The following is a 111,025-nucleotide window of genomic DNA, read 5'->3' as shown; positions in this document are numbered from 1 at the left end:
CCGAGATGTCAAGCATCTGCTGGTTGTTCCGGAGCTGGAGACGGTTGAGGCAGGACAGCTCGAAATCCGCCGCGAACAGGTCGTGCATGGCGAACTGGTCTGCAAGCTCCGGGTGGCGCTGTTGGTATTCGCGAAGCACGGAAGCCGCAGTCTCCCAGAATTCGTCCTCGGCCAGTGTCCCGTCCTCCACGAGAACCGCGGACAGGAAGCGGAAGATGCAGTCAAAGACGTCCGTGAAGATGGCCAGGACCATTTCCTCGGCAGGGATCTCGGCCTTGATGCGCGAGACTTCATCCGGCAGCTCCAGCCGGTCCCCCATGACAACGATTTCCTCGGCGATGTCCTTCATGATCGCCCGGACGGGCACGCCGTTTTCGAGGATCAGGATCACGTTCTCCCCGTGCGGCATGAAGGCGAGCTCGTACTCATAGAGACAGTGGACCAGCGGCACCAGGTAGGCCTCGAAGTAGCGGCGAAGCCATTCGGTGGGCGCCAGGCCGGACCGGGAAATCAGGGCCGAAACCACGGAGTTCCCGGACAAATCCACGTGCAGCAATGAAGCCATGGTGGCCAGCTGTTGCCCGTCCTTGAGCATCGGCAGCGGACTCTCCCTCCACAGGGCCGAGAGCATCTTGCGGTAGGGCGAACCCTTGGCGGAAGCCGCCTCGTAGTAGTGGTTGTGATAACCGATGGCAGCGGTTTCACGGATCATGGCCAGGCCCCGGCTCTGGAGCTCCTGGTCATTGCCGATCAGTTCCTGAAGCCAGTCGTTGATGGCCGGCGTTGCCTTCATGTACAGCGGAGACAGGCCACGCATGAAGCCCATGTTCAATACGGACATGGCCGTCTTCACGTACGCCTTCTCCGGTGAGGTGGTGTTGAAGAACGTACGGATGGACTGCTGCGCCTGGTAGTTGTCCTCCCCCGTACCCAGGTTCACGATGTGTCGCTGGGCGATTTCTGCCGCGAACGTCACGGTGAGCTTGTTGTCCCACTGCCACGGATGGACCGGCATGAGGAGATAGTCCTCGGGATCCAGGCCGGACGCGGATAGCTCTGCGTTGAACCACGCCAAGGTGGCCGGCCCGAGTTCAGCTTCGAAGTGTGTCCGGTAGTCCAGCCCCGCGCTCGAGGTGAAAACTGCCTTGCTGCGGTGCACTGCGATCCATTGAAGCTTGACGGTTGCCCCGGTTTCCGGCGCGAACGCATGGTAGTCCGCGATCCCGAAACCAAGCCGGCCGTTGTTGGCCACGAAACAGGGGTGGCCTTCGGTCATGCTGTGCTCAATGGCCTGGAAGTCAGCGGCCGGGTCGGTCCCGCCCGTGATGCCCGCTGCCAGCTCGGCCGAGCTGAACGGCTTGCCCTGCTTATACGCGTGGCTGGCCAGCGTGCTGCTGATCTCCTCGAGGTACACCGGCAGCATTTCCATCCGGATGGCCAGTGCCTCGTGAAACTCGGCGATGAAGTCCAAGGCGTCAATGGGCAACTCCCCGCCGTCGCGCAGGCGCACTATGGAGTCGGCGAAAACAGACCAGTGCTCAAGCTGCAGCAGCCGTGCACGGAAACGGTATTCGGTGGCGTCATCGTCGCTCATTACGCGGTAAAGCCCAATGCCGGCGCCTTCATCGCGAATAAGCTCCGGCACCAGGATGCGTTCGTGCGAGAACTCCGCGATTGCCTTGCGAACCAGATGGCGGTTTGCTGCCGCCCAGCGTTCAGGGGTCAAGTGCGACACGGAATCAACGGCGGTGGTCGTCGCTTTGTCGGCAGTGGTGGTCACAGGGATTCTCCTCTGGTCGCCGCGGCAGGCGCGGCCAGAATCGGGGTCAGGGTGGCGAGGAAATCCTCGCGGGCGCAGAAGCTCAACAGAGCCTTTTTGTGGTCTTCGGCAGGGTCGACGGCGGGCAGGGTCACCACGCCGCGCGGGCGGAAGCCCACCTTTTCGTTGAGGACATGGATCTTGTGGTTGCGGGCGTCAGGCTCGACGACGATCCGCCGGGTTGCGGGGTCCGCGAACAGTTCCGTCATCACGGACTGCATAACGGCCGTGGTGTAGCCCGGTTGCGGCTCACCGACCGGCGGCGACACCAGCAGGTGCATGCCAACATCGCCGGGCTGGACGTCGTAAACGTCCGCCAGCGGCGAGGACTCCGGACGGTACCGCTCCATCAGGAAGGCGGGGACGCCGTCGTCGAGTCCCAGGAACGCTTGGTGGTGACCGGAGGCGGCGATCTTTGAGTATTCCTCCACAACGTCCTGCTCAGTGGCCGAAACCATTCCCCAGAAGCGGGCATACTCCTGGCTCACCCAGCTGTGAAGGACAGGTGCGTCGGCTACGGGGTCCACAGCGCGGAAGGTGAAGCTCATGCCGTCACCCCGGCGTTCTCCGGGACGCCGGCCGGCACGGGAGCGGGCGCTCCAAACTGCTGGAAGGCGATGCTGCGCTCGATCGGGTAGACCTCGCGTCCGGTAATTTCGCGCAGGATGCAGGAGTTGCGGTAGGCGGCCATGCCAAGGTCCGGAGTCACGAAACCGTGAGTGTGGAGCTCCGCGTTCTGGACGAAGATCTCGCCGGGTTCGACGCCGGTTCCATAGTTGCGCTCGACGTCGAAGCGGCCCTTGGAGTCGCGGCGGATGCGGTCGTGGATGCCGCCCAGGAAGGCAGGTTCCTTGTAGCTGTAGCCGGTCGCCAGGACCACGGCTTCGGACTCGAGGCTGTAGTCGCGGCCGTGTTCCTCGTGGTGCAGCTGGAGGGTGTGGGTGCCCGTCGCCGCGTCCCACGCCGCTGCGGTCAGTGTCGAATGGGTGTGCAGCTGCGAGTCCACCATGCCGGAGAGGCTCTTGGTGTAGAGGAGGTCGTAGATGTCGTCGATCAGGTCCGAGTTGATGCCCTTGTACAGGTTCTTCTGGCTCTTGATCAGTGAATCGCGCTGCTCGCCCGGCAGCGAGTGGAAGTAGTCGACGTACTCCGGAGACGTCATCTCGAGCGTGAGCTTGGTGTACTCCAGCGGGAAGAAGCGCCCGGAGCGGGTGACCCAGTTCAGCTGGTAGCCGTAGACGTCGATTTCCTGAAGGAGTTCGTAGTAGAGCTCCGCAGCGCTCTGGCCGCTGCCCACGATGGTGATGCTGCGCTTGGACTGCAGCTCACTCTTCCTCGACAGGTAGTCGGCGTTGTGGAGGACGAGTCCCCCGGCGTGCACTATTCCTGCACAGGAGTCCGGAATGTACGGGGACGTTCCGGTGCCAAGGACCAGTCGACGGGCGCGAAGCACCTCAGCGCCATCCGGTCCCTGCACCGAAAGGCGGTACACGCCGTCGTCGTAGCTGATATCCAGCACATCCGTGCTAAAACAAACGGACTCAAGCTGGCCCGCAACCCACTGGCAGTACTGGTTGTACTCGGCGCGCAACGGGTAGAAATTCTCCCGGATGTAGAAGCGGTACAAACGGCCCGTCTGCTTCAGGAAGTTCAGGAAAGAGAAAGGCGACGTCGGGTCGGCAAGGGTGACGAGGTCAGCCATGAAAGGAACCTGCAAGTGCGCCGGCTCAAGCATCATGCCCGGGTGCCAGTCGAAGGACTCACGGCGGTCCAGGAACACGCAGTCCAAGTCTTCCAGCGGCTCACTCAGCGCGGCCAGCCCCAGGTTGAAGGGCCCGACGCCGATGCCTGCGACGTCGTAGATCCTGCCGTTGTCAGGGGTGCTCATGCTGCTTCCTCCGTGGTGTTTGCGAGGAGGCTGGCGCCGGTCCTGCGGATCAGTTCGATGATTTCGTGGATGTCCCCCAGGCTGGCTTCTGCGTTGAGGAGGGTGAATTTCAGGTAGTGGCGTCCGGCGACCTTGGTTCCGGCAACGACAGCCTCACCCGAGGCGAAGATGGCCGCACGGATGGCTGGGTTGAGGATGTCTGCCGCGTCTTCGGCCAGTCGTGAACCCTCAACCTCGGGGCGGTACCGGAACACGAGGGTGCTCAGCTGCGGTGCTGCCGCGAGCTCGAATTCAGGGTCGTCAGCCAGCAGCATGCCCACGCGGCCCGTCAGGTCAATGGCCTCGTCGAAGAGCGCACCAATGGCGTCCGCGCCCATGATGCGCAGCGTGAGCCATAGCTTCAGGGCATCGAAACGGCGTGTGGTCTGGATGCTCTTGTCCACCTGGTTGGGGATCTCGGCCTTCGCGGCGCTCTCAGGGTTGAGGTAGTCCGCGTAGTAGGTGACGTGGCCAAGCATGGAACCGTTACGGACCAGGACCGCACTGGAGCTGACCGGCTGGAAGAAGGTCTTATGGAAGTCCACAGTGACGGAATCGGCCAGGTGGATACCGTCCAAAAGGTGCCGGTAACGCCCGGAAACGATCAGGCCTCCGCCGTAGGCCGCATCGATATGCAGCCAGGAATCGTAGGCGCGGACCAGTGCGGCGAGCTCGGAGAGCGGGTCAACCGAGCCGAAGTCCGTGGTCCCGGCGGTGGCCACGACGGCCATGGGTACCAGACCGGCGTCGTGAGCTTCCGCCAAAGCGGCCGCAAGCGCGGCGGGGTCCATGCGGTGGTCTTCGGCACTAGGAATCGCGATGACGGCGTCGAAACCGAGGCCCAGCATGGAAGCCGACTTCTGGATGCTGAAGTGGCTGTCCGCGGAGGTGAAGATCCGCAGCCGGTCCAAAAGGTGCGGCAGGCGGGCGTCCCCGTTCGCGGCCCGCAGCTTGGAGACGGCGTGGTTGCGGGCGATCAGCAAGGCCTGGAAGTTGGACTGGCTGCCACCTGAGGTGAAGACGCCATCAGCCTCCGCGTTGAAGCCGATGCGCTCAGCGGTCCAATCGATAAGGCGACGCTCGATCATGGTGGCACCCGCGCTCTGGTCCCAGGTGTCCATGGAAGAGTTCACGGCCGAGAGCACTGCTTCACCCACCAACGCGGGGATGACCACGGGGCAGTTCAAGTGCGCTGCGTAGCGGGAGTCGTGGAAGTAGACAGCGTCCTTGAGGTAAAGCTCATCGAGTTCCTCCAGGGCGGCAGCGGTGTCAGGCAACGGACGCTCAAGGTCAACCGCGCCGACCTTCGCTTTGAGATCTGCATGCCCCACACCAGTGAAGGGCCGGGCGGTCCGTTGGACCTTAGTGGAGACGGCGTTGACTCCCTGAAGCACCTGCGCCACGTAGCTGGGCGAATTGCGGGCGTTGAACAGCTGGTTTGTGGCAGCGAGGGCCAGCTCCACCTTGGAACCAAAATCCGGTTCCTGAGCGATCCGCTCTTCGACACTGGGTGACGTCACGTCAGCTTCCTTCCGTTTGCGTTGGGGCGCTTGTTAGCAAGGTAAGCCTTACTTAGGTAAGCCTTTCCGTCAAACTTTTGTGACCTATTTCGCTCGGAAGGCGGTTTCTGGGTCCACAACGGCAAGATCGCTCCGTCATTGACTTTTACGGACGGGGTTTTGCGTGGAGAATACGGCCGCTTTCGGCGGAGACGGCGGGTATTTAGGTCCTTCAAGAGCCGGTACCCCAACCTCGGATCTACGGGGAGTAGAGTGCAGGAACAAGGACATTCCGCGGTTGGGGGACCCATGAAAGACCACGTTCACGAGCGGATCGGTTTCCGCGAAATCGACGAGCATGGCAATGCCGTACAGGCAGTCAGCCCGCATGTTCCGGAGACAGCAGGCCCGCCGCCCAGGCGCCTGTCCGTGAACCCCTTCATCATCGCCCTCTGGGTTCTTGACGCAGGCTTGCTGTGGGTGGGGATCTGGGCCATTGCCACCGCCGCCGCGGCCTTGGTCGGGCCCGCTCCGGCGACGTATCAATCTGCCTCAACGGCCCAGTTCACGTACATGATGTTGTCGAACGCTCCCTACGCGCTCCTGGGCGGCGTTCTTCTCACGGCAGGGCTTCTCTTTTGGCATGCCATCCAGTGGCAAAAAAAGCGGCCAACCGGGTAGTGGATACCTGGTTGGCCGCTTCTCCAAAGGAACAGCGGTCCCGGCTGCTTGAGACCGGCTGCTGGAGCCGCGCGCTAGAGCACCGTAGCCCCGAGGACGCACTTGACGTCCACCCCTGGCTTGGAGACTTCTGCGTTGATGGTCCAGTCGAGAGCTTTGTCTGCTGCGGCATCCTTGAAGGTCTGCTCTCCACGGGCAAGCACGGCAGAAGTCTTTGAATCCACCCAGCTGACGGTGATCTTGACTGCTCCTTTGGCACGGGCCGGAGGAGTCACCGTCCCTTTGGCCGTCACCTTCCCGGGCGCCGTGTCACAGGAGGTCATGGAGGTTGCCTCGATGATGCCAGTGCCCGGGTTCGCCGGCTTTGCCTCGCCTGTGGTGGCGGCTTGGGTTGTGGTCGACGACGGCGGATTGCCCGCTTCGCTGCTTTGCGGCGAAGAGCAAGCGGACAGTGCCGAGACTGCAACCAGCACGCCCACGAGGCCCGCGACTGATTTCTTCATGTGATGGCTACCTGGATCTTTCGTGATGTGTAAATGAACGGACGTGTGCGTGGCAGCCGGGCTGTGAACCCGGCTGCCACGCACACTGCTACCTAGGCCTCGGAACGCTTGCGGCGCCCAGCGAGGAACAGGAAGAGACCCGCGCCAACCACCAGAAGGCTGATGGGCAGCACGGTGAGAACGACACCAGTGCTGGCCAGCGACCCTCCGGACTGATCCGACGCCGACGCCGACGGCGCGGCCGGCGGGACGGTCGGCGGGAAGGTCACTTCAGCCGTTGCAGGTGGCGTGCTCACCGGCGGTCCCGCGGGCGGAATGCCGGTGGCAGTTGCCGTGTTGGCCACCTTGCCTGCGTTGATATCCGCCTGCGTGATGGCGTACGTCGCCGTAGCCGTCACCGTCTGGCCGGGGAGCAGGACTCCCGCATCACCGGGCCAGGCGTAGTTCAAGGCAGACAGACCAGGCATGGAGTCGTTGACCACAACGCCCTTCAGCGGAACGTTTCCGGTGTTCTTCACCGTGAACGTGTAAGTGATCAGATCACCCACATGGGTGGGATCACCTACCGCAGAAGCGTCAGCCGTCTTGGTGAACTCCAAACCTGCCGCCGGGGTCAACGGAGTGTCCGTGGTACCCGGAGGAGGCGTCACCGAGGGACCGGTAGGAGGAGTTCCCGTGGTGGTGGCCGAGTTGGCGACGTGACCGGCATTGATGTCCGCCTGGGTGATGGCATACGTTGCCGTAGCCGTCACCGTTTGACCCGGAAGAAGGGTTCCTGCTGCACCGGGCCACGTGTAGCTCAGCGCAGAGAGTCCAGCCAGGGGGTCGTCGATGGAGACGTTGGTCAACGTGACGTTCCCTGTGTTCTTCGCCGTGAAGGTGTAAGTGATCAGGTCACCGACCTTGGAAGGCGAGTGAACAGCGGAGGCGTCAGCCGTCTTGGTGAACTCCATGCCCGGAGCCGGGGTCAACGGAGTGTCCGTTTCACCCGGAGGCGGCGTTACCGGCGGACCAACGGGAGGAGTGCCCGTGGTCGTGGCCGAGTTGGCGACGTGGCCGGCGTCGATGTCCGCCTGGGTGATGGCGTACGTTGCCGTAGCCGTCACTGTCTCACCGGGAAGCAGGGTTCCTGCTGCACCGGGCCAGCTGTACGTCAAAGCCGAGAGGCCAGCCAGGGGATCATCAATGACCACATTCTTCAACGTGACGTTGCCGGTGTTCTTCGCCGTGAAGGTGTAAGTGATCAGGTCACCGGCCTTCGACGGGTCATGAACTGCGGAATCATCGGCAGACTTGGTGAACTCCATTGCCGGAGCCGGGGTCAACGGGGTATCCGTCGTTCCCGGAGGAGGCGTCACCGGAGGACCGGACGGAGGAGTACCGGTGGTGGTAGCGCTGTTCGCGACGTGGCCTGCATCAATGTCGGACTGCGTGATGGCGTACGTTGCCGTAGCCGTCACTGTCTGACCCGGAAGCAGCTCACCCGCGGTGCCCGGCCAGTTGTAGCTCAGAGCCGACAACCCAGCCAGCTGATCCGTGATGGTCACGTTCTTCAACGTGACGTTGCCCGTGTTCTTCGCCGTGAATGCGTACTTGACGATGTCACCCACCTTGGTGGGGTTCTGGACCCCCGAGGCGTCCGCCGTCTTGGTGAACTCCATCGCCGGAGCCGGGGTCAACGGGGTGTCCGTCGTTCCCGGAGGGGGCGTGACCGGAGGACCGGACGGCGGAGTGCCCGTCGTCGTGGCGCTGTTGGCGACATGGCCGGCGTCGATATCCGCCTGCGTCACCGCGTAGGTTGCCGTAGCCGTCACCGTCTCACCGGGCAGCAGGATTCCTGCAGCACCGGGCCAGGTGTACGTCAACGCCGACAAGCCAGCCAACGGATCCGTGATTGCCACGTTCTTCAGCGTGACGTTGCCACTGTTCTTCGCCGTGAACGTGTAAGTGATCACGTCGCCCACTTCGGCGGGGTTCTGAACAGCCGAGGCATCCGCCGACTTGGTGAACTCCATCGCCGGAGCAGGGGTCAACGGGGTATCCGTCGTTCCCGGAGGAGGCGTCACCGGAGGACCGGTGGGAGGAGTACCAGTAGTGGTGGCCGAGTTCGCAACGTGGCCCGCCTCGATATCCGCCTGCGTCACCGCGTACGTTGCCGTAGCCGTCACGGTCTGGCCCGGAAGCAACTCGCCGGGAGTTCCCGGCCAGTTGTAGCTCAGAGCCGACAACCCAGCCAGCTGATCCGTGATGGTCACGTTCTTCAACGTGACGTTGCCCGTGTTCTTCGCCGTGAATGCGTACTTGACGATGTCACCCACCTTGGTGGGGTTCTGGACCCCCGAGGCGTCCGCCGTCTTGGTGAACTCCATCGCCGGAGCCGGGGTCAACGGGGTGTCCGTCGTTCCCGGAGGGGGCGTGACCGGAGGACCGGACGGCGGAGTGCCCGTCGTCGTGGCGCTGTTGGCGACATGGCCGGCGTCGATATCCGCCTGCGTCACCGCGTAGGTTGCCGTAGCCGTCACCGTCTCACCGGGCAGCAGGATTCCTGCAGCACCGGGCCAGGTGTACGTCAACGCCGACAAGCCAGCCAACGGATCCGTGATTGCCACGTTCTTCAGCGTGACGTTGCCACTGTTCTTCGCCGTGAACGTGTAAGTGATCACGTCGCCCACTTCGGCGGGGTTCTGAACAGCCGAGGCATCCGCCGACTTGGTGAACTCCATCGCCGGAGCAGGGGTCAACGGGGTATCCGTCGTTCCCGGAGGAGGCGTCACCGGAGGACCGGTGGGAGGAGTACCAGTAGTGGTGGCCGAGTTCGCAACGTGGCCCGCCTCGATATCCGCCTGCGTCACCGCGTACGTTGCCGTAGCCGTCACGGTCTGGCCCGGAAGCAACTCGCCGGGAGTTCCCGGCCAGGAGTAGACCAAAGCCGAGAGACCAGCCAACTGATCCGTGATGGTCACGTTCTTCAGCGTGACGTTGCCCGTGTTCTTCGCGGAGAAGGAATACGTGATCACGTCGCCCACCTTGGTGGGGTTCTGGATTGCCGAGGCATCCGCCGTCTTGGTGAACTCCATGCCCGGCTCGGGGGTCAACGGAGTGTCCGTCGTTCCCGGAGGAGGCGTGACCGGAGGACCGGACGGCGGAGTACCAGTGGTGGTGGCGCTGTTGGCGACATGGCCGGCGTCGATATCCGACTGGGTGATGGCATACGTTGCCGTAGCCTTGACGGTCTGGCCCGGAAGCAGCTCGCCCGGAGTACCCGGCCAAACGTAGTTCAGGGCGGACAACCCAGCCAAGGGATCCGTGATGGAAACGTTGCTCAGGTTCACGTTGCCGGTGTTCTTCGCCGTGAAGCTATACGTGATCACGTCACCGACCATGGAAGGATCCTTGACGGCCGACGTATCAGCTGACTTGGTGAACTGCATGGCCGGAGCCGGGGTCAACGGAGTGTCCGTCGTTCCCGGAGGAGGCGTCACCGGAGGACCAACAGGCGGGGTGCCCGTCGTCGTGGCCGAGTTCACCACATGACCTGCATTGATGTCAGCCTGGGTAATGGCATACGTTGCCGTAGCCGTCACCGTCTGACCCGGAAGCAGCTCGCCCGGAGTGCCCGGCCAAACGTAGCTCAGGGCAGACAACCCAGCCAACGGGTCAGTGATGGAAACGTTCTTCAACGTGACGTTGCCGGTGTTCTTGGCCGTGAACGTGTAGGTGATGATGTCACCCACAACCGACGGATCCTGGATCGCCGAGGAGTCAGCAGACTTGGTGAACTCCATCGCCGGAGCCGGGGTCAACGGGGTGTCCGTCGTTCCCGGAGGAGGCGTGACCGGAGGACCGGACGGCGGAGTACCAGTGGTGGTGGCGCTGTTGGCGACATGGCCGGCGTCGATATCCGCCTGCGTGATGGCGTACGTTGCCGTAGCCGTGACGGTCTGGCCCGGGAGCAACTCGCCGGGAGTTCCCGGCCAGGTGTAAGCCAGAGCCGACAGACCAGCCAGCGGGTCAGTGATGGAAACGTTGCTCAACTTCACGTTGCCGGTGTTCTTCGCCGTGAAGGTGTAGATGATGCGGTCACCTACTACGGACGGGTTCTGGATACCGGAGGCGTCCGCCGTCTTGGTGAACTCCATTGCCGGAGCCGGGGTCAACGGGGTGTCCGTCGTTCCCGGAGGAGGCGTGACCGGAGGACCGGACGGCGGAGTACCAGTGGTGGTGGCGCTGTTGGCGACATGACCGGCGTCGATATCAGCCTGGGTGATTGCATACGTTGCCGTAGCCGTGACGGTCTGGCCCGGAAGCAACTCACCGGCAGTACCCGGCCAGGTGTAAGCCAAAGCTGACAGACCAGCCAGCGGGTCAGTGATGGAAACGTTGCTCAACTTCACGTTGCCCGTGTTCTTGGCCGTGAACGTGTAGGTGATGATGTCACCTACAACAGAAGGGTTCTGGATGCCGGAGGCATCCGCCGACTTGGTGAACTCCATCGCCGGAGCCGGGGTCAACGGGGTATCCGTCGTTCCCGGAGGGGGCGTGACCGGAGGACCGGACGGAGGAGTGCCCGTCGTCGTGGCGCTGTTGGCGACATGGCCGGCGTCGATATCCGCCTGCGTCACCGCGTACGTTGCCGTAGCCGTCACGGTCTGGCCCGGAAGCAGTTCACCCGGGGTGCCCGGCCAGTTGTATGCCAGGGCAGACAAACCAGGCAGCGGATCCGAGATGGAGACGTTCTTCAACGTGACGTTGCCCGTGTTCTTCGCGGAGAAGGAGTACGTGATCACGTCACCCACCTTGGTGGGGTTCTGAACAGCTGAGGAGTCAGCCGACTTGGTGAACTCCATGGCCGGAGCCGGGGTCAACGGAGTGTCCGTCGTTCCCGGAGGAGGCGTCACCGGAGGACCGGACGGAGGAGTGCCCGTCGTCGTGGCGCTGTTAGCCACGTGACCGGCGTCGATATCCGCCTGGGTGATGGCATACGTTGCCGTAGCCGTCACCGTCTGACCGGGAAGCAGTTCACCTGAAGTGCCCGGCCAGGTGTAAGCCAAAGCCGAAAGACCAGCCAGCGGATCCGTGATTGAGACGTTGCTCAGCTTCACATTGCCGGTGTTCTTCGCCGTGAACGTGTAGGTGATCTTGTCGCCAACTACCGAAGGCGACTGGACCTCGGATGCGTCCGCCGTCTTGGTGAACTCCATGGCCGGGCCAGGGGTCAGCGGTGTATCGGTGCCCGCAGGGGGCGGGGTCACGGCAGGACCGTTGGGAGGGGTACCGGTGGTGGTTGCCGTGTTCGCAACGTGACCGGCCTCGATGTCCGCCTGGGTCACTGCGTAGCTTGCCGTTGCCGTCACGGTCTGACCCGGAAGCAGTTCACCCGCGGTGCCCGGCCAGGTGTAAGCCAAAGCCGACAAACCAGCCAGCGGATCCGTGATTGAGACGTTGCTCAACTTCACGTTGCCGGTGTTCTTCGCCGTGAAGGTGTAAGTGATCACGTCGCCCACCTTGGTGGGGTTCTGAACAGCTGAGTCATCCGCCGTTTTGGTGAGCTCCATGGCCGGACCCGGGGTCAACGGAGTGTCCGTCGTTCCCGGAGGAGGCGTCACCGGAGGACCGGACGGAGGAGTGCCCGTCGTCGTGGCGCTGTTAGCCACGTGGCCGGCCTCGATGTCGGCCTGGGTGATGGCGTACGTTGCCGTAGCCGTCACAGTCTGGCCCGGGAGCAACTCGCCCGGAGTGCCCGGCCAGGTGTAAGCCAAAGCCGACAGACCAGCCAACGGATCCGTGATGGAAACGTTCTTCAACGACACGTTGCCGGTGTTCTTGGCAGTGAACGTGTAGGTGATGACGTCACCCACGACGGAGGGGTTCCGGATAGCCGAAGCGTCCGCCGTCTTGGTGAACTCCATGGCCGGGCCAGGAGTCAGCGGTGTATCGGTGCCCGCAGGGGGCGGGGTCACAGCAGGACCGGTGGGAGGGGTTCCCGTGGTGGTTGCCGTGTTCGCAACGTGACCGGCGTCGATATCCGACTGGGTGATTGCATAAGTCGCCGTAGCCGTGACGGTCTGGCCCGGGAGCAACTCGCCTGGAGTGCCCGGCCAGGAGTAAACCAGAGCCGACAGGCCAGCCAGCGGGTCATTGATGGAAACGTTGCTCAACTTCACGTTGCCGGTGTTCTTCGCCGTGAAGGTGTAGGTGATGATGTCGCCGACGACGGACGGGTTCTGAATGTCGGATGCATCGGCCGACTTGCTGAATTCCATGGCGGGGCCAGGAGTCAGCGGAGTGTCGGTGGTGCCGGGCGGCGGGATGACGGGCGGACCGGTCGGAGGATTACCCGAGGTGGTGGCCGAGTTGGCTACGTGTCCTGCGTCGATGTCCGCCTGCGTAATGGAGTAGGTTGCCATCGCGGTGACGGTCTCGCCCGGAAGCAGAGTACCCGGGGTGCCGGGCCAGCTGTACGTCAGGGTGGAGAGGCCAGCCAGCGGATCGGTGATGACAACATCCGTCAACGCCACATTTCCGGTGTTGGTAGCCGTGAACGTGTAGGTGATCTTGTCGCCCACTACAGCCGGCGACTGAATCCCGGACGCTTCCGCGCTCTTGGTGAACGTCATCGAAGGAGCCGACTGCGCGGTGTTGGTCAGCACGCAGTCAATGTCGGCGCCGGCCACAGGTACGAGCGCCAGGGTTCCCTCAAATGCAACGCCGCTTGGCAGATTGGCCTGCAGTCCGTTGGCATCTGTACAGGTGATGGTCTTCGCGTAATCGGACAAGTTGGAGCCACCCGACTCGGTCAGGTAGTAGCTGGCACCAGTGTCAGCGACGTACTTCCCCGTGGTGCCGGTTCCGGTGGAAACGGTGGAGCCGGAACCACTGGTGGTGGAGTTGGCGGGGTTGCTGACAACCTGGCCGGTGGCAGAGCCCGAACGGATCTCCATGGTGAACTGATCAGCATCAGACAGTCGCGGAGCGTCCAGGGCCTTGCTCAAGGTAATCCGGGGGGCACGCACAATGAGTGTCGCGTCTGCCGGCGGGTTCAGGTTGGTGACGATGTTTCCCGGACCGTTGATGTACGTTCCTTCGGTATCCGATGTGACGTCGACCGTGATGGTGCATGACTCCATGCCGGCCGCGAGGTCGCCGCCGGTGACAGAGATGGAATTGCCGCCGGCGACCGCCGTCTTGACGAACGGCGCAGTGCCCGCAGCCTGAACACAGGTCCCGCCAATATTGGGGGTAGCTGCGACAACCAGCCCGGCCGGAAGGGTATCCGTAATGGACCAGTCGCTCTTGGCCTTGACGTCGTCAGTGTTGGTTACGGTCAGGGTAACCGTGGAGGTTCCACCCGGCCCGATGAGGGCAGGCGTGAAAGCTTTGTCCAGCTGCGGCGTTACATCCACGATCTGGGGAAGGTCGAAGGTCACATCGTTGCCCGACCCGGTGGTTGCTTCGTTGCGAAGCTCCAAGCCCAACGACGGCGAGGTGCCCTCGGGAATCTTGAACGCGCCGGACTGCAGCTTGGTGACCTGGACTTCCGGCGAGGTGCTGCCGCCGCAGGGGTCGAGACCCGTCCCCAGCACGATCGGTGTGCCGTTGACCAGGAGGCTGAAAGTCTCGCTGGCGTGCGCCGCGTGGCAGTTAACCTCCGCAAAGTACGCCGAGACAGCGTAGTAGTGGCCGGATACGGCTGGGATGGAATTCTTTGTCGTCCGGAACATCACGCCGGGATCGATCACGCCGGAGCTTGCGTTGGTGTACTCGGAGAGAGCCTGGTTGCTGGCGGCTTGGGCAGCAGTTTGGCCCTGAGCCAGGCCAAGCGCCTGAGCCATGGACCGGATCTGGTTCCAGCCTGCCGGTTGGTTCCTGTAGCAACCCAGGTCGGTTGGCGGCGTTGGTGTTGAAGAGTTGAGGATCCATCCGTCGCACTGCCCGCCGGCGGGCGTATACGGGGTATCGGCCGTGTACGTCTCATTGGCGGCGGCGGCGCCTCCGGTGTAGTTCAGGAGGCTGATGGCATTACTTGTCGCGTTCTGGTTGGAGAAATCCTCCGTGTAGACCGGCGTCCCTGGCTGGGTGACGCCTGGGGTTCCCGGCGTGGTTGCCAGGGCTGGCGGCGCCATGGCACCACCCACTCCCAGGGAAATTATGGCTGTAGCGAGCGCACCCGCCAACAGCTTTCGTGGATATGAATGTTTCATTGGCTCTCTTGCCTGTCTGGACCACGCCTGGGATCCGGTCGAGCTTGGAATCCTCGCGTGATGGCTGTGAAATGCGGAAGGCTACTCCCAGTTGCCTTGTGCGCTTCCATAACCATTCGTGACGCAGAAAAGCGCCAAATTTTCCTGACAGCACCAGGGCATAGAGCACCCAACTTCTTAGTGGGCGAAACTCACGAATCGTGACGCGAAATCAGCAAGAATTTTTTCAAGCCGCCAAGAACAGCCCTTTCGGGCGCCTTAATGACTTTCGGGCGCCTTAATGAAAGGTATTGGTGAACGTCTTCGGCACGATTCCTTGCCCGCTGAACTGGTAGTCCAGGGTGCCGCTCTCCGCACCGTCCGGCAGGGTCACAGCGACGACAAAGGTCAACTGCTGCGGGTCCAGCGTGGCTGTGGTGCAGCGGATCCGGCGAGCCTCGGATGCGCTGCACTCCCAGCCCTCCGGCACCACCGTCTTCCCTGCTATGAAAGTAGCGTCCGCCGGCAGGGCAAAGACCACTTCTCCGGATGTCGGCGAACCATCCCCGGCCAGGGAAAACTGGACGCCAAGGTCGCGTTCAAGGGGGCTTGGTCCCTGGCTGGCCGAGAACGTCGCCTCAACCGTTTGCGTCAAGGGTGCCGCCGAAGCGGTGGCCTGCGGCGCCGTCGTCGAATAGATGACGCCCGGGTCTACGACAACAGCGCGCCGTCCCGACGGCTCTTCCGGCGGAACCACGACGGCGGGAGGTTGACTGGGAGCCAAAGATGGCACAGCCGTTGGGGCAACGACAGGGAGGAGGGGCGGCTCCACAATGGCACTGGGTTCAGGCGACGCACTGCTGCTTGGAACCGGGGCCGGCGCCGTTTCCTCGGCCGTCGGAATACTGGCAGGAGATTCTGCAACAACTACAGAAGCGGGACCGGGTTCGGGTTGCAGGAACCAGGTGATGACCCCCGCCAGAGCTGCGGCACCCACCACCATGGCCGCCGGGATTTTCCAGGATTGGCTGACTCCGTGAAGGCCAACGACGGCGGCCTTGCCGCCGCCCGCTGCGACACCGGCGCCTGGCCACCCGACCGCTGCGGCAGCTGCCGGGGTAAAGGCAACGCCCGCAACCAAGGGGAAAAGGATGGCACGCATGCCGCCCTGGACGTCATTGAGTTCCATCAACAACGCGGTGCACTTGGCACAGTCTTCCAGGTGGGCACCCACTTTTTCCTTGGACGTGCGTTTGAGGGCGTTGCGCACATACTTGCCGAGCTGGCTGGCAAATTCGTCGCAGGCCTGGTCAACGCTGCGGCTGATGTGGTGTTGCAGGTAGGCCTGACGCAAACCTTCCCTGGCCCGGATGGCCAAGGATGAGACGCCGTTCGGCGTGAGACCCACCAGTGGCGCAACAGCAGCCGGCTTCAATCCCTCGATATCAAGGTGGAAGAGAACGGCCTGCCAACGCTCCGGCAGCGATTTGAAGGCATTGGCCATGATGCTCGACTCAAGATCGCCAACCACGGGATCGTCATCATGGACAGCCGCGTCCAGGATGGCGTCATCCGCTGCAGTTTGAGTTTGTCTGGCTTTTCGGTTGCGTTCATGCGCTGTACGCCGCACCACCGTCAGGAGGTACGAACGGAAAAACTCCTTGGGGCCTTTGCCGTCCTTCAAGGACTGGAAGATGGTGGCAAAGGCCTCTGCGACGACATCATCGGCGTCGCTGGGGTTGTCGGACTGTGTGCGCGCGACGTAGTGGGCGATCTGGACGTGCCGCTTGTAGAGAGTGTCAAAGGCGTCCGTGACACCCTGGCGGACGAGGTTCAGGATTTGGGGATCGCTGTCATTTCCGGCAGCCAAAGTTGGGGACGCCCCACCGGCCCCGGACATTAATACTTGATCCATAAACAGTAGTGTGTCATCAGATTGCGAATTGACTTGAATAACAGGTTGCTTAGGACTATAAGGGGCGAAAAGTTTCGTCGAATAAGCGACATAAAACTGTTCCTGCCGCCACTAATCAGGCATGAAGTTTCACAACTCCGGCGAAGTGCGACGAGTAGCGCGTTTCAAAGGGCGGTCGTCATTGTCGAGGGCGGTCCGGAGCGTCTCCGCGGGCACCGCAATCCACTCGCGAAGTGCGAAAACACCGTTTTCGCACTTCCGGCATCACGGCAACCGGCCGCTGGTTGCGCAAGCGAAATGCATCACATTGATCCACGGCGCGGACAAGTGCACGGCCGTCCCCGGTGAGACGGTGATCTTCACGGCATGGATCATGAACGACTCCACGTGCCATCTTCGTAACATTCGTCTTATTCCGCGGTCCTTCACCAACGAGGCCATGGAGCCCCTGGTTTATACCTCCAGCCCGGACCGTCGCCATCTGTCAGTCGGCTCCCTGGCCCCGGGCGAAGGCGTCATGCGGAGTTTCTCCTACCGCGTCACGGAGTCGGACCATGTCCACGGCGGCAGCCTGGTAAGTGCCATGCAGGTCAGGGCGTGGTGCCGCGGCCAGGAAGTTGTTGACGAACACGACGCCATCGTGGCGCTCTCGGATGCGCGGCTGGATTGGCTTCCACGGTCATCGCGACCAGGCCTGGGCTACTGGGCTTCAGCAACGGTCACGTCAGTCTCGCCGCGACGAAGGCCGCATTCGCCGAGAGGGCGGACCGACTGACCCGGCGCGGTCAGTTGTTGTCAGGCTCCGCGTCAACCGTAGGCTTTTCTTTCGGCCAGTCGACGTCCTGTTCATATCCCTCGTGCCTTTTCAGGTAACCGGCAATGAACGGGCAATGCGGAATGATGCGCTTCCCCGACGCCACGACGTCATCCAGGGCGAAGTGTGCCAGAACGTTCGCCAGTCCTTGGCCCTTGAATTGGGGTTTCGTCTCCGTGTGGATGAAGTCGATGTGACCGGGCCTGTCCAGGAACTGTGAAATCACCGCCAACTCCCCGTCTACGTGTAACTCGTAGCGGTGGAACTTGTCGTTGCGCAATGTAGTAACGCCGGGGCGGAACGACTCGGCCAGTGAATCCGTATTCTCGGTCATGGTTCGAGATTGGCACGTAAATCGTGTGCTGGCAACGTGGCCGGGGTCGCCTGCGGCGCTTCCGCAGGTTCTGCCTCCGCCGCCGGGGGGACCGGCGTCGGAACCCTGCCCAAAAGCAGGACGGACAGCGCGAAGCACGCCGCTCCCCCACCCAGCAACGCGAGCGTCAGTCCGTTGAAGGCGGCGTCCGCCACTGGGATAAAGACCACGACGGCGGCCGTCACCACGGCGGCCCGCCCCGGGCCTCGAGCATGGCTTGCTGCCATGGGACGATCCTCAAGCCGGCCGAAAAGCATCGTCACCGGGACGAGCAGTGCAACCACAGCGATGAAGACGGGAATGCGGGCCCACCACCACTCTGCGGTCTCGGCGACCGGCCTGGGCACGTCGGTGAGCAACAACAAACCGGCCATGCCAACCAGGAGGGGGAGATGCCATAGATAAACGGTCATGGAGCGGCGTCCCGCCACAGCGATCCCGGCACGGATCCACCGGACGTCAGCGAGCCACCGCAGCCCTGGACCCAGCAGTTGCAGGGTGGCTGTCTGGGAAATGCCCAGCAGAAGCAGGCACAAGTTGGGCGGGTTGATGTTCACCACCATGTTCCCCGGATACACAGCGACTCCGGTGACAAGTCCCAGGAGGAGATTGCTGCAGATGATGGCGCCCACCAGCCAGGTGCGGCTCCGGTGTTCGAAGAAGCCGTCGGCCTTGAAGAATCCCAGCTGCTGCACGGCGCACCATACGAAAATCATGTTGGTAAACGCCAGCACGGGAATGGCGCCGCGGAGGGAATCGACGGCGATGATGAAGGCCACCAGAACCCCGAAAGTCAGCAGCGGTGCACGTTCATGGAATCTTGCCAAGAGGGGGATGCTCAGCTGGGCCGTGAGGTACGCGGCGAGGAACCACAACGGCATCGCAGCTCCGGCAGTCATCAGCTGGATGACTTGCGGATGGACACCCAGCAGCAGCGCGATCCACAACCCTCCCCACATGACGGCGAGCAGAGCCATGGCGGGACGCACCAATCGCAGGAGGCGCAGCTGGGCGAAGTCGAATCCTGTCCCGCCGGCCGTTCTCAACCGCCGCCACGACTGGAGGCCGGTAACACCGCCAAGGACAAAGAAGAGCGGAACGATCATCAGGACCCAGAGCACAGGCGTGAACCAGGCTTGCTCCATGAGGACGTTCCGGGTCTCGACTGTCCCATCCTTGTGCAAAACGGGGCTCACCATCATGCAGTGGGCTGCGACCACCAGCAGCAGGCACGTGAATCGGACAAGGTCGATCACCGGATCCCTCTGCGCAGCCGTTGGACTGACCGCAGGAAACGCCTCCCGCTCCATGGCTCTCCCTACCGGGCCGGCACCTGCGTGCTGACTCCCAGTGTGCTGACTCCATTGTCCGCCTCGCGGAGCAGCGGAGCCAGCAGGGTGGCTTCCGCCCTGTCCACATGGTCGCATTCCATGTCTGGACGGGACGCCGAAACAACGGCAGGATCAGACGCATGACTACGTCCATTTTCGTGAATCTTCCTGTCAGCGACCTCGAGGCATCCAAGGCTTTCTACACAGCACTTGGCTACACGATCAACCCGAACTTCACCGACGAAACCGCGGCATGCGTGGTTTTCAGCGACACGATCTACACAATGCTGCTTACGCACGACAAGTTCAGCCAGTTCACCAAGCAGCCCATCGCGGATACCAGGAATTCGACGGCGGCCATCGTCGCCATTTCGGCCGACAGCCGGGAAGACGTGGATGCTTTGGCGGGCAAAGCCCTGGAAGCCGGCGGCTCAGAAACCTATGACCCGCAGGATCTCGGTTTCATGTACAGCCGGGCCTTCAGGGACCTCGACGGCCACCACTGGGAAGTGCTGTGGATGGACGACGCCGCAGCCCAGACAGGGCCGCCGGAACACTAGCCCAGCGTTACGGCCAGGATTCCAAGCACGACGGCGAGCAGCGGCGTCGTGCCTTGGATGGTCGCTGCCCGGAGGTACTTCTTACCGCTCGCCACGAGGACCAGAGACGCAAGAAGCATCGAGCCACAGCTGCTGAAGACGAGGGTCCAACCGACCTGGGGTGCACCCATGGCCACTGCGACAATCCCGACCAATGCACCGATGGCGAGGAAGAGGTTGTAGAAGCCCTGGTTGTACGCCATGGACTTGGTGGTATCCGCTTCGGCCTGGGACGTGATGCTGAATGTCTTCCACGTAGCGGGCTTGGTCCAGGTGATGGACTCCATGGTGAAGATGTAGACGTGAAGAAGGGCGGCAATCGTCGCGAAAATCAGGGAGGCCAGGATCATGGTCTGATCCTAGCCTCCCCGTGTTCCTGCGCTGGGCGTCAGGCGCTGAGCAACTCAAGCGTGGCGCCGGCAAAGGATGCTGCCGAGCCGTTCCACCGGACCAGCAATCCCTGGAGATTCTCGCCGTCTGCCCGGTACGCCGCTGTTTCCGACTCCAACGTGGCCAGGATCCCGGTCCGCAGCTCCGTGTTGAAGTTCACTTTGCCTACCTGCATTCCGGAAGCTTTGGCAAGCTCACTGGCCGGGATTCCGGAGGCGCCGTGGAGCACCAGAGGGACCTCTGTCCGTGCAGCGACATCCTGCAACACATCCCACCGGATGTTGGGCTCACCCGTGTACTTGCCGTGGACGTTTCCCACGGCAACAGCGAGCAATTGCGCACCCGTTTGCTCCACGAAGCCGGCCACCTGCTCCGGGTCGGTGAGACCGGGGACGGAAGCACCGGCGTCGGGCGTTGATGACCCGAACGCGCGGTCCTCGTCGCCTGCCAGTCCGCCCAACTCCGCTTCGATCACGACGCCGGCATGGCCCGCCGCGTCCAGCGCGGCACGGACCTCGCGGACCAGGCGGATGTTGTCCTTGAGCGGCTTGGATGAGCCATCGGCCAGGACGGCATCAGCTCCGGCAGCCACGGCTTCCAGGATGACGTTCAGATCCGAAGCATGGTCCAGCTGGACGGACACCGGGACGCTCGCGGAGTCCGCCAGGCCCCGGAGGGCAGTGATGAGCCGCAGGCCGTTGGCGGTGGACGCGGTTTTCGGCGCCACCAACAGGATTACGCCAAGGCGGGCCTCCTCCGCAGCTGACACGACGGCGAGCGCGGTGGTGAAGTCGTAGCAGGTGAAGGCTGGAACAGCGGAGCCGGTGGCCAACGCGGAATTGACCAGGTGGTCGAGTTTCGTGCGCATCAGTGGGCCAGGCCTCCTACCAGGATCCAGGCAACGTACGTCAGGACGAAGCCGGCCAGGCCCAGGATGGTGGTCAGGACGGTCCAGGTCTTGAGGCCGTCGGAGACCGTGAGGCCGTAGTAACGGATCACGGTCCAGAAGCCGGCATCGGTCACGTGGGACAGGCCGAGCGCGCCGAAACCGATGGCAATCACGATCACTGCGATCTGCGCCGGCGAGTAGCCGCCTTCCATGACCGCTGAGGTGAGCAGGCCCGTCGTCGTGACGATTGCAACCGTCGCCGAACCCTGTGCGGCGCGCAAGGCCAGCGAGATGATGAAGCCGAGCACGATCACGGGCAGGCCGAGGCTGTCCAAGGTGTGGGAGAGCGCGGCTCCGATGCCGGAAGTGCGGAGGACTTCACCGAAGACGCCACCGGCAGCAACCACCATCAGGATGGAAGCGATGGGCGGCAGGGCACCCTCGAAAATCTCACCTGTTTCCTTGAGGGACCAGTTGCGGCGGACAGCCAGCAGGAAGAACGACAACGCAACGGCGACGAGGAGGGCGAAGAACGGATTGCCGATGAACGAAGCCACGCCGTACCAGTAGTTGTCCTTGGCGATGGTCAGTGTGCCGACGGTGCCGAGAAGGATCTGCACGATGGGCGCTGCGATCAGGAACATGATCAGGCCCGGACGCGGCGGGGCGATTGCGCGGGCACCCGGACCGTCATGGCCCACGTGGACCAGGGAATCGGAACCGAATTCCTCAACCTGCTGCTTCACGCCGGGGAGGAGTTCGTAGTCCTTGCGGTTCATGATGCTGGCAACCCAGTAGGACAGGAAGCCCAAGGGAATGCAGATGATCAGGGAGATCATAGTGATCAGGCCGATGTCGGCACCGAATACGCCGGCGCCGGCAACGATGCCCGGGTGCGGCGGAACAGCCACATGGATGGACAGCATGATTCCAGCCATGGGCAGGCCGAACTTGATGGGGTGGACCTTGGCGATTTTGGCGAAGGCGTAAACGATCGGAACGAGGACGATCACTCCCACCTCGAAGAACACCGGAATCGCGACCAGGAAGCCGACGGCCGTCAACGCGACGGCAACGCGCTTGGCACCGAGCTTCTCCGTGAAGTGCGTGGCCAAGGACTGCACGCCGCCGGAGACCTCGATCATGCGGCCAAGGATGGCGCCGAGGGCAATCAACAAGGCGACCTTGCCCATGGTGCTTCCAACACCGTTGGTCACCACCGTGAAGATGTCCTTGAGCGGAATCTGCGCGGCCACGCCCACCAGGATGCTGACGGCGAGCAAGGCAACGAATGCCTGGATCTTGAAGCGGATGATCAGGACCAGCAGCAAGGCGATGCCTGCCGCGGCGATGGTCAGCAGAAGCGGTGTTCCCAGCTCCACTGCGGGTTTGATGGCAGGGGCATCGGCGGCCCCGGCCATGAGGGAGTTGACGAGGGGGTTCATTGGGGCGGTGTCTCCTTTGACAAACCGGTGCGCACAGCAGACCGGCGGGAGGTGGCGGCGACGACGAAGGGGGGATCGCCGTCGTCGCGCGTTCTGGGGTGGGTGGAGTTTTTGTACAGCTAATGACCTTTAGGGCGCCCCATGAGGGCGTTAGGTGTACAAAAACTCCCAGGGGTTAAGCGGTGCGCTTGGCGGGCGCTACTACCTTGATGACGGCGGAGTCATCAGCGGCGGCGAGGCCCTGGGCCTGGCCGAGCAGGTAGAGCTGCTCGGCGGCAGCGGCAACGGGTGCGGCGAGTCCGGCGGCCCGGGTTGCCTTGCCTACGATGCCCATGTCCTTGACGAAAATGTCCAGGCGGCTGAGGACCTCGGCGCCGTCTTCCGTGTAGGCCTCGAGGATGCGCGGGCCACGGTTCGAGAGCATGAAGGAACCGGCGGCTCCGGCTTCGAGGGCAGCGAGGGTCTTAGCCTGGTCGAGGCCGAGGGCGTCCGCGAGGGCCATGGCCTCGGCGGCAGCAGCGATGTGGACTCCGCAGAGCAACTGGTTGACGGTCTTCAGGGCTTGGCCGTCGCCGGGCTTGTCGCCCACGATGCTCAGTGTGGAGGCCAGCAGCTCCAAGGCAGGGCGCGCCTTCTCCAGCGCCTCCGGCTCGGCTCCGACCACGATCAATAGATCGCCTTCACCGGCACGCTTGGGGCCTCCGGACAGCGGAGCGTCAACCAGCGAAACACCGTACTCGGCCAGCTTGGCGACCGTCGCCGGGATGGCTTCAGTTCCCACCGTGCTGCCCAGGATGACCACGGCGCCCGGCTTCAGAACGGCAGCGACACCGTTTTCGCCAAACAGGACGTCGTTGAGCTGCTCACCGTTGCGGACGGCGAGCAGCAGCGCATCTGCGTCCTGCGAAGCTTCGCGGGCCGAGGCGAAGGTCTTGATACCGGCCGCGGCGGCGAGTTCCAGACGGGGCTCGGCAATGTCGAAGCCGTGCACGGTCAGCTCGGACGCGAGCCGGGTTGCCATGGGCAGGCCCATGGCGCCGAGGCCCAGGACGGTGACGGTGTAGTTGCTGCTGGTCATGGTGTTCTCCATTGAATTTTGGCTGTTAGAAGGTTGCGCTGAGCTTGCGGGTGACCTGGGTCAGGGATTGGTCGTCGCCCACGTTGCCGGCGAAGACGATGTACGGGATGCCTTTTGCAGGGCCGTCCACCGGCTCCCACAGGGAGACGATGCCCGGGAGCATGGGGCCGCGGACTATCGCGTGGCGGATTTCCAGGCCATGGGCGGCCACGTCCGAGGATGTGATGCCGCCCTTGGCGATGACGAAGCGCGGCGGGAAACTCTTGAGCGTGCGGTTCACGACAGCCACGACGGCGGCGGAGACGGTGCGGGCGATCTTCAGGCTGGCTGCGGCGTCGTCGGTCTTGATGAGCAGGCGGCTGGTGTGGACGATCACGTCACCGCTGCGGAGGGCATCCACGACGTCGGCCACTACCGTTCCGATGTACGCTTCGGCTTCTGCTTCGCCCTGGGTTTTGGTGCCGGCAATGAGCTTCTCGACGTCGATTTCGATGGTCCTCGCCGAGCTGTGCTGTGCCGTGAGGTCGTTGAGTTGCCGCGTGGTGACGCCCACGTGGGAACCCACGACGATCAAGCCTCCGGCTGTGGAGGGAGTGTTGCCTGCAAAGGCCTCTTCGGAGGTCAGCGCGGTGCGGATCTCCTGGCCGATGCGTCCACGGACGAAAGGCGGACCCACGCGGTAGAGGAGCTTCTTGCCGCGGCGTTCTGCTTCCTCCAGGCCCAGAGCAAGGGCGCGGAAGTCGTTCTCGGTGACGATATCGGCCACGATCGGGGTGGAGTTGGTGGCGGATTCCAGGGCGTCTGCGATGGCCTTCGCGGAGATGGTGGGGTCCTGGGCGGAAGCACCGGCGCGGATGATGTTCAGGTCCAGGACGATCACGTCGCTGGCGGGGAACCGCCCCTGCGACTTCTCCTCCACATACTTGGCCATCTCTGAGTTGGCGAAGCCGAAGCTCGCGTCCTTGGCGAACTCCGTCTCGGCAACGGGGGTGAGGGAACCGGCATCGCCCCGCATGTAGTGCACACCGCCGATGGTGACGCGACCGGCGTCGGGGAACGCGGGGACGATTACCACGCCGTCGGTGGTTTCGCCGGTTTCAGCAGCCACGGTGGCGGCGATGACGTCCGGCTCCAGCGGGTAGTGGCCGCGGAGGGTGGAGTCGCTCCGGCTGACGAAACCCAGGCGCAGTCCGTCGGCAGAAGCGGCTGCCGCGAGCGCATTCCGGACGATTTCCTCGTTGCGGGCTGCGGCTTCTGCGGGGTCCAGGCTACGGGTGTTGGTCAGCACATAGACGGCGGGCTTGGTCTGGTTGTCACGGATGTGGGCGAAGGCCCAGGTGAAGTCAGCGACATCCCAGCTGGTCAGCACTGCGAGATCTGCCACGGATTGGGTGCCTGTGGGGTCGTCGTCGAGGACCACCAGGACGCGGGGGCTGCTTGCCGAGGACGCGGCAACGGCATCGGCCACGAGCTGAGCAGGAATCTGGACTTCCGCCGGGAAAGCGGCCAGAACGTCGGCTTCAAGGGTCACTGTTCACTCCATCGTGGGAAATCTTTGCTGCGGTTTGTGAATGTAAGATGTCAGACATCTAACATTTGAATTAGTGTGACACAACGCTCCCGGCCTGCGCAAGGAGACCAGCGTCACTAGGCTGGGTGCATGGCTGGCAGCGAAGCACCGTTCACATCCGTGGATATCCGCACGCCTGTTGTTTCCGCAGGTGAAACGGCGCCGGCGGTCCTGATCCACGGCTGGGCCTCAACATCCGCCTACTGGGAACCATTGGCCGGAAAGCTGCTCGACGCCGGATACCCGGCATGGATTGCGGACCTCCCCGGCTATCACCCCGGCGAGGCGCTCTCCCCGGAGTTCGAATGGACCCTGGAGTCTGCGGCAGCCTCCTTGGCGGCGACCCTAGAAGCCAAACACAGCGGTCCCGTTCACCTGGTGGGGCACTCCCTGGGTGGCAGCGTGGCGCTGACGCTTGCCGCCGGCTTCCCGCAGCTGACGGCAACCCTAACGCTGGTTGGCATGGTTCCGGCGCCGCCCAACGAAGGCTTCCGGTCCATGCTGCAAGCGCAATGGAAACAAGGTTTCATCGACGCCGGAACCAAGGTTCGATGCATGGCAGCCTGGTACGGCGACCCGCCTTACCAGGACGAAGAACTACTCAGCCGCGGGTTCGATATCCCGTTCAAAGTCCTGGGCCCGAGCGGCGAGGCGGCCATGACCGGCGTCGAACCTTCAGTACCTGGGCGCGTCCACGCTCCGCTGCTGGTGCTGGCCGGAACAGCGGACCGCGTGCGGTCCATGGAACAGATGGCCGCGTTTGTGGACGCGGACCCGCGACGCCGGCTGAAGGCCATTCCCGGGGCGGGCCACAGTGTCCACTGGGAGCAACCGCAACAATGTGCGGAAGCGTTGCAGGAGTTTTGGAAAACCAGCTGGCCACCGCCAGCGTAAGATGTCTGACATCCATCCCGCCCCGGGGAAGCCGGGCGCAGGATGGGCGGATACAGGAATGGGGATACATGGCACGCAAGTCGCTGGTTGGCGTCGTCGCTGATGAGTTGCTGGACCGGATCATCGCGGGCGAATTTCCACCCGGCACGGTTGTCCCGGGCGAGCTGGAGCTCAGCGCCAAGCACGAGGTGAGCCGTATGACCGTGCGTGAAGCCATGAAGACCCTGGAAGCGCAGCGGATCCTCAGCGTCGAACGAGGCCGGGGCACGTTCGTGAATCCGCTGAATCAGTGGGCATCCCTGGAGGCCGTGCTGCGCGCAGCGTCGGAGGGCACCAAGGATGCCGCGGCGGCCATCCAGTTGATCGAACTCCGCCGCATGCTGGAGACGGGCGCCTGCGAACTGGCCGCCGAGCGTATCTCAGACGACGAACTCATCACGCTCAAAGAGCATGTGGCAAAGATGCAGTCCTCCCACGAGGACAATGACCTGGCGGGTTTCGTTGAAGCCGACCTGGCCTTCCATGACGTGATTCTGCACGCCTCCGGCAACGTCTTCGTGGCCGTACTGTTCGAACCCCTGCACCGCGTCCTGGAGGCGCGCCGCCGGGAGACGTCCGCTTTCGCGGAGATCCAGGAACACGCCATCGGACACCACCGGAAGATTGCCGCGGCGCTGGAATCCCGCAACCCCAACGAGGCGCGGCTCGCGATGGACGCGCACATGCAGCAGACGCTGGACGACCTGAAAACATACGTCCTGGAGGCGTAGCTAGCGACGCAGTGTCTCCGACGGCAACTCCCCGAAGGTCTTCAGATACAGCGCCGAGAACCGCCCCTGGTGCGTGAAGCCGCACGACTCCGCAACCGCCGTCACGCTTTGCTCACGCGGGCCGGCTTCCAGGAGCATCTCCCGGGCGCGATCCAACCGGATGCTCCGCAGCAGGTCCGACGGCGTCGCCCCGGTTTCGGCGCGCAGTGCGGTCTGCAGGGTCCGGACCGAAACGCCAAGGCACTCGGCGATATCGGGCACCGTGAGTTCCTCTGTGGCGTGACGCTCCAGGAGTTCGCGGCAATCCCGGACCAGCCGGCCCTCCGCTTCCGTGTTCCGGGCCTCCTCCGCAGGCGGTTGCATCGCCATCAGCAGCCGGGACACCATGCTGTCCGCCAACAAGCCTTGAACGAACACCGGCGCGGCGGTCTGCGGCCGGCTGATCAGGTCGTCATGAAGCTCGACGACGGACCTCAGGAAGGCGCGACCGGCGGCGCCTGACAGGTCCATGCCGTAGCCAAGCTCCACAGCGCTGTCCCCGTACAGTTGCCCGGCAACCCGTTCCAGCGCCGTTCGCCGCACATAGACGATCAGGTGCGGGCTGCCGCCGTCCCAACTCATGGAGAATGGCCTGTCGATCGGCGGAACAGTGGCCATGTGCGGGCTGGATTCCACCGTGCTGGTCTCCACCCGCATGGACGCATGCCCGGCGAGCGGGATCTGCACCAGATGGAAATCCTGCAGTCCTTCAGGCTCAATGCGGACGTCGGCGCCGTAGTCCAGGAACTCGATGCCCACGTCGCCCCGGTGCAGGGAACGCAGCTTCATATCCACTGCCGAGGTCCGGGTCCGCGGTGCGAGCTCGTGGCTGCAGAACAGCTCGGCGATCCTGGCGTGGGCTTCGTCCACGTCAGTTGTGGCCATCGTCGGCCGCCCCCGCAGGACATCGCGGGGAAGAATTTTCACCATTTGGGCACCCACTCCACAGTTCTGCGCTTTTCGGATGATCCCCGCGCTACGTGGATATTCCGGATTTCAACGGCCGCCTAGAGTCGCTTTCAGAACCAGTATGACGCAGCTCACATCACGATAACAGCACTGAAAGCGAGGTGGGACCAGTGAAGAACATCAAGCTCGTGCATGACCGGCGGGACGAGTGGGATCGACACCATTTCGAACTCTGGGCGGCGGAACTTCAAGCCAAGGACGCTCAGCTCACCTCAGCGGCGTGGGTTGGTTGGCACGAAGAAGAGGAAGACCCTGCGTAATCCGGATGACTTTTGCGCTTAGTGGATAGTCCGGCCAACAGCGACTGCCTAGAGTCGCTTATGGATCAACCATGACGGACGTCACATTTCTTCAATATTACAATCACGGGAAAGGTTTGGGCCATGTCAGGACTCGACGGCAGGACAGCAATTGTCACCGGTGGGGCAACCAAGGTGGGACAAGGCGTGGTGACCTCGCTGCGGGACGCCGGAGCCACGGTGGTGGTTGCGGATATAGCTCCCGACGGCGGCACCCTCACCAAAGCACTCGGGGAAGGAATCCACTATTCCCACACGGACATCACTGATGACGCCGCAGTGCGCGAACTCGTGGAGGAAACCGTAGCCCTCCACGGCGGTCTCGACATCCTGGTCAACCTGGCCTGCACCTACAAGGACGATGGCCCGGCATCCGGTCGCAGCGACTGGCTCGAGGCTCTCAACGTCAACCTCGTGAGTGCTGTGGTGGCAAGCAACACCGCGCGCCCACACCTCAAAGTGTCAGGGCACGGCGCCATCATCAACTTCACCTCGATCTCCAGTTCCATCGCCCAAACCGGCCGCTGGCTCTACCCGGCCAGCAAAGCGGCCCTCGTCCAGCTCACGCGCAGCATGGCCGTGGACTTCGCGGCGGACGGCATCCGGGTGAACTCCGTCAGCCCCGGATGGGTGTGGAGCAACATCATGGACACGCTCAGCAACGGTGATCTTGCCAAGACCGATTCCGTGGCCGCCCCTTTCCACGCTCTCAAGCGCGTCGGCCGCCCGCACGAGGTTGGGGACGTCGTCGCGTTTCTCGCCGGCGACCAGGCAAGTTTCGTGACCGGCGCCGATTGGGCGGTCGACGGCGGCTACTCCGCCTTGGGTCCTGAACGCGCCGAAGAAACCATCCCCCTGCTGGCCGCCAACTGATGCCAGGCTCCACCACACTCCATAGAAGGGCAACACCATGACGCAACGCCACATCACCATCGTCGGAGCCGGCCAGTCCGGGCTTCAGCTGGGCATCGGACTGCTGGACGCCGGCTACTCCGTGACCACCATTTCCAACCGCACACCCGAACAAATCCGGGACGGCAAGGTCGCCTCCAGCCAATGCATCTTCCACAACGCACTGGAACACGAGCGGGCGCTGGGGTTGGACTTCTGGCCCGATGCCCCCACGGTCGACGGCATTTCCTTCACCATCCCACACCCCGAACTCCCGGGCGAGAAGGCCATCAGCTGGGCATCCCGCCTGGACAACCATGCCAAGTCCATCGACCAGCGCGTGAAGTTCCCGCGGTTCATGGAAGAGTTCACGGCGCGCGGCGGGGAACTCGTTTTCGAAGACGCAGGCGTGGCCGAGCTGGAGAAGTACGCGCAGAACTCGGACCTGGTGATTGTCGCCGCAGGCAAGGGAGACATCGCCCAACTGTTCACCCGCGACGCCGAACGGAGCACCTACGACGCCCCGCAGCGCGCCCTGGCGCTGACCTACGTGAAGGGCCTCAAGCCCCGCGAAGAGTACTCTGCGGTTTCTTTCAACCTCATCCCCGGCGTCGGCGAATACTTCGTGTTCCCCGCACTCACCACCAGCGGCCCCTGCGAAATCATGGTCTTCGAGGGCGTTCCCGGCGGTCCCATGGACACCTGGAAGGGCCTCTCCCCGGAGGAACATCTGGAGAATTCCACGAACATCCTCAAGACCTTCCTGCCATGGGAAGCCGAGCGGGCAACGGATGTGGAACTCACCGACCCCAACGGCGTCCTCCAGGGCAGGTTTGCGCCCACTGTCCGCCACCCGATCGCCACGTTGCCGAGCGGCCGGCAGGTACTGGGCCTGGCCGACGTGGTGGTGTTGAACGATCCCATCACCGGCCAAGGTTCCAACAACGCCAGCAAGTGCGCGGCGTCCTACCTGGACAGCATCATCCGGCACGGCGAACAGCCGTTCGGCGCTGAGTTCATGCAGGCCACATTCGAGCGCTATTGGGATTACGCACAGCACGTTGCACACTGGACCAATGCCCTCCTGGCCCCGCCGCCGCCCCACGTCCTTGAACTCCTGGGCGCCGCCAACAGCGAGCCGGACATCGCCCGCAGGTTCGCCAACGGCTTCAACCATCCGCCGGAATTCCAGGAGTGGTTCATGTCTCCCGACAAGGCAGCCGGCTACTTGGCGAGCCTTTCCGCAGCCAAAGTCTCCTAGCCACGTTTTTTGGCACAGACAAGCTAAAAAGGACCCATAATGCGAAAGATAGCAATCGTGGGCGCCGGTGAATCCGGTGCCCAACTGGCCCTGGGCCTGCAACGGGAAGGCTACACAGTGACACTGCTGTCCGACCGTTCCGCAGCCCAGATCCGCACCGGGAAAGTCATGTCCAGCCAGTGCATGTTCTCCACGGCCCTGGATGCCGAGGCACAGATGGGGACCGCCCTCACCGAATACTACGAATCCGGAGCAGTCCCGGCCATCACCTCCATCCAGCTCCGGGTGGACGCGGAAGAACCCATCGAATGGGCAGCCCCCTTGGACGGGACTGCCCGCTCCATCGACCAACGGATCAAAAGCGCCCTGTGGATTGAGACGTTCGTCGCTGTCGGTGGCGATTTCCGCATCGAGAAGGTCACCCCGCGCATGCTCGAGGAACTCGCCCGCGACTACGAGCTGGTCATTGTGAGCACGGGCAAAGGCGAAATCGGGCAGATCTTCCCGCGGGACAAGGCAAAGTCGCCTTTCGACCGCCCGCAGCGCGTCCTTGCACTGAACTACGTCAAACCCGACGCCGGCGCTGCCGACGGCGCAGTAGGTCACGGCGCAGTGGGTGACGGCGCAGTGGGCGCCGGCGCTGTAGGTGACGCCATCCGCATGTCCATGGCCCCCGGCGTCGGCGAGTTTTTCACCTTCCCGGGCCTGACCGTCTCCGGCCCGTGCCGCATGATGGTGTTCGAGGGCGTGGTGGGTGGCCCCATGGACCGGTGGACCGACGTCGGAAGTCCTGAAGAGCAGCTAGCGCGGTCGCTGGCGATCCTGCGCGAGCACTTTCCGCACGAAGCCGGGAACTTCGCCGGAGCCGAACTGACGGATGACGGCGCCACGCTTCTGGGACGCATCACGCCCACGGTGAGGTCCGCCGTCGGGGAACTCGGCAACGGAAAGCTGGTGTTCGGGCTGGGTGATGCCGTGGTCCTCAACGATCCCCTCACCGGGCAGGGCTCCAACAATGCAACCCTGGCCGCAAAGTACTACCTGGACTCGATCGTCCGCCGTGGCCAGCAACCATTCGATCGCCACTGGATGGAGCGCACTTTCGATGAATTCTGGCGGGGCTGGGGGCAGTGGGCCGTTGAATGGACCAACGATCTCCTGAAACCCCGCCGGGACCACCAGAAAACGCTCCTCAACGAAGCCGCTGAACATCCCGCGTTGGCGGCGAGCATCGTGAACGGTTTCGACGACCCCCGAACGTCCTACCCGTGGTGGTTTGATCCCACCGCTGCTGCTGACTTCATGCAGGCCAGGAAGGAAGAAGACACCTCGGCGTTCGACGTCCGTGACTTCCGGAGCGCCCTGGGACAATTCGCCACCGGCGTCACAGTGGTCACCACCGTTTCCGCGGACGGCAGGAAGGTGGGCATGACGGCGAACTCCTTCACGTCGGTCTCCATGGATCCCCCGCTGGTGCTGTGGTGCCCCAGCAAACGGGCACCCAGCCTGGGCGATTTCGAGGAAGCCACGCACTTTGCCATCAATATCCTGGCAAGCGACCAGCACGTCCTTTCCCGCCAATTCGCTACCCCGGCCACGGACAAGTTCGCCGGAGTGGAAACCGTGGAAGGCATCGCCGGTGTGCCGCTGCTGGACGGCGCGGTGGCGACCTTCCAATGCCGGACCGTCTCGCGACATGATGCCGGGGATCACGTCATCTATGTGGGTGAGGTGGAAAGCTACAACCACGACGGCGGCGCTCCCCTGGTGTTCCACGGCGGCAAGTACCACGCCACTGCCAGCCACCCTGATTTCTGAGCACTCTTGAAAGGAACGGTTATGGACGAATCCTGTGAGGTCGCGATCATTGGCTCGGGAATCAACTCCCTGGTGGCGGCAGCCGAGCTTGCCCTGGACGGAAAGCGCGTGTGCATCATCGAGCGCTCGGACCGGCTGGGTGGGTTCATCGACTCCTCCGAACGGACCTTGCCGGGCTTCATCCACGACACGTTCTCCTCCTGGCATCCGCTGTTTGTGTCCGGCGGCGCCTATGAAGTGCTGGGCAAGGAACTGCACGCCCGGGGCCTCGAGTATTGCAATACCACCGGGCCCGTGACGGCGAGCGTAGCGGCGGACCCGGCGACGGGGGCGCACCGCGTAGTCATTGCGCACCGGGATCCAGCCGAGACAAGCGCTGCTTTCAAGGAGCCCCGGGACCAGGCCGCTTACCTGGCGATGCTCGATGACCTGGGCCGGAACGCCGGAACGGTTTTCGGGGCCTTCGGGGCCGAGCTGCGGTCCTTTCCTGAGGTTGCAAAGATCGCCTTTGGCGCCGTGCGGCGTGGGCGCCTGGCCGCAAACGAGTCATTCATCCGGGACTCCGTGATGAGCGGCCGCAACTACGTCCGCAGCCGCTTTGACGGCTGGGAAACGGACCAGTTGTGGTCGCCGTGGCTCCTGCACGCCGGGCTGGGACCGGACCAAGCCACGGGCGGGGTGATGCTGCCCGTCATGGCCATGAGCATGCACGGTTTTGGGCTGCCCGTCGTGAAGGGCGGGGCATCGCGGTTCGTTGCAGCGTTCGAGTCGCTCCTGAGGGACAACGGCGTCAGGATCATGCTCGGTGCCGAAGCCGAGGAGATCCTGGTTTCAGGCACAGCGGTCACGGGTGTCCGGACGTCGCAGGGCAGTGTTTCGGCCGACACCGTGCTGGCCAACGTCTCCCCGCAGGCCCTTTACACGTCATTGCTTCACGAGCCCCCGGCCGCGGCTGCCCGGGCCGCTGAAAAGTACCAGAACGGCCGCGGAGCCATGCAGATCCACTTGGCCTTGGACAAGCCCGTTGAGTGGCTCGATCCCCGGCTCAACACCGTGCCGCTGGTGCACCTCAGCAACGGTTCGGACAGCACGGGAATTGCCTGCGCCCAGGCCGAAGCGGGACTGCTGCCGGCCGAACCAACGGTTGTGGTGGGGCAGCAATACATGCTGGATCCGTCGCGGGCACCGGAGGGGAGGGCCACGCTGTGGTTGCAGCTGCAGGAGGTGCCGTTCGCGCCTGTGGGCGATGCCGCAGGTGAACTGGACGTCAGCAATGGGTGGAGTGGCGAACTTAAAGCCGGCTACCTGGAGCGGGTCCTGGCAAGGTTGGAACAGTTTGCTCCGGGGACCCGCGCGAGTGTCCTCGCCTCCGACATCCTGGCACCGACGGACCTGGCCTTGGCCAACCCCAATGCCGTCAATGGGGATCCCTACGGCGGCTCGGCTGAGTTCTTCCAGAACCTTCTGTGGCGGCCTTTCCCGGAGGCCGCCGGACACCGCACGGCCATCCAAGGTCTCTGGCACATCGGGGCTTCAACCCACCCCGGTCCTGGACTTTCGGGCGGCTCCGGACACTTGGTGGCGCAGAAACTGACCGCACCGCCGTCACGATTTTCCCGTATCCAAGAAGCACTGAAACCACGTAAGCGATAGGAGAACAATGTCTGTTCTGGCCGGGCTCACTACAGCCCTTTCGAATGGTTCGGTGGAGATCATCGACCTCACCACTCCCCTCAGCTCCGAGACGCCCATTTTGAACCTGCCGCAGCCTTTCGCGAACACGGTGGGGCTTTCCGTATCGCCGGTGAGCAATTTCGACGACGCCGGACCCGCCTGGGCCTGGAACGACGTCACGGTGGGCGAGCACGCAGGAACACACCTGGACGCGCCGGTGCACTGGATCACCGGCAAGGACGGCAAGTCCGTGGACCAGATCGAACCGCACCGCCTGGTAGGTCCCCTCGTGGTGATCGACAAATCCGCCGAGGCGACGCAGGACCCTGATTTCCTCCTGGAACCGGAGCATTTTGAGCAATGGCAGGAAGAGCACGGCGCGTTCCCGGAGAACTGCTGGGTCATCTTCCGGACCGGTTGGGCGGCCCGCGGCGCTGACGCTGCGGCTTTCGTCAACGCGGACGACGCCGGACCCCACACTCCCGGGGTCTCTGCTGCAGGTGCCAAGTGGCTCGCCGGAAACGCCTCGATCAGCGGTTTCGGCGTGGAAACCGTGGGCATCGACGCCGGCCAAGCCGGTACCCTCGATCCGATGTTCCCGGTCCACTCGTTCCTGCTCGGGGCGGACAAGTACGGCGTCACGTCGCTGCGGAATGTGGACCGGCTTCCTATCACCGGTGCCACGCTGGTGGTTGCTCCCCTGCCGATCGTTGGTGGCACCGGAAGCCCCAGCCGCGTGTATGCGCTGGTTGAAAAAGACGCGGTGGAGAAGGCATGAGCGGGCAGGTTCGGGTTTCCGCGCTGGTCGGCAGGACCTTGGCGAAGCTCGGTGTCGGACACGTTTTCGGGGTGGTGGGCTCCGGAAACTTCGATGTCACCGGAACGCTCATGGCCGAAGGCATAGCGTTCACCGCGGCCCGGCATGAGGGTGGAGCGGCGACCATGGCGGACGCCTACACCCGGATGTCGGGCAAGGTGGGCGTGGTCACCACACATCAAGGCTGCGGGCTGAGCAACGCCATCACCGGGATCGGGGAGGCCGCGAAAAGCCGGACACCCATGATCGTTCTGACCGCCGACACCCAGGCCGCAGCCATCCGCTCCAACTTCAAGATCGACCAGGACGCCCTGGCCCGCAGCGTAGGCGCTGTAGCCGAGCGGATCCATTCCCCGGCCACGGCGGTCGCTGACACGGTCAGGGCTTTCCGGACGGCTGTGAACGAGCGCCGCACGGTGGTTCTGAGCTTGCCGTTGGACATCCAAAGTGCCACCGCAGCGGACGAGGTGGGTGCCGCCGTCGTGCCTCAACCGCCCAAGGTGCGCCCCGACGCTGGCGCCGTTGAGCAACTGGTGGCACTGATTTCCGCAGCTGAGCGACCCGTGTTCGTGGCCGGACGCGGCGGGCGCGGCGCCAGGGACGAAATCCTCGCGCTGGCGCGCCATGCCGGAGCCCTCGTGGCGACGTCCGCGGTGGCGAGCGGGCTGTTCAACGGTGAGGCCCACAACTTGGGCATTTCCGGCGGGTTCTCTTCGCCCGCAACGGCGGAGTTCATCAGCAGCGCCGACCTGATCGTGGGCTGGGGCTGCGCGCTGAACATGTGGACCATGCGGCACGGGCGGCTCATTTCGTCCGGCACCAAGGTGGTCCAGGTCGACGTCGAAGACTCCGCCCTGGGTGCCAACCGTCCCATCACTCTGGGGGTGCTGGGCGATTCGGCGCTGACGGCAGCCGATGCCCTGTCCGTACTGGCCCTTTCACAGCCGGAGCCTGTGGAGAAGTACCGTACAGAGGCCAACGCCCTGGCCATCAAGCAGGGCTCACGGTGGCGGGACGTGCAGACCGAAGACCTGTCCACCGCGACCTCCATCGACCCGCGCGTCCTCACCCGCGAACTCGATTCGGTGCTCCCTGCCGAGCGGATCGTAGCCGTGGATTCGGGCAACTTCATGGGCTACCCCAGCCAATACCTTGCCGTGCCGGACGAGTTCGGGTTCTGCTTCACGCAGGCTTTCCAGGCGATCGGACTGGGCCTGTACACGGCCATCGGAGCCGCCCTGGCCCAACCACACCGCCTACCGGTCCTGGGTGCAGGAGATGGCGGGTTCCTCATGGGTATCAGCGAACTCGAGACCGCGGCGAGACTGAAGATGCCGCTTGTGTGCATTGTGTACAACGACGCCGCGTACGGAGCCGAGGTGCACCATTTCGCTTCAGGGCACTCCGAAGCCGAGTTGTCCAGCGTCGTGTTCCCGGCCACCGACATTGCCGCGATCGCCCGGGGATTCGGTGCGGAAGGGGTGACAGTGCGGACCGTAGCTGACCTCGAAGCTGTTCGCCCGTGGATAGCTGCTTACGAAGCCGGGACGCAGGACCGGCCGCTGGTCATCGATGCCAAGATCGCCTCCGACGGCGGTTCCTGGTGGCTGGCCGAGGCCTTCCAGGGCCACTAAGTGCCGGCGTCGTTTTCCGAAGTGGTCTGCACACGCTGCCCCGAAAGTACTGAACTTGTGCAGACGGGTATGGAAATCAGAGTGTCCAAAGTCCCCTGCACGAGGCGTCACTTTGGTCGAGAGTCCTCTGCACGAAGGCTCCCGGCAGTGCGTTCGCTGCCGGGAAGCGATCGCGTGGTCGGCTCAGCGCGCTGGATGGTCCGTAGACGGTGGAGCGAGCGACGCCGAAGAGTTCAGAATCTCCGTTGTCGTGTGTTCCACCCTGATGAAGGCTCAGGAGGTGGGCCTCCTGCCTTTTGGAGAGCTGGGCCGTCGACCCTGAAGCTTGCCCTTCGACTTCGCCACCGCCATGCCTTCACGGGTCCGGGCGCGAATAGGGGCGGATTCAAATTCCGCGACCATGCCCAGGATGTTGAACAGCAGCTTTCCAACCGGGTCATGGGGATCGTAGATATTGCCTTCGATGTTGAGGATTACGCCCTTGCGCGTGAGTTCGTCGGCAATATCCCTTGCGTCCGGCAGGGACCTTGCCAACCGGTCAAGTTTGGTGACAACGGAGGTGTCGCCGTTGCGGCACGCAGCCACGGCCTTTTCCAGACCGGGCCGGTCTCGTTTAGCGCCGGTAAATCCGTGGCCGACGTGGACCATCTCGTCGTCAACTCCCAAGGCATGGAGAGCATGACGCTGGGCGGTGAGGTCCTGACTGCTGGTCGAGCAGCGGGCATAACCGATGGGCATGATTGGGCTGTAGCGTATAAGGCCCCTTCACCGGGCATTAATTCGGGCGGGGTATACGGGAATCCGGCCTTGGCGTAAACACGCAGATTTGGAGAGAGCCGATGGGCAGCGCCGGCACGTCCGGTGGACGACCGGCTAACGGGCAGTCCAGACACTTCAGTGAGTAACGGGTCTTATGATCCAGTTATGACTCTCCCGGACCTCTCGTTCCTTACTGAAGACCTTCAATCTGGAGCACGGTTCGACCCTAACGGTGAAGTGAGTTGGCCGATATCCCAAGCTTCAGCCGCCATTGAAGCACTTGCCGACTCAGGTCGGCTGGTTCTCGGACTGGATATCAGGGACTACCAAAGTGACGGAATGCTCGTCGAGGTGCCCTGGTGGTCTACACAGGGTCCGACACGGAAGAAGCCCGTAGCTTTGCACTGGACGCTCTCAGCCATGGAGATCTACCTGGGGACTGGGTCCTCGTTACGTGGTGAGCCATCGGCTTGCGGACAGAAGGAAGCTCGATCCGTACTTGCGCGCCGTCGTGGGTTTATGGTCGAACCTAAGTACCTTCGAACCATGACATTGCCTTTTGTCGGAGATGAAATTGTTCATCTCGATTCCGGGACCTTTATGTGGGTCCAGTTGACGCGTTTCCTCATCGAACCGGACCAGGACGACCGATCCCTTCTTGAGAGCCTGATCGAGAGCCCAGGGTACCAGCACGATTATGCCTCTCCCTTTCCCTCCAGGGGCGGCAGTGAGCCCAGCGACTGGGGAATCCACGGGCGGTGGAGGATTGGTGCCATCCACCCGGATCTGTTCGAGCCATCGACCGCCGAGGCAGCCAAAGCAGAGATAAATGCCTGGGCCAAGGACCAAGAATGGACGGACCCGGAATACTCCCAGCCTCCCGATGTCATCCAAAGGCTGGAGTCCATCTTTACACTCTTGGGCTCTGGCCCTGTCCTGAAGCTACGCAACCCCTCACGGGAAGCCGAACATGACTATGGCTTCGTCACCGGAAATCTCGGCTTCCACGAGTTCATCGTGATTGATCGCGTTCTCCGCATACTTCACGTCATCGTCGCGTCGGATGACTGAATTGCTCTGCCCCGTTGTCATCACTCGCAGAGCCCTAAATTGGAGTCACTGATGGCATCCAAACCAGCGAGTGTTTACCTCCGCCATAGGGCCCAGGGACACGAAAGGGCCTGCCGCACTGCTTATCCGAAGCTACCAGGACTAATCCCAGGCAGCACGGTAAGGGATTCTCTACCGGGCAACCAGCGCGTACCGGTAATTCACCAGCCTATGGGGCGCTGTCCTAAAGGGCATGCTGCTTCTGCGCTTCGACTTTGGGTTCTTTCCAAGATCTCGGCGAAGTGCTGGCGGTCGAGATAGTCCGCGCCAGCTAGCCGGATGATGCGCCCCATGTAGGGATCTCGCTGCATCAACTTCCTGTTGCCAAGGCGGATGGTTGTGTAACCAGCCTTCCTTTCAGCATCTTCCCTGAAGCCTGCCCAGTTGATGAGGACGATCAGTAGGAGCGCTGAAAGGAGTAGTAGACCTAACACCAAATCGGTAAAAAAGACTGAGGGACACCAGAGTTGTTTAGATAGAGACCTAACAGTCCATCCAGCGCAATAAACCCCGTGACACGGTGGCGCCACCGTGTCACTTGAAAGGCAGTTCTGCCAGTAATCAAGCCACTACGGGATCCTGTTTTTACCAAGTCTCAGCTCCGTTCTTTGCGCAAGCACTCCCCAGCTCTCATCGTGCCATGTCCCTAAAGTCGTCCTAGGCGATGCGGTAACCCGGTGAGATCCTTAACCGGACAAATCGATGCCCGGACTACTGCGTGTTCCGGGAGGGCATAATCCTGCTACCGTGCTAGCTATCCTGCGCCGAGGAACCTAAAGGGCCCTGCTCGGGCAGCAGACGACGTTCCGCAAACGAGCAATCACGCGAGGCAAAATGACCGACGACAGGCCGTTTATCCGGGCCAAAACCTGGGTCAGCCGCGCAAGCGGAGACGATCAGGAAATCACAATTGCCAATGGCCTCATCCGAGCTGTCCTCGGGTACCAACTTGTACAGGTCCGCATAGGCTACGGGGTCCACCTTGAATTGGGAAACGACTTCGAGATCACGATCGAGACGGAATTCACCGTAGAAGCCGGCGAGATACGGTGGACCGGCGAGCCACTGACGAAAGAGGCCGCGGGAGTCCTCTCACCCCTGACCTTGACGACGGTATCGGAAGCCGCGATCGGCAAAGATGGCACATTACGTCTCGCCCTAGGCCAGGCGACGCTGACGGTTTCGCCGCACCCTCTTTACGAGGCATGGCAAGTCAGAGGATCCCGAGGCTTGCTGATTATTTGCTCGCCCGGCGGTGATTACGTCGCGTGTTGGGCGCCGACACCTGCCCCCTAGCGCTGCCCCGCTAAGGGATCCCTCAGCGGGGCAGCTATCCCTTCCGAGGCCGCCAACAAAATCCAAGACGGCGATCGCTATGATGTTAGGTCTATACCATGACGAAATCATTAGCTCAGTCGACAAGAATCATCGACGAGTACACCCATCGCTTGAAGCGACCTACACGCTCGCTTTATGATCCGGGGGCTTCCATTAAGGCCATTGTGGATCCACTGAGGCAGAGGGGTTTGCACGTAAGTGATGAATTGATTGCCCTCTACAGTTGGCACAACGGCACTCATGCAGACGAGGAGACCGTCCTGGGAGACATGCACATTATGCCCGGGTACTACTTTCTTAGCCTGGAAGAAGCCCTTGCAACCTACGACGAGTTTGTCAATACTCTCAACAAGAACCCGGCCTGGTTTCCTTTGCTCTCGGACGGTGCCGGCGGCTACGCTTTCCTAGACTGCTCAGCTTCAGAAACGCAGCCCATCTATGACTTCATGTTCGACGAACCAGATCATAAGGTCATTTTCCGCTCCATCGAAGATATGCTTCGAACATTCGCCGAAGCATACGTTCGCGGGGTCTTTTTCGTGGGTGAAGATGGTTTCCTCGACATGGATTCATCCGAATATGATGAGCTCGCGGCTGAAATGAACCCAAACGCAAACTATTGGTCAGCTATATAGTCGCTTTCCTGCTAAAGACTGCTGACAGCCTTAGCTACAGGAAATTCATGCAGCGAGATCCATATATGGGGCGCACCATCAGGCTAGCCGGCGCGGACTATCTCGACCGTCAGCATTTCGTCGAGATCTTGGAAGAACTAAAACGGAAGCGGCGAAGACGCAGCAGCCCCTGTAGGCAACGTCCGTACGACGATCCCTTTTACGGGCGGGAGGCCGCCTCAACACGACTACCCTTGAGGCTCGGTCACAGTTGTTTGGTACAGGGCTTTTACGAACAGGTACCCAAGGTAAATCCAATCGTCTGCTGATGCTTGCTCGTCGGCAATTTGATTTAGACAGGCGGCGATCGGCATATCCGCAAAGGCGGGCAATAGGTGCGGAACGGAGTGGTCCGCCCATGCGGCGATAACGCCGCGTCGGCTTGCCGACTTTTCCATGCCAGCCCAGATCTCCGGCCCGGCCTCTGGCACGCGTACGTTCGCGAAGTCTCCCGCTCTGGGCCACGACTCCCAGGCACTGTTCAAAGCCGTCTCGAACGCAGGCCTTTCGTTGGGCAGTCGGTTTACGCCGTAGGCCAGGACACCAAGTGCCAAGCCCTCGGCTATCCGCCTGGTCTGTTGACGCGTCGTGACGGATCCCGTCCCTGTGGCATTCTCACCCGCCCCCATTGGCAGCAGCACCGCGGTCGGCTCCAACTGTGGGCGCACCGGCACCCTCCAACTGGCTGGTGGAGGGAAGAGCGGCTTTGCCCACTCTGAATCGCTTTCCGGAGACTCGTCCGTTGAAGGCCCGTTCTCGGGCCAGTTTCTACTGCCACCCATCTTGCGTTGGATCGCTCTGAGGATCCTTATGGTTTCGTCGTCTTGATAGCCGGTGACGATAGACCAGTCCAGCCCAACCCCAACTGTGTTGCTAGCGAAAGCAATCTCGGTTGCCAGCAGGGCCCGGCGCCATTCAGCCTTCGTCAAGGGTCGGCCGGCCCGAATGAACCCAGCGATTCGATCGCCTTCGGCAATCAAATCAGCAACGTCACGAAAGCCCATAGCCAAGGCCATGGCCTCCGTGGGGGCCGCTGGCCCCGCCCAGTCGGTCAGGCCTCGCCTCAGTACCTCACGCTCGTCCTCATCGAGGTCGAACTGAACCCTTTCATGCGCACTCACAGCTCATCTTCCATCACTTCGACATACTGCGGCCACCGTCTCCCCGTAACAAGTCCCGGCACCTCAGGCGAATCCCGAATGTGAGATTGAGCCGTCCGGGTCAGCTTCCCTCAATATTCAACAACGACTCGTCAAACCAGACATCTTCGTAGCCAGGTGCCAAGAGGAATCGCCACCCCGCGGGCAGAGCGAGATAGGGAACGGCTTCAGGACACCAGGTCGTCAGATGCTCGACGTGCAACGGATCGAAGAAGTCATCCGCCGTTCCGAGATCTTCACCCAGCCAGATGAACCAGCCACTCGTACCAGCAGCGGCTGAATGCCTCAGCCCGTTGAGGGGATTAACATCTGGCGACCGCACGTTCTTGGAGACTCCCACCTTCACGCCCTGCAACGGCGGTGTAGGGACAGCCGCGAACCTGGCGGTCAGCTGCATCTGGATGAAAAGGATCGAATCGTGCATATCTAGCATCTTCGCCTATGAAAGCGCGCATAGCCCTGCCCGGTGAAGGATCGTTTAGCGGACACCGAATGGCTGGTGGCCGTAGCCAATTAGACTGCAGCTTGAATGGACGTTCTAAGGACGGACCCTTCTACCTGCGGCCGCCTGTGGCCGTCGGTCGCCCCTTTGGCCTGGCCTCTCGGTCATGCCCGGCAGCTGCTTTCTAACTGGCTGTCGCCCTTTGCGAATGGAATACGAATCACGGGATGGAAACTTCTATAGCAACTGGGTTGGTCGACGGACCCACCGCGTTCATCTTGTGGCGGTGGCGATACCGTTTCACGACAATAACGGTTGGGTCCTGCGGCGTTTTAGCCGTCCTGAGTCGATCAGGCGTACCCCTAACCTGGTACGTCAACGTACTTGCCGTGGTGATGATGCTAGGCGGGCTTGGCGTAATAGTTCTCATCAACTGGTGTGCGGTGCGGGACCGCGCGGAGAAAAAAGCTGGTTACACAACTGTCCGTCTCGGCAATAGGAAGTTGATGCAGCGAGATCCCTACATGGGGCACATTATCCGGCTAGCTGACGCGAACTACCTCGACCGTCAGCACTTCTCCGGGATCTTGGAAAGAACTAAGGCCGAAGCGAAACGCAGCAGCCCCTCTCGGCAACGTCCGTAAGACGGTGGCTTTCCGAACGCTCCAAGCGTCCGGTGGAGGATCCCTCAACGGGCGGTTGTGCAGACGACTTCGGAAACTGACAGCCGGAGGACCCATCCGGATAGCAGAAGAGGCCGTTTTGAATGCTCAAAACGGCCTCTTTGCTTGCTTGGGTGTTACGCGTCCACTTCCGTGTTCACGATGTACACGTCGCACGGAGCGCCGTGTGCCACGCTGTTGGCGATGCTGCCCAGGACGCGGCCCAAGCCCTTCATGCGCTTGTTGCCCACCACAATCAGGGAGGCGTTGTTGGTCTCGGCGTAGTTGATCAGGGCGTTGGCCGGGTTGCCACGGGCAGCGTAGTACTTGACGCTGCCGGCCGGAACGTCAAGTTCTTCGGAGACCTTGCGGGCCACGTATTCCGCGGAGTCGGCCGAAGAGACAGTGATGCGGTCGCTGCCGCTGCCGAATTCTTCAATGCGGTCGTCCGAGAAGCCGCTGATGACGTGCAGTTCGGCACCGAGGGCGGTGGCGAGCTTCGCTGCCGCCATTGCTGCACGCTTGGCCGTTTCACTGTTGTCGACGCCGACGACAATAACTTCTGACATGAGAACTCCTGGTTGTGGGGATTCGCGGGGTGCTGCTGCAAGAAATCTACACTCCATGGCTGCACACCGGGGTGACCCTTTTGTGCCGGGAGTGTTTCCTGCATGCGCCAGGGGGTAGGGATAAATCATCGGCACCACCACTTCACTGAAAGGCAGGACCATGAGCGACGCATCATTCGCCCCACAGACCGCCATCGTCACAGGCTCGGATTCAGGGATCGGGCGGGCCACGGCGGTGGCCCTGGCAAAAGCCGGCATGGACGTGGGAATCACCTGGCACTCGGACCAGCAGGGTGCCGAGGAAACCGCCGAGGAGGTCCGCCGCCTGGGACGCAAGGCGGTGGTCCACCAACTGGACACCACCGATGCCCGCGGAACGGCGGCCGCCGTGGACACCCTTGCCGAGGAACTCGGGGGCGTGGATGTCTTCGTGAACAACTCCGGAACCGGCGACGGCACCAAGTTCCTGGATCTCGACTACGAAACCTGGATGACCACGCTGGACACCAACCTCAATGGGGCCTTCGTGGCCATGCAGACGGCAGCCAAGCGCATGGTGAAGGCGGGCCGAGGGGGACGCATCATCGCCGTCACCAGCGTCCACGAATTCCAGCCCCGCGTTGGGGCCTCGGCCTACGACGCCTCCAAGCACGGTCTGGGTGGGCTCATCAAAACCATGGCGCTGGAACTCGCCGAGCATGGGATTACCGCCAACAACGTGGCGCCCGGCGAAATCGCGACCCCCATGACGGGCCAGGAGGACGAGGATCCCACCCAGAAGGAGCGGCCCGGAGTGCCCCTGGGACGCCCCGGAGACGCACGCGAAATCGCCGCCGTCATCGCTTTCCTTGCCTCCCCGGCGTCAAGCTACGTCAACGGCGCGTCGTGGGCGGTGGACGGCGGAATGCTGCAAATGGGACCCCAGGCCGGCTCGCACATCACCAGCAACGACTGGCGTGAAAGCTAAGCTGCGGGACCTCTGGCCGCACAGGGATCCGTGGGCTAGTCTGCATGGACAGCCCGCCCTGCGGGTCTGATTTCTTTTCCAAAGATTCGTATGACGTTGATGAGGAGCACCATGGCTGGCCACACGTATAGCGTTTCCGAAATTGTAGGAACTTCCACCGAGGGCGTGGACGACGCCATCAAGAACGGCATCGCGACAGCGTCCCAAACGTTGCGGAACCTCGATTGGTTTGAGGTCAAGGAAATCCGCGGTCACCTCGAGGACGGCGCGGTTGCCGACTGGCAGGTCACTATTAAGCTCGGTTTCCGCCTGGAGCGCTGACCGACTTCACCGCGAGCTGACAGTTGATGCCAATGTTTTTGGGGCAAAGTCAATTGGTGGGAGCAACGCTGGGGGTTAGGCCGCTTGTAGCAGCTGGTTTAGCCGGTTGGCTGGGGTCTCGAGGTTCAGTGTTGGTCTGGGGCGGCGGTTGAGTTTCGCTGCGACCAGGCGGATGTCCTCGGGGGTGTGCACTGAAAGGTCAGTGCCTTTCTCGAACCAGAACCGCAGGAGCCGGTTGGTGTTTTCGTTGGTGCCGCGCTGCCAGGGCGAGTGCGGGTCGCAGAAGTACATCGTCGTATCGAGAGCGGTCTGGATTTTTGCGTAGTCGGCCAGTTCGGTGCCGCGGTCCCAGGTGATCGACCGGCGCAGGTGATCCGGGAGGGAGGCCATCTCCCGGATCATCGCGGCGGCAACGGTTTCCGCGGTGTGGTCCCCTGGCAGGTGCAGCAGGATCGTGAACCGGGTTGAGCGTTCCACCAAGGTTCCGATCGCTGTCCCGTTGGCGCCGATGATGAGGTCACCTTCCCAATGCCCGGGCACTGCCCGGTCCTGGACCTCGGCGGGACGTTGGCTGATCTTGAAGGCCTCTTTATAGGGGCTGTTGGCGCGCCGGTCAGTGCCGTGGGGGATGCGTTGTTTGCGTTTCAGGCTGAGCTTTTCGGCCAGGTCCGCCCGCAGGTTCCCGCGGGTTTGGACGTAAAGGGCCTGGTAGATCGTCTCGTGGCTCACCTGCATAGTCTGATCGTCACCGAAGTAATACGCCAACATCGAGGAGATCAGCTTCGGACTCCACCCGTCATCCATCCAGACGCCGATCAGCCGGCACAAACCCTCGTCCTTGGCCAGCCTGAAGGGTTTGGGACGGCGCCTGTCCTGATGCGCTTTGGCGTGAGCGACCGAGGCGTAGTACTTCCCGTCCGCGCTCGTGTGGCGTTTGACCTCCCGCCAAACTACGGACTTATCCCGCCCGATCAATGCGCCGATCTTCGCGTAACTGAGGCCCATCCGCACACCCATCTGGATCATGCCTCGCTCTTCCAGACCCAACGCACGGCCAGGGCCCCCGACTGAAGGAGCAGGATCGGCAAGACCTCCGGTAGCACCCCGGTTCACGGTCATCATTAGGCCAGACTGAACCCACCAATTGTGCCCGGTAGCGTGCACCGCCCCGACACGCCGGGCAGCAGTACGAACAGGCATCCCCGCACACACCAAATCAAGAAACTCAGTACGCGCAGCCTTGGGGAACAACTTGACCATAAAACGCTCCATCAATCAGAGCGTTGCAACGACCCTATGACTTTGCCTGGAAAACATTGGCATCAACTGTCAGCCCGGCGGGCAGGGGCGGGTTCGGGCACGGCGGCCTCGGCATGGGCGCCCACGTCTCCAAAGTTCAGCAGCGTCAAAGCGTCCGACGACGGCGACCCGGCCTTGGCGGAATAGATCCTCAGCAGCTGGTCGGGGTCGTCCGGGAGACTCAGCGTCTCAAAGTTCAGTTCCAGGTCCCCCACCACAGGGTGGTGCAACCTGACGGTCCCTGCGGCGCGGGTGGCGACCCTGTGCCCGGCCCACCACTGACGGAAGTGTTCGCTATGGACGGCCAGTTCGCCCACGAGCTGGTTTGTTTCGGGGTCATTCGGGTGCCGGCCCACGTCCATGCGCAAGGCACCGACGGCTTCAGCGGCAACGGTCTTCCAGTCGCGGAACAAAGAACCGGCCGCAGGGTCCAGGATGAGCCAACGGGTGAGGTTGCGCTCAGCGGTCGGCAGCAGGCTGAAATCCGTGAACAAAAGGTGTGCCATCCGGTTGCATGCCAGGACATCTGCACGCCTGCCGAGGACCATGGCCGGGACGTCACCCACTGCATCGAGCAACTGTTGGAGAGCCGGACGTACCTTTTGGACGGGGCCGGGGCTGCCCGCGGAGCTGGCGCAATGCTCCAGCAGATCCATCATGTGTGCCTGCTCCCCCGCATCCAGCCGCAACGCACGGGCAACTGCGTCGAGGACCGCCCTGGACGGGTGGATATTGCGGCCCTGTTCCAGGCGGGTGTAATAGTCCGTGCTCACTCCGGAGAGCCGCGCCACCTCTTCGCGGCGAAGCCCGGGCACCCTGCGGGAACCGCTGGATTCCTGCGCGCCGGCGTCCTCCGGCTGGAGACGGGCACGCATGATTTTGAGGAACTTACCGAACTCGGCGCTTTGACCCATTGGTCCATTCTGCCGTCCGGGGTGTGTGAAAGGCCACCGTTATGGGTAGGACTACCAGACCTAGGAAAAACAGGATCAGGCTGTATTGCTGACTCTGCCGCCAAAACTGCATAGGCTCAGTACTGAGCCTCCGAAAACGCTTTCTGGAACCGACTTACGGCCTTAGCCAGAAACCGGAGCGCCACGGCCATAACCATCCCGTCGAAGGAGACCGTCATGCCAGAGCTGACACTGAACAACGGCGTCACCATCCCCCAGCTGGGTTTTGGTGTTTTCCAAGTGCCTGCCGACGAAACGCAGAAGGTGGTGGAAGATGCCCTGGAAACCGGCTACCGCCACATCGATACCGCTGCCGCCTACCGGAACGAGGCAGGAGTCGGCGCCGCAATCAAAGCCTCGGGCATTCCCCGCGAAGAACTCTTCATCACCACCAAGCTCCGCAACGGCGAACAAGGCGAAGCCTATGACGCCTTCCAGCGAAGCAGGGACGCCTTGGGCCTGGAAGTCGTTGACCTCTACCTGATCCACTGGCCGGTCCCGTCACAGGGCCTCTTCACGAAGGCCTGGAAGGAAATGGAGAAGCTGTACCAGGACAAGCAGATCCGGGCCATCGGCATTTCCAACTTCCTGGCCGATCACGTGGACACGCTACTCCGGGAAGCCGAGGTAGTGCCCGCCGTGAACCAGATCGAGCTCCACCCCACGTTCCAGCAGGCAGAACTGGCCAACAAGTGCCGTGACCTTGGCATTGCCGTTGAGGCATACAGCCCGTTGGGACAGGGAAAAGACCTGAACGCCGAGCAGGTGGCCCTTGTCGCGGCAGCACACGGCACTACTCCTGCACAGGTGATCCTCGCCTGGCACCTCGCTCAGGGAACCATCGTGATCCCAAAGTCCGCGGACTCGTCCCGTATGCGGGAGAACTTCGGTGCGGCGGATTTGAGCCTCACCGAATCCGAACTCGCCGCCATCACCGCTCTTGAAGCAGGCGCGCGGATCGGTTCCGATCCCGCCGTCGCCGCTTTCACCCAGCTCTAAGACCGCAAGCCAAGCACAAAGGACCCAACAGACATGCAGTACACCCACCTGGGCCGTTCCGGCCTGAAAGTTTCACGCCTCTGCCTTGGAACCATGAACTTCGGCCCGCAGACGGACGAGGAAACAGCGCATTCCATCATGGACTCCGCGTTGGACTCCGGCATCAACTTCTTCGACACCGCCAATGTTTACGGTGGCGTGGAGCACCGGGGCTGGACCGAAGAAATCATCGGCCGCTGGTTCGCCAAGGGCGGCGAGCGCCGCGAAAGGACCGTGCTGGCCACCAAGCTATACGGCACCATGACGGACCGCCCCAACGAGTCCAAGTTGTCCGCGCTGAACATACGGCGCGCACTTGATGCGAGCCTTAAGCGGCTGCAAACGGACTACATCGACATTTACCAGTTCCACCACATCGACCGGGATACGCCGTGGGATGAGATCTGGCAGGCGATTGAGGTTGCAGTCCAGCAGGGCAAGATCCTCTACTCGGGCAGCAGCAACTTTGCCGGCTGGCACATCGCCCAGGCGCAGGAAGCAGCGCGCCGCCGGAACTACACCGGCTTGGTGAGCGAGCAGTCCATCTACAACCTTTTCAAGCGCGAATTGGAGCTTGAGGTCATCCCGGCCGCGCAGCAGTATGGCTTGGGCCTGATCCCGTGGTCGCCGCTGCAAGGAGGGCTGCTGGGTGGCGTGCTGAAGAAGGAAGAGCAAGGCGTCCGCCGCACTGAGGGCCGGGCACTTGAGACCCTGAAGAAGCATGAGGACCAGATCCGCCAGTACGAGGATTTCGCTGACGAACTCGGCCATGCACCCGGAGACGTCGCGCTGGCATGGCTCCTCCACCAGCCTGCCGTGACTGCACCGATTGTTGGGCCGCGTACGCAGGAGCAATTGGACGCAGCCATCCGCGCGCTGGATGTCTCCCTGAACGAGGACGCCCTCAAGCGCCTCGATGACATCTTCCCGGGCCACCGCCCCGCCCCCGAAGACTACGCCTGGTGAGCAGCCTCCTTCCGGACAGCCTCGGAGCGGCGGCGGACACGGTCTCGCCGAAGAACATCCTGTTCATCGGCGGGACCGGGGTCATTAGTGCGTCGGCGGCTGAACGCGCCGTCGCGCTGAACCACCGGCTGACCATCCTTAACCGGGGACGGTCGGCCGGTCGGCCGGTCCCCGATGGGGCGGAGGTGCTGCACGCGGACGTCCGCGATCCGCAGGCTGTGCGTGAGGTACTTCAGGGAAGGGAGTTCGACGCCGTTGCGGACTTTATTTCCTTCACACCGGATCAGGCGCGGGCCGGCTTGGAGATGTTCCGTGGCAGGACGGGTCAGTACGTCTTCATCAGTTCGGCGTCGGCGTACCAAAAGCCGCCAACCACGCTGCCCATCCGGGAATCCACTCCGTTGAAGAATCCTTTCTGGAAGTACTCGCAGGACAAGATTGCCTGTGAAGAGCTGCTGTTCGAGGCGTACCGCGATCAGGACTTCCCTTTGACGGTGGTTCGCCCATCCCACACCTATGACCGAACGAAGATTGCCATGGTGGGCGGCTGGACTGACATCCATCGCATGCGTGCCGGGATGCCGATCATGGTGCACGGAGACGGGACCTCGCTCTGGACATTGACCCACAGCCGGGACTTTGCCAAGGCCTTCGTTGGCCTCCTGGGCAGGCCGCAGGCCGTTGGCGAAAGCTACACGATCACCTCGGATGAGTTCCTGCCGTGGAACCAGATTTACCGCTTGTTCGCGCGTGCTGCAGGGGTTGAGGAGCCGGAGTTGTTCCACGTTTCCTCGGAGACCATTGCAGCTCACAGTGCGGAGCTCGGTCCCAACTTGCTGGGCGACCGTTCGCACTCGGTGGTGTTCGACAATTCCAAGATCAAGGCGCTCGTTCCCGATTACCGGGCAACCATCCCGTTTGCGGACGGAGCCCGGGAGATCGTGGCGTGGCATGATGCCCACCCGGAACTGCAGGTGGTGAGTGAGGACTACATGGAGCTGAGCGACAAACTCCATGACTGGTCGCGTCGGTAGCTGTTGCCAAGCAGCAAGCGGCCAGCGTAGAAACGAAGAAACCCGGAGGAGACCCAGCCCATGACACGTGCACCGCTTATCGAACTCAACGACGGCCACAAGATCCCGCAACTGGGCCTCGGCACTTGGCCCTTGAATGACGCCCAGGTTGCCGATGCCGTGGTGGAGGCGGTGAGCCACGGCTACCGGCACATCGATACCGCGGTGAAGTACGGGAACGAGAAGGGCGTGGGCAACGGTATCCGCACATCCGGGGTGGATCGTGGAGAACTGTTCATCACCACCAAGCTCGACGGCGAGTACCAGGGTTCCGGGAGGGCTGTTGCCGGCTTGGAGGGTTCGCTGGAACGTCTGGGATTGGACTACGTGGACCTGCTGCTGATTCACTGGCCGCTCCCCCGGCGCGACGAGTTCGTCTCAACCTGGAGAACCTTTGAGGAACTTCAAGCGTCGGGGAAAGCGCGCTCCATCGGAGTTTCCAACTTCAAGCCGGCGCACCTCGACCGCCTGTTCCGGGAAACGGACGTGGTTCCGGCCGTGAACCAGATCCAGCTGAGTCCTTCCGTCCCGAGGTCGGCTGCCCGGGCCTTCAACGAACGCAACGGAATCGTCACAGAGTCCTACAGCCCGCTGGGTGCCAGCAGCGACCTTTTGAATGCCCCGGTCCTGGCGACGGTTGGTGAAAAGTATGGAAAGACGCCGGGACAGGTTGTGCTCCGCTGGCACGTCCAGCAGGGCCTGGTTGCCATACCCAAAACCGCCAACCCTCAGCGCATGAAAGAGAACCTGGACGTTTTCGACTTCGAGTTGGACCAGGACGACCTCACCACACTTCAGACCCTCGACGGCGGACCAGACGCCGGCGTCGACTCGGACGTGCAGGGGCATTGAGATGACAACGCACGAATCATTGCTCTGGGTTGGCTCCTACACGGCCGACAGGAACGGCCACGGCAAGGGCATCACGGCGCTCTCGGCGGACAGTGAAGGTGGGCTGACGGCCATTGGCTTGGCCGTCGAAGCCAATTCGCCGTCCTTCCTGGCGCTGCACCCGACGCTTCCCGTGGTTTACGCCGTAGCGGAGGAAGGCAAGACGGTACGGGCTTATCGCCGGAGTGGCGACACCGCGTTGGAGGCTTTCGGCGATCCTTGGCCCGCGGGCGATGCCACCTGCCACGTCGCTGCGGATCCGCAGGGCCGCTTCATCGTGGCCACCTGTTGGGGCGACGGTCAGGTCATCCTCTACCAACTGGACGACGACGGCGCCATCACCTCGCGCGAGAGCGCGGCGGCCGCCGTCGACCCCCACTCGGCTGCAGCCCCCGGAGCTGAGCGGCCAAGCCGCGCGCATTCGAGCTTGATGCTTCCTGACGGCCGGGTCATGACCACGGATTTGGGGCATGACTTGGTCCGCGTGTGGAGGTACGTGCCGGGTGAAGGCCTGCAGCCCGACCACCAGGTGGTCCTGCCTATGGGTTCGGGTCCCCGGCACATGGCCCGCCACCGGAGCGAGACGGTCTTTGTCGACACGGAGTATTCGGTGGAGGTGGCAGCGGTCCGGATGGAACCGGACGGCACTTACGAGCTCGCATCCGTGGTCCCGGCAAGCGCCACGGGAGCCAAGGACGGCGATGCCGGTGCAGAGATCGCCCTCTCCCCGGATGGACGCTTCGCCTATGTGGGCGTGCGGGGTACCAACCGAATCTGCGTCCTGGAGGTCTCGGGCGAAGGCACCGGGGTTGAGCCGCGCGGAGAGGTACCGTGCGGCGGCGAGTGGCCCCGCCATCATCTGGTTCGCGAAGGCTGGCTGTATGTAGCGAACGAAGGTTCGGACGACGTCGTCAGTTTCAGGCTTGACCCGGAAACCGGGCTGCCGGACGGCCCTGTGGGGCGTGCGGAGATTGGTTCACCCAGCATGTTGCTCGTCGCGGGCTAATTGACACCGGGACAGCACTTGGTACCTATGATCCGCTCAGACATTGGTATCAAGCGCCATCCCGGCGGGTCTTCAGGCTGACCAGACCTCGACGTCGTCCGTGCCGCAAATGAGTTTGCGCCCGGTCGGTTCGAGGACTACCCAGAGCAATTCCTGGTGTTTGGACACGTCGTCCACGCGGCCCGTGCCGGCACCCCAAGCGACGTCGTAAATCCACACGGGATCGCCGGCGCTGAGCTCGGCCCATTCGGCCGCAGGCACGTGGCGGTAGCCTGCCGGCCTGTTCAGGATGGAGCTGGTCATGCCGAAACTTCAGCGGCAGCCTGCCGCCGCCATACCGTGGCCACGCCGTTGTGGGCCGGCAGCACATGGCCTTCAGCAAAAACCTGGACGACATCCGGCTCGCAGTCCGGGCTCCACAGTCCTGATGCCGGGCAGTGGGAACCGGTGGGCATGACGCGGGTGGCTCGTTCGCGCAAGAGGGCGATGCTCTTCATCGTTGAAACTCATCCTTGGGTAGTTCGCGGTACTTTGTGAAGCAGATCTCTTCAACCCTATGCAAGCGAGTGACGCTTTGTTATGGACGGCCGCACAACATTCTGAATTATGGATGGGCAAAGGCACAGCATCCTGAAGCATCAATCCAGACCGGCAATTCTGCAAACGCTTCCAGATTTTCTGCAATCAGGGGACTAATCCGACGAATCAACGGCCGCCTACTCTGGATTAACATCACGCAAGCGCTTACAGTTGTGACTTGTCCCACAGCACTGTCGCTAGAGGAAGGCTTCACTTGTCACTCCGCAGCTCCGGATCCCCCAACAACACGTCCTTCAAGAGAAGGGCGGCTGTCGTCCTCATGACGACGGCCGTCCTCACCGCATCGGCGGTACTCCCGGCAGGCGCCGCGCCCGGCGTCTCCGCGAAGAACCCTGACCCCACGGCCCAACACTCCATTCGGGGCGGTGTCAGCAACCAAAACTTCTACTTCGTCATGGCCGACCGCTTCAAGAACGGAACCGCCGGCAATGACGACGGGGGCCTGGGGTCCGATCCCATGGTGTCCGGCTTCGATCCCACCCGCAAAGGCTTCTACAACGGGGGCGATCTGAAGGGCCTGCAGGACCAGCTGGACTACATCCAGGGCTTGGGCACCAACGCCCTCTGGCTCACTCCCAGTTTCAAGAACAAGGCCGTACAAGGTGACGGAACGCCGACGAACAGCTCCGCCGGGTATCACGGGTATTGGGTCACCGACTTCACCCAGATCGACCCCCACCTGGGCACCAACGCCGAGCTCAAGACGCTCATAGACGCCGCCCACGCCCGCGGCATGAAGGTGTACTTCGACATCATCACCAACCACACGGCCGATGTGATCCAGTACCAGGAGACGTCCTCGGCTCCGTACATTTCCAAGGAAACCGAGCCCTACCGCGCCGCCACGGGCGAGGTCTTCGATGACCGCGATTACGCCGGGACGCAGGACTTCCCTGCCCTGGACGCGGCAACGTCGTTCCCCTATACGCCCGTAGTCCCCGCGGCTGAGAAGGACGTCAAGGTTCCTTCCTGGCTGAACGACCCCACGCTCTACCACAACCGCGGCAACACCAACTTTGCCGGCGAAGACTCCCTGTACGGCGACTTCTTCGGGCTGGATGACCTTTTCACCGAGAACCCCAAGGTGGTCAACGGGATGATGGACGTCTACAAAACGTGGATCAGGGACTTCGGAGTGGACGGCTTCCGCATTGACACCATGAAACACGTCAATGACGAGTTTTGGCAGCAGTTCGGCCCACAAGTGCTCAGCTATGCCAAGGAGCAGGGCAAGGACGAGTTCTTCATGTTCGGGGAGGTCTTCGATACCTCCAAGACCGTCACGTCCAAGTTCACCACCAAGAACAAGATGCAAGCCGTCCTGGACTTCGGCTTCCAAGGCGCAGCCCGCAGCTTCGCATCACAAGGCAGCAAGGCCACCGGCCTGGCAGACTTCTTCAACGGTGATGACTGGTACACGGATGCCGATTCCAACGTCTACCAACTGCCCACATTCCTGGGTAACCATGACATGGGCCGCATCGGCACCTTTATCGCCCAGGACAACCCGGGAGCATCCGACGCGGAACTGTTGGAGCGCGACGAGCTGGCCCATGAGCTGATGTACTTCTCGCGCGGCAACCCGGTGATCTATTACGGCGATGAGCAGGGCTTCACCGGCGCCGGCGGGGACCAGGACTCGAGGCAGACCATGTTCGCCAGCAAGGTCCAGGAGTATTTGGATGATGACCTTTTGGGAACCAACGCCACGCATGCCACGGACAACTTCAACACCGGGCACCCGCTGTACAAAAAGATCAGCGAGCTCGCGGCCCTCGCAGCGGACCACCCCACGCTCCGTACCGGTGCCCAGCAAGACCGCTACGCCGCTGATGGGGCCGGGATCTACGCCTTCTCACGCATCGACGCCAAGGAACAGCGTGAATACATCGTGGCTGTGAACAACAGCGAGACCGCACAGACCGCGGCGATCCCAACGTACGAAGCGAAACAGCCGTTCAAGCTGGTTTACGGTGAGGCCGCCAAGAACGCCAAGTCCGGTCAGGATGCGAAGCTGGCTGTCACCGTCCCGCCGCTTTCCGCAGTGGTTTATGAAGCAGCGGGGCGACTCGCCAAATCGAAGGCCGCACCCGCCGTCGTACTCAAGAAGCCGGTCACGGCGGCTGGGGACGCCACCCGCCAGAAGGTGACGGCCGACGTCGACGGTAACTCGTTCTATGAGGTCACCTTCCAAGCGCGTACTGCAGGTGGCGACTGGGCGTCGATCGGCACGGACGACAACGCGCCGTACCAGGTGTTCCACGACGTCTCGTCGCTGGAGTTCGGCACGTCCGTGGAGTACCGCGCTGTGGTACTGGACAACCGCGGGCAGACGTCCGCCAGTGAGCCCCGCAGCGGCGTGGTGGGAGAACCGACGCAGCCCGAGACCGTCACTGTGGCCGGCAGCCTCAACACCGAACTGGGTTGCACCGAAGACTGGCAGCCGTCCTGCGGGCAGGGGCTCATGAGCTACGAGCCGACGCACCGACTGTGGCAGCTGAATGTCCCCAACCTGCCCGCGGGCACGTATGAATTCAAGGCCGCGCTCAACGGCACGTGGGACGAAAACTACGGCGCGGGTGGCGAGTTGAATGGCCCCAACGTCGTGTTCACGCACCCCGGCGGCGCCGTCACGTTCCTTTACGACCACTCCACCAACGTGATCAGCGCGGTCTCCGCGGGCCCGCAGCCGGCGGCCGTTTCGGTACCCGGCAGCCTGAATTCCGAGCTTGGCTGCTCGGGCGACTGGATGCCGGACTGCGCCCAGGCGCAGCTGCAGCTGGACCCGGCGGATGGGATCTGGAAGCTGTCAGTGCCCAACCTGGCCGCCGGCAGTTACGAGTTCAAGGCCGCCATCAATGGCTCCTGGGCTGAGAACTACGGTCTCGGCGGCGCCCCGAACGGCAGCAATATCGCCTTGAAGCACGACGGCGGCCCGGTCACCTTCCGGTACGACCCCGCTGGCCATCTGGTCACCGTCCGCTAACCCAAAGGAGGGGACGGCAAACGTCGCTCCGGGCTGCCAGCTGCCGGGCGGGGTGCCCGGCGCATTGAATGGACAGTGGGCCCACCCGGAATCACAGTGGTGTCCGTGACAAGGAAACCAAGGCGTCCGTAAAGGCGCACGTTACGCTCGTCCGAGGTTTCAAGCACCACGGCACCTGCCTCTCGATCTATTCGCGTGAGACCCTCCGAGGCCACGGCCGTACCCAGCCCTTTGCCTTGATGTGCCGGGTCTACGCCCACGGTGGCCAAGGTCCACGCCGGCCCCTTTGGCTGGGGCAAGCTCAGATCAATCAACGCGGTCGCTCGAGAACCCAGCAGTTCCAGAACTTCGATCTGCATATCGGGACCAGGCTCGGGCGCATCAGGGGGAAGGAATGCAGCGACGGAGCGCAGTTGTTCATCCACCAGGACCAATCCATGGGTAAGCGCATGTCCCAGGTAGAGGTACTGCAGCCGTTCGAGTCTCTGTTCATAATCAACGTCAGGAATCGACCATCTCGTCCAAGGGTAAGTCTCAAAGGCAAGGCCGAGTACTCGGGCAGCAACCCCGAGGTCTGCGCCGGTTGCCTGGCGAACCATGTCTGTCATGAGAAATGCTCCTAGCGAATAAAGGCCTTCTGCCAAAGTACCTGAGACTACGGCAGCGCCAGTCAAGGTCCCCTCAGGGGACAGCAAACGTCGCTCCGGGCTGCCAGAGCGACGTTTGCTATCCCCCGGATGGGGCTATTTGTAGCTCACGCTCAGAAGCATCGACTTCAACTGGGCGTACTGCGTTGTGTTCATCCAGGCCTTGGCCGCTTCCGGGGTGTCAAAGGTGGGCCGTTTGTTGATGTCAAACTTCACGTAGGCCATCATGAACCCGTTGGGCATCTTGATCTGGTTTGTGCCGGAAGAAGCCTGCCCGGATTGAAGCTCAGAGGACAGCCGGATGTCCATGACGTACGCCGGGGGAGTGTCGGAACGCCCAGTAGCCGTGGGCATTCCACCGTTACCGGAGTTGTAGTCGAAGTTCATGAAGTAGTTCAAGGAAAAACCGAATTCCACCTGGTTTCCTGCTGTATCCGTTACCCCGGGAACCACGGCACGGTCCAGAACTGTGCGGTCCACCAGTCCGGCAGTACCGTCGCCGTAGAAACCGCTGCTCATGAAAGCGACCTCGGCGCCGGTGTTGTCCAAAACGGTGACTCCGTCGGAAGGACCTTGTTCCGGGCGAACGGTCCAGCCCACGGGGTAGGTGAAGGAAACGTGTCCATCGGGGAAAGTGAACGTCTGCGCTGTGGCCACGGGAGCAGGCGGCTGCGTTGGAGCCGTTGTCGGTGCAACCGCCGGAACAGTCGGAGTCGCCGGCGGAGTGGTGACCGGAACAGTCGCCTCCGGGGTGGCCGAGGGCGTGGGTGTGGCTGTGGGAGTAGGGGTGGGGGTAACGGAAGCACTCGGCGTAGGTGCCGGCTCAGTCGGGCTGACGGTCACTGCCGGCGCGGGAGCCACTGTGAGCGGGCCAAAGTTGGCCGCAACCAGGACACCCGCGGTGACAGCCGCAGCACCAAGCAACAACCCGCCCGCGATCCGGGCCTTGCGGCGCTTGCGGTCTTCAAGGGACACCACTCCGGCTGCCGGGTTGCCGTCGCTGAAAACCCGAGGGCCTGTGAGCATGCGCGCCAGAGCTTCTTCAGAGTTGACCTCGGTGCGCTCGTCCGCAAGCGGGTCAATCGCTGATATCTGGTTCTTGATCGGATCCATTGTCTTCAGACCCCCATCTTTTGTGTAGTCGTTTCGGCGCCGGCGGGCAGCTGTTTCCGGAACGCGGTCCGGGCCCGGTGCAGACGGACCTTGGCTGCTGATTCACTGCACTGCAGCACTCCGGCGATGTCAGTGGTACCCAGTCCGTCCCAGTAGGCCAGCTGCAGAATCTCGCGGTCCTGCACCCGCATGCGGTCCATCGCATCCTGTACCGCGACGTTCTCGGAGTCATCCCCGAAACGTTCCACCGCCGTCGTGCGCAGCTTTTCCTGCAGAGCCTGCTGCCGGTCGCGGCTGCGGTAGGCATTACCCACAAGGTTGCGCGCTATGGCGAGCAAGTATCCGAGTTCCGGCCGGGCATCATCCGACCATTTTTGCCATACGACCCGGAAAACGTCGGCGGCGATCTCTTCAGCCATCTCCGCCGATTCGACGCGTCGGCGCACGAACCTGAAGACGGATGGATAGCTGTCTTTGTGAATGGCGATGAACGCCAATTCGCGCTCGGAAAGCACGATTTCCCCCTGAAAAGTAGAGCCCTGAACTGCAGGATACTTGTATAGTTTCCGGCCAGGCCGCCGGGGTTACACGTGGCGGTAGGTTTCTTCTCAACGCCATCACGATAGATTCAAGACACCGAATCCCGAGCGAAAGCGTGGCACAGCAATGGTGCAGACAGGACCCGCGGCAGAATGGGCCCGCAAACAGGTTGAGCTCGGGCGCGTGCCCGTTGCCGTGCTGGGGATCGCCTCCAGCCAGGGCATCGAGGACATTGTGGCGTTCGGGACCGACGGCGGCAGGCAGGCAACAGCCGAGGACCACTTTGCGCTGTTCTCGGTGACAAAGCCGGTCACTGCCCTGACCGTCATGCGGCAGGTTGAGCTCGGCAAGTTGTCACTGGGCAGCACACTGGGCGACGTTCTCCCGGACTTCGGCGCGGGCCGCACGGACACCGTAACGCTGGAGCACCTTCTCAGCCACCGCTCCGGGATTGCTGATCCGGCGCTCGACGGCGGCGCTCCCCTCCGCGAGGACCTCACCTCCGCCGAACAGGCCTTCTATGCGGGTTCCCTTGTCCAGTATTGCAATATCGCTTTCGAAGGTGCTGCAGCGATGGCCGAGTGGGCTGACGGGCGCCCGTTCGAGGAGCAACTCCTGTCCCTGGCCGGTGACACAGGTGCCGGCGGCCTGACGTTCGGCACCGACTGCGACCCGCACAGAATCCACGGCACCGAGGCTGCGGGTTTGAACGTGGATGCCATGTATCGGAAAAGGCACCCGGGTGCCGGGCTGTTCGGTACGGCAACGGACCTGCTCAACCTGGGTTCCGAGCTTCTGGGGCAGACCGGGAAGGCCGTTCGCCCCGCCACGCTGGCTGCGATGCGCCGTCCACGGACCACTGAGGTTTCCCACATCACCACCCGGCCCAAGCCCCTCCGCCACACCGGGCTGGGATTCCAGCTGCCCGCCAACGAGTCTGAGCTGCTGGCACAGGGAATCTACGGCCATCCCGGGTGGGCTGGGACGGAGTGGTGGATGCTCCCCGAACAGGACCGCTGCGTCGTGTTTCTGACCAACGTGCTGGACACCCCGGATCTCGGCGTGGACACCACCGAGCTTTTCAACGCGGTAGCGGTTTCCTAGGACCCGGCCGTGACGCTCCGGCCACGCCAGGCGGACACGGCCCACACCAGCACGAACAGGCCCACCAGGATCAGGCCTGCGTCGCCGAGGTCGATCTCCCCGAGCCAGGTTGTCAGGGGATCCTCCAGCCCGAACGCGGAATTGACGAAACCGCCGAGCGTGATCACGGAGATGAACAGCGCCGAGACGGCCGAAATGCCCGTGATGACAGCGTTGAAACCGAGCTTGCGTTGCGGGTTACGGATGGCGGTTTTGTACATCTTCATCATGGCCACGCCGTTGGCGGAATCGCACAGGGTCATGGCTGCTGTGAACGCGAGCGGGAGGGCCATCAAGGCCAGCGGCGAGACTCCGGCGAGTGACGCCGTCGTCGTGAGGACCAGCAGCCCGATGGTGGTGGCGGTGTCGAAGCCCAAGCCGAACAGGAAGCCGATCACGTAAATGTTCCGCGGCCGCTCCACCTTCGACAAGGGCTTGGCGAGCAGCCGGGCCACCAGGCCTTTTGCTTCCAGGTCTTCTGGGCGCACGTCCCCGCCGGCCTGGACTTTCCGGTATGCCTGCGTGGCGCGAACAAATGCGGAGCCGTTGAACAGTCCCATGGTCAGCAGGAACAACCCGGACACACCGCTGCCGATGAGGCCCAGGATCTTGTTGCCCGTGGTGCCGTCTTCCATGAACTGGCCGATCAGCGTCGCCCCGGCCACTACCAGCACCCCCGCGAGGATCACCACGGAGCTGTGCCCCAGGCTGAACGCGAATCCTACGCTCACGGGGTCCTTGTGCTGCGCCACGAATTTGCGGGTGGAGTTGTCGATCGCGGCGATGTGGTCCCAGTCGTAGCTGTGCTTGATGCCGGCCACGTACGCGGTAATCACCAACCCGAGCGCCAGCGGCTGGGCGCCACCGGCGGACCCAAACAACAAAAGCACGACGGCGGCAACGTGCAGAGCGGCCACGGCACCAAAAGTGAACAGCAGCCGGGTCCGCAGGGACAAAGTTTCCCGCTCCCGGTACATGGTGGCGAATTCGGTCAGCGCAGTCATCAGTACTTCCTCAGATTCAAGGGCGCCTGTCCGTACCAACGGTCGCGCAGAACGCCCGTACAAGCACCCAGCAATGTGTTGAGTTCCTCGGTGCTGTTCGACAACGATCGCAGCACAAGCCCGGTGGTCCCGGCAATAGTCGCGGTCAAAGAAACTCCGGTATACGCGTCAAAATCCCGGGCAATTCGGGCCAGTTCATCAGCAAGCTCCTGATCCACCCGCGGATCCACTACCACCAACGATCCCAGGTGGCTGAAACCCTCCATGAACCCCATCCCGGTCACATCCCCCAGGGGCGGCCGGATCAGGAGATTATCCAGGGCCAGCAGTTCCTGGTGCTCCCCCGTTCGGACGTGGATCTCATTCCGCAGTCTCACTTCTTCGAACTTGAAGGATGCCCCGTCCGGCGACCACCCCGGCGTGACCACCTCAGCCATGACAAGGCACGACGCCGGGTGGAGACTGATGCGCGAATTCTGCCGATAGCTCGCCTCTCGATAGGCGATTAACTGATCGGGCACCAACTCCAGCCGCGCGCCTTCCCCCAGTTTGATACTCATCCGCTGCTCAGCGAACGACCCCGGAGTCCGGTACACCTTGGTGGCCGACTGCGTGGTCAACAACAGATCAGCCCCCGCCTCAACCTCCACCTCAATGACGAACACATCCGCACCCAGATACGCCCCGCCGGGATTGACCATGACGTAGCAAACCTGCCCGGACCCATCCAAGTAATGCGGCCTGAGCACCCTCAAAGCGCCCTCATGAAACTGCCGCGAAGCAACGGACCGCCCACCCCGCACACTAACGCCCAGCTCCAACCGCCCCCGCACAGGCCCTTCGCCCAAGGCCAACGTGGAGCCGGGCCCCAGGTTCCCCACAACGTCTGAGCCGAAATCGACCTGCGTCGTCGTGTTCATGCGCGTATCTCGCGTGGTGTCGTAACCACCGAGGCGGCGGAGCCGGGGATAAGGAACTGGCCTTTTGTCGCGGCGATGCGGGTGGGGCGATCCGCGGGCGCCGCCCAAGGTGACTTAACCGCCAACTCGCATCGGTTCATTGGGCCAAGTCAAGCATCAGGACATCTCGTCGGATCCAGTTCAGGACGTCATCGAGTCCTTCATCCGTCTTGAGGTTCGTGAAGCAGAACGGTTTGTTGCCACGGAATTCCTTGGAGTCGCGCTCCATGACGGAGAGGTCTGCTCCGACGTGGGGTGCCAGGTCCGTTTTGTTGATGATGAAGAGGTCGGACTTGATCATGCCTTGTCCGGCTTTGCGCGGGATCTTTTCGCCTTGCGCGACGTCGATGATGTAGATGGAGAAGTCGACGAGTTCGGGGCTGAAGGTGGCGGAGAGGTTGTCGCCGCCGGATTCGACAAAGATGACCTGGAGCCCGGGGTGCCGGGCTTTGAGTTCTTCGATGGCCGCAGTGTTCATGGAGGTGTCTTCGCGGATGGCGGTGTGAGGGCAACCGCCGGTTTCGACGCCGATGATCCGGTCCTCGGGGAGGATGCCGTTGGCGGCGAGGATTTTGGCGTCTTCGATGGTGTAGATGTCGTTGGTGATGGCGGCCATGGAGATGTCTCGGCTCATGTGGCGGGTGATGCGTTCCACGAGCTGTGTCTTGCCTGCTCCGACGGGTCCGCCGATTCCGATCTTGATGGGTTCAGTCATGTGTTCTGTCCTTTGCACTAACTAGCTCATGAACATGCGGGCGCGTTGCCGTTCGTGCCGCATTTGTGAAATTTCCAGTCCGGGGCTGACGGCCCCAAAGTCGTCCCAGCACAGCTGTGCTACATCCCGGCTGGCGGCAGCAACGGCGTCGTGTGCTTGGCGAAGTACCCGCTGCCCGGCGTTCTGCCCGAGCGGTATGGCGCGCACGGCGTTCTGCGTCAACGAAGTAACCGTGGCAAACAAATAAGCGGAAAGCGCCGCTTCAAAAGGAACGCCGAGCGACCGTGCAATAACCCCAAAAGCCAAAGGCTGATGCCCCATGGCACCCCCCTGACGAACGAGCCCCCGATAAGCCTCCAACTCCCCTGACGGAAACACCTCCCCGCCAATCTCAAGCAACCGTCCGCCCATCTTCAAAGAAGCCTCCCGAACCTCCCGAGCCAACAGCTGCCCGGTAAGAACAGAATCCAACAAGCCAACATCCACCCCCTCATAAAGGAAACGCAGAGCCAACCCATCCGAATAAACCAACTGCTGCCCCACAAAAGCGCTCAACCAAGTACCGAAAGTGACCTCATCCCCCACAAGCCCCCGCTCGATATAGCTCTCAAACCCCAAAGAATGAGCAAACGCCCCCGTCGGCAAAGCCGAGTCGGTCAACTGTTGGAGAGCCAGCTGATATGTCGCGCTCAAAGCGCACCCCCGGCGGTGCGAACTGTGCGCTGGAGCGGAGCTGGGAAGGGGGCCGCGGCGTGGCGGGCATCGCGAAGCGGGCACGGCCCCCTTCCCAGCGAAGCGAAAGCGCACGCACCCAACCTGCCGGGGCGCATGACTTTAGTGCGAGTGCTCAGCATGGCGGAAGGGCACCGGCATGACCCGCTCTTGCCTGTCGTAGGGGACGCCGACGCTCTTCAGATAGTCCTCGACGGTGTGGTCGTACTGACACACCATGACTTCGGCTTCATATTCGGACGCAGCATCAAAGAATTGCGCCTGCAGATGCCGGTTGCCGAGCGAGTGCGCAACCACACCCATTTCGTGGATGCTCCTTGGCGCTATCACCAGGACGTCCGTTGGCAGCACGGAGATGACGATGACGTTGTGGTCGTCGACTGCCAGGATGTCACCGTCGCGGAGGTCGCCGGAGCCGCTGGGCAGGCGGATGCCGAGTTCCTTGCCGTGGTCGGTGGTGACCCGTTGGATCCTTTTGACGAGGAGGCTGCTGGGGAGGACCACTTTTTCCGTGTGCCTGCCCGCGTAGCTGCCTGCGGGCTGTTCGTGGACGTTGCCCAGAATTTGTTCGATGATCATCGGGCTCCTAGAAGAGGAAGTAGCGCTGCGCCATGGGCAGGACGTCGGAGGGCTGGGAGGTGACTTCTTCGCCGTCGACCGTCACTTTGTAGGTTTCGGGGTCGACGGCGATGTCCGGGGTTTCGCCGTTGTATTTCAGGTCCGCTTTGGTGAGGTTGCGGATGCCGGACACAGGCTTGATGATGCGTTCGAGGCCGAGTTCGGCGGGCACTCCGGCGTCGATGGCTGCCTGGGACAGGAAGGTGATGGACGTTTGCTGGAGAGCCTTCCCGTACGTGGCGAACATGGGCCGCATCGTCCGGGGTTGGGGCGTGGGGATGGAGGCGTTGGAGTCTCCCATCAGCGCGTAGGCGATCTGGCCGCCTTTGATGACGAGTTCGGGTTTCACCCCGAAGAACGCGGGGTCCCAGAGGACGAGGTCCGCGAATTTGCCTTCTTCCACGGAACCGATCACGTCTGCCATTCCTTGGGCGATGGCCGCGTTGATGGTGTATTTGGCGACGTAGCGTTTGAGGCGGAAGTTGTCGGAGCCGGCGGAGCCGTGGGTGGTCCCGGCTGGATCCGTCAGCACTCCCCGTTGCCGTTTCATGGCGTCGGCTACCTGCCAGGTACGCGTCACTACTTCGCCTACCCGGCCCATGGCCTGGGAGTCAGATGACGTGATGGCGAAGATGCCGAGGTCGTGCAGGACGTCTTCGGCGGCGATGGTTTCGGCCCGGATCCGGGAGTCGGCGAAGGCCACGTCTTCGGGAATGTCCGGGTTGAGGTGGTGGCAGACCATGAGCATGTCCAAGTGCTCTTCGATGGTGTTGCGCGTGTACGGCAGCGTGGGGTTGGTGGAGGCGGGAAGGACGTTGGGCAGCCCGGCGATTTTGATGATGTCCGGGGCGTGGCCGCCGCCTGCGCCTTCGGTGTGGAAGGTGTGGATGACCCGGCCGTCGATGGCCCGGATGGTGTCTTCGACGAAGCCGCACTCGTTGAGGGTGTCGGTGTGGATGGCCACCTGAATGTCGTATTCGTCGGCGACGCGCAGCGACATGTCAATGGATGAGGTGGTGGATCCCCAGTCCTCGTGGACTTTCAGTCCTACGGCACCTGCCCGGATCTGCTCTGCTAGGGGCTCGACGGCGGACGCGTGGCCCTTGCCGAACAGGCCGATGTTGACGGGGAGCCCTTCGGCGGCCTGAAGCATCCGCGAGATGTGCCAGGCTCCGGGGGTGATGGTGGTGGCTTTGGTTCCTTCGGCCGGACCCGTGCCACCTCCAACCATCGTGGTGATGCCGTTGCACAGGGCCGCAGGGACCTGTTCCGGGGAGATGAAGTGGATGTGGGTGTCGATGCCGCCGGCTGTGAGGATCTTCCGTTCGCCGGCGATGATCTCCGTGCTGGCGCCGATCACGATGTCCACGCCGTCAGTGATCTGCGGGTTCCCGGCCTTGCCGATCTTGAAAATATGCCCGTCTTTGAGCGCGACGTCGGCTTTGTAGATCCCGGTGTAATCCAGGACCACCACGTTGGTGATCACGGTGTCCGGGATGTCTTCGACGCGGGTCAGTTGGCCATTTTGGCCCATGCCGTCGCGGATTACTTTTCCACCGCCGAACACTACTTCTTCGCCGTGGACCGTGAAGTCCTTCTCGATCTCAAGGAACAGTTCGGTGTCCGCCAGACGGATGGCATCCCCGGTGGTGGGTCCGTACAGTTCGGAGTATTGCTTGCGGGAAATCTCGAAGCTCACTGGTGGTCCCTTTCCGCTGCGACGCCCGGGCGGGGTTCACCGGCAACGTCAGTGCCGCCGTCGAGCTTTCCGTTGACTGCGTTGCTGAGGCCGAACACTTCGCGTGACCCGGCGAGTTCAATCAGCCGGACCGTTTTCCTGTCCCCGGGTTCGAAACGCGCGGCGGTGCCCGCCGGGATGTCCAGGCGGCGGCCGTACGCGGCGTCGCGGTCGAATTCCAAGGCGCGGTTCGCTTCGGCGAAGTGATAGTGCGAACCGATCTGCACCGGCCGGTCGCCGCGGTTCACTACCTCGACGGCGATCGCCTCACGGCCGCTGTTGCAGGCGATGGAACCTGGCTGGAGCCTGTATTCACCGGGGATCATGGGGGCTCCTAACGGATGGGGTTGTGGACGGTGACGAGCTTGGTGCCGTCAGGGAAGGTGGCTTCGATCTGGACGTCATGGATCATCTCCGGCACACCTTCCATTACGTCGTCCCGGCTGAGGAGGGTGGTTCCGTAGCTCATGAGTTCGGCCACGGTTTTGCCGTCGCGGGCGCCCTCAATGAGCTCATAGCTGATGACAGCCACAGCCTCGGGGTAGTTCAGCTTGAGCCCTCGGCCTTGTCGGCGCCGTGCAAGGTCGGCGGCCACCACGATCATGAGTTTTTCCTGCTCACGGGGCAAAAGGTGCACGGCATCTCCTTGTGGCTGGCACAGTTGGGACTGATGTGACCAGCGTAGGGAGCGGAAGTTTCAGGCACGTTTCCAATCCGTCTCAGGCGGGGGTCGAATAGGCCCGAATTGACCTCAACTATTGTTGAGGTTCTAGCATCGGATACTGTGCGCCCAGCGGCGTCATTCCGAGCAAGTTCCACCAAAGGTATAGCGATGACCCACCACAATCCCCTGCCGTCCCCGGCCGTCGGCGAGCTCTTCAGGTCCGCGTTCCGCGCGCACCCGGCGGGAGTCGCGATCGTCACTGCCTCCGGGCCGGAGGGCGCGGTAGGGCTCACGGCGTCGTCGGTGGCGTCCGTCGCGGTGGATCCGCCAACGCTCGCGTTCTCAGTCACCGGCGGCCGGTCGGCGTCGGTTATCGCGGCCGCGCAGTCAATCGTGGTGCACCTTGTGGGGGCCGGCCAGTTGGAACTGGCGCGCACGTTCGCAGACCCCGCAGCCCCGCGCTTCACACAGGACATGGACTGGGAGTTGCTGCCTACCGGCGAGCCCCTCCTCCGGGAAGCCCAGTGGGCGCTGCGCTGCGACATCATCCACCGGGCACCGCTGGGAGGCTCTGTGCTCCTGGCCGCGACGGTCCTGGACATCAGGGCGAACCCCGGCGCCTCAGCCCCGTTGGTTTACCACAACCGCGAGTTCCACACGCTGCTCGAGACCGCGCAGGCCATGGGCTAGTTGTTGCGCCCCCGCGCCGCCACGGTCCACGTCTCCACGACGGACCCATCGCGCACCACCGTGACCTCGTCCACGAGGTTCATCGCCAGGCACACGTGGTTCGGAATCACCCTGAGCCTCGTGCCCAGAGCCGGAAGATCCGACGAGTCCGGCCAAACGACCGTGGCGTGGTGCTCGGACAGTGCGGTTACCTTCGCTTCGGGGTACTCCGGGAGCCGGCCGTATCCGGTGGCCCAGTCCGGACGGTCACTGCCCAGGACCTTGCTGCCCGCGTCCACCACAACCCGGCGCACATTTCCGCCGGCTGCCTCGTGGCGGCTGACCACAGTTGCTGCCACGGTCAGGGAGATGTCCTCCCAGGCGCACCGTTCGAGTTCCAGTTGCTGGGCGTCGCCGAAAACGTAGACACCTGGACGAAGCTCGGTCGCCACAGTTTCACCGTCAATCAATGCAGTGGGCGTGGAGCCGCCGCTGATGGTGGTCACTTCGAAACCTGCGGACGTCAGGACCGTCGCGGCCAGGCCGAGCGCCTCATTCTCGTTGCTTGCCGCGCCGGTCGGCATGCCCGGCTTGTAGCTGTGTCCGGGGAACGTGAAGACGCCCTGAACGCTCAGTCCGGCTGCAGCCGCGGCGTTGGCAACATCCACCACTTCGTCAGGCAGCACGCCGCTGCGGTGGTGTCCGCTGTCCACTTCGATCAGCACCTCCACGCTCGCCGCATCGGCTCCGAGGTGGTGCCCCATCGCCGTCGCGCTTTCCGCTGAATCGACGCCGACAGCAAGGCGGCATGTGGCCGTCAGGGCCCGAAGACGGTCCGCGTGGGAGGCTTCGACCCAGAGGGGGTAGGCGATGAAGATGTCCTTGACTCCATCCGCCGCGAAGACTTCAGCCTCGCCGATAGTCGCCACCGTGATTCCAATGGCGCCCGCCGCAAGCTGCTTGCGCGCGATTTCCAACGTCTTGTGCGTCTTCACGTGCGGTCGGAGGTTGAGTCCTCTGCTGAGCATGGCGGCAGCCATCCGCTGGATATTCCGGTCAAGGATGTCGGCATCGATCATGACGGCAGGGGTGACGACTTCAGCGGGAATCACGTTCATTCCTCAAACACTAACGGCCTACGGCGCGGACTGCCTGACCCGCAGCTCGAACGCCGCCTCCGGCTGCTGCACGGCGGGAGCGGCCAGGTTGCTTTCGATCCGCTCGATCAGAAGTTCGACGGCGCGCTCCGCGATTTCCGTACGACCGGGCGCCACCGTTGTCAGCGACGGCGAGGCAAACCGGGCCTCCTCAATGTCATCGAAACCGGCTACGGCAATCTCCCCGGGAACTTTCCGGCCGCGAAGCAGGAGTTCGTGGAGCGCTCCCAAAGCAATAACGTCGTTGAGGCCGAAAACGGCATCGAATTCCGCGCCCGCATCCAACAGCTTCGCTACCGCCTCAGCGCCCCCGTCCCGCCGCCACTCGCACCGCACCACCAGGGCGGGGTCGTACTCCACCCCGGCGTCAGCGAGCGCGGCCTTGTAGCCGCTGAGGCGCAGGCCGGCACTGCCGGTTGTGTCGCCGTCGTCGGCGCCCAGGACAGCTATACGACGGCGACCACCCGCCAACAGGTGCGAGGTCACCGCCGCGGCGGCCTCGTAGTTCCGGATGAGGACCATGTCCAGGCGCGGGTCCTGCACGAATTCTCCCAGGAGGACCAACGGCTTCTTGCCGGCAGCGGCGATGATCTGCTCGGCGTCGAGCGCGAGCGGGATGAACAGGAGGCCGTCGGTGAGGCTGCGGAACTGCCCTTGGAGTGCCGCCTTCTCGTGTTCTGCCTCGTTGCCGGACTGCTCCACCAGCACCCGGTAACCGCGGGCCCACGCCGCCTTCATGATGTCCGATGCCAGTTCCGCGTAGTACGGGATGGAGAGGTCTGCCAGGACCAGGCCGAGCATGCTGGTCTTGCCGGACCGGAGGCTGCGGGCTGTGAGGTTGGTTTCGTAGCCGAGTTCCTCGATCGCATCAAGGACGCGTTGCTTGGTGGCAGGGCGGATGAACTCGTAGTTGTTGATGACGTTGGAGACCGTCTTCAACGAGACTCCGGCGGCGCGTGCGACGTCGTTCATGGTGACGGCCATGCAGGGGCTCCTTCGTTGCGTTTTCATACATCGTTGCAGATGGAGCGGCTTCCGGGCTTTGACCGACCACGAGTGCAATGCCTCTTGTTCCGTCACACATCGCTCATCCCCTTGCAACGCCCCTGCAACAAACATGCGCAATGCTGGGGCGAATGGAAGGCGACAGCCGAGGGGAGCAGACATGAGCATCGCAAACAGGGACTTGTTCCAGGCCCTGAAGACACAGGCAAGCCTGGCGCAGGCATTCGGAACCATGCCGGGCAGCCAGGAGGAACCGCACCCGTTGAGCCCGGGCAGCTACGTCGAGGCATGGCACAACGGGCGACTCTACCACCGGGGCACCGTGGTCAAGACAGTGGCAGGAACGGACCTCTTCTGGCTCAATGACCACACCGGAAGCCGGCGGCTGCTGGACATGGAGTCCATGGAGATCGTGACCGTCGACGAGCCGGCTCCGGAGCCCGCAGCGCAGGCACCGGAACCAGCCACCGTCACACCCATTTCCGCGTACCCCATGTTCCACGACGGTACGCAGCAGATCGCCTAGTTTCCCGCTGTTCCGGACGCCCCGTGGTGTCCTGGCCGCCCTGTGTTGCCCTAGGACTCCAGGGACAGCCTGATCATGGTCCAGCTCACGGGCGGAAGCCCGGCGGTGAGGCGGCCGCCGTCGAGCTTGACGCTGACGTTTTCGGACGGCAGGACCGACGTCGAATCGTCCGCCGTCGCCTGCCAGTACGGGTCCTTGTTCGTGTACGTGATGGCCTCGATAACCTTCTGCGCGTTGAGGCTTCCGACGGCGGCGTCCAGGGTCAGCGCGTCAGTCGCCGAACGGTTCACGGCGAAGACGACGGCCTCCTTGGCATCGGCGTCATGTGTTGCCACCGCTGACAACGCGCTGAAGGCGGGCGTCTTTTCGCTGCCCAGCTGCGGCGATTCGACGGCGAGGTTCAGCACATCGCCCGAGGCATGTTGCGACGTGAGTGCGAACGGGTGGAACGTTGTCTGCTTCCAGGCACGGCCACCGGGCTCGGTCATGATGGGCGCGATCACGTTGACCAGTTGAGCAAGGCTGGCTGAATGGACGCGGTCCGTGTTGCGAAGCAGCGTTATCAGGAGGTCACCCACCACCACGGCGTCCGTCACTGTGTAGCGGTCCTCCAGCAGTACCGGGGCGACCGGCCAGTCATCACCGGCGGGTGCCTTCGATTCGTCCCGGGACATGTGCCAGACGTTCCACTCGTCGAAGGAAATGTTGACCTCCTTGCCGGATTTCGTTGCAGATTTCACGTGGTCGATGTGGGACACCAGGTCCTTGATGAAGGCCTCCATCCTGTGCCCGGCGGACAGGTGTTCCTGCAGATCGCCGAAGTCCTCGAAGTACTGGTGGGCTGAGATCAGGTCCACGAGTTCGTAGGTTTCGTTGAGGACCACACGCTCCCATTCGCCGAATGTGGGGAGGTCCGGGCCGGAACTTCCACACGCCACCAGTTCCAGGTCCGGGTTCACCATGCGCATGGCCCGGGCTGTTTCAGCCGCAACCCGGGCGTACTCTGCGGCCGTTTTGTGGCCGATCTGCCAGAAACCATCCATCTCGTTGCCCAAGCACCACATGTTGATGTTGTGGGGCTCGACGGCGCCATTGGCCTTGCGCTGTTCGGACAGGGCCGTACCGCCCTTGATGTTGGAGTATTCCAGCAGGTCCAGGGCTTCCTGCGTTCCCCTGGTGCCCAGGTTCACAGCCATCATGGGCTCGACCCCGGCCTTTTCGGACCATTTGGCGAATTCGTCCACACCCACCAGGTTGGGGTCGCTGGAGTGCCAGGCGAGATCCAGGCGCGTAGGGCGGTCTTCCTTGGGACCCACCCCGTCCTCCCAGCGGTAGCCCGAAACGAAATTCCCTCCGGGGTAGCGGACGGTGGAGACGCCGAGTTCCCTGGTGAGCTCCAGGACGTCGGTACGGAATCCGTCCTCGTCAGCCTGCGGGTGCTCCGGTTCGAAGATTCCTGTGTAAACGCAGCGGCCCAGGTGCTCGACGAAGGCCCCAAAGGTTTTTCTCCGGACCGGACCGATGACAAATGCGGGGTCGATGGTGATTTTGGCGGTGTTGTTCTGGTCTCCCAAGGCATGGGTCCTTGTCTGCTGGGTTGTTCGGGGGCTTACGAGTCAATTTACAACGTTATAGAACCATGCTGTCGGTGTATCGATGACGAGTCAAGGACTTTCTTTGCTTTGCGCGGCGCTTGCGCCGTTCTGCATCGGGAATTCGCACCGAGCGGGTTGGGAGCGGCCTAGGCTGGAGTCCATGTCATCCGGGATCACTGCGTCCGCCTATTCCGCCCGCGCGGCCGAGTACACCTCGCTGTTCGGGTCCATCAGCAGCACCAACACCGACGATCGCGCGCTCGTCCAGGACTGGGCCGGCAGCCTTGACGGGAAAGTCCTCGACGCCGGCTGCGGCCCAGGCCAGTGGACGCACTTCATGCACTCGATTGGCGTGGATGCCGAGGGTGTGGACCTGGTGCCTGAGTTCATCGAAACCGCCCGGCAGCGCTACCCGGAAATCCCCTTCACACTGGGTGACCTCCAGGTTCTGCCGACGCCGGACCAGTCACTCGCCGGGATCCTCGCCTGGTACTCGGTGATTCACACTCCCCCCGAAGACATCGGCGCGGTCCTGGACGAATTTGCCCGATGCCTCAGGCCCGACGGCGGTCTCCTGCTGGGATTCTTCGAGGGAGTCACCCTGGAGGTCTTCCCGCATGCAGTGACGCCCGCCTATTTTTGGCCCGTGCAGGACATGGCCGCCCGGCTCCAGGATGCGGGCTTTACCGTGACCAGCACACACTCCCGCGCAGACCCCGGAGTCCGTCCGCACGCCGCCATCGTTGCTCGGCGGGCGAAATCCTGACGCCCACGCTGACCTTTGCGCCGTTCACGGCTGTGCGGCGGGAGATAGGGCCAAGACCGCCAGTCCGTGGGCGGACAACAAAAAAACAGGCCGGAGACTCAGCGTCTCCGGCCTGTTTTGGAGGGTGGGCCCTGTGGGGATCGAACCCACGACCCACGGATTAAAAGTCCGATGCTCTACCAACTGAGCTAAAGGCCCTCCAGCTGTTGAAACAGCCATAAATACTGTACCCCAAGGTCAAGGCAGGTATGGAACCGAAGGCGCGCTGCGGCGTCGTCACCTTCTTTGTGCGGGAGGTCGACGACGACGCGCGGCAGCTGCGGTGTGTCCGTCTCAGGGCGGCGGCAAAGCGGGTAGCGAAGGCCCGCCCCGGCAACAGCGGCCCAAGGAACCGTTACTCGACCCCACCAGAGCACAGGAGTACGGTGAACTCATGAGCGAACAGCCAGGATCACGTGCGTACGGCGGAGCAAACAGGCACCACAAGCCCAAGCCCTTCGCCCCCATCGATTTCGAACCGTTCGCCGGTGGGGCAGACCCGGCACGCGTTTCCGAGGCAGCGCACCTGGCTGCCCAGGCGCTGGTGAAGCGCGGCCGCGACAGCGACGACCCCAAAGTCACCCGCAGGCTGGTGAAGCTGGCCGATGAGCAAGGCCTCGAGGCCATCGCTGAGATGTGGGCTGAAAGCCCTGCCCGAAGCCTGCCGGGCGCCCTCTGGCGGCTGTATGCCCTCCGCGCCGCAACCATCCAGAACCCGGAGCGCATCTCCGTGTACTTCCGCGCCGGGCGCGATACCGCGCAGGTTTCGAACGTGGTGGCAGGGGCGGCTGAGCCGCCGGGAGCCGACGAGATGAAGACCATGGCTGACGCGATTTTGTCGGGCGCCTTCGACGGCGAGTTCGACGTCGCGCTGGAACGTTCGGCTGCGTTCTGCCGTGTGGTGGCACTCGGCCAGGCGACACTTGCCGACGGCGCCGAACACACCAATGAGGGCCACGCGAGCAAGCTCACCCGCAACTCCCACCAGCTGGTGAAAACCGCGGAAGACCTCGAACATGCCGCAAACGCTTGGCGGCTTGGAGAGCTGGACTAACGCAGCAGAAGGGCGAAACGTACCCACGCCCGGCCCGGACTGTCAATGTTGACTTAGCCAGCCAGACGGGGAAAACTAAAACTGGTGTCGAACCGCGAAACCCCCGGGCTTCAACTTATAGCCGCTTCGAGCGGCCTACCGCCGAGAGGCGTATCCGGTTCGGCACCATTTTTATGCCCGAACGCAGTTTGCCCGGGCCTGTCCTGAAACGGGCCCGGGCAAACGCGGCAGGAACTACTTCAAAGTGACCGTAGTTTCGGCGGTTTCCTTCTTGTCGTGATCCAGGTCGCCGGCCGTGTCCTGCGGCGTCATGGTGGCCTTGATCTCGGTTTCCTTGCCTGCGGTGTAGGCGAAGTTCTCGGCGATGTTGAACGACTCACCCGGCTTCAGCACGAACGGGTCCTTTTCCTTCAGCTTGATGCCTGAGCTGGTGAGGCCGTGCTTCTTGAAACCGTCGCTGCTGGAATCGGAAGGCATGCCTCCAAGGTACTTCCAGTCCGTGTACTTCGCAGAGGGCGTCACCAGCGAGTGGCTCAGGGGGATATCCGCCGAAGAGGTGTTGGTGACCACGTAGTTCACGTAAACAATCGGAGCGCCCTTCTTCAGCAGGTTCTCCTTGGTTTCCTTGTCCACGAACATGCTGTCCTTGGATGCGACGTCCGTGGCCACTTGGAAGACATCCACGGAGAAGCTGTCACCCTTCATGCTGCCCAGCTTCTCGCCGGCGTCCGAGATGGGAAGCGCCCAGGCGGCAACCTTGTAGTCTCCCGAGGAAGTGCCTTCGGAGGCAGCAGAAGAAGCAGAGGACGACGACGACGCTGAAGGCGAAGCGGACGATGATGTGGACGACGATTCGGAGCCAGCCGGCGTCGGGCTCGACGCAGCGGGTCCACAGGCACTCAAGGCGAGCATCCCGGCAGCCGCCAAGCCGGTGATCTTCACAACATTGTTGAAACGCATAATTCCCCCATTGATTGGATTAAATATTTGTCTTGCCAAGTGTTGCATGGATGTGCAGCACCTCGCGATGGGGACAACTTCCCGCAACGTTCCCGCGCGCATCCCGCAGCTCGCCGCCGGACCGGTAAAGTTGGGAGCGAAACGGGTCGCGTCAAGTCAAGCGGCCTGCGCCCACCCGTCCCCAGCCCGGAAGCGACATGAAGCTGCGCCTTTTCCCCCAGGAACCTGCCGGGCTCGTACTGCTCGCACAAATGGCCGGCGTCATCGTGGCAGCCACCGGAACCCTGTCCGAGATTCTCGGCGCCCCCGCCGGCGAGCACGACCGCCTTGCCGAGGAACTGCACGAGCATGAGTCGAAATCCCTGGACCTGCACTTCGCACTCCTGACGCACATGCGCACCAGTTTCGTGAACCCCCTCCCCCGCGAGGACATGTACACCTTGTCGCGCCACCTCAACGAGGCCATGGAGAAGCTGGATGCCGCCGGCGACCTCGTCGCGATCTACAAGCTGGACCGGCTCCCCAAACGCGCCGCCGACCAGCTGGAGATCATCAGCCGGCAGGCCGAGCTGACGGTGGACGCCATGCGGAAGCTCGAGGACCTTGATGAACTCGAGGACTACTGGATTGAAATCCTCCGGCTCACCAAGCGTGCAGAACGCACCCATCGGATCTGGGTGGCCGAGATGCTCAAGGACATGAAGTCCGCGCAGTACGCGCGGCACCGGGACATCGCCAACCAGTTGGTGGAAGTGACCAAAGACATGCGGAAGGTCGCCACGCAGGTAGGCAGCATCATCGTCAAGGAATCATGACGTGACCATCGCCGCCTTGGTCCTGGTAGTTGCCTTGGCTGCCGGGTTCGCATTCCTCAACGGCTTCCGGGATGTCTCCAACGCCGTCGCGCTTTCCACCCGGACCCGGGCCCTCACGCCGTCCATCGCCGTGCTTCTGGCTGCCGTCTTCAACTTCGTGGGCGCCATGCTCAGCGGCACGTTCGTCCTCGCCTTCACGCAGTCATGGATCACCCTGCCCGATGGCACCAGCGGCCTCACCATGCTCGCCTCAGCCTTGGCGGCATCAATACTGTGGGGAGTTTATGCGTGGTGGCGTGGCATTCCTTTGTCTTCCACGAACTCGCTGGTGGGCGGCCTGATCGGCGCAGGCAGCGCGAGCATCCTGGTGGGCGGAAACTCCATCGGGGGCGTGGACGGCATCGTTGTCACACAGGTGGTCCTCCCCCTGGTGCTGTCGCCGTTGATAGCCTTCGGGGCGGCTTACCTTCTGGTGTGGCCGGTGACGTGGGCCGCCCGCTACACGCAGCCGAACGTCGTCAACAGGCGCTTCCGGCGTGCGCAGGCCGTTTCCAGCGCGGCTGTTGCGTTCGGCCACGGCCTCCAGGACGGGCAGCGAACGGCCGCGGTCATTCTTCTGGGAATAGTGGCTGCCGGGTTCTCGGGCGGGGACGACGTCCCTCTGTGGATCCTGCTCCTCACCGCCGTCATGCTCACGGCGGGAACCCTGTTGGGCGGCTGGCGGATCTCCCACACGTTGGGGCACAAGCTCATCCGGGTTGATCCGCTGCGTGGATTCGTGGCCCAGACCCTGACGTCGGTGATGCTGTTTATCGGCGCGATCGGATTTCAGCTGCCGCTTTCCACCACGCACACACTCACGGCCTCGGTGCTGGGCGGCGGCGTCAACCAACGCTTCCACACCGTCAACCGGCGCCTGGTCCGAAGGATCCTGCTGTTCTGGGTAGCAACGCCACTGGTCACCGCAGTAGCTGCGTTCATCCTGGAGCTTGCGCTCTCCCCGCTCACACGCCTGTAACCCCAACTGGGAAGGACAACGACGCGGATCTTGCAACGGCTAGTACGAGACTGCCGTTTCCGGGCCCAATGCCGGTCGTTAGGTCCAGATCAGAGGCGATCATGGTGTGCCGGTTCCCGTTGGGGCTGTAGGGCCGGGGCCGACAAGCTGCGTCCTGAGTCGGACAGGAATGCCATAAGTGGCAAACTGGGCATCCATACCCTCTTGCACGGTTGCGTATTTCCCATTCTGAACGTCATAGGCGAGAAAGTCCCAGTTATGGACGCTGGTCCACAACTGTGTGAAATCGGTCAGGTATCGGCCGTTGCTTTGGAGCGTGGCAAAGTTGAAATAAACGTTGCCACCGTCGAGGCCGATGGCCCTGATCCCCTCATCTGAAATGGAGTATGCGAGCCAGCCTTCTGTGCAACCAAGGACGGTGTAGTACTGCTGCTCATTGGCCGGGATCGGCTTGATCGCCTGGACTTGGTCGTTCCGCCGGATATCGATGTTGTCAGGGGTGCAGGCGCCCGCAGCTGGGCCGGCGGGCGAGGTCGCTGGTGGTGCCGTGGTCGGCGCCGGGATCGGGGTGATAACCGTGGTCGAGGTCGGAGAAGGGGTCCATGCCGGGGTTTCGGTTGGGGTGGTTGTCGGTGTGGGGCTTGCCGTCGCGGAAGGGGTAACCGTTGGCGACGCGGTGGGCGTTGGCGTAGGGGTGGCCGTGACAGTGGGGGTGTCGGTAGTGGCCGGTGCCGGCGCCGATTGCGGGACGAGGTTGCCGGCTACGACGACCGCCCCGATGACAGCTGCCGCAGCGAGAACCACACCTGTGGTGGCCGCCCACCCTTTACGCCGAGGTTTGCGGTCGGCGAGAGAAACGACGTTGGGATCATCGGAGAAGACATGGGACCGGCTCGGCAGGACACCGGGGGTGGTACCGGGTTCGGGGACGTTTGGTTTTGCGTTTTTCATGAGTTGTTCGATGCGGTCCATGGTTAGACTTCCCGTTCTGTCATGAGGTGTTGTGGTGCGGCTTTCGCGAACGCTTTCCGGGCCCGGTGGAGCCTGACCGCGGCAGCGGAGGCTGTACACCCAAGGCTTTCGGCCAGTTCCGCGGTGGTGAGGTCATCCCAGTAGGAGAGCATCAGGATTTCCCGATCGCGGTCCTTGAGCCTGGAGAGGATCTCCGCAACGGTGGCCTGCTGCTCGTCATCGCTGGTAGTAACGGCCTGGACCCGCGCTTCTTCGGCCAGGCGCTGCATGAGTTGATCGCGACGACTCCTGCCTTTGTACTCATTGCCCAGTACATTCCTGGCTGTGGCTATCAGCCATCCGAGACCGGGCGGCTCGGGCGGTTGTTTTTCCCACACGATTCGGAACACGTCATTGGCCAGTTCCTCGGCCCGTTCGCGGTCGTTGATCCGGTACGCGATGTACTGGTAGATGCGGCTGAAGTGTTCAGCGTGAAGAGCAATCAGTTTCTGCTCTCTGGCAGCCAACATCCTTGTTCTGTTCCCCCGGACTAGTGCGATGTGATGTGTCAACCACTAAGTGTCCCGGGAATCGTTGTTTCTTACATAACCGTAGAAAAAGTTTAAGCATCTGTTCCGGTAGCCCTCTTAAATGAAGAGATACCCGGCAAAATCCCCCAATGAGCGTGCCGGGTACCTCTTTTAGAGCCGCTGCGCGGCCAAGTCGTCGCCGCTGGGTCTCTGCTTGCCTGCGTGACGGGCCGACCACACGCTTCTGCAGGCATGCACGACCGGGACGACGACGAACATCGCGGCTACCAGAACAACTGTCGAAACGGCGACGACGATCACGCCGATGAGATGAACGAGCAGTACGCCGAAGATCACCACTGAGTGGGCGTCTATGAATTCCATGGTTAATTTCTTGTGCTTGGAGTGGAGGTGGTTACGGAGCGCCGGTTGCTGGGCCGGGACCAACAAGTTGTTCCCTCAACCGGACTGGGATGCCGTTTGTGGCGAACTGGGCGTCCATAGCCTCTTGCACGGTTGCGTATTTTCCGTCCCGTACGTCAAAGGCGAGAAAGTCCCAGTTATGGACGCTGGTCCACAACTGTGTGAAATCGGTCAGGTATCGGCCGTTGCTTTGGAGCGTGGCAAAGTTGAAATAAACGTTGCCACCGTCGAGGCCGATGGCCCTGATCCCCTCATCTGAAATGGAGTATGCGAGCCAGCCTTCTGTGCAACCAAGGACGGTGTAGTACTGCTGCTCATTGGCCGGGATCGGCTTGATCGCCTGGACTTGGTCGTTCCGCCGGATATCGATGTTGTCAGGGGTGCAGGCGCCCGCAGCTGGGCCGGCGGGCGAGGTCGCTGGTGGTGCCGTGGTCGGCGCCGGGATCGGGGTGATAACCGTGGTCGAGGTCGGAGAAGGGGTCCATGCCGGGGTTTCGGTTGGGGTGGTTGTCGGTGTGGGGCTTGCCGTCGCGGAAGGGGTAACCGTTGGCGACGCGGTGGGCGTTGGCGTAGGGGTGGCCGTGACAGTGGGGGTGTCGGTAGTGGCCGGTGCCGGCGCCGATTGCGGGACGAGGTTGCCGGCTACGACGACCGCCCCGATGACAGCTGCCGCAGCGAGAACCACACCTGTGGTGGCCGCCCACCCTTTACGCCGAGGTTTGCGGTCGGCGAGAGAAACGACGTTGGGATCATCGGAGAAGACATGGGACCGGCTCGGCAGGACACCGGGGGTGGTACCGGGTTCGGGGACGTTTGGTTTTGCGTTTTTCATGAGTTGTTCGATGCGGTCCATGGTTAGACTTCCCGTTCTGTCATGAGGTGTTGTGGTGCGGCTTTCGCGAACGCTTTCCGGGCCCGGTGGAGCCTGACCGCGGCAGCGGAGGCTGTACACCCAAGGCTTTCGGCCAGTTCCGCGGTGGTGAGGTCATCCCAGTAGGAGAGCATCAGGATTTCCCGATCGCGGTCCTTGAGCCTGGAGAGGATCTCCGCAACGGTGGCCTGCTGCTCGTCATCGCTGGTAGTAACGGCCTGGACCCGCGCTTCTTCGGCCAGGCGCTGCATGAGTTGATCGCGACGACTCCTGCCTTTGTACTCATTGCCCAGTACATTCCTGGCTGTGGCTATCAGCCATCCGAGACCGGGCGGCTCGGGCGGTTGTTTTTCCCACACGATTCGGAACACGTCATTGGCCAGTTCCTCGGCCCGTTCGCGGTCGTTGATCCGGTACGCGATGTACTGGTAGATGCGGCTGAAGTGTTCAGCGTGAAGAGCAATCAGTTTCTGCTCTCTGGCAGCCAACATCCTTGTTCTGTTCCCCCGGACTAGTGCGATGTGATGTGTCAACCACTAAGTGTCCCGGGAATCGTTGTTTCTTACATAACCGTAGAAAAAGTTTAAGCATCTGTTCCGGTAGCCCTCTTAAATGAAGAGATACCCGGCAAAATCCCCCAATGAGCGTGCCGGGTACCTCTTTTAGAGCCGCTGCGCGGCCAAGTCGTCGCCGCTGGGTCTCTGCTTGCCTGCGTGACGGGCCGACCACACGCTTCTGCAGGCATGCACGACCGGGACGACGACGAACATCGCGGCTACCAGAACAACTGTCGAAACGGCGACGACGATCACGCCGATGAGATGAACGAGCAGTACGCCGAAGATCACCACTGAGTGGGCGTCTATGAATTCCATGGTTAATTTCTTGTGCTTGGAGTGGAGGTGGTTACGGAGCGCCGGTTGCTGGGCCGGGACCAACAAGTTGTTCCCTCAACCGGACTGGGATGCCGTTTGTGGCGAACTGGGCGTCCATAGCCTCTTGCACGGTTGCGTATTTTCCGTCCCGTACGTCAAAGGCGAGAAAGTCCCAGTTATGGACGCTGGTCCACAACTGTGTGAAATCGGTCAGGTATCGGCCGTTGCTTTGGAGCGTGGCAAAGTTGAAATAAACGTTGCCACCGTCGAGGCCGATGGCCCTGATCCCCTCATCTGAAATGGAGTATGCGAGCCAGCCTTCGGCGCACCCAAGGACGGTGTAGTACTGCTGCTCATTGGCAGGGATCGGCTTAATCGCCTGGACTTGGTCGTTCCGCCGGATATCGATGTTGTCAGGGGTGCACGCGCCCGCAGCTGGGCCGGCGGGCGCGGGCGCTGGTGGTGCGGCTGGCGGAGCGGTCGCCTGTGGGGCAGTAGCGATTGGTGGGGCAGCAGTAGGAACGGGCGCCGCTGCTGGCACGGTACCTGACTGTTCCTGGGATGGTGCAGCGGTAGCCGCGGGGACCATGACCGATGATGGCACTTCGAGCAGGACCGGGTTTTCCAGCCGATTAGTTGCGCTGGATTCAGGCGCCGGCAGTATCTGATCAATAACCACGGCGAGAGGCTGGGTGGCGGGCATAGGGCGTTCTGATACTCCCCGAGCGGTGGAAATACCCGGCGGGTTTGCAGGTATGCAGGCTGTAAGTGTCAGTGCCAGCGCAAGCGATGCCAGAGTGGCGGACTTGGCAAAGCGGGATCGGTGGTACTTCATTGGTCTGGGTCCTTCCCCCCTGGAACAACTGAGCAGAATGGCCTGCTCGTACATGTTGTTTCCGGTTCGGGACGAATAATTACACCACCAGCAAAAATCACTGCATTGTCGCCTAATGCCTCAGGCCCGCACTCCTGACCTGCCGCTGGGTCACCGCAATCCTGGAGCTTGCGCTCTCCCCGCTCACACGCCTGTAACCCCAACTGGGACGGACAACGGCCCAGTGAGCAGTCATTGGGTCGATATCTGCCCCCTCAGTTAGGCAACAAAAAACGACGGCGGCCGTACCCCCAAGGCGACGGCCGCCGTCGTTCTGTGCCGACTCCCCCCATAGAAAGCCGGAACCCGCGGAACCCTTATCCGAAGCGGCCGGACACGTAGTCTTCCGTGGCCTTCTGGGACGGGTTGTTGAAGATGCTGGTCGTATCGGCGAACTCGATCAGCTTGCCGGGCTTGCCGGTGCCTGCGATGTTGAAGAACGCGGTCTTGTCGGACACGCGGGCGGCCTGCTGCATATTGTGGGTCACGATCACCACGGTGTACTGGTCTTTGAGCTCGTTGATGAGGTCTTCGACGGCCAGCGTGGAGATGGGGTCAAGGGCGGAGCAGGGCTCATCCATGAGGATCACCTGAGGCTCGACGGCGATGGCGCGGGCGATGCACAGACGCTGCTGCTGGCCACCGGAAAGACCGGACCCCGGCTTGTCCAGGCGGTCCTTGACCTCGTTCCAAAGGTTGGCACCAACAAGGGACTTCTCAACGAGGGCATCGGCTGCTCCCTTGGAGATCTTCTTGTTGTTCAGCTTCACGCCCGCCAGCACGTTGTCGCGGATGGACATGGTGGGGAACGGGTTGGGGCGCTGGAAGACCATGCCCACCTGGGTGCGAACGGTCACGGGGTCAACGCCGGGACCGTAAAGGTTGTCGCCGTCCAGCAGCACTTCGCCCTCGACGCGGGCGCCGGGAAGGACCTCGTGCATGCGGTTCAGCGTGCGGAGGAAGGTGGACTTGCCGCAGCCGGAAGGGCCAATGAAAGCCGTGACGGACTTGGCTTGGATGTTGATGTTGACGTCCTCGACGGCCAGGAAATTGCCGTAGTAGACATTCAGGTCTTTGACGTCGATGCGCTTGGACATGGTGTTCCTTTGTTCCTTGGGGGTTCTGGAAGTTTTGAGTGCCGAGCGGCCCGGCAGACCCGGCTAGCGGCCCGTCTTGGGCGCGAACATGCGGGCGATGAGGCGGGCTCCGAGGTTCAGGAGCATCACCAGGATGATCAGCACCAGCGCGGCGCCCCAAGCACGCTGGTCGGAGGGACCAGGGTTGGACGGCGACGTCGGGTTGAGGATCTGCGTGTAGATGAACGTGGGCAGCGAGGCCATCCAGCCGCCGAACACGTTGTTGTTGATGGTGGTGGCGAACCCGGCGGTCACCAGGATGGGGGCGGTTTCACCGATCACTCGGGCGATCGCCAAGGTGACGCCGGAAGCGATGCCGGAGATCGCCGTCGGGATGACCACTTTGGTGATGGTGCGCCACTTGCGCACGCCCAGCGCGTAGGAGGCCTCGCGGAGCTCGTTCGGGACGATCTTCAGCATTTCTTCGCTGGAGCGGACCACCACCGGGATCATCAGGACGGAAAGCGCGACGGCGGCCACCGCACCGGTCTTGGTGCCCGGGCCGACGATGGCGAAGAAGAACGCTGCCGCGAAGAGGCCGGCCACGATCGAGGGAATGCCTGTCATGACATCCACAAAGAACGTGATGGCGCGGGCCAGCGGACGGTCGTTGCCGTATTCCACGAGGTAGATCGAGGTGAGCAGGCCCACCGGCACCGAGATGACAGTGGCCAGGAGGGTGATCTGGATAGTGCCCATCAGGGCGTGGTAGATGCCGCCCAGCACGGGGGCGCCTTCTTCTGCTGCCTTGTTGTCGAACGCTCCGGTGACGCCGTTCATGGAGGTGCCCAGGAATCCGGGTGTGATGAGCCCCGGGATGCCGTTGATCAGCACCGTGACGATCACCGAAATCAAGGGCAGGAGCGCGATCAGGAACGCACCCACCACCAGGCAGGTGGCCAGCTTGTCCTTGGCTTTGCGGGCGCCTTCAACAGCGCCGCTCCAGGAAACCAGGCCGACAGCGAAGAGGATCGCGGCGACGATGCCCCAGCCGAAGGCGTTGAAGCCGATCAGTGCCATGATGGCCGCTGCTACGACGAGTGCGACGGCCAGCACGATGTAGGGCGCGAACTTTGGCAGTTGGCCCTTGGTGAGTGCGGAGCGCTTGCGGGCTACTGTGGCGGTCATTTAGTTGGCTCCCGAGAATTCTTTGTGCCGTGTGATGATCCAGCGGGCGATCATGTTCACGCCGAGGGTGATGACGAAGAGCACCAGGCCGGCAGCGATCAGGGTGTTGACCTTCAGGCCGCTGGCTTCGGGGAAGTTCAGGGCGATCTCCGCGGCAATGGTCTGGTTGCCGGACTGGATGAGGCTCGCGGTGAGGACGCCTGAGGACAGCACCAGGGCAACAGCCATGGTCTCCCCCAGGGCCCGGCCAAGCCCGAGCATGATGGCGCTGATGATGCCGGGGCGACCGAACGGCAGCACAGCCATCTTGATCATTTCCCAGCGGGTGGCTCCCAGGGCCAGTGCTGCTTCTTCGTGCAGCTTGGGGGTCTGCAGGAAGATTTCGCGTGACAGGGAGGTGATGATGGGAAGGACCATGACGGACAGGACAATGCCGGCGGTGAGGATGGTCTTGCCGGTGGCCGAAGCGGGACCTTCGAAGATCGGGATCCAGCCGAGGTAGGTGGCCAGCCAGTCATAGGCGGGCGAGATTTCCTTGGCCAGGAAAGCCGCGCCCCAAGCGCCGTAAACAACGGAAGGGATGGCGGCCAGGAGGTCCACCACGTAGCCCAGGCCGGCGGCGAGCCTGCGCGGTGCGTAGTGCGAGATGAACAGGGCAACGCCGATTGCCACGGGGGTGGCGATGACCAATGCGATCACGGCGGCGATCAACGTGCCCACCACGATCGGGGCGATGTAGGCGAAGAAGCCGTGTCCGCCCTGGATGTCGGCGGGCGGTGCGGTGAGCGCGGGGATCGCCTGCACCACGAGGAACAACGCGACTCCGAAGAGAACCGCAAGAATAAGGCACCCTGCGGCCATTGCGGCCCCGGAGAAAACCTTGTCCCCGGCGCGTCCTGCGCCTTGGGAGGTTGTCAGGGAGTTGGTGGTCACTTCACGATCCTTCAGTCTGGAGTGAACTGGTCATACATGGCTAAGTTCCCTGCCCCGCCCGGGCGGCTCTGCGGCCACTCCGTGCGGGACAGGGAACTTCAGTGTTCAGCCGGGTTCAGCGAACCCGCCGGGAACCTTAGGCCTTGGCCTTGATGGATTCGATGGCGGTCTTTGCCTTGTCCTGCAGGGTCTTGGAGAGCGGTGCGGACTTCGCGGCGTCGGCAGCGGTCTTCTGTCCCTCATCCGAAACTACGTAGGTTTCGAAGGCCTTGACCAGGTCAGCAACTTCCTTGGTCTCGTAGGTGGTGCAGACAACGTGGTACGAGACGAGGACTACCGGGTAGGCACCCGATGCGGTGGTCTTGCGGTCCAGCTTGATGGCAACGTCGTTGCTGGCGCGGCCGTCAACGGGCTTGCCTGCTTCGACAGCCTTGGCAGCAGCGTCGGCAGAGATCTTGACGAACTCTTCGCCCACCTTGATGGAGGCGGTGCCCAGCTTGCCGGAAACTGCGGAGTCATCGGCGTAGGTCACGGCACCCGGGGTGTCGGTGACGGTCTTGACGACGCCGGAGGTTCCCTTGGCGTTTTCGCCCTTCAGGGATGCGGGCCATACGCCGGCAGCCTTGTCGGTCCAGACCTCGGGAGCAGCGGCTGCGAGGTAGTCGGTGAAGTTGGTGGTGGTGCCGGAGTCATCGGAGCGGTTCACCGGGGTGACCTTGAGGTCCGGGAGGGTGACGCCTGCGTTAAGGGCTGCGATGGCGGGATCGTTCCAGTTGGCGATTTCGCCGCGGAAGATCTTGGCGACCGTTGCGGCGTCGAGCTTCAGTTCCTTGACGTCAGGGATGTTGAAGGCGACGGCGATCGGAGAGATGTAGACCGGGATGTTGATGGCACCCTCGGGGCCGCACTTGGCCTTGGAAGCCTCGAGCTCGTCATCCTTCAGGTAGGCATCCGAGCCGGCGAACTGTGCCGAGCCGTCGATGATTGCCTTGCGGCCCGCGCCGGAACCGTCCGGGGAGTACTGGACAGTGGCGCCCTGGTTTGCGGAGGCGAAACCGGCCTTCCAAGCGTCCATTGCTGCGCCGGTGGAGGAGGCGCCGATACCGGTCAGGGTGCCGGTTACCTTGGTGCCGGCTGCTGCGGACTGGGTGCCGCCAGTGGTGCCGGTTGCGTTGTCAGAACCGCAAGCGGTGAGCGCGAGTGCGCCTGCTGCGATGACCGCGATTGCCGCGTTGCGGCCGAAGCGAGTTGCCTTCACTTGGATGTGCCCCTTCCAGGGATTTCTCAGATGCGTTCCGAACGGAGATTTCGGCGTGCGCGAGCTGTGGACCTTTTTGTTCCTTTACTGAAGGTATGGAGCGCAGGTAACGGGATCTGCGGTGGCAGGTGAACGGAAGGTGAACGACGGCGGACCATTGGGTTATGTGGCGCGCGCCACCTTGAGTGGTTCCCCGGTTGCGCTCGTCGCTCCCTGGCAGATGGCGGGCGGGGAAATAGACTGAAGGACATGGCTGCCGCTAAGGGACTGAACGCAAGCAAGAGGTTTCTGCGGGCCAGAGTCAGGACCGGCTTGGTCCGGAGCCGGAACTCGTTGACGCCGGCCATCCAAATGACGGTGTGCGCGGTTGGCGCCTACGCTTTCGCCGAATACGTGTTGGGCCACCAGGGGCCTCTGTTCGCCGCAACGTCTTCCCTGATTGCCTTGGGTTTCTCACGCGATCCCCGGCTGCGCCGGGTGATAGAGGTAGGCCTGGGCTGCACACTGGGCATCGTGGTTGGTGATTTGCTGCTTCACTGGCTGGGCGCCGGGATCTGGCAGGCCGCCGTCGTACTTCTCTTCTCGATCCTGTTGGCCAGGTTCCTGGACAGCGGGACTATTTTCACCACGCAGCTGGGGCTGCAGTCGCTTCTGGTGGTGTTGCTTCCGGCGCCGGCCGGCGGGCCTTTTACGCGCAGCCTGGACGCCGTGGTGGGTGGCGTGTTTGCGCTGCTGGTGACCATCTTGGTGCCCAAGGATCCACGCCGGGAACCGCGGAAGGACATCCAGAAGATTCTGCACGAGCTCGCCGAGGTTCTTCGTGAGTGTGCCACGGCCATGATCGAAAGCGACTCCACCACTGCCTGGCACGCCCTGATCCGTGGCCGCAACTGCCAGCCTTTGGTGGATCGGATGCGGCAAACGCTGCGGGCTTCCGGCGAGGTGGCGACGCTGGCCCCGGCGCATCGCCGGCACCGCGATGAACTCGCCGGCCTGGAGCATTCGCTGGAGTACATCGACCTCGCACTGCGCAACAGCCGGGTGTTCGCACGCCGCCTCACCAGTGCCATCAACCACGCGGCTTTGTCCGACGAGGCGATCGAGAGCATCTCGGAGGTCCTGCAGGAAACTGCGGCCGCCATCGACGAGATGACCATCGGGCTGTCCGAGCAGAGCGAAGGAACGCGCAGGGTGCATCTGCGGCGGGCCAGGAACGACCTCTCGGACATCGCCGCCCGGCTGCACCCGAAGATGCTTGACGTCCAGAGGCTCGAAGGCGAAACCGTGGTGATGCTGTTCCGGCCGCTCATGGTGGACCTGCTTGAGGCCAGCGGGATGGAACCTGAGGAAGCCCGGGCGGTACTGCCCGCGCTGTAGCTTTCGCCCGGCGTTCCCAGCCAAGTCCCATTTACGCTGTGGATAATGGGCCGATGCTTTCTGCACCTTCTGCGCGTCCGGCCCTGCGCCCAAAACCTGCCCCCGCCCTTCGGGTGCGGCAGCGGGTCCTGTTCCTGTGGGCGGGCGGGTTGTTTGTTGCCGGGGACGTGGTCTTCTGGTTGATGTTCGCTTCCGTGTTGTCCTCGAGCGGCCTGGCGACGCTCGACGGAGCCGTTCACTCGGTGGTTGTCGATTCCCGCAACGCTTTGGCAACGGCCTTCCTGGCCGGCGTCTCGGAAGCCACCTCACCCACCATGATGTCCATCATCGGCGGCCTGGTCGCCGCGGCATGGGCCGTGTGGAAGAAGGAACTGTGGCGTCCGGCCATCCTGATGGGCGCCATGGTGCTTTCCGTGGTGCTCGCGGCGGTCATCAAGCTGGACGTTTCCCGGTCGCGGCCGTCGTCGTCGGACTTCCTCCTGGGCCCCGATGACGCCTTGTCCTTCCCCTCCGGCCACACGCTCGGCGCCGCGGTCTTCACGCTTGTCCTGGCCTATTTGCTGGTGTCCCGTTCAGGAACACGCACGACGGCGGTGGCCGCCTACGCAGGGGCCGCCCTGCTGACGCTGCTGGTCGCCTACAGCCGGCTCTACCTCGGCTACCACTGGCTCACCGACGTGGTGGCGTCGATGGGTGTGGCACTGGGCGTGTTTGGCCTGGCGGTGTTCGTTGACGCGGTGCGCTACGGACGGGCCGCTTGAATCGAGGAGGTTGTTTCCCGAATCTCGATACGGGGCCCGAAACGACATGCGCCGTGAGCCATCGGGATGCCTCGGGGTGTCAAATGCGCTAGACTTGAATCAAGTTTTCGAAAATTGATTCAGTGGGGGTTCCCGTGGCGACGGCTGACTTAGGACAACGAATTGCCGCCCGACGAGCAGAAGCCGGGCGGACCCAGCGGGACCTCGAGGCAGAGACGGGCATCTCACAGTCCACGCTGGCGCGCATTGAAAGCGGCCTCCGGAGGCCGAGGATGGACGAGATAATTTCGATTGCTTGGGCTTTGGGCTGCCCGGCGGAGGCACTTCTCGCTGAGAACCCAGTCCGCGATCGTGTGCTCGTGGCCAGCCGAGCAAATCTTCCTACAGCCGATGCCGCGGAAGTGAAAAGGAAGCTCACCCAGTTCCTGGAAATGGACGCGTACCTGGCCAGTCACGGCATCGGCGCATGACGCCAGAGCGCGCTCCAATTCCGCACAGCATCGGACCAAGCGAGCGGGAGGCCTATCTCGCAGCTGAAGGCATCAGGAATAGCCTGGGACTGGGCCTCGGACCCATAGCCGACCTTCACGAACTCATTGGCCTTGTTGCTCCGGGAGTCGATGTAGCGATTCTGGAAATGCCGGCAGGCATGGATGGCATGGTGTTGACAGATCCGGTTCGCGAAAAATCTGTGATTGGTGTTGCAACGACCGGTGTTCCGGGTCGCCAAAGATCGTCCCTTGGCCATGAGCTGGGACATATCGTCTTCAAAGACAACGAGGCCGGACTACCACATGACCCCTCAGCCAGAAGGCCCGAAGAGATCAGAGCCGACACCTTTTCGCGCCACCTCTTGGCTCCGGTTGGGGGAGTCTCAGCTTTCCTTGAAGATTTGAATGTCGATAAGGGTAGCGCCCGACTCCGTGACGTTTCGTCCGTTGTGCGGCACTATCAGGTCTCCCCGAACTTCGCACTCATCCAAATGCACTCAGAAGGCTGGATCACAACTACGCAGAAAACACAGTGGTGGCCTCAGACTGCACATTCGCTGGCACTTCGGTTCGGCTGGATCGGCGACTACAGAGCCATGGCCGCCGAAAGCCTCACCCCAAGACCACCGCAGCGCCTGGTTGAGAATGCCACGGAGGGGTATATTCGCAACCTGGTTTCAGTCCAAGGTTTGGCCGCACTCAGCGGCGTAGACACAGACCAACTGCTCCGCGAGCTCGAAGAGGCAGGCATTCATCCTGAAATTATCGACGTCGCATGGGCCGACCTCGACGCTTTCGGAGACTGAGCGATGGCCGCACAGATTACAATCCTCGATGCAGGACCCTGCATCACTTTCTGCGCGGCCGCCAAGCACGCATTGCTCCTCGAAGTGCTCCGACGGGGTTCCAATCAACTGCATGTCCCCGACGTAGTGGATGGTGAAATCACCAATCGCGGATCTAACCGCCGCGACTTTCCGCCCGCCACCGTTCCAAACTGGCACTGGCTTGTCAGCCACGACCATATTGGGATCCTGGACTCCCATGTCTCAGAAGAGGACCTGAACGCACTTTCAGAGGCAGTCGTAAAACTAACGGGAATGCCGCTCGCTCAGAGGCTCATGGAGGGTCGCGATTTAGGCGAGGTTCTCGTGATCGCCCACGCAATGGTGCGGAAAGACCGCGGGGAAGACGTATATGTGGTGATCGACGAGTACAGAGGCCAGCAGTTGGCCAGCAAGTTTGGACTCAAAATCATTGACACGCCTTGGATCCTCAGTAGCGCGGTGAGACGCGGGCTGATTGCGGATCGCGGCGAAATGAGGAAGGTCTACAACGCACTACGGCAATTCGATGCCGGTCTGATTCACATCGACCAGACTCACCTTTTGGGCAAACCGCTTTGGGCGCAGAAACCAACGTCAATGAGCGACGTAGGCGCCGATGAAACCGCGGCACTCTCAGAGCCGTGACAGCCCACACATACAAATCGCCCGCGCAGCAATAGATCTCCAAGGGTCGAAGGCTACGTTAAAGAGTGCGAATTGCACTTAAGGCCGTACTGTCGGTCCCGGCCAATACTGTCAGTCCCCACGACTAGTCTGGAACGCATGGCTTCAAAGACATCGCGCGCATCCAAGACACCCGCCTACAAGTGCGCAGAATGCGGCTGGACCGCCATCAAGTGGGTGGGGCGCTGCGGTGAGTGCCAGGCCTGGGGAACCGTCGAGGAATACGGCGCCACTGTTGCGCGCACGACGGCGGCCGCCACCGTTTTGGAGCCGGCCCGCCGCATCGCCGAGGTCGACGGGACCACCGCCGCGTTCCTGCCCACCGGAGTGGACGAACTGGACCGCGTCCTGGGAGGCGGGCTTGTTCCTGGTGCCGTGATCCTGCTTGCCGGGGAACCCGGCGTCGGGAAATCCACTCTGCTGCTGGACGTCGCGGCCAAGTTCGCGCGGACCGGGCAGGACGTCCTTTACATCACGGGCGAGGAGTCGGCAGCCCAGGTGAAGCTGCGCGCTGAGCGGATCGACGCCGTCGCCCACACCCTTTACTTGTCAGCGGAGACCGACCTCGGGCAGGCGCTGGGCCAGGTGGAGAAGCTTGAGCCCAAGCTGCTGATTGTTGACTCCGTGCAAACGTTGAGCAGCGCGGATGTGGAGGGCAGCGCCGGCGGTGTTTCGCAGGTACGCGAGGTTGCGGCCTCCATCATTGCCGCGGCCAAAAAGCGCAACATGACCACCTTGCTGGTGGGCCACGTGACCAAGGAAGGCACCATCGCCGGTCCGCGTTTGCTGGAGCACCTGGTGGACGTCGTGTGCCAGTTCGAAGGCGAGCGCCATTCGCGTCTCCGCCTGCTGCGGGCCGTCAAGAACCGGTACGGCGCCACGGACGATGTCGGGTGTTTCGACCTCAACGAAACAGGCATCGAAGGACTGGCTGATCCCAGCGGACTGTTCGTTTCACGCACCCGTGAGCCCGTGTCCGGGACGTGCATCACGGTCACCATGGAAGGCCGCCGGCCTTTGCTCGCCGAGGTCCAGTCGCTCCTTGCCGAGAGCCCCAACTCCCAACCACGCCGCGCCACCAGCGGCCTGGAAAGCTCCCGAGTGGCAATGCTGCTGGCAGTCCTGCAGCAACGTGCGGGCTGCATGCTCCATAAGGACGATTCCTACGTGGCAACGGTGGGCGGCGTGAAACTTACGGAGCCCGCCACGGACCTGGCGGTGGCGCTGGCCGTCGCGTCGGCAAAATCGAGGAAGGCCCTCCCCCAGCGGCTCATTGCGTTCGGCGAAGTGGGCCTGGCGGGCGAGGTCCGCCCTGTTCCCGGGATCAACCAGCGCATCCAGGAGGCCCACCGGCTCGGGTTCACCCACGCGATCGTTCCGGCGAGTCCTGCCGGGGCCGGGGTCATCCCGGATGGCTTCTCCGTGCGCGAGGTGGGGCACCTTGCAGAGGCACTGGAACTGCTGATCACTTAACACTTTCGGGGTGTCGGGCCACCCACCGACTTCCTTTGGGCAAGGATTGGCCCATGACCAAGAGAAATGTGCTTGTCGGGGGACGCTTCTTCTTTGGCCTTTTGACCTTGATAGCGGTGGGTACACAGCTGACGGTTCATTTGGGCATGGGCTACGACCTCTGGAACTTCTTCAGCTACTTCACCAATCTGTCCAACATCTTTGCTGCGTTGGTGCTCCTCATCAGCGGCTACCGGGTCCTGATCCGGAAACGCCCCTCGGAGGCCGACGACGTGACCCGCGGGACCGCCACCATCGCCATGGCGGTGGTGGGGCTGGTGTTCGGTGCCCTGCTTGCCGGCGAGGACCTCGGGTCCCTGCTCCCGTGGGTGAACTTCGTGGTCCACTACCTGATGCCTGTGGTGATGGTGGCGGATTGGCTGTTCCAGCCGCCCCGGACCACCCTCAAGCCCAAGCACATCTGGTATTGGCTTCTCTACCCCATCGGTTACCTGGTCTACAGCCTGATCCGGGGAGCCTTTGTGAACTGGTATCCCTACTGGTTCATCGACCCGGCGCGTGCTGGAGGCTGGACGGGTGTGGTGGTCTTCGCTCTGGCCATATCAGTCGGCTTCCTCGTAGTGAGCCTTGCGATGCTGTGGCTGGGAAACAAGCTCAAACGGCAGGTTGATTACTGAGACCCATGGATGAACGGGCAGCTTCGGTCTCAGCCGGGCAATAAATACACCAACTTGTTATATGAGCCCACGTCAACGGGCCTCGTTCGTAAAGTGCGCCTGCCGGGCGTCGTCGAAAACCCACCTCCGGAGCACTGCCGAACATAACGAAATGGCCCACTTTGGGGCTTGCTGGTGCGGTTAAGGGTGCGATGAAGCCCTATCATTGAGCTTGTCGTCACAAGGCCATTTTTCGGATGCGCCAACTGACACCGCATTCAGCATGTCTGCGAGCCATGGGCTTGCACCTTCGAAGGGAAACCCTATGGCCCGGAGCCCGGAAGAGTCGCTCAAGGCGACCCTGGCCAGAGTCGCACCCGGAACTCCGTTGCGTGACGGCCTGGAGCGCATCCTCCGCGGGCGCACCGGCGCTTTGATCGTGCTGGGATATGACCGCACCATCGATTCCATCTGCTCGGGTGGCTTCGACATCGGCATCGACTTCTCCCCCACACGGCTTCGCGAGCTGGCAAAGATGGATGGGGCCATCATCTGCGACAAGGACGCCAGCAACATCGTCCGCGCCGCCGTGCAACTGGTCCCGGACTCGAGCATCGAAACCCAGGAATCCGGTACCCGGCACCGCACGGCCGAACGCGTCGCGATTCAAACAGGTGTTCCTGTCATCTCGGTGAGTCAATCCATGCAGATCATCGCGTTGTACGTGAACGGCCTGCGCCACGTCCTGGAAGGGTCGGAGAAGGTCCTGGCACGCGCCAACCAAGCATTGGCGACCCTGGAGCGTTACAGCGCCAGGTTGGACCAGGTCACCAGTTCGCTTTCAGCCTTGGAGATCGAGGCTTTGGTCACGGTCAGGGACGTTGCCGTCACCCTGCAGCGCCAGGAAATGGTCCGGCGCATCTCTGAGGAAATTGCCCAGTACGTCCTGGAACTTGGCGAAGACGGCCGCTTGTTGTCCCTGCAGGTTGAGGAACTCACTGTGGGCCGCGGACCTGGCAGTGAAGTGATCATCCGGGATTACTCGGACCCCAACACCACACCCGAGGAGATTGAGGAAGCCGTGCAGGCGCTGCTCAACCTCGGACCCACGGAATTGATCGACCTCAGCCGCATCGCCCACATCATCGGGTTTGCCGGTGGCGTTGAGCAGTTGGACGCGGTGGTCCAGCCGCGCGGCTACCGTTTGCTGTCCGGTTTGAAGTCCGTGCCAAAGGCTGTCGCCGACCGTCTGGTGGACTACTTCGGCGGGCTGCAGAACCTGATGGCCGCCACTATCGACGATCTCATGACCGTGGACGGCATCGGCGATCAGCGTGCCCGTACGGTCCGCGAGGGTTTGAGCCGCATGGCCGAGGCGAGCCTGCTGGACCGGTTCCTCTAAGCCGCCGGCCGCCGTCGGACGCTTTCCGGCTGGTGTCAGTTCAGCTGGAAAACCGCTTTGGGACTGGCCTTGTTTCCCAGCCGCGCCTCAAATGTGTAGTAGGCGCCCCCGGCGCCGGGTTTGGCGTCGATCACGCCGCAGCCTTCCAGCGACCTGTTCCGCTGCCAGGGGAAGTTCGCAGTCTCGCTCTTGCCCGGTTGGATGGTCTTCACCAGGTCCTCCCCGCCGGTCTGGCAGTCCTTGGAGGAGAAAATGCGGTCGGATCCGCTCATCACCACGTATTCCATCTGGGACGTGCCCACGTTGACTTCGCAAGGTGCAGTGCCGCCGTTGGTGATTGTCATGGTGAGCAGCGGCTTTTCTTCCGCACCGTAGGCGGGCTTGTCGGTTTTCGCGGCGACGGTCATCAGGTTGAAGTCGCATACGGGACTGGGCGAAGCCGACGGGGACGGCGTCGTGGACGCTGCGCTCCCCTGCGTAGGCGCTTGCGCGGGTTCGGAGGTGGACACCGCTTGCGGCTCAGGACTCCCGGCGAAAGTCCCGGCGACAGCCAGCACCCCCACAACCACCAGGGCAATCACCAGCAGCAGGCCGCCGAAAACAACCTGCCGACGACGGCGGTACACGGCAGGGCTGGGACGCCTCTTTTTCGCCGGGGTTCCGGAGGAGCCGCGGGCAGCACCCTTCGCCGGCGCTGTTGAGCGCGCGGTCGACTGCTGCTTACCGTTGGAGGCCATGCTTCTAGGCTAGGCTCGCGGTTGTCAGGGCACCTAACCTACACGCCGCAGGGCAGCAATCCGGGGCTGTGTGACGTCGGCCATGGGCGGGTGCGCGCGGTCGTTTCCACTACAGTGGATGGCAGTATGACACTTCCCGATTCCGTCCAGCTCGCCGGCCTCCACGACGCCCTGGACCAGTGGTTTTCCCGGACAGCCAGGGACCTCCCATGGCGCGAGCCCGACTGCAGCCCGTGGGGCATTCTGGTAAGCGAAGTCATGCTCCAGCAAACCCCCGTGGTCCGGGTCCTGCCCGTGTGGCTCGACTGGATGGAGCGCTGGCCCACACCCGCCCGGTTGGCCGCGGAGCCCTCCGGTGAGGCGGTCCGCCACTGGGGGCGCCTGGGTTATCCGCGCCGTGCGCTCCGGCTGCACGCTGCCGCCGTCGCCATCCGTGAGCAGCATGACGGCAAGGTTCCCGATACTTATCCGGAGCTCCTTGGGCTGCCGGGTGTTGGCAGCTACACAGCTGCCGCCGTCGCCGCTTTTGCCTTCGGACGGCGGGAGACCGTGGTGGACACCAACATCCGGCGTGTCCACGCACGGCTCATCTCGGGGAATGCCCTGCCGGCTCCAGCGCTCACTGCGGCGGAAATGCGCCTCGCCGACTCGCTCCTCCCCGACGACCAGGCCATGTCCGTCCGCTGGAACGCCTCCGTCATGGAGTTGGGAGCGATGGTCTGCACGGCCCGCAATCCCAAATGCGCGGACTGTCCCGTCCGCTCCAGCTGCGCGTGGCTCGCGGCCGGTGAGCCGCCGCCGTCGTATACGCCCAAGGGGCAGTCCTGGCACGGCACCGACCGCCAGGTTCGCGGCGCCGTGATGGCCGTCCTGCGCGAAGCGTCACACCCCGTTCCGCGCGACATGTTTGAGCGGGCGCCCGCGGACCTTGGATTCGAGGCCTCGGGCATCGGCATTCCGCTGGCCGCCCTGCACCGGCTGAACTCGGCACCTGAGCAGCTTGAGCGGGCACTGGACGGACTGTTGGCCGACGGCCTGGCGGAGATGCACGACGACGGCTTGCGGCTTCCGGCGTAGCGGTGCGGCCACCGCCGTCCTACTCTGAAGCATGGGGAACATCGGAGTGGCTTTCACGCTGGCGGGGGCCGTGGCCCTGCTGACCGGCTGCGTTGCCGAGCCTGTCGCCTGCCCGGCGATTGGCCATGTGGCGGGAGTGTCCCTCACTGTGGTTGCCGGGTACGCGGACCAGGTCGGCTCCCTGCGGCTGAAGGCCTGCCAGGACGCCGCGTGCACGGAGAAGGACATCATGCTCAACCCAGGCGCCGTGACAGCGGACGAAAGCTGCACGCCGGACGGGGTGTGCTCGGCTACCTCATCTCCGGATGGCACCCTGCAGGGCTTCCTCGAGCTGCCGGCCCTGAGTGAGTCTCCCCTCGAAGTGACGGTGAACGGCACTTCCAAGACCGGCGCCCCGCTGCCCACCCGCACACTGGAGTTCACACCGAAGGGCGACTACCCGTACGGCGAGAAGTGCGGAAGGGTCATTGCGGCCGGCGTGTGGCTGGATGCGGCGGGGCTGCGGCAACGCTGAGTCGGATTCAACTAGGGTTTCCGCATTGTGGAAACTTGCTTCCGATATTAAACATAGCGGGACCTTGGAATTAGCATTCCGGAAACAAGCCTTCCATAGCGTCTTATGTGATCCCGGACCGTGACCTTGCGCGGCCGTTTGCATAGATAGGCGCCATTGTGAAGATTCCAACATCCGCCACGGCTGTGAGCCCCGCGGCAAAGAAGCCCTTGTACAAATCCTTGTTCTTCCAGATCCTGGTGGCCGTGGTGTTGGGGATCGCCATCGGCTATCTCTGGCCGGACCTTGGTTCCGCTCTCCGCCCACTGGGCGACGGCTTCATCCAGCTCATCAAAATGATCATCGCCCCGCTTATTTTCCTGGTTATCGTCACAGGTATCTCCGCTGTGGGTGACGTGAAAGCCGTGGGCCGGGTAGGAGTGAAGGCGCTGATCTACTTCACTGCCGCTACGCTGTTCGCGCTGGCATTCGGCCTTGCAGTAGCCAACATCGTGCAGCCGGGTGCGGGCCTGAACATCGATCCCGCCACCTTGTCAGCGGATGCGGTGAACGCCAAGACCACCGCTGCTCCGCCCAAAGACGCGGGCCAATTCCTGCTCGGAATCATCCCCACCAGCGTGGTGGGGGCGTTCGCGTCCAACTCATTGCTTCAGGTCCTGTGCTTCGCTGTGTTCTTTGGCGCCGCCATCGTGGTTGTCGGGCGCGAGAAGTGCAAGCCCGTCGTCGATGTCATGGAGACCACCCTGGAGCTCTTCTTCAAGATCATGGGCTGGGTCATGCGGGTTGCACCAGTGGGGGCTTTCGGTGCCATGGCCTTCATCATCGGCCAGTACGGTCTCAGCTCGCTCAGTACCTACGCCCTGCTGATTGCGGCTTGCTATGGCTCAGCCGTGGTCTTCATAGCCTTGCTGTTCGTCGTCGCCTGGGTCTACCCACGCGTCCCGCTGTGGCAGTTCATCAAGTACACCCGCGAAGAGTTCCTGCTGGCCCTGGGTACGGCCTCTACCGAATCGGTGCTGCCCCGCATCATGACCAAGCTGACCAACGCCGGCTGCTCCCGGGCGACAACAGGCCTGGTGGTTCCCACCGGATACTCCTTCAACCTCGACGGCGCCGCGCTATACCTCTCAATCTCCCTCCTGTTCCTGGCGCAGGCCTTCGGCCACAACCTGGACCTCGGGCAGCAGTTGGCCGCCCTCGGCATCCTGATGCTCACGTCCAAAGGCATGGCCGGCGTTCCCGGATCGGCCTTCCTGGCCCTCTCGGCGACGGCAGGCGCCCTGGGGATCTTCCCGGTGGCGGGAGTGGCCCTGCTTCTGGGTGCCGACCGGCTGATGGACTCCATGCGCGTCGTGGTCAACCTCCTGGGCAATTGTGTTGCCACCTTCGTCGTCTCCAAGTGGGAGGGGCAGTTCGATCGCGAGGCCATGCTGGCGGCATTCCGCGGCGAAACAACCAATACAGAGGTCAGTGAAGCCGCCGCTGAACCTTCCGTCCCGGCACTCACGACTCCCCGGCTGACCTCCGATACGTACTCGGCGTAAAGCCCAGGTATTTCCGGAAGTCGTTCGTCAGGTGCGCATGGTCTGCATAACCAAGTTCGACGGCGATCGCCGCAAGGTCCGCTGTTGGATCGGACCTTGCGCGCTCGGCGGCATCCTGCAGCCTGCGACGCCGGATAAGGGCCGAAGGGCTCAGGCCGACGTACTTCCTGGCAAGTCTCTGCAAGGTCCTCGGCGATACTGCCAAGCGGCGTGCTGCATCCTCAATCAGGAGCACGTCCGGTTCGGATGCGATGATGTCCACCATCCGGTTGGCGAGCAACGCCTCGTCGGACGGGACCACGTCCCGGGAAGCCAGCCAGCGAGCGAAAGCAGCCGCCGCACGCTCACGGCGGGTGCCGCCGTCGGGCTGAGTCTTTCCTGTAGGCGGCTCCATCGCTGCTGAGACAGCGGAGACAAGGTCTTCCAGGGGCAAGGCAACTTCCTGGTCGCGCATAGTCCCGGGATCGTCGGTGAAGAGCGGGACCGCAGCCGGGCGGAGCAGGGCGCCAACGGCCCAACCCTTGCCGGTGAGGTCCCGGAATGCCGCCCGGGTTGTGGGACCCGAAAACCCCGCAGCTCCGCTTTGCACCACCAGATTGGAGGCGGGGTAGGCGATCAGGTGCTGTCGGGAGGACCGGCCGGGCTCGATATCCCATTCGGGGATCCAGAACCACTGCACCAGATGGGACACCTCCTCGGGCGCTGGAACGCGATGGAAGGTGGGCAACCGCGCCGGATAGAGGACGCCCTTGAAGGAGCTCTCCACAGGACCTCCGTTCGGTGTGCTGTCGTCAGCGACGAATATACCGCCCCCGGCTGCCGACTGCAGGGGCCACCAGTGGTACTGCCGCGGTGGAGCGCCAGAGTCCCGTCCCTCATGACCGGAATTGCTGCTAGATTATTGCCGGAACTTTGGTGCCAAGCGGCGGCCTGGGTGCTTCACATCCCCCGGTTCTCCCGCACCGGAGTGTCCCGGGCTTCAGCAGGGAGGCCCCTGGTGCTTTGTTCTTGTTTGCGAAGGGCGGGTGGTGTTTGTGCGTTCCGGGGCCGCGGAGGACTGGTCGGATGACGCCAACAAGCTGGCTGATCTGATTGCCAGTGCCGAAGACATCAGGGCGTTCCTGAACGGGCTTACTGAACTGGGCGCGGCGGTAGCGTCCCGGTCCACAGGAACAGCAATTGAGTGTGCGGTGACGTTGGGCCGACGCAAACGTACTGCGACGATTGGAGGCAGCAGCGAACAGGCGATGCTGCTGGACCGGATCGAGCAGTCGCTGGAGCAAGGTCCCTGCATCGACGCCCTGGAGAGCGGGCGCCCCGTCCTTCTCGATGACGCGTTGTCCTCGCCGCAGTGGGACAAATACTGCCAGGAGCTGGCCGCCGTCGGAATGCGGAGCACTCTTGGCGTGCCGATGGAGCTGGAGCATGACTCTGCAGCTGTCCTGAACTTCTTTGCTCCCAAGCCCGGAACATTTACCCGCGAGGCCGTTGCTGGCACGCTCACCTTCGCGGGAATCGCAGGCAAGGCCTTGCGGGTAGCAATCCGGATAACCACCCTGAACGAAACAGCGGAGAACCTTGACGCCGCCATGGAAACCCGGTCGGTCATCGACACTGCCTGCGGTGTGATTATTTCGCAGAACAGGTGCACCCCGGATGAAGCATTCCAGATCCTGAAGAAGGCTTCCAACGACCGGAACCAAAAACTGCATGAATTGGCCCGGGCCCTAGTCAACGGCGTTGCCGGTCGCCGACCATAGCCAGGACTGGACCCGCCGTGAACGGCGTCCTCAGCCGCCCTGCAGCCTCTCCGTGGCCCATCCAAGAAGAGTGAGCTCGAAGGCGGGAGGCCTGAGGGCTTCATGCACGTAGGCATCCAGCTCCAGGAGATCCGCGCTTCCACCTTCTGCCCAATACCGGATCCATAACCGCTCAATCGTCACGATGTCCAGTTCAAGAAGATTCCGAGCTGATTGCCGTGGATCGTTCATCACTGTTCCCCCTAGGTCCGCGCGTATCGATCGTCGGTTCCATCCTGCCGGCCGCCGCAGGCATGAAGCTGTCGCGAATCTGCAAGCGTTGCTGCCCGGCTGGCGCGTAGCGTCGTAGCCATGACCGACACAACCAGCACAGAATCAGTTACCGCAGCCAACGGCCAGTACACCACCCATGGCGTTCCCAACGGCCTGACCAGCCTCACGCCGTTCCTGGCCGTGGCCAACGCGAAGGAAGCCATCCGGTTCTATCGCGACGTCTTCGGAGCCCGTGTGGTGGGCGAGACGGAGATGGGTGGTGTGGTTGTCCACGCGGAGTTGGACTTCGGCCACGGCCATCTCCAGCTTGGCGAGCCAAACCCGGACTACCACTTGGTACCGGCTCCGGATGGCGAGGACGATTGCTACTCCCTGGGCCTGTACTGCGCCGACGCGGACGGCCTGGTCCGCAAGGCCGAGCAAGCAGGAGCAACCGTCCGGGAACCGCTGGCCACCTTTGTTTCAGGTGACCGGTACGCCAGCATCCGGGACCCCTTCGGCGTTCGCTGGTCCATCATGACCCGTGTCGAGGACCTCTCCGAGGAGGAGAGCAACCGCCGGGTAGAGCAGTGGGCGGCCCGGCAGGGTTAGCTGAGGCAGAGGCAGAACGGGTGTCCGGCCGGGTCAAGGAGCACCCGGAATGTTTCCCCTGGCTGGTGATCCGCCTTGCTGGCACCGAGGGCGAGTGCAACTTCCTCACTCTTGTCCAAGTCCTCCACAATCATGTCCAGGTGCATTTGCTGCGGGATGGTCTGGCCGGGCCACACGGGAGCCTGATACACGTCCACCTGCTGGAAAGAGATGCAGTTGCTGCCGTCACCTGGCCGGATATCGAACCAGTCACCCTTGTCCTCGACTTCCCAGCCGAAGAGTTCGGCGTAGAAGGCAGCCAGTGCGGCCGCATCGGGACAATCGATGACAACACTCGGGAATTTAGCTATAGCCATGGTTAAACCTCGTCAGCTGTCTTTTTCATGCGGGCCAGGGCACTCTTCGTGCCCCGTTGGGTGAGGACGTGGACAACTGCGCCAACGCCGGCGGACACAATGGCGAACACCAGGACACCAGGCAAAGAGTCATTGAGGTCCGTGCCGTCCTTGGGGGCGGGCTTGCCCGTTTTCTTCTCCCAGAGTCCTTCCAGCGTCTTGTTGGCGAGCGCGCCGGCGCCCAGGCTCGCGGCGAGTCCAAACAGCTTTACCAGTATGTTCACGAAGATCCTCCATCAAGTCAGCTCACTGCCGGAGCAGTATCTCGCACAACAAGACGGGGCCGCTGCAACAGCAGCGGCCCCGTCCACATTCCTAGTCCTTCTTGAAGGCGTCTTTCACCTTTTCGCCGGCACCCTTGAGGTCTGCCTTGACCTGGTCGCCTTTGCCTTCAGCTTCGAGGCCCTTGTCGTCAGTCAGCTTGCCGGCAGCTTCCTTGGCCTTGCCGCCGAGCTTCTCGCCGGCATTTTCCATCTTGTCGTCTGCACCCATGTCGCACCTCTTTCGTCGTAGGAACCTTGTACCTCTACAACATCACTAATCAGCATACTTAGCAATATTTGGCGGAAAATCCGCGCAAACTAAAGCTCACCGAAGCCCTCTTTCACCAAGCGGCCCACGTACTCGACGGCCTTCGAAGCATCCTTCCCCCGGGCTTCTACGTGGAGGCTGGAGCCCTGCCCCGCGGCGAGCGCCATGAGCGCCATGATGGACATGCCGTCAGCGCCGTTCACCGTCACTTCGGCGTCCAGCCCGGATAGTCCGCCTGCAATCTTTGCCGCCGGACGCGCGTGCATTCCCAGGGGGTTGATGAGTTCGAAGTCGCCGGTTGCATCCGGGTCGCCCAGGCCGCTGGCTTCGGCCGGCCCGTCGCGCCGGTCCGGCTCAGCCCCGCCGCCAAAGCTGACCGCCTCGGCGGCCTTGCGCACATCGTCGACGCAGGCACCTCCTTGCGCAGCGACTGCAGCCGCCACGAGCCCTTCCACCAGCGGGGCATCCGCCAGCTGGACGGCGTCCGGATTGCTGGCGAACTCCATTGCCGACTCAGCCGTCATTACCGCCGAGCCGAGGTCCGTCAGCACCACCACACCGTCACCACCGGAATCCACCAGGGACTGTTCGACGGCGGCCAGCACCTTCTCCAGGCTGGTCCCGATCCGGTCGTCGTCAGTGCCCCCGGCGGCGGCGAGCTCGACGTCGGGCGCCATCTGGGCGGCGAGTTCAACTGCCCCTTCAGCGATCTTGCTGCTGTGCGAAACAACCACGATCCCAACCGTCATCCGTCACCTGCTCCCGCGCCGTCGACTGGACCGGCCGCTGCTTCCGCGGCTGCCCGCAGCAGCAGCGCGGTTGACGCCGCGCCGGGATCACGATGACCGGCACTGCGGTCGCCCAGGTAGCTTGCCCGGCCTTTACGCGCCACCAGAGGGTCCGTTGCCCTGGCCCCGGCCTCCGCTGCGTCCGCGGCAGCTTCCAGCACAGCCAATGCTTCCAGGCCGCTGGCCGCAGCCTTACTTGCGGCCTCCACGGCAGGAGTCCAGGCATCGATCATTGTCTTGTCGCCAACTTCTGCCTTGCCGCGTGCCACGATGCCATCCCGCGCAGCGATGAGGGCCGCTGCGAGCGCGTCGGGATCGACGTCGGTGGCCTCACCCAGGGAGGTTGCCGCACGCAGGTACGCCGTGCCATAGAGCGGGCCGGCAGCACCGCCCACTTTGGACATGAGAGCCATGGCCGCAGCCTTCAACGCAGCTCCGGCGGTTTCTGGCGGGCTTTCATCGAGCTTCTGCAGCACGGCTTGGAAGCCGCGGTCCATGTTTTCGCCGTGGTCGGAGTCGCCAATGGGCCGGTCCAGCTCAATCAGCTCCACCCTGTGCTCCGCCATCGCTTTCGCGGACAGCCTCAACCATTCCTGCGCCCATTTGACGTCAAGGCCCATGCTCAGGCTCCCCATCGCAGGGCGGCGGTGTGAACAGGGGCGTCCCAGAGCCTGGTCATTTCATCGTCAAGGCGCAGCACCGAGACGGAACAGCCCTGCATTTCCAGGGACGTCACATAGTTGCCCACCAAGGAGCGCTCCACGGTGGCACCACGCTCGGCGAGGACGTGCGCCGCCCGCCGGTAGACGATGTACAACTCACTCAGCGGCGTCCCGCCCATGCCGTTGACGAACAACAACACCTTGTCGCCGGAGGCCAGGGAAAGGTCCTCCAACACAGGTTCAAGCAAGCGGTCCGTGATGGCGTCGGCGCTTTCCATGGCGATCCTGTGGCGGCCGGGCTCTCCGTGGATGCCGATGCCGATCTCGATCTCGTCATCGGCCAGTTCGAAGCTCGGCGTTCCCGCGTGGGGCACCTTGCAACCGGACAGGGCGACGCCCATGGTACGGACGTTGGCAACTACCCTCTCGGCGATGGCCGTCACGGCGTCGAGGTCGTCTCCGCGTTGCGCGGAAGCTCCCGCGATCTTCTCCACCAGGACGGTCCCGCCAACACCGCGGCGCCCGGCCGTGTACAGCGAGTCCTCCACGGCCACGTCGTCGTTGACCAGCACCGACCGGACGCGCACACCTTCGGCCTGCGCCATTTCGGCTGCGGTTTCAAAGTTCAGGACGTCGCCGGTGTAGTTCTTCACGATATGCACGACGCCGGCACCCGAGTCGACGGCGACGGTCGCCGGAATGATCTGGTCCGGTGTTGGTGAGGTGAAGACAGCGCCGGGGACAGCGGCGTCGAGCATGCCGAGTCCGACGAAGCCTGCGTGGAGGGGCTCGTGGCCGCTGCCACCGCCGGAGACGAGGGCAACTTTGCCCGCAACCGGTGCACCTTTCCGGACGACGAACTTGGGGTCGGGGTGGACGTCCACGATGTCGGCATGCGCCATGCCGAACCCGTCAACGGACTCGTCCACCACGGCGCGTGGATCATTGATGAGCTTTTTCATTGGATGCTCCTGGCGTGCTGTGGCTGGTGCTCTGACCCTACTACCGGCAGCCGGGGCCCCGGTAGGCCTTACCGGGTGGGAAACAGTACTTAAATAGCGGCAGGAACAGCCCTGATAGCTGTCCCTGCCGCTGTCGATGACGAGCCCCTAGTCCTTGGTGGGCGGAGCCGTCACTCCGTCCGCCTCCGGCCTGGGATTGAACTCGGGCCAGAACGCCGAGTAGAGGTCCGGGTCCGAATTCCTGTCGCCGGTCCAGTGGACTTCATGCGGCCACGGCCCGTGGGGGAGGTCGATCTGGAAGGCGGAGAAATCCGGGAACGTGACCCTATGGTCCATTGTCCGCATCCCCTTCAGCTGTTCAGAACGGCGTCGCCGCCGGTGGCAACGTCTTCCAGCAGGACGGTCTGGTCGATGACCGGCAGCCCTACGACGTGCCCAAAGCTGAACATGTTGTGCGGATCCAATTCGGCCTTGGCCTTGCGGAGGCGCTCACGGACGCTTGGTCCCCACGGACGCTCCCGGTCCTCGGCGTCCACGAAGTGTCCGTGCAGGTTGACGAACGTCCCGCCGCTGGAGGCGTCGCGCAGGTCCTCGCGAACGGCGTCGAACACGCCCGGAAGCAGCTCCGCCAAAGGCGGGACAGCCATGCCCGCCATGAAGAAACTGAACGCGGCGTCGCGGGCTCCCACCATGTCTTCCCCGTCAGCGCAGACAGCCAAAGCCCCACCCAGGAGCCGGATTTCGGCCATCAGCACGGGGCTTGGGACGTCGGGACCGAAGTGCCGCAGGATGGCATCCTTGGCGCCCTGGTCCAGGCGGTCCAGCAGGAAGCCCCGTTCCCGCACGGGCACTGGCTGCTCCGGATCCTGATGGACCATGTCCATTTGGGTGGATTCCAGGGGGCCCGTTCCGTCCATCATGAACGGAGCGCTCTTGCGCATTGGCTCCAGGAGCTGCGTGGCCACAGCGGCATCGCCTTGGTAGGCGTAGCGAAGGTGCACGACGAACTTGCCGCGCAGGGGCTCGGGGACGATGTCCATATCCGGCAGCCGCAGGAACGCCAACGACGCCGATGCTTCCGGTGGCAGCTCCGGCACCCATTCGCTGAACTGCTGCAAGACAGCGGCTGCATGGACGCCGTCGTAGTAGAGGCCGCCGGCAAAGAGGTCCGAACTTGGGAACAAATGGAATTCCATGGCAGTGACGATGCCGAGATTCCCTTTGCCTCCGCGCAAGAGGTAGAAGAGTTCGGAGTTCTCGTCCTTGGTCACCCTGCGCTGGGTGCCATCGGCGGTGACGAGCTCAAAGGCAATGACGTGGTCCGAGGCGAAACCGTACTTGCGGCCGAGGATCGGCAAGCCGCCGCCCAGCGTGTAACCCACCACGCCGACGTCGGTGGTGGAACCGCAGAGTCCCATCAATCCGAAGGTCGCGGCGTGGTCCACCACCGCCCTCCAGCGGACGCCCGCACCCACGCGGGCCGTCTTCTCGATGGGATCGATGCTGAGTTCCAGCATGCGGCGGGTGCTGATCAGCAGCCCGCCTTCAATGGCATTGGTTGCGCCGTGCCCGGTGGACTGTACGGAAACGGGCATCCTGCGTTCTGCAGCCCAACGGACCGCCGCCGCAACGTCCTCTGCGTCGAGGGCGCCGAAGGCAAGATCCGGTTGGTGCTGGGTGGACAAATTAAAGGCCGCTACCTCTGCGGCGAAGCCGGGATCGGCAGGCGTGAACACTGGACCGCGCACGCTGAGTTGGAGTTCTGAAACATCTGAAAAGGACGCGTGGGACTGCATGATCTTCTCTCAAATTGACCGAGTGGTGGAAGCTTCCCCAGCAAGCCTTGACCAGTTTATCCATCAACTGGATATATGAGAAGAGTTAATAAATCACCCATAATCGGGCAGGGTTGATTGCACGCCAAGTTGCGTGGATTTTTTTGTGGATCTTTTCGCCTGGATTTTTTCGGGAAGTGCCGCGTACGCCCTAAAGCTGCTTGATCATGCGGGTGTTGCCCAGGGTATTGGGCTTGACCCGGGCGAGGTCCAGGAATTCTGCCACACCTTCGTCATGCGAGCGCAGCAGCTCGGAGTAGACCTGCGGGTCAACGGCCGACTGGTCCGCCATGACTTCGAATCCATGGCGCTTGAAGAAGTCCACTTCAAAGGTCAGGCAGAACACCCGGCTGACACCCAGCGCCTTCGCCTCTTCCAGCAGGTTCTCCACCAGCACATGACCCACGCCGCGGCCACGCCAGGAGTCAGCTGCGGCCAGAGTGCGGATCTCTGCCAGATCCTCCCACATCACGTGCAGGGCTCCGCAGCCGATGACCTCGCCGGAATCGGACTCGGCAATCCGGAATTCCTGGAGACTCTCGTAGTAAGCCACAGTCTCCTTGGCCATCAGGATCCGCTCCTCGGCCAAGGGTGCCACCAACCTCTTGATGGCCGCCACATCGCTGGTGCGGGCAGGGCGAAGGCTGAAGGACGAATTCACTCCCCCATCCTAACGAGGTGCGCGGAAGTGGGGGCTTCGTGACCACAAACGTGGGTGCCGCGTCCTGCGCCAAGACTTATTGGCCTAAGAGTTGGTACGGCAGCCATCCTCTTACGCACGGAATCGGCTTCCAGTTCGCAAAGTTCATCCAACGCCAGGCCACGGCCGCAAGCGCATCTGGCAGCACGGCGGAATACTGGAGATTCCCGACGCCTATGCCCCCGGCATCCGGCGGTTGTGCGGAAGCTGATCCGCCAAGCTGCCGTCCTGCATCAGACCCCCAGCTCCTCCGGCAGCGCAACGTCCTCGCCCAGCACCTGCTTGGCCAGGAAGTGTTCCACCACGCCATACCAGACCTTCGCGTGCTGCGGCTGCAGCACCCAGTGGTTTTCGTCCGGGAAGTACAGGAAGCGGTGCGGGCTCTGGCCATTCTCATCAGCGGGCAGCTGGGAGGAGGACAGGAGCTCGTACCAAAGACGCAGGCCTTCACCGATCGGTACCCGATAATCCTTGTCTCCATGGATCACCAGCAGGGGCGTTTTGATGTTGCCCACGTTCAGGTGCGGGGAATTGGCCATGGCCATCTCCACGGTCATTTCCTTCAGCCAGTACTGGGCCGCATCAGTGGTGGGACCGAACTGGTCCAGCGCCCACAGGCTGGCGTGGGTGACGATCGCCTTGAACCGATCCGTCTGGCCGGCCACCCAGTTGGCCATGTAGCCGCCGAACGAGCCACCCATGGCCGCAGTCCTTGTTTCGTCAATGTCCTGCCTGGCCACCACCGCGTCAGTGATGGCCATCAGGTCCGTGAAGGGCTTCTTTCCCCATTCACCCCAGCCGCGCTCGATAAATTCCTGCCCGTAGCCCGTGGACAGGGCGGGATCCGGCAGCAGGACGGCGTAGCCCTTGGCAACCAACAGCCACGGGTTCCAGCGCCAGGTCCAGGCATTCCACGAGCCCAGGGGGCCGCCATGGATCCACAGGAGCAGCGGTGCGGGGCTGTCTGCGGAGGCCTTGTCCGGGAGCGCCAGATAAGCGGGCACGCGTGAGCCGTCTTCCGCCGTCGTCTCCACACGCTCCAGCCTGCCCTTGTAGGCGGGACGTTCCGCCGGCGCCGGCAGCCGGACCACCTCTCCGGTGGCGAGGTCGATCCGCACGGCCTCGGGCGGGAACCCGTACGAGCTGCGCAACGCATACGCTGTGGTTCCGTCGGGTGAAACCACGACGTCGGTGTACGCCGCACCGTCCTTCGTCACCTGGGTAACGCCACCGTCGGCGACGTTGATCCTGAAAATCGGCGACGCGCCGTCGTCGTCCGCTTTGGCAAGGATGGCAGAGCCGTCCGGCAGCCAGGCGAGCGCAGTTGCCCATCGGTCCCACTGGTGGGCGAGGGGCTCCAGATCAGTGGTTTCTCCGCCCGCAACGTTCAGCAGGTGAAGCTTTACCTGGGGCGCCTGCGTGGGCGTCGTGTCGCTTTCGCTCTCCACCACCAGCGTGCGGTTGTCCGGGCCGACCGGCCCAGGGAAGTAGCTCATGCCCTCATGGTCCAGCAGCACCTTGATGGCGCCCGTGGCGACGTCGACGGCGGCGAGCACCTCGCGGCTGTCTGCTTTCGCAAGCGCTTTGGTCATGCTTGTGTAGATGGTCTTGCCGTCGGGACTCACCACGGTTTTGGCCTCGCGCAGCGAACCGCCGACGCCGGGCGTCAAGTTGCGAAGCGTGAGCGGCGCGCTGGCATCCACGGTGGAAGGTTTGCCGGGCTCCTTCGCCTCGCCCGGCTCCACAGCGAAGAGCCGCGGCTCTGCGGGACCGAGGTCGGCATCCCAGTAGCGTACGGGGTAGCCCGTGTGCAGAATGGCGGAAACTTTTTTATCCTTGCGGGCCTTGCGGCGTTCTTCGTCGTTGTCCTCGTCCGTGGAACCGGCCAGGACCTCGGCATTGACGAAGGTCGCGTCTGCGTCCTTCGCGGCCATGACGGAACTGATCCCGCCGGCCCGGGAGTGCACCACGCGGGCTTCTCCTCCGTCCGCGGGGAGCAGCCATAGTGCGTTGACGGGGTCGGCGTCCGGGCTTTCCGGATCCGGGCGCGCCGAGGTGAAGTACAGGTCGCCATTGGCGGCGAAGACGGCGCCGGCCTCACCTTTGGCGCTTCGGGTGATGCGGCGTGCGTGGTTCCGGCCGCTGGGGTCGAGCTCCCAGAGGGCCGTAGCGAATTCTGTCGCCTTGCCGTTCAGCGTCGTCACGGTGGTGACAAGGCGCTTGCCGTCCGGGCTTAGGGTGAGGCCGGCAACCCGTGGAATGGAGAGGTAGTGGTCCAGATCGTGGAACGGTGTTTCGGGCTGTTCGCCCGAGGCATGAGTGTCAGCAGAGTCCATGCTCTGATTCAACACGAAATGTGCTCCTGATCACACATGTTTTCACTCAGAGTGAAACAGTACTTTCAGATATTCCCCAAGGTCTCAGAGGCGCCGCAAAGCCTCGACTACTGCGACGGTTCCATCTTCGGTAGCTATGCGCGCCGCGAGTTCCTCCGCCCGCTGTGCATACGACGGGGTGTTCACGGCTAGATTGATGGCCTCTCCGAGCCGTTCTGCAGTGAGCTTCTTGTACGGGATTGGCCCGGGTCCGGCACCGAGGGCGGCCACCCGGGAAGCCCAGAGAGGCTGGTCCGTGTAAACGGGCACGCCCACGGTCGGCATACCGGCACGCAAGCCGGCGGCGGTGGTTCCCGCCCCTGCGTGATGAACCACGGCAGCCATGCGCGGGAACAACCACTCATGCGGAACACTTCCGATGCCGATCGCGTCCGGACCCAGGGAATCCTCCACGCCCTGCACCACAGCCCTCACCCCGGCGCGGCGCGTGGCTTCGAGGATGAACTCCGGGTCAATGTGTGCACTGCTGCCAAAGCCCACGAAAACAGGCGGCGGACCGTCGGCCAGGAAATCCACCAGGCCAGCAGGCGGTTGCCAATCCTGTTTGACGGCGGGCCACCAGTATCCGGCCATCACCAAGCCGGGATGCCAATCGGCGGGCCTCGGGAGAACGGTCGGGCTGACGCCGTGCAGGACAGTGGCCGACGCCTTCCTCCGCCTCCGCTCTCCGGCCGCACGGCTTTCCTTTTTCAGCCCCAGCGCCTTTCGAAGGCGGGCGCTGGGGGCGTCATAGGGCGCCGGGCCAGCGGATGCGCGCTCACCAATGATCCTGTTCCCCAGCGAACCAAGACTGCGTGCCGAGTTCATCAGCACAGGCGGATAGGCGGCGCTTGGTTCGGTCGGCTGCAGGTGTGCCCCGAGGGCGGGAATGCCGAATGCCTCCGCAACGTCATACGCGTAGGGCGCCACCGAATTGGCCAGAATCACGTCGGCCCCAGCCTCGGCCGCCGCGAGAGTGCCGGTGGCGGCATCGTCCATGTACTCCCGGAGGTTTCTCCAGAAATCGAGCACGCTTGCACCCTGGGCCTTTGCACCCGGGGTATTTGCACCCGGGGCCTTTGCACCCGGGGCCGGGTGGCTGATCAAAGCCGCCAGGTCACCGGGCAGGAGCCTGAATTCGCACCCCGAATCCACCACCAAAGGCGCATAGGCAGGGTTGGCCGCAATCGCAACCTCGAAGCCCAGGCCCTGCAAGCGGTTACCTAGCCCGGCCATGGGGGCAACGTCACCCCGCGTGCCCGGAGCCACCATCAAAACGCGCATGAATTCCTTTCTCGGATTGCACAAAGCCCCGCCTGCTCCTTGCGGAGCGGGCGGGGCTTTGTGCTGTGAGGCTATGTGCCTTACGCGGTGGGAGCGATCTCCGGGATGCGCGGCTTGGCGTTCCCTTCGAACGTGAACTTGGCGTCGTCACCTTCGCCATCCACATCCACCACGACGATGTCGCCGGAGTGGATCTCACCGAACAGGATCTTCTCGGACAGCTGGTCCTCGATCTCGCGCTGGATGGTCCGGCGCAGCGGTCGGGCACCCATGGCGGGATCGTAACCACGCGTGGCCAAAAGTACCTTGGCTGCGGGCGTGAGCTCGATGCCCATGTCCTTGTCCTTGAGGCGGCGCTCCAGGCGGGTGACGAACAGGTCCACGATCTCGATGATCTCGTCCTGGGTCAGCTGCGGGAACACCACGACGTCGTCAACGCGGTTGAGGAACTCGGGGCGGAAGTGCTGCTTGAGCTCTTCCGTGACCCGGGCACGCATCCGGTTGTAGCCCGTCTGGGTGTCCGTGCCGGACTGGAAGCCCGTGGCCACGCTCTTGGAGATGTCGCGGGTACCAAGGTTGGTGGTCATGATGATCACGGTGTTCTTGAAGTCCACCACGCGGCCCTGGGAGTCGGTCAAGCGGCCGTCTTCCAGAATCTGCAGCAGGGAGTTGAAGAGGTCCGCGTGGGCCTTCTCTACTTCATCGAACAGGACCACGGAGAACGGACGCCTGCGGACCTTCTCGGTGAGCTGGCCGCCTTCTTCGTAGCCGACGTAGCCCGGAGGAGCACCGAAGAGACGCGAAACCGTGTGCTTCTCGGAGTACTCGGACATGTCCAGCGTGATGAGGGCGTCCTCTTCACCGAACAGGAACTCGGCAAGAGCCTTGGCGAGTTCGGTCTTTCCGACGCCGGTCGGGCCGGCGAAGATGAACGAGCCACCGGGACGCTTGGGGTCCTTCAGGCCTGCACGGGTGCGGCGGATGGCCTGCGACAGAGCCTTGATGGCCTCGTCCTGGCCGACGACGCGCTTGTGCAGTTCGTCTTCCATCTTGAGCAGTCGAGAGGACTCTTCCTCGGTGAGCTTGAAGACAGGGATGCCCGTGGAGTTCGCAAGAACTTCGGCAATCAGGTCTTCGTCAACCTCGGAAATGTCGTCCATGCCGCCGGACTTCCAGTTGCGTTCCTTCTCCGCGCGCTCGGCAATGAGCTTCTGCTCCTTGTCGCGCAGTGAGGCAGCACCCTCAAAGTCCTGGGCGTCGATGGCGGATTCCTTCTCCATCTTCACTTCGGCAATGCGCTCGTCCATGGCCTTGAGCTCCGGCGGAGCCGTCATCCGACGGATGCGCAGGCGTGCGCCGGCTTCATCGATGAGGTCGATCGCCTTGTCGGGCAGGAAGCGGTCCGAAATGTAGCGTTCGGCCAGCTGCGCGGCTGAGGCGAGGGCGCCGTCGGTGATCGTGACGCGGTGGTGTGCCTCGTAACGGTCGCGAAGGCCCTTGAGGATCTCGATCGCGTGCGCGACGGAGGGTTCCTTGACCTGGATCGGCTGGAAGCGGCGCTCAAGAGCGGCGTCCTTCTCGATGTGCTTGCGGTACTCGTCCAGGGTGGTGGCACCAATGGTCTGGAGTTCGCCACGGGCAAGCATCGGCTTCAGGATGGACGCAGCATCAATGGCGCCTTCGGCAGCACCTGCACCAACGAGGGTGTGGATCTCGTCGATGAACAGAATGATGTCGCCGCGGGTGCGGATTTCCTTGAGGACCTTCTTCAGGCGCTCTTCGAAGTCACCGCGGTAGCGGGAGCCGGCAACCAGTGAGCCAAGGTCCAGCGTGTAGAGCTGCTTGTCCTTGATGGTCTCCGGGACATCGCCGCGGACGATCGCCTGGGCGAGGCCTTCGACGACGGCGGTCTTGCCGACGCCCGGCTCACCGATCAGCACGGGGTTGTTCTTGGTGCGGCGGGAGAGGACCTGCATGACGCGTTCCATCTCCTGCTCGCGGCCGATCACAGGATCGAGCTTGTTTTCGCGGGCAGCCTGCGTCAGGTTGCGGCCGAACTGGTCCAGCACCACTGAGCCGGCGGGGGTACCTTCGGGCTGGCCCTGGCCGGAGCCGCTGCCTGCGGTCTCCTTGCCCTGGTAGCCGGAGAGCAGCTGGATGACCTGCTGGCGGACCCGGTTGAGGTCTGCACCAAGCTTGACCAGCACCTGTGCGGCAACGCCTTCGCCTTCGCGAATGAGGCCGAGCAGGATGTGCTCAGTACCGATGTAGTTGTGGCCGAGCTGCAGTGCCTCGCGGAGCGAAAGCTCAAGCACCTTCTTGGCGCGCGGCGTGAAGGGGATGTGACCGGACGGGGCCTGCTGGCCCTGGCCGATGATCTCCTGCACCTGCTCGCGAACGCCATCGAGCGAAATGCTCAGGGACTCGAGCGCCTTGGCTGCAACGCCTTCACCCTCGTGGATCAGACCCAAGAGGATGTGCTCGGTACCAATGTAATTGTGGTTGAGCATCCGTGCCTCTTCTTGGGCAAGGACGACCACGCGACGGGCACGGTCCGTAAATCTCTCAAACATTTCGCCACACTCCTAGCTACGACGTACTTTGATGCTACGTGCCCGGGCAACACTTTTGGAGCGTGTTCGCCACAGGGGAAACATGACGTCGTTGCGGAATAAATCCAGTTGGCAGCCTTGACCGGAAGCGCCGGCGGTGACACCCTGCCGCCCTGCCCGCAGGAGGAACCCGGGCTGTGGGTTTTCGGACTCGGGCCCCTGGAATCGCGGTGAATCAAAAATGGGCTCTAAGGAGCCTTTCCACCGGGGCAGGGGATTCACAGAATATTCCCAGCCATGGGCTGGCCGGAGCCTAAACAAACCCCGCTTAAACAACGAATGCCCCGGCAGCATCTGCCGGGGCATTGAAGTGATGAATCAGGAATTGGCCTTTTGGTAAGCTTCCTGAATTTCTGCCTGAATACGTCCGCGGCTGTTGACCGTGTAACCGTTGTCACGGGCCCATTGCCGGATCTGCGCGGAATCCTGGTTACGGGCTGCAGTAGCGCGGCCCCGCGTTGCACGACCGGAAGTCTTCCGGGCCTTGGCTACGTATGGTTCCAGGGCCTTCCGGAGGGAAGCTGCGTTAGCGGTGGACAGGTCCATCTCGTAGCTCACGCCGTCCAGGCCAAAGCGGACAGTTTCGTCCGCGGCCCCTTCATCCAGGTCATCGACGAGGATGATTTTTACTTTCTGTGCCATGAGTTGCCTCTCATTCGGAGGGTTGGATAATCAGAAATTCCCCGGGTTTCTTTCTTGATTATCTGTCACGGCAAGCATGCACGTCAAAGAACAATTGGATTCCTCCGTTAGCGGAAGCCAATTGCGGGCTTATTTAGCCGCTGGACCTTCCGGAGCCGGACCCTGATTTCTCAAATTGGCCTCCTCCTGCGCGCGGGCTTCCGCTTGGCGCTCGGATTTATCCGCGTTGAAGATCGACTTCATGGCGAACCAGAAAATCAAACCGACCACCACGGACGGCGCCAGGACTGCGATGTACTCCATGATCAGTGCCCTTCAGGCTTCAACAAGGGGAAAAGAATGGTTTCGCGGATACCGGCACCGGTGAACAACATGACCAGGCGGTCGATGCCAAGCCCGATTCCACCCATGGGCGGCGCGCCATATTCGAGTGCGCGGAGGAAGTCCTCGTCCAGCTGCATGGCTTCTTCATCACCGGCGGCAGACCTGCGGGATTGCTCCGTAAGGCGTTCGCGCTGGATAACAGGGTCAATCAACTCGGAGAATGCCGTACCGCGCTCCATTCCGCCAATAATGAGGTCCCAGGCCTCAATCAGGCGGCCATCCTCGCGGTGCGGGCGGGCCAGGGGCTGGGCCGACGGCGGGTAGTCATAGACAAAAGTCGGGTTAAGGAGCGTGGGCTCGACGATTTCGCCGAAGAGTTCCACCACGATCTTCTCGGCA

The 111,025-nt window shown here is 63.0% G+C and carries 109 protein-coding genes, 1 tRNA gene and 2 pseudogenes (2 of these 112 cut by a window edge); 44 read left to right on the top strand and 68 right to left on the bottom strand.

The window, feature by feature from the left end:
- The 4 genes in view from ACNAOU_RS01365 to ACNAOU_RS01350 are tightly spaced (each overlapping or abutting the next) and all read right to left on the bottom strand, a layout consistent with a single transcriptional unit that may run on beyond the window.
- Positions 1 to 1,780, bottom strand: partial view of an IucA/IucC family protein gene (locus ACNAOU_RS01365; protein WP_275777431.1) — the 5' portion only. 116 nt of this gene lie to the left of the window's left edge; the window shows 1,780 of its 1,896 coding nt (coding positions 1–1,780); its start codon is at positions 1,778 to 1,780; its stop codon lies beyond the left edge, outside the window.
- Positions 1,777 to 2,367 carry a GNAT family N-acetyltransferase gene (locus ACNAOU_RS01360; RefSeq protein ID WP_079582630.1) on the bottom strand — a complete coding sequence of 197 codons (591 nt, stop codon included), beginning with the start codon at positions 2,365 to 2,367 and terminating at the stop codon, positions 1,777 to 1,779. The genes ACNAOU_RS01365 and ACNAOU_RS01360 overlap by 4 nt, the downstream gene beginning before the upstream one ends.
- Complete coding sequence (locus ACNAOU_RS01355) at positions 2,364 to 3,707, bottom strand: lysine N(6)-hydroxylase/L-ornithine N(5)-oxygenase family protein (protein ID WP_422757850.1); 1,344 nt, start codon at positions 3,705 to 3,707, stop codon at positions 2,364 to 2,366. Before ACNAOU_RS01355 ends, ACNAOU_RS01360 begins: the two co-directional genes overlap by 4 nt.
- Positions 3,704 to 5,266 (bottom strand): pyridoxal phosphate-dependent decarboxylase family protein, encoded by a 1,563-nt coding sequence (locus ACNAOU_RS01350; RefSeq protein ID WP_422757849.1) that lies wholly within the window; start codon positions 5,264 to 5,266, stop codon positions 3,704 to 3,706. The genes ACNAOU_RS01355 and ACNAOU_RS01350 overlap by 4 nt, the downstream gene beginning before the upstream one ends.
- A gap of 288 nt (positions 5,267 to 5,554) precedes the next feature.
- Here ACNAOU_RS01350 and ACNAOU_RS01345 point away from each other — a divergent pair, with 288 nt between their 5' ends.
- Positions 5,555 to 5,926, top strand: a complete 372-nt coding sequence (locus tag ACNAOU_RS01345; protein ID WP_275777424.1) for a hypothetical protein — start codon at positions 5,555 to 5,557, stop codon at positions 5,924 to 5,926.
- 74 nt (positions 5,927 to 6,000) lie between these two features.
- On the opposite strand, the gene ACNAOU_RS01340 is transcribed toward ACNAOU_RS01345, so the two are convergent.
- From ACNAOU_RS01340 to ACNAOU_RS01330, 3 genes are all read right to left on the bottom strand, one after another.
- Positions 6,001 to 6,429 carry a hypothetical protein gene (locus ACNAOU_RS01340; RefSeq protein WP_055977230.1) on the bottom strand — a complete coding sequence of 143 codons (429 nt, stop codon included), beginning with the start codon at positions 6,427 to 6,429 and terminating at the stop codon, positions 6,001 to 6,003.
- A 92-nt stretch (positions 6,430 to 6,521) separates the two neighbouring features.
- Complete coding sequence (locus ACNAOU_RS01335; protein ID WP_422757848.1) at positions 6,522 to 14,630, bottom strand: DUF7507 domain-containing protein; 8,109 nt, start codon at positions 14,628 to 14,630, stop codon at positions 6,522 to 6,524.
- A 277-nt stretch (positions 14,631 to 14,907) separates the two neighbouring features.
- Positions 14,908 to 16,524 (bottom strand): sigma-70 family RNA polymerase sigma factor, encoded by a 1,617-nt coding sequence (locus tag ACNAOU_RS01330; protein ID WP_039239295.1) that lies wholly within the window; start codon positions 16,522 to 16,524, stop codon positions 14,908 to 14,910.
- A gap of 121 nt (positions 16,525 to 16,645) precedes the next feature.
- Between ACNAOU_RS01330 and ACNAOU_RS01325 the strand changes: the two genes are divergently transcribed.
- Positions 16,646 to 17,299 (top strand): hypothetical protein, encoded by a 654-nt coding sequence (locus tag ACNAOU_RS01325; protein WP_144401217.1) that lies wholly within the window; start codon positions 16,646 to 16,648, stop codon positions 17,297 to 17,299.
- Between the two features lie 10 nt (positions 17,300 to 17,309).
- On the opposite strand, the gene ACNAOU_RS01320 is transcribed toward ACNAOU_RS01325, so the two are convergent.
- On the bottom strand, positions 17,310 to 17,672 hold the full coding sequence (locus ACNAOU_RS01320) for a GNAT family N-acetyltransferase (protein WP_018778983.1): 363 nt from the start codon (positions 17,670 to 17,672) through the stop codon (positions 17,310 to 17,312).
- Positions 17,669 to 19,021 carry an acyltransferase family protein gene (locus ACNAOU_RS01315; protein WP_055977222.1) on the bottom strand — a complete coding sequence of 451 codons (1,353 nt, stop codon included), beginning with the start codon at positions 19,019 to 19,021 and terminating at the stop codon, positions 17,669 to 17,671. Before ACNAOU_RS01315 ends, ACNAOU_RS01320 begins: the two co-directional genes overlap by 4 nt.
- A 161-nt stretch (positions 19,022 to 19,182) precedes the next feature.
- Between ACNAOU_RS01315 and ACNAOU_RS01310 the strand changes: the two genes are divergently transcribed.
- Positions 19,183 to 19,602 carry a VOC family protein gene (locus ACNAOU_RS01310; protein WP_275777413.1) on the top strand — a complete coding sequence of 140 codons (420 nt, stop codon included), beginning with the start codon at positions 19,183 to 19,185 and terminating at the stop codon, positions 19,600 to 19,602.
- Here the strand turns inward: ACNAOU_RS01310 and ACNAOU_RS01305 are convergent.
- The 5 genes from ACNAOU_RS01305 to ACNAOU_RS01285 all read right to left on the bottom strand — a co-directional run bounded on the left by ACNAOU_RS01305 (position 19,599) and on the right by ACNAOU_RS01285 (position 24,974).
- Positions 19,599 to 19,991 (bottom strand): DUF1304 domain-containing protein, encoded by a 393-nt coding sequence (locus tag ACNAOU_RS01305; protein WP_039239292.1) that lies wholly within the window; start codon positions 19,989 to 19,991, stop codon positions 19,599 to 19,601. The genes ACNAOU_RS01310 and ACNAOU_RS01305 overlap by 4 nt on opposite strands.
- A 38-nt stretch (positions 19,992 to 20,029) precedes the next feature.
- Positions 20,030 to 20,899 carry a class II fructose-bisphosphate aldolase gene (locus ACNAOU_RS01300; protein ID WP_275777410.1) on the bottom strand — a complete coding sequence of 290 codons (870 nt, stop codon included), beginning with the start codon at positions 20,897 to 20,899 and terminating at the stop codon, positions 20,030 to 20,032.
- On the bottom strand, positions 20,899 to 22,365 hold the full coding sequence (locus ACNAOU_RS01295) for a GntP family transporter (protein WP_018778989.1): 1,467 nt from the start codon (positions 22,363 to 22,365) through the stop codon (positions 20,899 to 20,901). Before ACNAOU_RS01295 ends, ACNAOU_RS01300 begins: the two co-directional genes overlap by 1 nt.
- A gap of 175 nt (positions 22,366 to 22,540) precedes the next feature.
- The gene (locus ACNAOU_RS01290) at positions 22,541 to 23,443 is read right to left on the bottom strand and encodes an NAD(P)-dependent oxidoreductase (RefSeq protein WP_039239290.1); all 903 of its coding nucleotides are present in this window, start codon (positions 23,441 to 23,443) and stop codon (positions 22,541 to 22,543) included.
- A 25-nt stretch (positions 23,444 to 23,468) separates the two neighbouring features.
- On the bottom strand, positions 23,469 to 24,974 hold the full coding sequence (locus ACNAOU_RS01285; protein ID WP_275777406.1) for a four-carbon acid sugar kinase family protein: 1,506 nt from the start codon (positions 24,972 to 24,974) through the stop codon (positions 23,469 to 23,471).
- A gap of 129 nt (positions 24,975 to 25,103) precedes the next feature.
- Here ACNAOU_RS01285 and ACNAOU_RS01280 point away from each other — a divergent pair, with 129 nt between their 5' ends.
- Both ACNAOU_RS01280 and ACNAOU_RS01275 read left to right on the top strand, forming a co-directional pair.
- Entirely contained in the window at positions 25,104 to 25,907 is an 804-nt protein-coding gene (locus tag ACNAOU_RS01280; RefSeq protein WP_275777404.1) for an alpha/beta fold hydrolase, read from the top strand.
- Positions 25,908 to 25,975: 68 nt separating this feature from the next.
- Positions 25,976 to 26,677: a FadR/GntR family transcriptional regulator gene (locus tag ACNAOU_RS01275; protein WP_039239287.1), complete on the top strand. Its 702-nt coding sequence runs from the start codon at positions 25,976 to 25,978 to the stop codon at positions 26,675 to 26,677.
- On the opposite strand, the gene ACNAOU_RS01270 is transcribed toward ACNAOU_RS01275, so the two are convergent.
- Complete coding sequence (locus ACNAOU_RS01270) at positions 26,678 to 27,646, bottom strand: AraC family transcriptional regulator (protein ID WP_275777401.1); 969 nt, start codon at positions 27,644 to 27,646, stop codon at positions 26,678 to 26,680.
- A 149-nt stretch (positions 27,647 to 27,795) separates the two neighbouring features.
- Between ACNAOU_RS01270 and ACNAOU_RS01265 the strand changes: the two genes are divergently transcribed.
- From ACNAOU_RS01265 to ACNAOU_RS01235, 7 genes are all read left to right on the top strand, one after another.
- Positions 27,796 to 27,945, top strand: a complete 150-nt coding sequence (locus ACNAOU_RS01265) for a hypothetical protein (protein ID WP_179128464.1) — start codon at positions 27,796 to 27,798, stop codon at positions 27,943 to 27,945.
- Between the two features lie 123 nt (positions 27,946 to 28,068).
- Positions 28,069 to 28,857, top strand: coding sequence for an SDR family oxidoreductase (locus tag ACNAOU_RS01260; RefSeq protein ID WP_210078238.1), 789 nt, complete (start codon positions 28,069 to 28,071; stop codon positions 28,855 to 28,857).
- A 37-nt stretch (positions 28,858 to 28,894) separates the two neighbouring features.
- The gene (locus ACNAOU_RS01255; RefSeq protein WP_275777398.1) at positions 28,895 to 30,136 is read left to right on the top strand and encodes a styrene monooxygenase/indole monooxygenase family protein; all 1,242 of its coding nucleotides are present in this window, start codon (positions 28,895 to 28,897) and stop codon (positions 30,134 to 30,136) included.
- A gap of 39 nt (positions 30,137 to 30,175) precedes the next feature.
- Positions 30,176 to 31,954 carry a flavin reductase gene (locus ACNAOU_RS01250; protein WP_275777396.1) on the top strand — a complete coding sequence of 593 codons (1,779 nt, stop codon included), beginning with the start codon at positions 30,176 to 30,178 and terminating at the stop codon, positions 31,952 to 31,954.
- A gap of 21 nt (positions 31,955 to 31,975) precedes the next feature.
- Positions 31,976 to 33,607, top strand: coding sequence for a phytoene desaturase family protein (locus ACNAOU_RS01245; RefSeq protein ID WP_275777394.1), 1,632 nt, complete (start codon positions 31,976 to 31,978; stop codon positions 33,605 to 33,607).
- 7 nt (positions 33,608 to 33,614) lie between these two features.
- Positions 33,615 to 34,406: a cyclase family protein gene (locus ACNAOU_RS01240; protein ID WP_422757845.1), complete on the top strand. Its 792-nt coding sequence runs from the start codon at positions 33,615 to 33,617 to the stop codon at positions 34,404 to 34,406.
- On the top strand, positions 34,403 to 36,079 hold the full coding sequence (locus ACNAOU_RS01235) for a thiamine pyrophosphate-binding protein (RefSeq protein WP_422757844.1): 1,677 nt from the start codon (positions 34,403 to 34,405) through the stop codon (positions 36,077 to 36,079). Before ACNAOU_RS01240 ends, ACNAOU_RS01235 begins: the two co-directional genes overlap by 4 nt.
- A 76-nt stretch (positions 36,080 to 36,155) precedes the next feature.
- On the opposite strand, the pseudogene ACNAOU_RS01230 reads toward ACNAOU_RS01235, so the two are convergent.
- Positions 36,156 to 36,817, bottom strand: a pseudogene (locus tag ACNAOU_RS01230) (recombinase family protein).
- A 567-nt stretch (positions 36,818 to 37,384) separates the two neighbouring features.
- Between ACNAOU_RS01230 and ACNAOU_RS01225 the strand changes: the two are divergent.
- The 3 genes from ACNAOU_RS01225 to ACNAOU_RS01215 all read left to right on the top strand — a co-directional run bounded on the left by ACNAOU_RS01225 (position 37,385) and on the right by ACNAOU_RS01215 (position 39,921).
- Positions 37,385 to 37,909 (top strand): hypothetical protein, encoded by a 525-nt coding sequence (locus ACNAOU_RS01225; RefSeq protein ID WP_422757843.1) that lies wholly within the window; start codon positions 37,385 to 37,387, stop codon positions 37,907 to 37,909.
- 873 nt (positions 37,910 to 38,782) lie between these two features.
- Positions 38,783 to 39,244 carry a DUF6188 family protein gene (locus ACNAOU_RS01220; RefSeq protein ID WP_110505921.1) on the top strand — a complete coding sequence of 154 codons (462 nt, stop codon included), beginning with the start codon at positions 38,783 to 38,785 and terminating at the stop codon, positions 39,242 to 39,244.
- Between the two features lie 98 nt (positions 39,245 to 39,342).
- Positions 39,343 to 39,921, top strand: a complete 579-nt coding sequence (locus tag ACNAOU_RS01215) for an SMI1/KNR4 family protein (protein ID WP_110505920.1) — start codon at positions 39,343 to 39,345, stop codon at positions 39,919 to 39,921.
- 227 nt (positions 39,922 to 40,148) lie between these two features.
- On the opposite strand, the gene ACNAOU_RS01210 is transcribed toward ACNAOU_RS01215, so the two are convergent.
- The 3 genes from ACNAOU_RS01210 to ACNAOU_RS01200 form a co-directional block, all read right to left on the bottom strand.
- A complete protein-coding gene (locus tag ACNAOU_RS01210) occupies positions 40,149 to 41,081 on the bottom strand; it encodes a hypothetical protein (RefSeq protein ID WP_422757842.1) in 933 nt (310 codons plus the stop codon).
- Positions 41,082 to 41,181: 100 nt separating this feature from the next.
- Positions 41,182 to 41,544: an immunity protein Imm33 domain-containing protein gene (locus ACNAOU_RS01205; RefSeq protein ID WP_422757841.1), complete on the bottom strand. Its 363-nt coding sequence runs from the start codon at positions 41,542 to 41,544 to the stop codon at positions 41,182 to 41,184.
- 817 nt (positions 41,545 to 42,361) lie between these two features.
- Entirely contained in the window at positions 42,362 to 42,793 is a 432-nt protein-coding gene (locus ACNAOU_RS01200; protein ID WP_018780363.1) for a universal stress protein, read from the bottom strand.
- A 160-nt stretch (positions 42,794 to 42,953) separates the two neighbouring features.
- On the opposite strand from ACNAOU_RS01200, the gene ACNAOU_RS01195 reads away from it, so the two are divergent.
- On the top strand, positions 42,954 to 43,760 hold the full coding sequence (locus ACNAOU_RS01195) for an SDR family oxidoreductase (protein WP_110505918.1): 807 nt from the start codon (positions 42,954 to 42,956) through the stop codon (positions 43,758 to 43,760).
- A gap of 111 nt (positions 43,761 to 43,871) precedes the next feature.
- Positions 43,872 to 44,081, top strand: a complete 210-nt coding sequence (locus tag ACNAOU_RS01190; RefSeq protein WP_011773002.1) for a dodecin — start codon at positions 43,872 to 43,874, stop codon at positions 44,079 to 44,081.
- A 75-nt stretch (positions 44,082 to 44,156) separates the two neighbouring features.
- Here the strand turns inward: ACNAOU_RS01190 and ACNAOU_RS01185 are convergent, their stop codons facing one another.
- Together ACNAOU_RS01185 and ACNAOU_RS01180 are read right to left on the bottom strand one after the other, a co-directional pair.
- Positions 44,157 to 45,341, bottom strand: coding sequence for an IS30 family transposase (locus tag ACNAOU_RS01185; protein WP_039243563.1), 1,185 nt, complete (start codon positions 45,339 to 45,341; stop codon positions 44,157 to 44,159).
- 62 nt (positions 45,342 to 45,403) lie between these two features.
- Positions 45,404 to 46,294, bottom strand: coding sequence for a helix-turn-helix transcriptional regulator (locus ACNAOU_RS01180; RefSeq protein ID WP_422757840.1), 891 nt, complete (start codon positions 46,292 to 46,294; stop codon positions 45,404 to 45,406).
- A gap of 216 nt (positions 46,295 to 46,510) precedes the next feature.
- Between ACNAOU_RS01180 and ACNAOU_RS01175 the strand changes: the two genes are divergently transcribed.
- From ACNAOU_RS01175 to ACNAOU_RS01155, 5 genes are read left to right on the top strand one after another with little or no spacing between them, the layout of a single operon-like run.
- Positions 46,511 to 47,332, top strand: coding sequence for an aldo/keto reductase (locus tag ACNAOU_RS01175; protein WP_018780205.1), 822 nt, complete (start codon positions 46,511 to 46,513; stop codon positions 47,330 to 47,332).
- 33 nt (positions 47,333 to 47,365) lie between these two features.
- Positions 47,366 to 48,337 carry an aldo/keto reductase gene (locus ACNAOU_RS01170; protein ID WP_039239253.1) on the top strand — a complete coding sequence of 324 codons (972 nt, stop codon included), beginning with the start codon at positions 47,366 to 47,368 and terminating at the stop codon, positions 48,335 to 48,337.
- A complete protein-coding gene (locus tag ACNAOU_RS01165) occupies positions 48,334 to 49,371 on the top strand; it encodes an NAD-dependent epimerase/dehydratase family protein (protein ID WP_275777374.1) in 1,038 nt (345 codons plus the stop codon). Before ACNAOU_RS01170 ends, ACNAOU_RS01165 begins: the two co-directional genes overlap by 4 nt.
- A 60-nt stretch (positions 49,372 to 49,431) precedes the next feature.
- The gene (locus ACNAOU_RS01160; protein WP_018780208.1) at positions 49,432 to 50,262 is read left to right on the top strand and encodes an aldo/keto reductase; all 831 of its coding nucleotides are present in this window, start codon (positions 49,432 to 49,434) and stop codon (positions 50,260 to 50,262) included.
- A gap of 1 nt (position 50,263) precedes the next feature.
- Positions 50,264 to 51,307: a lactonase family protein gene (locus ACNAOU_RS01155; protein WP_422757839.1), complete on the top strand. Its 1,044-nt coding sequence runs from the start codon at positions 50,264 to 50,266 to the stop codon at positions 51,305 to 51,307.
- A gap of 72 nt (positions 51,308 to 51,379) precedes the next feature.
- On the opposite strand, the gene ACNAOU_RS01150 is transcribed toward ACNAOU_RS01155, so the two are convergent.
- Both ACNAOU_RS01150 and ACNAOU_RS01145 read right to left on the bottom strand, forming a co-directional pair.
- Positions 51,380 to 51,610 (bottom strand): hypothetical protein, encoded by a 231-nt coding sequence (locus ACNAOU_RS01150; protein ID WP_018780210.1) that lies wholly within the window; start codon positions 51,608 to 51,610, stop codon positions 51,380 to 51,382.
- Entirely contained in the window at positions 51,607 to 51,804 is a 198-nt protein-coding gene (locus ACNAOU_RS01145) for a hypothetical protein (protein ID WP_064723466.1), read from the bottom strand. The genes ACNAOU_RS01150 and ACNAOU_RS01145 overlap by 4 nt, the downstream gene beginning before the upstream one ends.
- A 362-nt stretch (positions 51,805 to 52,166) precedes the next feature.
- Between ACNAOU_RS01145 and ACNAOU_RS01140 the strand changes: the two genes are divergently transcribed.
- Positions 52,167 to 54,893, top strand: coding sequence for an alpha-amylase family glycosyl hydrolase (locus ACNAOU_RS01140; RefSeq protein WP_422758650.1), 2,727 nt, complete (start codon positions 52,167 to 52,169; stop codon positions 54,891 to 54,893).
- On the opposite strand, the gene ACNAOU_RS01135 is transcribed toward ACNAOU_RS01140, so the two are convergent.
- The 3 genes from ACNAOU_RS01135 to ACNAOU_RS01125 all read right to left on the bottom strand — a co-directional run bounded on the left by ACNAOU_RS01135 (position 54,890) and on the right by ACNAOU_RS01125 (position 57,168).
- A complete protein-coding gene (locus ACNAOU_RS01135; RefSeq protein ID WP_082010117.1) occupies positions 54,890 to 55,501 on the bottom strand; it encodes a GNAT family N-acetyltransferase in 612 nt (203 codons plus the stop codon). The genes ACNAOU_RS01140 and ACNAOU_RS01135 overlap by 4 nt on opposite strands.
- 135 nt (positions 55,502 to 55,636) lie before the next feature.
- Entirely contained in the window at positions 55,637 to 56,653 is a 1,017-nt protein-coding gene (locus ACNAOU_RS01130; protein ID WP_422757838.1) for a hypothetical protein, read from the bottom strand.
- Positions 56,654 to 56,658: 5 nt separating this feature from the next.
- On the bottom strand, positions 56,659 to 57,168 hold the full coding sequence (locus tag ACNAOU_RS01125) for an RNA polymerase sigma factor (RefSeq protein ID WP_422757837.1): 510 nt from the start codon (positions 57,166 to 57,168) through the stop codon (positions 56,659 to 56,661).
- A gap of 151 nt (positions 57,169 to 57,319) precedes the next feature.
- On the opposite strand from ACNAOU_RS01125, the gene ACNAOU_RS01120 reads away from it, so the two are divergent.
- Positions 57,320 to 58,297, top strand: a complete 978-nt coding sequence (locus tag ACNAOU_RS01120) for a serine hydrolase domain-containing protein (RefSeq protein ID WP_422757836.1) — start codon at positions 57,320 to 57,322, stop codon at positions 58,295 to 58,297.
- Here ACNAOU_RS01120 and ACNAOU_RS01115 read toward each other — a convergent pair.
- The 8 genes from ACNAOU_RS01115 to ACNAOU_RS01080 form a co-directional block, all read right to left on the bottom strand.
- Positions 58,294 to 59,340 (bottom strand): HoxN/HupN/NixA family nickel/cobalt transporter, encoded by a 1,047-nt coding sequence (locus ACNAOU_RS01115; RefSeq protein WP_275777361.1) that lies wholly within the window; start codon positions 59,338 to 59,340, stop codon positions 58,294 to 58,296. The two genes, ACNAOU_RS01120 and ACNAOU_RS01115, sit on opposite strands and share 4 nt — an antisense overlap.
- Positions 59,340 to 60,260, bottom strand: coding sequence for an urease accessory protein UreD (locus tag ACNAOU_RS01110; protein WP_422757835.1), 921 nt, complete (start codon positions 60,258 to 60,260; stop codon positions 59,340 to 59,342). The genes ACNAOU_RS01115 and ACNAOU_RS01110 overlap by 1 nt, the downstream gene beginning before the upstream one ends.
- A gap of 136 nt (positions 60,261 to 60,396) precedes the next feature.
- Complete coding sequence (ureG, locus tag ACNAOU_RS01105; RefSeq protein WP_422757834.1) at positions 60,397 to 61,014, bottom strand: urease accessory protein UreG; 618 nt, start codon at positions 61,012 to 61,014, stop codon at positions 60,397 to 60,399.
- Between the two features lie 21 nt (positions 61,015 to 61,035).
- A complete protein-coding gene (locus ACNAOU_RS01100) occupies positions 61,036 to 61,707 on the bottom strand; it encodes an urease accessory protein UreF (protein ID WP_422757833.1) in 672 nt (223 codons plus the stop codon).
- Between the two features lie 141 nt (positions 61,708 to 61,848).
- Positions 61,849 to 62,325, bottom strand: a complete 477-nt coding sequence (gene ureE, locus ACNAOU_RS01095; RefSeq protein WP_018780221.1) for an urease accessory protein UreE — start codon at positions 62,323 to 62,325, stop codon at positions 61,849 to 61,851.
- Between the two features lie 7 nt (positions 62,326 to 62,332).
- The gene (gene ureC / locus ACNAOU_RS01090) at positions 62,333 to 64,063 is read right to left on the bottom strand and encodes an urease subunit alpha (protein WP_422757832.1); all 1,731 of its coding nucleotides are present in this window, start codon (positions 64,061 to 64,063) and stop codon (positions 62,333 to 62,335) included.
- Positions 64,060 to 64,428, bottom strand: coding sequence for an urease subunit beta (locus ACNAOU_RS01085; RefSeq protein WP_018780223.1), 369 nt, complete (start codon positions 64,426 to 64,428; stop codon positions 64,060 to 64,062). The genes ureC and ACNAOU_RS01085 overlap by 4 nt, the downstream gene beginning before the upstream one ends.
- Before the next feature lie 8 nt (positions 64,429 to 64,436).
- Entirely contained in the window at positions 64,437 to 64,739 is a 303-nt protein-coding gene (locus ACNAOU_RS01080) for an urease subunit gamma (RefSeq protein WP_018780224.1), read from the bottom strand.
- Between the two features lie 195 nt (positions 64,740 to 64,934).
- Here ACNAOU_RS01080 and ACNAOU_RS01075 point away from each other — a divergent pair, with 195 nt between their 5' ends.
- Entirely contained in the window at positions 64,935 to 65,456 is a 522-nt protein-coding gene (locus tag ACNAOU_RS01075) for a flavin reductase family protein (RefSeq protein WP_055973678.1), read from the top strand.
- Here the strand turns inward: ACNAOU_RS01075 and ACNAOU_RS01070 are convergent.
- Positions 65,453 to 66,553 (bottom strand): D-TA family PLP-dependent enzyme, encoded by a 1,101-nt coding sequence (locus ACNAOU_RS01070; protein WP_422757831.1) that lies wholly within the window; start codon positions 66,551 to 66,553, stop codon positions 65,453 to 65,455. The two genes, ACNAOU_RS01075 and ACNAOU_RS01070, sit on opposite strands and share 4 nt — an antisense overlap.
- 18 nt (positions 66,554 to 66,571) lie before the next feature.
- Positions 66,572 to 67,576 (bottom strand): LacI family DNA-binding transcriptional regulator, encoded by a 1,005-nt coding sequence (locus ACNAOU_RS01065; protein WP_354628389.1) that lies wholly within the window; start codon positions 67,574 to 67,576, stop codon positions 66,572 to 66,574.
- Positions 67,577 to 67,757: 181 nt separating this feature from the next.
- Between ACNAOU_RS01065 and ACNAOU_RS01060 the strand changes: the two genes are divergently transcribed.
- Complete coding sequence (locus ACNAOU_RS01060) at positions 67,758 to 68,123, top strand: hypothetical protein (protein WP_018780228.1); 366 nt, start codon at positions 67,758 to 67,760, stop codon at positions 68,121 to 68,123.
- A gap of 50 nt (positions 68,124 to 68,173) precedes the next feature.
- Here the strand turns inward: ACNAOU_RS01060 and ACNAOU_RS01055 are convergent, their stop codons facing one another.
- Positions 68,174 to 69,697 (bottom strand): alpha-N-arabinofuranosidase, encoded by a 1,524-nt coding sequence (locus ACNAOU_RS01055; protein ID WP_422757830.1) that lies wholly within the window; start codon positions 69,695 to 69,697, stop codon positions 68,174 to 68,176.
- Positions 69,698 to 69,878: 181 nt separating this feature from the next.
- Here ACNAOU_RS01055 and ACNAOU_RS01050 point away from each other — a divergent pair, with 181 nt between their 5' ends.
- Positions 69,879 to 70,484: a class I SAM-dependent methyltransferase gene (locus tag ACNAOU_RS01050; RefSeq protein ID WP_422757829.1), complete on the top strand. Its 606-nt coding sequence runs from the start codon at positions 69,879 to 69,881 to the stop codon at positions 70,482 to 70,484.
- A gap of 125 nt (positions 70,485 to 70,609) precedes the next feature.
- Here the strand turns inward: ACNAOU_RS01050 and ACNAOU_RS01045 are convergent.
- A tRNA-Lys gene (locus ACNAOU_RS01045) sits at positions 70,610 to 70,682 on the bottom strand.
- Between the two features lie 235 nt (positions 70,683 to 70,917).
- Here ACNAOU_RS01045 and ACNAOU_RS01040 point away from each other — a divergent pair.
- Positions 70,918 to 71,577 carry a hypothetical protein gene (locus ACNAOU_RS01040; protein WP_018780231.1) on the top strand — a complete coding sequence of 220 codons (660 nt, stop codon included), beginning with the start codon at positions 70,918 to 70,920 and terminating at the stop codon, positions 71,575 to 71,577.
- A 234-nt stretch (positions 71,578 to 71,811) separates the two neighbouring features.
- Here ACNAOU_RS01040 and ACNAOU_RS01035 read toward each other — a convergent pair whose 3' ends face one another.
- A complete protein-coding gene (locus tag ACNAOU_RS01035) occupies positions 71,812 to 72,537 on the bottom strand; it encodes a hypothetical protein (protein ID WP_422757828.1) in 726 nt (241 codons plus the stop codon).
- Between the two features lie 197 nt (positions 72,538 to 72,734).
- On the opposite strand from ACNAOU_RS01035, the gene ACNAOU_RS01030 reads away from it, so the two are divergent.
- A complete protein-coding gene (locus tag ACNAOU_RS01030) occupies positions 72,735 to 73,352 on the top strand; it encodes a DUF47 domain-containing protein (protein ID WP_018780233.1) in 618 nt (205 codons plus the stop codon).
- Position 73,353: 1 nt separating this feature from the next.
- Positions 73,354 to 74,370 carry an inorganic phosphate transporter gene (locus ACNAOU_RS01025; protein ID WP_422757827.1) on the top strand — a complete coding sequence of 339 codons (1,017 nt, stop codon included), beginning with the start codon at positions 73,354 to 73,356 and terminating at the stop codon, positions 74,368 to 74,370.
- 99 nt (positions 74,371 to 74,469) lie between these two features.
- Here ACNAOU_RS01025 and ACNAOU_RS01020 read toward each other — a convergent pair whose 3' ends face one another.
- From ACNAOU_RS01020 to pstS, 11 genes are all read right to left on the bottom strand, one after another.
- Positions 74,470 to 75,342, bottom strand: coding sequence for a hypothetical protein (locus ACNAOU_RS01020; protein ID WP_422757825.1), 873 nt, complete (start codon positions 75,340 to 75,342; stop codon positions 74,470 to 74,472).
- Between the two features lie 2 nt (positions 75,343 to 75,344).
- A complete protein-coding gene (locus ACNAOU_RS01015; RefSeq protein ID WP_422757823.1) occupies positions 75,345 to 75,851 on the bottom strand; it encodes an RNA polymerase sigma factor in 507 nt (168 codons plus the stop codon).
- Positions 75,852 to 76,022: 171 nt separating this feature from the next.
- On the bottom strand, positions 76,023 to 76,235 hold the full coding sequence (locus tag ACNAOU_RS01010) for a hypothetical protein (RefSeq protein ID WP_018780130.1): 213 nt from the start codon (positions 76,233 to 76,235) through the stop codon (positions 76,023 to 76,025).
- Positions 76,236 to 76,266: 31 nt separating this feature from the next.
- Complete coding sequence (locus ACNAOU_RS01005) at positions 76,267 to 77,127, bottom strand: hypothetical protein (protein WP_422757824.1); 861 nt, start codon at positions 77,125 to 77,127, stop codon at positions 76,267 to 76,269.
- A gap of 2 nt (positions 77,128 to 77,129) precedes the next feature.
- A complete protein-coding gene (locus ACNAOU_RS01000) occupies positions 77,130 to 77,636 on the bottom strand; it encodes an RNA polymerase sigma factor (protein WP_422757823.1) in 507 nt (168 codons plus the stop codon).
- Between the two features lie 171 nt (positions 77,637 to 77,807).
- Positions 77,808 to 78,020, bottom strand: a complete 213-nt coding sequence (locus ACNAOU_RS00995) for a hypothetical protein (RefSeq protein ID WP_018780130.1) — start codon at positions 78,018 to 78,020, stop codon at positions 77,808 to 77,810.
- Between the two features lie 31 nt (positions 78,021 to 78,051).
- The gene (locus ACNAOU_RS00990) at positions 78,052 to 78,699 is read right to left on the bottom strand and encodes a hypothetical protein (RefSeq protein WP_422757822.1); all 648 of its coding nucleotides are present in this window, start codon (positions 78,697 to 78,699) and stop codon (positions 78,052 to 78,054) included.
- A 512-nt stretch (positions 78,700 to 79,211) separates the two neighbouring features.
- On the bottom strand, positions 79,212 to 79,991 hold the full coding sequence (gene pstB, locus ACNAOU_RS00985; protein ID WP_039239203.1) for a phosphate ABC transporter ATP-binding protein PstB: 780 nt from the start codon (positions 79,989 to 79,991) through the stop codon (positions 79,212 to 79,214).
- A gap of 63 nt (positions 79,992 to 80,054) precedes the next feature.
- Positions 80,055 to 81,158 (bottom strand): phosphate ABC transporter permease PstA, encoded by a 1,104-nt coding sequence (gene pstA, locus ACNAOU_RS00980; protein WP_055973712.1) that lies wholly within the window; start codon positions 81,156 to 81,158, stop codon positions 80,055 to 80,057.
- Positions 81,159 to 82,091, bottom strand: a complete 933-nt coding sequence (gene pstC, locus ACNAOU_RS00975) for a phosphate ABC transporter permease subunit PstC (protein ID WP_018780127.1) — start codon at positions 82,089 to 82,091, stop codon at positions 81,159 to 81,161.
- A 136-nt stretch (positions 82,092 to 82,227) separates the two neighbouring features.
- A complete protein-coding gene (gene pstS, locus ACNAOU_RS00970) occupies positions 82,228 to 83,349 on the bottom strand; it encodes a phosphate ABC transporter substrate-binding protein PstS (protein WP_018780126.1) in 1,122 nt (373 codons plus the stop codon).
- A gap of 249 nt (positions 83,350 to 83,598) precedes the next feature.
- Between pstS and ACNAOU_RS00965 the strand changes: the two genes are divergently transcribed.
- From ACNAOU_RS00965 to disA, 9 genes and pseudogenes are all read left to right on the top strand, one after another.
- A complete protein-coding gene (locus ACNAOU_RS00965) occupies positions 83,599 to 84,726 on the top strand; it encodes an FUSC family protein (protein ID WP_018780125.1) in 1,128 nt (375 codons plus the stop codon).
- 53 nt (positions 84,727 to 84,779) lie between these two features.
- Positions 84,780 to 85,487: a phosphatase PAP2 family protein gene (locus tag ACNAOU_RS00960; protein WP_422757821.1), complete on the top strand. Its 708-nt coding sequence runs from the start codon at positions 84,780 to 84,782 to the stop codon at positions 85,485 to 85,487.
- Positions 85,488 to 85,609: 122 nt separating this feature from the next.
- Positions 85,610 to 85,759 (top strand): annotated as a pseudogene (locus ACNAOU_RS00955) (helix-turn-helix domain-containing protein); the annotation flags it as partial.
- Positions 85,760 to 85,957, top strand: a complete 198-nt coding sequence (locus ACNAOU_RS00950; RefSeq protein WP_229778646.1) for a hypothetical protein — start codon at positions 85,760 to 85,762, stop codon at positions 85,955 to 85,957.
- Positions 85,954 to 86,784, top strand: a complete 831-nt coding sequence (locus ACNAOU_RS00945; protein ID WP_354628381.1) for an ImmA/IrrE family metallo-endopeptidase — start codon at positions 85,954 to 85,956, stop codon at positions 86,782 to 86,784. Before ACNAOU_RS00950 ends, ACNAOU_RS00945 begins: the two co-directional genes overlap by 4 nt.
- 3 nt (positions 86,785 to 86,787) lie before the next feature.
- Complete coding sequence (locus tag ACNAOU_RS00940; RefSeq protein WP_189076357.1) at positions 86,788 to 87,450, top strand: hypothetical protein; 663 nt, start codon at positions 86,788 to 86,790, stop codon at positions 87,448 to 87,450.
- Between the two features lie 138 nt (positions 87,451 to 87,588).
- On the top strand, positions 87,589 to 88,962 hold the full coding sequence (gene radA / locus ACNAOU_RS00935) for a DNA repair protein RadA (RefSeq protein ID WP_018780123.1): 1,374 nt from the start codon (positions 87,589 to 87,591) through the stop codon (positions 88,960 to 88,962).
- Positions 88,963 to 89,015: 53 nt separating this feature from the next.
- Positions 89,016 to 89,639: a Pr6Pr family membrane protein gene (locus tag ACNAOU_RS00930; RefSeq protein WP_018780122.1), complete on the top strand. Its 624-nt coding sequence runs from the start codon at positions 89,016 to 89,018 to the stop codon at positions 89,637 to 89,639.
- Positions 89,640 to 89,943: 304 nt separating this feature from the next.
- Positions 89,944 to 91,020: a DNA integrity scanning diadenylate cyclase DisA gene (disA, locus tag ACNAOU_RS00925; RefSeq protein ID WP_018780121.1), complete on the top strand. Its 1,077-nt coding sequence runs from the start codon at positions 89,944 to 89,946 to the stop codon at positions 91,018 to 91,020.
- Positions 91,021 to 91,055: 35 nt separating this feature from the next.
- On the opposite strand, the gene ACNAOU_RS00920 is transcribed toward disA, so the two are convergent.
- Entirely contained in the window at positions 91,056 to 91,757 is a 702-nt protein-coding gene (locus tag ACNAOU_RS00920; protein WP_018780120.1) for a hypothetical protein, read from the bottom strand.
- Between the two features lie 126 nt (positions 91,758 to 91,883).
- On the opposite strand from ACNAOU_RS00920, the gene ACNAOU_RS00915 reads away from it, so the two are divergent.
- The 3 genes from ACNAOU_RS00915 (at position 91,884) to ACNAOU_RS00905 (ending at position 94,892) form a co-directional block, all read left to right on the top strand.
- Positions 91,884 to 92,834, top strand: coding sequence for an A/G-specific adenine glycosylase (locus tag ACNAOU_RS00915; protein WP_018780119.1), 951 nt, complete (start codon positions 91,884 to 91,886; stop codon positions 92,832 to 92,834).
- A 31-nt stretch (positions 92,835 to 92,865) separates the two neighbouring features.
- Complete coding sequence (locus ACNAOU_RS00910) at positions 92,866 to 93,348, top strand: hypothetical protein (RefSeq protein ID WP_422757820.1); 483 nt, start codon at positions 92,866 to 92,868, stop codon at positions 93,346 to 93,348.
- A 158-nt stretch (positions 93,349 to 93,506) separates the two neighbouring features.
- Entirely contained in the window at positions 93,507 to 94,892 is a 1,386-nt protein-coding gene (locus ACNAOU_RS00905; RefSeq protein WP_422757819.1) for a cation:dicarboxylate symporter family transporter, read from the top strand.
- Here the strand turns inward: ACNAOU_RS00905 and ACNAOU_RS00900 are convergent.
- On the bottom strand, positions 94,852 to 95,658 hold the full coding sequence (locus ACNAOU_RS00900; RefSeq protein WP_422757818.1) for a helix-turn-helix domain-containing protein: 807 nt from the start codon (positions 95,656 to 95,658) through the stop codon (positions 94,852 to 94,854). The two genes, ACNAOU_RS00905 and ACNAOU_RS00900, sit on opposite strands and share 41 nt — an antisense overlap.
- A gap of 262 nt (positions 95,659 to 95,920) precedes the next feature.
- Here ACNAOU_RS00900 and ACNAOU_RS00895 point away from each other — a divergent pair, with 262 nt between their 5' ends.
- On the top strand, positions 95,921 to 96,652 hold the full coding sequence (locus tag ACNAOU_RS00895; protein WP_422757817.1) for a GAF and ANTAR domain-containing protein: 732 nt from the start codon (positions 95,921 to 95,923) through the stop codon (positions 96,650 to 96,652).
- Between the two features lie 30 nt (positions 96,653 to 96,682).
- On the opposite strand, the gene ACNAOU_RS00890 is transcribed toward ACNAOU_RS00895, so the two are convergent.
- Positions 96,683 to 96,883 (bottom strand): hypothetical protein, encoded by a 201-nt coding sequence (locus tag ACNAOU_RS00890; RefSeq protein WP_018780114.1) that lies wholly within the window; start codon positions 96,881 to 96,883, stop codon positions 96,683 to 96,685.
- A 120-nt stretch (positions 96,884 to 97,003) separates the two neighbouring features.
- Here ACNAOU_RS00890 and ACNAOU_RS00885 point away from each other — a divergent pair, with 120 nt between their 5' ends.
- Positions 97,004 to 97,516: a VOC family protein gene (locus tag ACNAOU_RS00885; protein ID WP_422757816.1), complete on the top strand. Its 513-nt coding sequence runs from the start codon at positions 97,004 to 97,006 to the stop codon at positions 97,514 to 97,516.
- Here the strand turns inward: ACNAOU_RS00885 and ACNAOU_RS00880 are convergent.
- The 15 genes from ACNAOU_RS00880 to lysS form a co-directional block, all read right to left on the bottom strand.
- Positions 97,513 to 97,872 (bottom strand): VOC family protein, encoded by a 360-nt coding sequence (locus ACNAOU_RS00880; protein WP_422757815.1) that lies wholly within the window; start codon positions 97,870 to 97,872, stop codon positions 97,513 to 97,515. The genes ACNAOU_RS00885 and ACNAOU_RS00880 overlap by 4 nt on opposite strands.
- 2 nt (positions 97,873 to 97,874) lie before the next feature.
- Positions 97,875 to 98,135 (bottom strand): DUF4235 domain-containing protein, encoded by a 261-nt coding sequence (locus ACNAOU_RS00875; protein ID WP_422757814.1) that lies wholly within the window; start codon positions 98,133 to 98,135, stop codon positions 97,875 to 97,877.
- A 91-nt stretch (positions 98,136 to 98,226) separates the two neighbouring features.
- Positions 98,227 to 98,403, bottom strand: a complete 177-nt coding sequence (locus tag ACNAOU_RS00870; protein ID WP_018780110.1) for a CsbD family protein — start codon at positions 98,401 to 98,403, stop codon at positions 98,227 to 98,229.
- A gap of 89 nt (positions 98,404 to 98,492) precedes the next feature.
- Positions 98,493 to 99,191 carry a dihydroxyacetone kinase phosphoryl donor subunit DhaM gene (dhaM, locus tag ACNAOU_RS00865; RefSeq protein WP_422757813.1) on the bottom strand — a complete coding sequence of 233 codons (699 nt, stop codon included), beginning with the start codon at positions 99,189 to 99,191 and terminating at the stop codon, positions 98,493 to 98,495.
- Entirely contained in the window at positions 99,188 to 99,850 is a 663-nt protein-coding gene (gene dhaL, locus ACNAOU_RS00860; RefSeq protein ID WP_110505888.1) for a dihydroxyacetone kinase subunit DhaL, read from the bottom strand. Before dhaL ends, dhaM begins: the two co-directional genes overlap by 4 nt.
- A 2-nt stretch (positions 99,851 to 99,852) precedes the next feature.
- Entirely contained in the window at positions 99,853 to 100,854 is a 1,002-nt protein-coding gene (dhaK, locus tag ACNAOU_RS00855) for a dihydroxyacetone kinase subunit DhaK (RefSeq protein WP_422757812.1), read from the bottom strand.
- A 147-nt stretch (positions 100,855 to 101,001) separates the two neighbouring features.
- On the bottom strand, positions 101,002 to 101,190 hold the full coding sequence (locus ACNAOU_RS00850; protein WP_018780106.1) for a hypothetical protein: 189 nt from the start codon (positions 101,188 to 101,190) through the stop codon (positions 101,002 to 101,004).
- A 14-nt stretch (positions 101,191 to 101,204) separates the two neighbouring features.
- Positions 101,205 to 102,650 (bottom strand): FAD-binding oxidoreductase, encoded by a 1,446-nt coding sequence (locus ACNAOU_RS00845; protein ID WP_275777307.1) that lies wholly within the window; start codon positions 102,648 to 102,650, stop codon positions 101,205 to 101,207.
- Between the two features lie 190 nt (positions 102,651 to 102,840).
- Positions 102,841 to 103,350, bottom strand: coding sequence for an amino-acid N-acetyltransferase (locus ACNAOU_RS00840; RefSeq protein WP_422757811.1), 510 nt, complete (start codon positions 103,348 to 103,350; stop codon positions 102,841 to 102,843).
- Positions 103,351 to 103,622: 272 nt separating this feature from the next.
- Positions 103,623 to 105,725 (bottom strand): S9 family peptidase, encoded by a 2,103-nt coding sequence (locus ACNAOU_RS00835; RefSeq protein ID WP_422758649.1) that lies wholly within the window; start codon positions 105,723 to 105,725, stop codon positions 103,623 to 103,625.
- A gap of 84 nt (positions 105,726 to 105,809) precedes the next feature.
- On the bottom strand, positions 105,810 to 107,048 hold the full coding sequence (locus ACNAOU_RS00830; protein WP_354628375.1) for a glycosyltransferase: 1,239 nt from the start codon (positions 107,046 to 107,048) through the stop codon (positions 105,810 to 105,812).
- A gap of 80 nt (positions 107,049 to 107,128) precedes the next feature.
- Positions 107,129 to 109,621 (bottom strand): ATP-dependent Clp protease ATP-binding subunit, encoded by a 2,493-nt coding sequence (locus tag ACNAOU_RS00825; protein ID WP_018780101.1) that lies wholly within the window; start codon positions 109,619 to 109,621, stop codon positions 107,129 to 107,131.
- A gap of 357 nt (positions 109,622 to 109,978) precedes the next feature.
- On the bottom strand, positions 109,979 to 110,302 hold the full coding sequence (locus tag ACNAOU_RS00820) for a histone-like nucleoid-structuring protein Lsr2 (protein WP_018780100.1): 324 nt from the start codon (positions 110,300 to 110,302) through the stop codon (positions 109,979 to 109,981).
- Positions 110,303 to 110,431: 129 nt separating this feature from the next.
- Entirely contained in the window at positions 110,432 to 110,605 is a 174-nt protein-coding gene (locus ACNAOU_RS00815) for a hypothetical protein (RefSeq protein WP_018780099.1), read from the bottom strand.
- Positions 110,606 to 110,607: 2 nt separating this feature from the next.
- Positions 110,608 to 111,025: the 3' end of a lysine--tRNA ligase gene (gene lysS, locus ACNAOU_RS00810; protein ID WP_039239172.1), read on the bottom strand. The gene runs 1,112 nt beyond the window's last position; 418 of the gene's 1,530 nt are visible here — the last part of the coding sequence; the start codon falls outside the window, past its right edge; it ends in the stop codon at positions 110,608 to 110,610.

The organism is Paenarthrobacter sp. C1 (assembly GCF_049315185.1).
In the GTDB taxonomy this organism is placed as follows: domain Bacteria; phylum Actinomycetota; class Actinomycetes; order Actinomycetales; family Micrococcaceae; genus Arthrobacter; species Arthrobacter nicotinovorans.
Note: the sequence above shows the minus strand (reverse complement) of the source record. Positions and strands in the feature narration are given on the sequence as shown.

Excerpts from the sequence above, each read along its gene's own strand:
- ACNAOU_RS01360 (WP_079582630.1), bottom strand. The coding sequence starts at position 2,367 with ATGAGCTTCACCTTCCGCGCTGTGGACCCCGTAGCCGACGCACCTGTC.
- ACNAOU_RS01355 (WP_422757850.1), bottom strand. The coding sequence starts at position 3,707 with ATGAGCACCCCTGACAACGGCAGGATCTACGACGTCGCAGGCATCGGC.
- ACNAOU_RS01345 (WP_275777424.1), top strand. The coding sequence starts at position 5,555 with ATGAAAGACCACGTTCACGAGCGGATCGGTTTCCGCGAAATCGACGAG.
- ACNAOU_RS01340 (WP_055977230.1), bottom strand. The coding sequence starts at position 6,429 with ATGAAGAAATCAGTCGCGGGCCTCGTGGGCGTGCTGGTTGCAGTCTCG.
- ACNAOU_RS01335 (WP_422757848.1), bottom strand. The coding sequence starts at position 14,630 with ATGAAACATTCATATCCACGAAAGCTGTTGGCGGGTGCGCTCGCTACA.
- ACNAOU_RS01330 (WP_039239295.1), bottom strand. The coding sequence starts at position 16,524 with ATGGATCAAGTATTAATGTCCGGGGCCGGTGGGGCGTCCCCAACTTTG.
- ACNAOU_RS01325 (WP_144401217.1), top strand. The coding sequence starts at position 16,646 with ATGAAGTTTCACAACTCCGGCGAAGTGCGACGAGTAGCGCGTTTCAAA.
- ACNAOU_RS01320 (WP_018778983.1), bottom strand. The coding sequence starts at position 17,672 with ATGACCGAGAATACGGATTCACTGGCCGAGTCGTTCCGCCCCGGCGTT.
- ACNAOU_RS01315 (WP_055977222.1), bottom strand. The coding sequence starts at position 19,021 with ATGGAGCGGGAGGCGTTTCCTGCGGTCAGTCCAACGGCTGCGCAGAGG.
- ACNAOU_RS01310 (WP_275777413.1), top strand. The coding sequence starts at position 19,183 with ATGACTACGTCCATTTTCGTGAATCTTCCTGTCAGCGACCTCGAGGCA.
- ACNAOU_RS01305 (WP_039239292.1), bottom strand. The coding sequence starts at position 19,991 with ATGATCCTGGCCTCCCTGATTTTCGCGACGATTGCCGCCCTTCTTCAC.
- ACNAOU_RS01300 (WP_275777410.1), bottom strand. The coding sequence starts at position 20,899 with ATGCGCACGAAACTCGACCACCTGGTCAATTCCGCGTTGGCCACCGGC.
- ACNAOU_RS01295 (WP_018778989.1), bottom strand. The coding sequence starts at position 22,365 with ATGAACCCCCTCGTCAACTCCCTCATGGCCGGGGCCGCCGATGCCCCT.
- ACNAOU_RS01290 (WP_039239290.1), bottom strand. The coding sequence starts at position 23,443 with ATGACCAGCAGCAACTACACCGTCACCGTCCTGGGCCTCGGCGCCATG.
- ACNAOU_RS01280 (WP_275777404.1), top strand. The coding sequence starts at position 25,104 with ATGGCTGGCAGCGAAGCACCGTTCACATCCGTGGATATCCGCACGCCT.
- ACNAOU_RS01275 (WP_039239287.1), top strand. The coding sequence starts at position 25,976 with ATGGCACGCAAGTCGCTGGTTGGCGTCGTCGCTGATGAGTTGCTGGAC.
- ACNAOU_RS01270 (WP_275777401.1), bottom strand. The coding sequence starts at position 27,646 with ATGGTGAAAATTCTTCCCCGCGATGTCCTGCGGGGGCGGCCGACGATG.
- ACNAOU_RS01260 (WP_210078238.1), top strand. The coding sequence starts at position 28,069 with ATGTCAGGACTCGACGGCAGGACAGCAATTGTCACCGGTGGGGCAACC.
- ACNAOU_RS01255 (WP_275777398.1), top strand. The coding sequence starts at position 28,895 with ATGACGCAACGCCACATCACCATCGTCGGAGCCGGCCAGTCCGGGCTT.
- ACNAOU_RS01250 (WP_275777396.1), top strand. The coding sequence starts at position 30,176 with ATGCGAAAGATAGCAATCGTGGGCGCCGGTGAATCCGGTGCCCAACTG.
- ACNAOU_RS01245 (WP_275777394.1), top strand. The coding sequence starts at position 31,976 with ATGGACGAATCCTGTGAGGTCGCGATCATTGGCTCGGGAATCAACTCC.
- ACNAOU_RS01240 (WP_422757845.1), top strand. The coding sequence starts at position 33,615 with ATGTCTGTTCTGGCCGGGCTCACTACAGCCCTTTCGAATGGTTCGGTG.
- ACNAOU_RS01235 (WP_422757844.1), top strand. The coding sequence starts at position 34,403 with ATGAGCGGGCAGGTTCGGGTTTCCGCGCTGGTCGGCAGGACCTTGGCG.
- ACNAOU_RS01225 (WP_422757843.1), top strand. The coding sequence starts at position 37,385 with ATGACATTGCCTTTTGTCGGAGATGAAATTGTTCATCTCGATTCCGGG.
- ACNAOU_RS01220 (WP_110505921.1), top strand. The coding sequence starts at position 38,783 with ATGACCGACGACAGGCCGTTTATCCGGGCCAAAACCTGGGTCAGCCGC.
- ACNAOU_RS01215 (WP_110505920.1), top strand. The coding sequence starts at position 39,343 with ATGACGAAATCATTAGCTCAGTCGACAAGAATCATCGACGAGTACACC.
- ACNAOU_RS01205 (WP_422757841.1), bottom strand. The coding sequence starts at position 41,544 with ATGCACGATTCGATCCTTTTCATCCAGATGCAGCTGACCGCCAGGTTC.
- ACNAOU_RS01200 (WP_018780363.1), bottom strand. The coding sequence starts at position 42,793 with ATGTCAGAAGTTATTGTCGTCGGCGTCGACAACAGTGAAACGGCCAAG.
- ACNAOU_RS01195 (WP_110505918.1), top strand. The coding sequence starts at position 42,954 with ATGAGCGACGCATCATTCGCCCCACAGACCGCCATCGTCACAGGCTCG.
- ACNAOU_RS01190 (WP_011773002.1), top strand. The coding sequence starts at position 43,872 with ATGGCTGGCCACACGTATAGCGTTTCCGAAATTGTAGGAACTTCCACC.
- ACNAOU_RS01185 (WP_039243563.1), bottom strand. The coding sequence starts at position 45,341 with ATGGTCAAGTTGTTCCCCAAGGCTGCGCGTACTGAGTTTCTTGATTTG.
- ACNAOU_RS01180 (WP_422757840.1), bottom strand. The coding sequence starts at position 46,294 with ATGGGTCAAAGCGCCGAGTTCGGTAAGTTCCTCAAAATCATGCGTGCC.
- ACNAOU_RS01175 (WP_018780205.1), top strand. The coding sequence starts at position 46,511 with ATGCCAGAGCTGACACTGAACAACGGCGTCACCATCCCCCAGCTGGGT.
- ACNAOU_RS01170 (WP_039239253.1), top strand. The coding sequence starts at position 47,366 with ATGCAGTACACCCACCTGGGCCGTTCCGGCCTGAAAGTTTCACGCCTC.
- ACNAOU_RS01160 (WP_018780208.1), top strand. The coding sequence starts at position 49,432 with ATGACACGTGCACCGCTTATCGAACTCAACGACGGCCACAAGATCCCG.
- ACNAOU_RS01155 (WP_422757839.1), top strand. The coding sequence starts at position 50,264 with ATGACAACGCACGAATCATTGCTCTGGGTTGGCTCCTACACGGCCGAC.
- ACNAOU_RS01150 (WP_018780210.1), bottom strand. The coding sequence starts at position 51,610 with ATGACCAGCTCCATCCTGAACAGGCCGGCAGGCTACCGCCACGTGCCT.
- ACNAOU_RS01145 (WP_064723466.1), bottom strand. The coding sequence starts at position 51,804 with ATGAAGAGCATCGCCCTCTTGCGCGAACGAGCCACCCGCGTCATGCCC.
- ACNAOU_RS01140 (WP_422758650.1), top strand. The coding sequence starts at position 52,167 with ATGACGACGGCCGTCCTCACCGCATCGGCGGTACTCCCGGCAGGCGCC.
- ACNAOU_RS01135 (WP_082010117.1), bottom strand. The coding sequence starts at position 55,501 with ATGACAGACATGGTTCGCCAGGCAACCGGCGCAGACCTCGGGGTTGCT.
- ACNAOU_RS01130 (WP_422757838.1), bottom strand. The coding sequence starts at position 56,653 with ATGGATCCGATCAAGAACCAGATATCAGCGATTGACCCGCTTGCGGAC.
- ACNAOU_RS01120 (WP_422757836.1), top strand. The coding sequence starts at position 57,320 with ATGGTGCAGACAGGACCCGCGGCAGAATGGGCCCGCAAACAGGTTGAG.
- ACNAOU_RS01115 (WP_275777361.1), bottom strand. The coding sequence starts at position 59,340 with ATGACTGCGCTGACCGAATTCGCCACCATGTACCGGGAGCGGGAAACT.
- ACNAOU_RS01110 (WP_422757835.1), bottom strand. The coding sequence starts at position 60,260 with ATGAACACGACGACGCAGGTCGATTTCGGCTCAGACGTTGTGGGGAAC.
- ureG (WP_422757834.1), bottom strand. The coding sequence starts at position 61,014 with ATGACTGAACCCATCAAGATCGGAATCGGCGGACCCGTCGGAGCAGGC.
- ureE (WP_018780221.1), bottom strand. The coding sequence starts at position 62,325 with ATGATCATCGAACAAATTCTGGGCAACGTCCACGAACAGCCCGCAGGC.
- ACNAOU_RS01085 (WP_018780223.1), bottom strand. The coding sequence starts at position 64,428 with ATGATCCCCGGTGAATACAGGCTCCAGCCAGGTTCCATCGCCTGCAAC.
- ACNAOU_RS01075 (WP_055973678.1), top strand. The coding sequence starts at position 64,935 with ATGACCCACCACAATCCCCTGCCGTCCCCGGCCGTCGGCGAGCTCTTC.
- ACNAOU_RS01070 (WP_422757831.1), bottom strand. The coding sequence starts at position 66,553 with ATGAACGTGATTCCCGCTGAAGTCGTCACCCCTGCCGTCATGATCGAT.
- ACNAOU_RS01065 (WP_354628389.1), bottom strand. The coding sequence starts at position 67,576 with ATGGCCGTCACCATGAACGACGTCGCACGCGCCGCCGGAGTCTCGTTG.
- ACNAOU_RS01060 (WP_018780228.1), top strand. The coding sequence starts at position 67,758 with ATGAGCATCGCAAACAGGGACTTGTTCCAGGCCCTGAAGACACAGGCA.
- ACNAOU_RS01050 (WP_422757829.1), top strand. The coding sequence starts at position 69,879 with ATGTCATCCGGGATCACTGCGTCCGCCTATTCCGCCCGCGCGGCCGAG.
- ACNAOU_RS01040 (WP_018780231.1), top strand. The coding sequence starts at position 70,918 with ATGAGCGAACAGCCAGGATCACGTGCGTACGGCGGAGCAAACAGGCAC.
- ACNAOU_RS01035 (WP_422757828.1), bottom strand. The coding sequence starts at position 72,537 with ATGCGTTTCAACAATGTTGTGAAGATCACCGGCTTGGCGGCTGCCGGG.
- ACNAOU_RS01030 (WP_018780233.1), top strand. The coding sequence starts at position 72,735 with ATGAAGCTGCGCCTTTTCCCCCAGGAACCTGCCGGGCTCGTACTGCTC.
- ACNAOU_RS01020 (WP_422757825.1), bottom strand. The coding sequence starts at position 75,342 with ATGGACCGCATCGAACAACTCATGAAAAACGCAAAACCAAACGTCCCC.
- ACNAOU_RS01015 (WP_422757823.1), bottom strand. The coding sequence starts at position 75,851 with ATGTTGGCTGCCAGAGAGCAGAAACTGATTGCTCTTCACGCTGAACAC.
- ACNAOU_RS01010 (WP_018780130.1), bottom strand. The coding sequence starts at position 76,235 with ATGGAATTCATAGACGCCCACTCAGTGGTGATCTTCGGCGTACTGCTC.
- ACNAOU_RS01005 (WP_422757824.1), bottom strand. The coding sequence starts at position 77,127 with ATGGACCGCATCGAACAACTCATGAAAAACGCAAAACCAAACGTCCCC.
- ACNAOU_RS01000 (WP_422757823.1), bottom strand. The coding sequence starts at position 77,636 with ATGTTGGCTGCCAGAGAGCAGAAACTGATTGCTCTTCACGCTGAACAC.
- ACNAOU_RS00995 (WP_018780130.1), bottom strand. The coding sequence starts at position 78,020 with ATGGAATTCATAGACGCCCACTCAGTGGTGATCTTCGGCGTACTGCTC.
- pstB (WP_039239203.1), bottom strand. The coding sequence starts at position 79,991 with ATGTCCAAGCGCATCGACGTCAAAGACCTGAATGTCTACTACGGCAAT.
- pstA (WP_055973712.1), bottom strand. The coding sequence starts at position 81,158 with ATGACCGCCACAGTAGCCCGCAAGCGCTCCGCACTCACCAAGGGCCAA.
- ACNAOU_RS00965 (WP_018780125.1), top strand. The coding sequence starts at position 83,599 with ATGGCTGCCGCTAAGGGACTGAACGCAAGCAAGAGGTTTCTGCGGGCC.
- ACNAOU_RS00960 (WP_422757821.1), top strand. The coding sequence starts at position 84,780 with ATGCTTTCTGCACCTTCTGCGCGTCCGGCCCTGCGCCCAAAACCTGCC.
- ACNAOU_RS00950 (WP_229778646.1), top strand. The coding sequence starts at position 85,760 with ATGGACGAGATAATTTCGATTGCTTGGGCTTTGGGCTGCCCGGCGGAG.
- ACNAOU_RS00945 (WP_354628381.1), top strand. The coding sequence starts at position 85,954 with ATGACGCCAGAGCGCGCTCCAATTCCGCACAGCATCGGACCAAGCGAG.
- ACNAOU_RS00940 (WP_189076357.1), top strand. The coding sequence starts at position 86,788 with ATGGCCGCACAGATTACAATCCTCGATGCAGGACCCTGCATCACTTTC.
- radA (WP_018780123.1), top strand. The coding sequence starts at position 87,589 with ATGGCTTCAAAGACATCGCGCGCATCCAAGACACCCGCCTACAAGTGC.
- ACNAOU_RS00930 (WP_018780122.1), top strand. The coding sequence starts at position 89,016 with ATGACCAAGAGAAATGTGCTTGTCGGGGGACGCTTCTTCTTTGGCCTT.
- disA (WP_018780121.1), top strand. The coding sequence starts at position 89,944 with ATGGCCCGGAGCCCGGAAGAGTCGCTCAAGGCGACCCTGGCCAGAGTC.
- ACNAOU_RS00920 (WP_018780120.1), bottom strand. The coding sequence starts at position 91,757 with ATGGCCTCCAACGGTAAGCAGCAGTCGACCGCGCGCTCAACAGCGCCG.
- ACNAOU_RS00915 (WP_018780119.1), top strand. The coding sequence starts at position 91,884 with ATGACACTTCCCGATTCCGTCCAGCTCGCCGGCCTCCACGACGCCCTG.
- ACNAOU_RS00910 (WP_422757820.1), top strand. The coding sequence starts at position 92,866 with ATGGGGAACATCGGAGTGGCTTTCACGCTGGCGGGGGCCGTGGCCCTG.
- ACNAOU_RS00890 (WP_018780114.1), bottom strand. The coding sequence starts at position 96,883 with ATGAACGATCCACGGCAATCAGCTCGGAATCTTCTTGAACTGGACATC.
- ACNAOU_RS00885 (WP_422757816.1), top strand. The coding sequence starts at position 97,004 with ATGACCGACACAACCAGCACAGAATCAGTTACCGCAGCCAACGGCCAG.
- ACNAOU_RS00880 (WP_422757815.1), bottom strand. The coding sequence starts at position 97,872 with ATGGCTATAGCTAAATTCCCGAGTGTTGTCATCGATTGTCCCGATGCG.
- ACNAOU_RS00870 (WP_018780110.1), bottom strand. The coding sequence starts at position 98,403 with ATGGGTGCAGACGACAAGATGGAAAATGCCGGCGAGAAGCTCGGCGGC.
- dhaM (WP_422757813.1), bottom strand. The coding sequence starts at position 99,191 with ATGACGGTTGGGATCGTGGTTGTTTCGCACAGCAGCAAGATCGCTGAA.
- dhaL (WP_110505888.1), bottom strand. The coding sequence starts at position 99,850 with ATGGGCCTTGACGTCAAATGGGCGCAGGAATGGTTGAGGCTGTCCGCG.
- dhaK (WP_422757812.1), bottom strand. The coding sequence starts at position 100,854 with ATGAAAAAGCTCATCAATGATCCACGCGCCGTGGTGGACGAGTCCGTT.
- ACNAOU_RS00850 (WP_018780106.1), bottom strand. The coding sequence starts at position 101,190 with ATGGACCATAGGGTCACGTTCCCGGATTTCTCCGCCTTCCAGATCGAC.
- ACNAOU_RS00845 (WP_275777307.1), bottom strand. The coding sequence starts at position 102,650 with ATGCAGTCCCACGCGTCCTTTTCAGATGTTTCAGAACTCCAACTCAGC.
- ACNAOU_RS00835 (WP_422758649.1), bottom strand. The coding sequence starts at position 105,725 with ATGGACTCTGCTGACACTCATGCCTCGGGCGAACAGCCCGAAACACCG.
- ACNAOU_RS00830 (WP_354628375.1), bottom strand. The coding sequence starts at position 107,048 with ATGCGCGTTTTGATGGTGGCTCCGGGCACGCGGGGTGACGTTGCCCCC.
- ACNAOU_RS00825 (WP_018780101.1), bottom strand. The coding sequence starts at position 109,621 with ATGTTTGAGAGATTTACGGACCGTGCCCGTCGCGTGGTCGTCCTTGCC.
- ACNAOU_RS00820 (WP_018780100.1), bottom strand. The coding sequence starts at position 110,302 with ATGGCACAGAAAGTAAAAATCATCCTCGTCGATGACCTGGATGAAGGG.
- ACNAOU_RS00815 (WP_018780099.1), bottom strand. The coding sequence starts at position 110,605 with ATGGAGTACATCGCAGTCCTGGCGCCGTCCGTGGTGGTCGGTTTGATT.